Source organism: Hydrogenophaga sp. IBVHS1, assembly GCF_002127265.1.
Classification (GTDB): Bacteria; Pseudomonadota; Gammaproteobacteria; order Burkholderiales; family Burkholderiaceae_C; genus Hydrogenophaga.
The window spans coordinates 386,622-500,350 of record NZ_NFUU01000001.1 but is presented as its reverse complement, the minus strand read 5'-3'; the positions used below and the strand labels follow the sequence as shown (position 1 = coordinate 500,350).

111 protein-coding genes and 1 tRNA gene (2 of these 112 cut by a window edge) are annotated in these 113,729 nt (G+C 64.0%); 40 read left to right on the top strand and 72 right to left on the bottom strand.

The features are described 5' to 3' along the window. The 6 genes in view from pilB to CAP37_RS02475 are tightly spaced (at most 42 nt apart) and all read left to right on the top strand, a layout consistent with a single transcriptional unit that may run on beyond the window. Positions 1-242: the end of a type IV-A pilus assembly ATPase PilB gene (gene pilB / locus CAP37_RS02500; RefSeq protein ID WP_373271039.1), read on the top strand. Its footprint begins 1,450 nt before the window's first position; the window shows 242 of its 1,692 coding nt (coding positions 1,451-1,692); its start codon lies beyond the left edge, outside the window; the stop codon is at positions 240-242. Positions 243-273: 31 nt separating this feature from the next. After that, complete coding sequence (locus CAP37_RS02495) at positions 274-1,491, top strand: type II secretion system F family protein (protein ID WP_086122714.1); 1,218 nt, start codon at positions 274-276, stop codon at positions 1,489-1,491. After that, positions 1,491-2,351 carry an A24 family peptidase gene (locus CAP37_RS02490; RefSeq protein ID WP_086122713.1) on the top strand — a complete coding sequence of 287 codons (861 nt, stop codon included), beginning with the start codon at positions 1,491-1,493 and terminating at the stop codon, positions 2,349-2,351. Before CAP37_RS02495 ends, CAP37_RS02490 begins: the two co-directional genes overlap by 1 nt. Beyond that, positions 2,348-2,965, top strand: a complete 618-nt coding sequence (gene coaE / locus CAP37_RS02485) for a dephospho-CoA kinase (RefSeq protein ID WP_086122712.1) — start codon at positions 2,348-2,350, stop codon at positions 2,963-2,965. The genes CAP37_RS02490 and coaE overlap by 4 nt, the downstream gene beginning before the upstream one ends. 42 nt (positions 2,966-3,007) lie before the next feature. Further along, on the top strand, positions 3,008-3,763 hold the full coding sequence (zapD, locus tag CAP37_RS02480) for a cell division protein ZapD (protein WP_086122711.1): 756 nt from the start codon (positions 3,008-3,010) through the stop codon (positions 3,761-3,763). Positions 3,764-3,772: 9 nt separating this feature from the next. Continuing rightward, positions 3,773-3,976: a DNA gyrase inhibitor YacG gene (locus tag CAP37_RS02475; RefSeq protein WP_086122710.1), complete on the top strand. Its 204-nt coding sequence runs from the start codon at positions 3,773-3,775 to the stop codon at positions 3,974-3,976. Between the two features lie 9 nt (positions 3,977-3,985). Here the strand turns inward: CAP37_RS02475 and CAP37_RS02470 are convergent, their stop codons facing one another. From CAP37_RS02470 to petA, 11 genes are all read right to left on the bottom strand, one after another. Further along, positions 3,986-4,438, bottom strand: a complete 453-nt coding sequence (locus CAP37_RS02470; protein WP_086122709.1) for an NUDIX domain-containing protein — start codon at positions 4,436-4,438, stop codon at positions 3,986-3,988. Next, complete coding sequence (locus tag CAP37_RS02465) at positions 4,435-5,313, bottom strand: ATP-binding protein (RefSeq protein WP_086122708.1); 879 nt, start codon at positions 5,311-5,313, stop codon at positions 4,435-4,437. Before CAP37_RS02465 ends, CAP37_RS02470 begins: the two co-directional genes overlap by 4 nt. A gap of 9 nt (positions 5,314-5,322) precedes the next feature. Next, positions 5,323-6,570 (bottom strand): bifunctional glutamate N-acetyltransferase/amino-acid acetyltransferase ArgJ, encoded by a 1,248-nt coding sequence (argJ, locus tag CAP37_RS02460; protein ID WP_086122707.1) that lies wholly within the window; start codon positions 6,568-6,570, stop codon positions 5,323-5,325. Positions 6,571-6,642: 72 nt separating this feature from the next. Beyond that, on the bottom strand, positions 6,643-9,402 hold the full coding sequence (secA, locus tag CAP37_RS02455; RefSeq protein WP_086122706.1) for a preprotein translocase subunit SecA: 2,760 nt from the start codon (positions 9,400-9,402) through the stop codon (positions 6,643-6,645). A 171-nt stretch (positions 9,403-9,573) separates the two neighbouring features. Continuing rightward, complete coding sequence (locus CAP37_RS02450) at positions 9,574-10,524, bottom strand: M23 family metallopeptidase (protein ID WP_179190113.1); 951 nt, start codon at positions 10,522-10,524, stop codon at positions 9,574-9,576. A gap of 406 nt (positions 10,525-10,930) precedes the next feature. Then, a tRNA-Thr gene (locus CAP37_RS02440) sits at positions 10,931-11,006 on the bottom strand. 15 nt (positions 11,007-11,021) lie between these two features. After that, positions 11,022-11,573 (bottom strand): ClpXP protease specificity-enhancing factor, encoded by a 552-nt coding sequence (locus CAP37_RS02435; RefSeq protein WP_086122705.1) that lies wholly within the window; start codon positions 11,571-11,573, stop codon positions 11,022-11,024. A 24-nt stretch (positions 11,574-11,597) separates the two neighbouring features. Next, positions 11,598-12,209: a glutathione S-transferase N-terminal domain-containing protein gene (locus CAP37_RS02430; protein WP_086122704.1), complete on the bottom strand. Its 612-nt coding sequence runs from the start codon at positions 12,207-12,209 to the stop codon at positions 11,598-11,600. Positions 12,210-12,322: 113 nt separating this feature from the next. Further along, the gene (locus tag CAP37_RS02425) at positions 12,323-13,078 is read right to left on the bottom strand and encodes a cytochrome c1 (RefSeq protein ID WP_086122703.1); all 756 of its coding nucleotides are present in this window, start codon (positions 13,076-13,078) and stop codon (positions 12,323-12,325) included. Positions 13,079-13,110: 32 nt separating this feature from the next. Continuing rightward, complete coding sequence (locus tag CAP37_RS02420) at positions 13,111-14,511, bottom strand: cytochrome bc complex cytochrome b subunit (RefSeq protein ID WP_086122702.1); 1,401 nt, start codon at positions 14,509-14,511, stop codon at positions 13,111-13,113. A 41-nt stretch (positions 14,512-14,552) separates the two neighbouring features. Beyond that, entirely contained in the window at positions 14,553-15,161 is a 609-nt protein-coding gene (petA, locus tag CAP37_RS02415; RefSeq protein WP_086122701.1) for a ubiquinol-cytochrome c reductase iron-sulfur subunit, read from the bottom strand. Between the two features lie 208 nt (positions 15,162-15,369). On the opposite strand from petA, the gene mscL reads away from it, so the two are divergent. Continuing rightward, the gene (gene mscL, locus CAP37_RS02410; protein ID WP_086122700.1) at positions 15,370-15,798 is read left to right on the top strand and encodes a large conductance mechanosensitive channel protein MscL; all 429 of its coding nucleotides are present in this window, start codon (positions 15,370-15,372) and stop codon (positions 15,796-15,798) included. A gap of 9 nt (positions 15,799-15,807) precedes the next feature. Here mscL and pdxA read toward each other — a convergent pair whose 3' ends face one another. Together pdxA and CAP37_RS02400 are read right to left on the bottom strand one after the other, a co-directional pair. Continuing rightward, positions 15,808-16,842 (bottom strand): 4-hydroxythreonine-4-phosphate dehydrogenase PdxA, encoded by a 1,035-nt coding sequence (gene pdxA / locus CAP37_RS02405; RefSeq protein WP_086122699.1) that lies wholly within the window; start codon positions 16,840-16,842, stop codon positions 15,808-15,810. Between the two features lie 8 nt (positions 16,843-16,850). Next, positions 16,851-17,615, bottom strand: a complete 765-nt coding sequence (locus CAP37_RS02400; protein WP_086122698.1) for a Nif3-like dinuclear metal center hexameric protein — start codon at positions 17,613-17,615, stop codon at positions 16,851-16,853. A 202-nt stretch (positions 17,616-17,817) separates the two neighbouring features. Between CAP37_RS02400 and CAP37_RS02395 the strand changes: the two genes are divergently transcribed. Continuing rightward, on the top strand, positions 17,818-18,969 hold the full coding sequence (locus CAP37_RS02395) for a S1C family serine protease (RefSeq protein WP_086122697.1): 1,152 nt from the start codon (positions 17,818-17,820) through the stop codon (positions 18,967-18,969). A gap of 10 nt (positions 18,970-18,979) precedes the next feature. On the opposite strand, the gene tatC is transcribed toward CAP37_RS02395, so the two are convergent. The 7 genes from tatC to hisI all read right to left on the bottom strand — a co-directional run bounded on the left by tatC (position 18,980) and on the right by hisI (position 22,240). Then, positions 18,980-19,777, bottom strand: coding sequence for a twin-arginine translocase subunit TatC (gene tatC / locus CAP37_RS02390; protein WP_086122696.1), 798 nt, complete (start codon positions 19,775-19,777; stop codon positions 18,980-18,982). Further along, complete coding sequence (tatB, locus tag CAP37_RS02385; protein ID WP_086122695.1) at positions 19,777-20,268, bottom strand: Sec-independent protein translocase protein TatB; 492 nt, start codon at positions 20,266-20,268, stop codon at positions 19,777-19,779. Before tatB ends, tatC begins: the two co-directional genes overlap by 1 nt. Positions 20,269-20,328: 60 nt before the next feature. Continuing rightward, positions 20,329-20,571: a Sec-independent protein translocase subunit TatA gene (gene tatA / locus CAP37_RS02380; RefSeq protein ID WP_086122694.1), complete on the bottom strand. Its 243-nt coding sequence runs from the start codon at positions 20,569-20,571 to the stop codon at positions 20,329-20,331. A 115-nt stretch (positions 20,572-20,686) separates the two neighbouring features. Beyond that, complete coding sequence (locus CAP37_RS02375; RefSeq protein ID WP_086122693.1) at positions 20,687-21,049, bottom strand: histidine triad nucleotide-binding protein; 363 nt, start codon at positions 21,047-21,049, stop codon at positions 20,687-20,689. Positions 21,050-21,052: 3 nt separating this feature from the next. Next, on the bottom strand, positions 21,053-21,442 hold the full coding sequence (locus tag CAP37_RS02370) for a hypothetical protein (protein WP_086122692.1): 390 nt from the start codon (positions 21,440-21,442) through the stop codon (positions 21,053-21,055). Positions 21,443-21,453: 11 nt separating this feature from the next. After that, positions 21,454-21,834, bottom strand: coding sequence for a phosphoribosyl-ATP diphosphatase (locus tag CAP37_RS02365; RefSeq protein WP_086122691.1), 381 nt, complete (start codon positions 21,832-21,834; stop codon positions 21,454-21,456). A gap of 7 nt (positions 21,835-21,841) precedes the next feature. Further along, positions 21,842-22,240, bottom strand: a complete 399-nt coding sequence (hisI, locus tag CAP37_RS02360) for a phosphoribosyl-AMP cyclohydrolase (protein ID WP_179190218.1) — start codon at positions 22,238-22,240, stop codon at positions 21,842-21,844. A 91-nt stretch (positions 22,241-22,331) separates the two neighbouring features. On the opposite strand from hisI, the gene CAP37_RS02355 reads away from it, so the two are divergent. Next, entirely contained in the window at positions 22,332-22,826 is a 495-nt protein-coding gene (locus tag CAP37_RS02355; protein WP_086122689.1) for a hypothetical protein, read from the top strand. Positions 22,827-22,837: 11 nt separating this feature from the next. Here CAP37_RS02355 and hisF read toward each other — a convergent pair whose 3' ends face one another. The 29 genes from hisF to CAP37_RS02210 form a co-directional block, all read right to left on the bottom strand. Next, positions 22,838-23,617 carry an imidazole glycerol phosphate synthase subunit HisF gene (hisF, locus tag CAP37_RS02350; RefSeq protein WP_086122688.1) on the bottom strand — a complete coding sequence of 260 codons (780 nt, stop codon included), beginning with the start codon at positions 23,615-23,617 and terminating at the stop codon, positions 22,838-22,840. 1 nt (position 23,618) lies between these two features. After that, positions 23,619-24,359: a 1-(5-phosphoribosyl)-5-[(5-phosphoribosylamino)methylideneamino]imidazole-4-carboxamide isomerase gene (gene hisA / locus CAP37_RS02345; RefSeq protein ID WP_086122687.1), complete on the bottom strand. Its 741-nt coding sequence runs from the start codon at positions 24,357-24,359 to the stop codon at positions 23,619-23,621. Positions 24,360-24,390: 31 nt separating this feature from the next. After that, complete coding sequence (hisH, locus tag CAP37_RS02340) at positions 24,391-25,050, bottom strand: imidazole glycerol phosphate synthase subunit HisH (protein WP_086122686.1); 660 nt, start codon at positions 25,048-25,050, stop codon at positions 24,391-24,393. A gap of 13 nt (positions 25,051-25,063) precedes the next feature. Next, positions 25,064-25,684: an imidazoleglycerol-phosphate dehydratase HisB gene (gene hisB, locus CAP37_RS02335; protein WP_086122685.1), complete on the bottom strand. Its 621-nt coding sequence runs from the start codon at positions 25,682-25,684 to the stop codon at positions 25,064-25,066. Beyond that, on the bottom strand, positions 25,681-26,769 hold the full coding sequence (gene hisC, locus CAP37_RS02330; protein WP_086122684.1) for a histidinol-phosphate transaminase: 1,089 nt from the start codon (positions 26,767-26,769) through the stop codon (positions 25,681-25,683). Before hisC ends, hisB begins: the two co-directional genes overlap by 4 nt. Next, entirely contained in the window at positions 26,766-28,157 is a 1,392-nt protein-coding gene (gene hisD, locus CAP37_RS02325; RefSeq protein WP_086122683.1) for a histidinol dehydrogenase, read from the bottom strand. Before hisD ends, hisC begins: the two co-directional genes overlap by 4 nt. Further along, positions 28,154-28,804 carry an ATP phosphoribosyltransferase gene (hisG, locus tag CAP37_RS02320; RefSeq protein WP_086122682.1) on the bottom strand — a complete coding sequence of 217 codons (651 nt, stop codon included), beginning with the start codon at positions 28,802-28,804 and terminating at the stop codon, positions 28,154-28,156. Before hisG ends, hisD begins: the two co-directional genes overlap by 4 nt. Beyond that, the gene (gene murA / locus CAP37_RS02315; protein ID WP_086122681.1) at positions 28,801-30,081 is read right to left on the bottom strand and encodes a UDP-N-acetylglucosamine 1-carboxyvinyltransferase; all 1,281 of its coding nucleotides are present in this window, start codon (positions 30,079-30,081) and stop codon (positions 28,801-28,803) included. Before murA ends, hisG begins: the two co-directional genes overlap by 4 nt. 13 nt (positions 30,082-30,094) lie before the next feature. Beyond that, positions 30,095-30,334, bottom strand: a complete 240-nt coding sequence (locus CAP37_RS02310; protein ID WP_086122680.1) for a BolA family protein — start codon at positions 30,332-30,334, stop codon at positions 30,095-30,097. Positions 30,335-30,340: 6 nt separating this feature from the next. Further along, the gene (locus CAP37_RS02305) at positions 30,341-31,096 is read right to left on the bottom strand and encodes an ABC transporter permease (RefSeq protein ID WP_086122679.1); all 756 of its coding nucleotides are present in this window, start codon (positions 31,094-31,096) and stop codon (positions 30,341-30,343) included. After that, the gene (locus CAP37_RS02300) at positions 31,093-32,031 is read right to left on the bottom strand and encodes an ABC transporter ATP-binding protein (protein WP_086122678.1); all 939 of its coding nucleotides are present in this window, start codon (positions 32,029-32,031) and stop codon (positions 31,093-31,095) included. Before CAP37_RS02300 ends, CAP37_RS02305 begins: the two co-directional genes overlap by 4 nt. A gap of 114 nt (positions 32,032-32,145) precedes the next feature. Then, a complete protein-coding gene (locus CAP37_RS02295; RefSeq protein ID WP_086124780.1) occupies positions 32,146-32,412 on the bottom strand; it encodes a lipid asymmetry maintenance protein MlaB in 267 nt (88 codons plus the stop codon). Between the two features lie 21 nt (positions 32,413-32,433). After that, positions 32,434-33,054 carry a phospholipid-binding protein MlaC gene (locus CAP37_RS02290; RefSeq protein WP_086124779.1) on the bottom strand — a complete coding sequence of 207 codons (621 nt, stop codon included), beginning with the start codon at positions 33,052-33,054 and terminating at the stop codon, positions 32,434-32,436. 88 nt (positions 33,055-33,142) lie between these two features. Then, entirely contained in the window at positions 33,143-33,904 is a 762-nt protein-coding gene (locus tag CAP37_RS02285) for a VacJ family lipoprotein (RefSeq protein WP_256926857.1), read from the bottom strand. A gap of 20 nt (positions 33,905-33,924) precedes the next feature. After that, positions 33,925-34,416 carry an outer membrane lipid asymmetry maintenance protein MlaD gene (gene mlaD, locus CAP37_RS02280; RefSeq protein WP_086122676.1) on the bottom strand — a complete coding sequence of 164 codons (492 nt, stop codon included), beginning with the start codon at positions 34,414-34,416 and terminating at the stop codon, positions 33,925-33,927. Positions 34,417-34,444: 28 nt separating this feature from the next. After that, positions 34,445-35,227 (bottom strand): lipid asymmetry maintenance ABC transporter permease subunit MlaE, encoded by a 783-nt coding sequence (mlaE, locus tag CAP37_RS02275; protein ID WP_086122675.1) that lies wholly within the window; start codon positions 35,225-35,227, stop codon positions 34,445-34,447. Further along, on the bottom strand, positions 35,224-36,051 hold the full coding sequence (locus CAP37_RS02270) for an ABC transporter ATP-binding protein (protein ID WP_086122674.1): 828 nt from the start codon (positions 36,049-36,051) through the stop codon (positions 35,224-35,226). The genes mlaE and CAP37_RS02270 overlap by 4 nt, the downstream gene beginning before the upstream one ends. A 108-nt stretch (positions 36,052-36,159) precedes the next feature. Continuing rightward, positions 36,160-37,626 carry a glutamate synthase subunit beta gene (locus CAP37_RS02265; protein WP_086122673.1) on the bottom strand — a complete coding sequence of 489 codons (1,467 nt, stop codon included), beginning with the start codon at positions 37,624-37,626 and terminating at the stop codon, positions 36,160-36,162. 36 nt (positions 37,627-37,662) lie between these two features. Next, entirely contained in the window at positions 37,663-42,441 is a 4,779-nt protein-coding gene (locus CAP37_RS02260) for a glutamate synthase-related protein (protein ID WP_086122672.1), read from the bottom strand. A gap of 181 nt (positions 42,442-42,622) precedes the next feature. Further along, entirely contained in the window at positions 42,623-43,324 is a 702-nt protein-coding gene (locus tag CAP37_RS02255; protein WP_086122671.1) for a transposase, read from the bottom strand. A 32-nt stretch (positions 43,325-43,356) separates the two neighbouring features. Continuing rightward, positions 43,357-44,553 carry a CynX/NimT family MFS transporter gene (locus CAP37_RS02250; protein ID WP_306297820.1) on the bottom strand — a complete coding sequence of 399 codons (1,197 nt, stop codon included), beginning with the start codon at positions 44,551-44,553 and terminating at the stop codon, positions 43,357-43,359. Next, positions 44,550-45,743: a deoxyguanosinetriphosphate triphosphohydrolase gene (locus tag CAP37_RS02245; protein ID WP_086122670.1), complete on the bottom strand. Its 1,194-nt coding sequence runs from the start codon at positions 45,741-45,743 to the stop codon at positions 44,550-44,552. Before CAP37_RS02245 ends, CAP37_RS02250 begins: the two co-directional genes overlap by 4 nt. Next, positions 45,740-46,864, bottom strand: a complete 1,125-nt coding sequence (gene aroB, locus CAP37_RS02240) for a 3-dehydroquinate synthase (protein ID WP_086122669.1) — start codon at positions 46,862-46,864, stop codon at positions 45,740-45,742. The genes CAP37_RS02245 and aroB overlap by 4 nt, the downstream gene beginning before the upstream one ends. Positions 46,865-46,908: 44 nt before the next feature. Further along, on the bottom strand, positions 46,909-47,475 hold the full coding sequence (locus CAP37_RS02235; RefSeq protein ID WP_256926856.1) for a shikimate kinase: 567 nt from the start codon (positions 47,473-47,475) through the stop codon (positions 46,909-46,911). Beyond that, positions 47,472-49,601 carry a type IV pilus secretin PilQ gene (gene pilQ, locus CAP37_RS02230; RefSeq protein ID WP_086122667.1) on the bottom strand — a complete coding sequence of 710 codons (2,130 nt, stop codon included), beginning with the start codon at positions 49,599-49,601 and terminating at the stop codon, positions 47,472-47,474. Before pilQ ends, CAP37_RS02235 begins: the two co-directional genes overlap by 4 nt. After that, on the bottom strand, positions 49,598-50,149 hold the full coding sequence (locus CAP37_RS02225; RefSeq protein ID WP_179190217.1) for a pilus assembly protein PilP: 552 nt from the start codon (positions 50,147-50,149) through the stop codon (positions 49,598-49,600). The genes pilQ and CAP37_RS02225 overlap by 4 nt, the downstream gene beginning before the upstream one ends. Then, positions 50,149-50,823, bottom strand: a complete 675-nt coding sequence (locus CAP37_RS02220; RefSeq protein WP_086122666.1) for a type 4a pilus biogenesis protein PilO — start codon at positions 50,821-50,823, stop codon at positions 50,149-50,151. Before CAP37_RS02220 ends, CAP37_RS02225 begins: the two co-directional genes overlap by 1 nt. Positions 50,824-50,840: 17 nt before the next feature. Then, positions 50,841-51,464 (bottom strand): PilN domain-containing protein, encoded by a 624-nt coding sequence (locus CAP37_RS02215; protein WP_086122665.1) that lies wholly within the window; start codon positions 51,462-51,464, stop codon positions 50,841-50,843. Next, positions 51,461-52,540: a pilus assembly protein PilM gene (locus CAP37_RS02210; RefSeq protein WP_086124776.1), complete on the bottom strand. Its 1,080-nt coding sequence runs from the start codon at positions 52,538-52,540 to the stop codon at positions 51,461-51,463. The genes CAP37_RS02215 and CAP37_RS02210 overlap by 4 nt, the downstream gene beginning before the upstream one ends. 267 nt (positions 52,541-52,807) lie before the next feature. On the opposite strand from CAP37_RS02210, the gene CAP37_RS02205 reads away from it, so the two are divergent. After that, positions 52,808-55,231, top strand: coding sequence for a penicillin-binding protein 1A (locus tag CAP37_RS02205; protein ID WP_086122664.1), 2,424 nt, complete (start codon positions 52,808-52,810; stop codon positions 55,229-55,231). Here the strand turns inward: CAP37_RS02205 and cyaY are convergent. Then, the gene (gene cyaY / locus CAP37_RS02200) at positions 55,221-55,550 is read right to left on the bottom strand and encodes an iron donor protein CyaY (protein WP_086122663.1); all 330 of its coding nucleotides are present in this window, start codon (positions 55,548-55,550) and stop codon (positions 55,221-55,223) included. The genes CAP37_RS02205 and cyaY overlap by 11 nt on opposite strands. A gap of 12 nt (positions 55,551-55,562) precedes the next feature. Between cyaY and CAP37_RS22155 the strand changes: the two genes are divergently transcribed. Both CAP37_RS22155 and lysA read left to right on the top strand, forming a co-directional pair. Beyond that, on the top strand, positions 55,563-55,754 hold the full coding sequence (locus CAP37_RS22155; RefSeq protein WP_143435867.1) for a lipoprotein: 192 nt from the start codon (positions 55,563-55,565) through the stop codon (positions 55,752-55,754). An 18-nt stretch (positions 55,755-55,772) separates the two neighbouring features. Beyond that, the gene (gene lysA, locus CAP37_RS02195) at positions 55,773-57,071 is read left to right on the top strand and encodes a diaminopimelate decarboxylase (RefSeq protein ID WP_086122662.1); all 1,299 of its coding nucleotides are present in this window, start codon (positions 55,773-55,775) and stop codon (positions 57,069-57,071) included. A gap of 15 nt (positions 57,072-57,086) precedes the next feature. On the opposite strand, the gene CAP37_RS02190 is transcribed toward lysA, so the two are convergent. From CAP37_RS02190 to CAP37_RS02170, 5 genes are all read right to left on the bottom strand, one after another. Then, positions 57,087-57,707 (bottom strand): sulfite oxidase heme-binding subunit YedZ, encoded by a 621-nt coding sequence (locus tag CAP37_RS02190; RefSeq protein ID WP_086122661.1) that lies wholly within the window; start codon positions 57,705-57,707, stop codon positions 57,087-57,089. Positions 57,708-57,711: 4 nt separating this feature from the next. Continuing rightward, positions 57,712-58,719: a protein-methionine-sulfoxide reductase catalytic subunit MsrP gene (gene msrP, locus CAP37_RS02185; protein ID WP_086122660.1), complete on the bottom strand. Its 1,008-nt coding sequence runs from the start codon at positions 58,717-58,719 to the stop codon at positions 57,712-57,714. A 102-nt stretch (positions 58,720-58,821) separates the two neighbouring features. Continuing rightward, complete coding sequence (gene ccsB / locus CAP37_RS02180) at positions 58,822-60,189, bottom strand: c-type cytochrome biogenesis protein CcsB (RefSeq protein ID WP_086122659.1); 1,368 nt, start codon at positions 60,187-60,189, stop codon at positions 58,822-58,824. After that, positions 60,186-62,339 (bottom strand): cytochrome c biogenesis protein ResB, encoded by a 2,154-nt coding sequence (locus CAP37_RS02175; RefSeq protein ID WP_086122658.1) that lies wholly within the window; start codon positions 62,337-62,339, stop codon positions 60,186-60,188. Before CAP37_RS02175 ends, ccsB begins: the two co-directional genes overlap by 4 nt. A 173-nt stretch (positions 62,340-62,512) precedes the next feature. Further along, positions 62,513-63,127 (bottom strand): cytochrome c, encoded by a 615-nt coding sequence (locus CAP37_RS02170; RefSeq protein ID WP_086122657.1) that lies wholly within the window; start codon positions 63,125-63,127, stop codon positions 62,513-62,515. A 103-nt stretch (positions 63,128-63,230) separates the two neighbouring features. On the opposite strand from CAP37_RS02170, the gene yihA reads away from it, so the two are divergent. Then, a complete protein-coding gene (gene yihA, locus CAP37_RS02165) occupies positions 63,231-64,004 on the top strand; it encodes a ribosome biogenesis GTP-binding protein YihA/YsxC (RefSeq protein ID WP_086122656.1) in 774 nt (257 codons plus the stop codon). A gap of 27 nt (positions 64,005-64,031) precedes the next feature. Next, entirely contained in the window at positions 64,032-64,961 is a 930-nt protein-coding gene (locus CAP37_RS02160; protein ID WP_086122655.1) for an alpha/beta fold hydrolase, read from the top strand. Here CAP37_RS02160 and CAP37_RS02155 read toward each other — a convergent pair. Together CAP37_RS02155 and CAP37_RS02150 are read right to left on the bottom strand one after the other, a co-directional pair. Next, positions 64,946-65,881, bottom strand: a complete 936-nt coding sequence (locus CAP37_RS02155) for a lysophospholipid acyltransferase family protein (protein WP_086122654.1) — start codon at positions 65,879-65,881, stop codon at positions 64,946-64,948. The genes CAP37_RS02160 and CAP37_RS02155 overlap by 16 nt on opposite strands. A 25-nt stretch (positions 65,882-65,906) precedes the next feature. Beyond that, entirely contained in the window at positions 65,907-66,761 is an 855-nt protein-coding gene (locus CAP37_RS02150; RefSeq protein WP_256926854.1) for a lysophospholipid acyltransferase family protein, read from the bottom strand. 121 nt (positions 66,762-66,882) lie between these two features. Between CAP37_RS02150 and metK the strand changes: the two genes are divergently transcribed. From metK to groL, 5 genes are all read left to right on the top strand, one after another. Further along, positions 66,883-68,064: a methionine adenosyltransferase gene (gene metK, locus CAP37_RS02145; protein WP_086122653.1), complete on the top strand. Its 1,182-nt coding sequence runs from the start codon at positions 66,883-66,885 to the stop codon at positions 68,062-68,064. Between the two features lie 181 nt (positions 68,065-68,245). Continuing rightward, positions 68,246-70,318 carry a PAS domain S-box protein gene (locus tag CAP37_RS02140; protein WP_086122652.1) on the top strand — a complete coding sequence of 691 codons (2,073 nt, stop codon included), beginning with the start codon at positions 68,246-68,248 and terminating at the stop codon, positions 70,316-70,318. A 42-nt stretch (positions 70,319-70,360) separates the two neighbouring features. Then, a complete protein-coding gene (locus CAP37_RS02135) occupies positions 70,361-71,164 on the top strand; it encodes an SDR family oxidoreductase (protein WP_086122651.1) in 804 nt (267 codons plus the stop codon). 216 nt (positions 71,165-71,380) lie between these two features. Next, entirely contained in the window at positions 71,381-71,671 is a 291-nt protein-coding gene (locus CAP37_RS02130) for a co-chaperone GroES (protein WP_086122650.1), read from the top strand. 48 nt (positions 71,672-71,719) lie between these two features. Beyond that, entirely contained in the window at positions 71,720-73,369 is a 1,650-nt protein-coding gene (groL, locus tag CAP37_RS02125; protein WP_086122649.1) for a chaperonin GroEL, read from the top strand. A 72-nt stretch (positions 73,370-73,441) separates the two neighbouring features. Here the strand turns inward: groL and tal are convergent, their stop codons facing one another. After that, complete coding sequence (gene tal / locus CAP37_RS02120) at positions 73,442-74,383, bottom strand: transaldolase (RefSeq protein ID WP_086122648.1); 942 nt, start codon at positions 74,381-74,383, stop codon at positions 73,442-73,444. 62 nt (positions 74,384-74,445) lie between these two features. On the opposite strand from tal, the gene CAP37_RS02115 reads away from it, so the two are divergent. After that, positions 74,446-75,294, top strand: a complete 849-nt coding sequence (locus CAP37_RS02115; RefSeq protein ID WP_086122647.1) for a MurR/RpiR family transcriptional regulator — start codon at positions 74,446-74,448, stop codon at positions 75,292-75,294. Positions 75,295-75,300: 6 nt separating this feature from the next. On the opposite strand, the gene CAP37_RS02110 is transcribed toward CAP37_RS02115, so the two are convergent. The 8 genes from CAP37_RS02110 to CAP37_RS02075 all read right to left on the bottom strand — a co-directional run bounded on the left by CAP37_RS02110 (position 75,301) and on the right by CAP37_RS02075 (position 84,843). Then, positions 75,301-76,344 carry an ABC transporter ATP-binding protein gene (locus tag CAP37_RS02110; RefSeq protein ID WP_086124774.1) on the bottom strand — a complete coding sequence of 348 codons (1,044 nt, stop codon included), beginning with the start codon at positions 76,342-76,344 and terminating at the stop codon, positions 75,301-75,303. Positions 76,345-76,394: 50 nt separating this feature from the next. Further along, entirely contained in the window at positions 76,395-77,372 is a 978-nt protein-coding gene (locus CAP37_RS02105; RefSeq protein WP_086122646.1) for an ABC transporter ATP-binding protein, read from the bottom strand. A gap of 2 nt (positions 77,373-77,374) precedes the next feature. Then, positions 77,375-78,283, bottom strand: coding sequence for an ABC transporter permease (locus CAP37_RS02100; RefSeq protein ID WP_373271085.1), 909 nt, complete (start codon positions 78,281-78,283; stop codon positions 77,375-77,377). 84 nt (positions 78,284-78,367) lie between these two features. Next, on the bottom strand, positions 78,368-79,945 hold the full coding sequence (locus CAP37_RS02095; protein ID WP_086122644.1) for an ABC transporter substrate-binding protein: 1,578 nt from the start codon (positions 79,943-79,945) through the stop codon (positions 78,368-78,370). Beyond that, entirely contained in the window at positions 79,942-81,225 is a 1,284-nt protein-coding gene (locus CAP37_RS02090) for a M20 aminoacylase family protein (protein WP_086124773.1), read from the bottom strand. The genes CAP37_RS02095 and CAP37_RS02090 overlap by 4 nt, the downstream gene beginning before the upstream one ends. A gap of 14 nt (positions 81,226-81,239) precedes the next feature. Then, positions 81,240-82,220, bottom strand: a complete 981-nt coding sequence (locus tag CAP37_RS02085) for an ABC transporter permease (protein WP_086122643.1) — start codon at positions 82,218-82,220, stop codon at positions 81,240-81,242. A 63-nt stretch (positions 82,221-82,283) separates the two neighbouring features. After that, complete coding sequence (locus CAP37_RS02080; RefSeq protein ID WP_086122642.1) at positions 82,284-83,855, bottom strand: ABC transporter substrate-binding protein; 1,572 nt, start codon at positions 83,853-83,855, stop codon at positions 82,284-82,286. A 172-nt stretch (positions 83,856-84,027) separates the two neighbouring features. Further along, positions 84,028-84,843 carry a DUF3047 domain-containing protein gene (locus tag CAP37_RS02075; protein ID WP_143435866.1) on the bottom strand — a complete coding sequence of 272 codons (816 nt, stop codon included), beginning with the start codon at positions 84,841-84,843 and terminating at the stop codon, positions 84,028-84,030. Between the two features lie 201 nt (positions 84,844-85,044). Between CAP37_RS02075 and CAP37_RS02070 the strand changes: the two genes are divergently transcribed. After that, entirely contained in the window at positions 85,045-85,362 is a 318-nt protein-coding gene (locus CAP37_RS02070) for a helix-hairpin-helix domain-containing protein (RefSeq protein ID WP_086122640.1), read from the top strand. Positions 85,363-85,443: 81 nt separating this feature from the next. Here CAP37_RS02070 and CAP37_RS02065 read toward each other — a convergent pair whose 3' ends face one another. Further along, positions 85,444-86,403, bottom strand: coding sequence for a porin (locus CAP37_RS02065; RefSeq protein WP_086122639.1), 960 nt, complete (start codon positions 86,401-86,403; stop codon positions 85,444-85,446). 276 nt (positions 86,404-86,679) lie between these two features. Beyond that, a complete protein-coding gene (locus CAP37_RS02060; protein WP_086122638.1) occupies positions 86,680-87,687 on the bottom strand; it encodes a porin in 1,008 nt (335 codons plus the stop codon). A 325-nt stretch (positions 87,688-88,012) separates the two neighbouring features. On the opposite strand from CAP37_RS02060, the gene coq7 reads away from it, so the two are divergent. Then, complete coding sequence (gene coq7, locus CAP37_RS02055) at positions 88,013-88,660, top strand: 2-polyprenyl-3-methyl-6-methoxy-1,4-benzoquinone monooxygenase (protein WP_086124772.1); 648 nt, start codon at positions 88,013-88,015, stop codon at positions 88,658-88,660. Between the two features lie 3 nt (positions 88,661-88,663). Here coq7 and CAP37_RS02050 read toward each other — a convergent pair whose 3' ends face one another. Continuing rightward, positions 88,664-89,113, bottom strand: a complete 450-nt coding sequence (locus tag CAP37_RS02050; RefSeq protein ID WP_086122637.1) for an OsmC family protein — start codon at positions 89,111-89,113, stop codon at positions 88,664-88,666. A gap of 230 nt (positions 89,114-89,343) precedes the next feature. Here CAP37_RS02050 and ilvA point away from each other — a divergent pair, with 230 nt between their 5' ends. Together ilvA and CAP37_RS02040 are read left to right on the top strand one after the other, a co-directional pair. Then, positions 89,344-90,945: a threonine ammonia-lyase, biosynthetic gene (ilvA, locus tag CAP37_RS02045; protein ID WP_086122636.1), complete on the top strand. Its 1,602-nt coding sequence runs from the start codon at positions 89,344-89,346 to the stop codon at positions 90,943-90,945. A 20-nt stretch (positions 90,946-90,965) separates the two neighbouring features. Then, positions 90,966-92,060, top strand: a complete 1,095-nt coding sequence (locus tag CAP37_RS02040; protein ID WP_256926853.1) for a nicotinate-nucleotide--dimethylbenzimidazole phosphoribosyltransferase — start codon at positions 90,966-90,968, stop codon at positions 92,058-92,060. Between the two features lie 6 nt (positions 92,061-92,066). Here the strand turns inward: CAP37_RS02040 and CAP37_RS02035 are convergent, their stop codons facing one another. After that, positions 92,067-93,998 carry a DUF294 nucleotidyltransferase-like domain-containing protein gene (locus CAP37_RS02035; RefSeq protein ID WP_086122635.1) on the bottom strand — a complete coding sequence of 644 codons (1,932 nt, stop codon included), beginning with the start codon at positions 93,996-93,998 and terminating at the stop codon, positions 92,067-92,069. A gap of 34 nt (positions 93,999-94,032) precedes the next feature. Further along, positions 94,033-94,545, bottom strand: coding sequence for a type II secretion system protein N (locus CAP37_RS02030; RefSeq protein WP_256926852.1), 513 nt, complete (start codon positions 94,543-94,545; stop codon positions 94,033-94,035). A 99-nt stretch (positions 94,546-94,644) separates the two neighbouring features. On the opposite strand from CAP37_RS02030, the gene gspG reads away from it, so the two are divergent. From gspG to CAP37_RS01965, 13 genes are all read left to right on the top strand, one after another. Then, positions 94,645-95,115, top strand: coding sequence for a type II secretion system major pseudopilin GspG (gspG, locus tag CAP37_RS02025; RefSeq protein WP_373271033.1), 471 nt, complete (start codon positions 94,645-94,647; stop codon positions 95,113-95,115). Positions 95,116-95,402: 287 nt separating this feature from the next. Further along, the gene (locus CAP37_RS02020; protein WP_256926851.1) at positions 95,403-95,867 is read left to right on the top strand and encodes a prepilin-type N-terminal cleavage/methylation domain-containing protein; all 465 of its coding nucleotides are present in this window, start codon (positions 95,403-95,405) and stop codon (positions 95,865-95,867) included. After that, entirely contained in the window at positions 95,864-96,232 is a 369-nt protein-coding gene (gene gspI, locus CAP37_RS02015; RefSeq protein WP_086122632.1) for a type II secretion system minor pseudopilin GspI, read from the top strand. The genes CAP37_RS02020 and gspI overlap by 4 nt, the downstream gene beginning before the upstream one ends. 2 nt (positions 96,233-96,234) lie before the next feature. Next, a complete protein-coding gene (locus CAP37_RS02010) occupies positions 96,235-97,032 on the top strand; it encodes a prepilin-type N-terminal cleavage/methylation domain-containing protein (RefSeq protein ID WP_086122631.1) in 798 nt (265 codons plus the stop codon). Next, positions 97,029-98,027, top strand: a complete 999-nt coding sequence (gene gspK / locus CAP37_RS02005) for a type II secretion system minor pseudopilin GspK (protein WP_086122630.1) — start codon at positions 97,029-97,031, stop codon at positions 98,025-98,027. Before CAP37_RS02010 ends, gspK begins: the two co-directional genes overlap by 4 nt. Before the next feature lie 114 nt (positions 98,028-98,141). Beyond that, on the top strand, positions 98,142-99,455 hold the full coding sequence (gspL, locus tag CAP37_RS02000; RefSeq protein WP_086122629.1) for a type II secretion system protein GspL: 1,314 nt from the start codon (positions 98,142-98,144) through the stop codon (positions 99,453-99,455). A gap of 3 nt (positions 99,456-99,458) precedes the next feature. Then, positions 99,459-99,992: a type II secretion system protein GspM gene (gene gspM / locus CAP37_RS01995; protein WP_086122628.1), complete on the top strand. Its 534-nt coding sequence runs from the start codon at positions 99,459-99,461 to the stop codon at positions 99,990-99,992. Between the two features lie 61 nt (positions 99,993-100,053). Beyond that, positions 100,054-100,836 carry a type II secretion system protein N gene (gene gspN, locus CAP37_RS01990; RefSeq protein WP_086122627.1) on the top strand — a complete coding sequence of 261 codons (783 nt, stop codon included), beginning with the start codon at positions 100,054-100,056 and terminating at the stop codon, positions 100,834-100,836. Positions 100,837-100,895: 59 nt separating this feature from the next. Then, positions 100,896-103,100, top strand: coding sequence for a type II secretion system secretin GspD (gene gspD / locus CAP37_RS01985; protein ID WP_086122626.1), 2,205 nt, complete (start codon positions 100,896-100,898; stop codon positions 103,098-103,100). A 10-nt stretch (positions 103,101-103,110) separates the two neighbouring features. Next, on the top strand, positions 103,111-104,553 hold the full coding sequence (gene gspE, locus CAP37_RS01980; RefSeq protein WP_086122625.1) for a type II secretion system ATPase GspE: 1,443 nt from the start codon (positions 103,111-103,113) through the stop codon (positions 104,551-104,553). A gap of 4 nt (positions 104,554-104,557) precedes the next feature. Then, positions 104,558-105,787, top strand: coding sequence for a type II secretion system inner membrane protein GspF (gene gspF / locus CAP37_RS01975; protein WP_086122624.1), 1,230 nt, complete (start codon positions 104,558-104,560; stop codon positions 105,785-105,787). Positions 105,788-105,789: 2 nt separating this feature from the next. Continuing rightward, the gene (locus CAP37_RS01970) at positions 105,790-106,686 is read left to right on the top strand and encodes a 5'-nucleotidase (protein WP_086122623.1); all 897 of its coding nucleotides are present in this window, start codon (positions 105,790-105,792) and stop codon (positions 106,684-106,686) included. Positions 106,687-106,698: 12 nt separating this feature from the next. Then, the gene (locus CAP37_RS01965; RefSeq protein WP_086122622.1) at positions 106,699-108,471 is read left to right on the top strand and encodes an ABC transporter ATP-binding protein/permease; all 1,773 of its coding nucleotides are present in this window, start codon (positions 106,699-106,701) and stop codon (positions 108,469-108,471) included. Here the strand turns inward: CAP37_RS01965 and queC are convergent. Next, a complete protein-coding gene (gene queC / locus CAP37_RS01960) occupies positions 108,450-109,205 on the bottom strand; it encodes a 7-cyano-7-deazaguanine synthase QueC (protein ID WP_086122621.1) in 756 nt (251 codons plus the stop codon). The two genes, CAP37_RS01965 and queC, sit on opposite strands and share 22 nt — an antisense overlap. A 237-nt stretch (positions 109,206-109,442) precedes the next feature. Between queC and CAP37_RS01955 the strand changes: the two genes are divergently transcribed. From CAP37_RS01955 to CAP37_RS01945, 3 genes are all read left to right on the top strand, one after another. Beyond that, positions 109,443-111,212, top strand: a complete 1,770-nt coding sequence (locus tag CAP37_RS01955) for an ankyrin repeat domain-containing protein (protein WP_179190112.1) — start codon at positions 109,443-109,445, stop codon at positions 111,210-111,212. A gap of 40 nt (positions 111,213-111,252) precedes the next feature. Beyond that, complete coding sequence (locus CAP37_RS21800) at positions 111,253-112,815, top strand: ankyrin repeat domain-containing protein (protein ID WP_143435865.1); 1,563 nt, start codon at positions 111,253-111,255, stop codon at positions 112,813-112,815. A gap of 77 nt (positions 112,816-112,892) precedes the next feature. After that, positions 112,893-113,729, top strand: the 5' portion of a protein-coding gene (locus CAP37_RS01945) for an ankyrin repeat domain-containing protein (RefSeq protein WP_179190111.1). The gene runs 219 nt beyond the window's last position; only the first 837 of its 1,056 coding nucleotides appear in the window; the start codon lies at positions 112,893-112,895; its stop codon lies off the right edge, out of view.

Genomic DNA, 113,729 nt, shown 5'->3' with positions numbered 1-113,729 from the left:
CACCTTACCGACCCGTGGGCTGCTCGGCGTGCAACAACGGCTACAAAGGTCGCGTCGGCATTTACCAGGTCATGCCGATCAGCGAGGAAATCCAGCGCATCATTCTGCGTGGCGGCAGCGCGCTGGACATTGCCCAGCAAGCCAGCAAGGAAGGCGTCCGCACGCTTCGCGAATCGGGCCTTCTCAAGGTCAAGCTGGGCATGACTTCGCTGGAAGAAGTGCTTAGCGTGACCAACGAATGACGCTGGCCGGACACAAGCCTTAGAGGACCCCATGGCAACCGCAGTATCCAAAAGCATCAAGGACATTGTCTTCGAGTGGGAAGGCAAGGACCGCAATGGCAAGACGGTGAGAGGCGAAACGCGCGCTGCTGGTGAGAACCAGGTGCTGGCGGCGCTGAGGCGCCAGGGCATCGTGCCTGGCAAGGTCAAGAAGCGGCGCACGAGTTCGGGCAAACGCATCAAGCCCAAGGACATTGCCATCTTCACGCGTCAGCTCGCCACCATGATGAAGGCGGGCGTGCCGCTGCTGCAGGCCTTCGACATTGTCGGTCGCGGCAACCCCAACCCCAGCGTCACCAAGCTGCTCAACGACATCCGCTCCGACGTGGAAACCGGTACCTCGCTCAGCGCGGCGTTCCGCAAGAATCCGCTTTACTTCGACAGCCTGTATTGCAACCTGGTCGAGGCGGGCGAGGCAGCAGGTATTCTTGAAGAGTTGCTGGACCGCCTGGCAACCTACATGGAAAAGACCGAGGCGCTGAAGTCGAAGATCAAGTCCGCCTTGATGTACCCGATTGCGGTGGTCATCGTGGCGTTTGTCGTGGTCGCCGTGATCATGATCTTCGTCATCCCTTCGTTCAAGGAAGTGTTCACCTCATTCGGCGCCGACCTGCCCGGCCCGACCTTGTTCGTGATCGCCATGAGCGAGTTCTTCACTGAATACTGGTGGCTCATCTTCGGTGGTCTGGGCGGCGGCATTTACTTTTTCATGCAAGCCTGGAAGCGAAACGAGAAGGTGCAGCGTTTCATGGACCGTGTGCTGCTCAAGCTGCCCATCTTCGGCCCCTTGATCGAAAAATCTGTGGTCGCCCGCTGGACGCGCACGCTCTCGACCATGTTTGCCGCAGGTGTGCCCTTGGTGGAAGCGCTTGACTCGGTCGGTGGCGCTTCCGGCAATTCGCTGTATGCCATTGCCACGGAAAAAATCCAGCAGGAAGTCTCCACCGGCACCAGCCTTACCAACGCGATGACCAACGCCAATATCTTTCCGTCCATGGTGCTTCAGATGTGCGCCATTGGTGAGGAATCGGGCTCCATCGATCACATGCTGGGCAAGGCGGCCGACTTCTATGAGGCCGAGGTCGATGACATGGTGGCCGGCATCTCCAGCCTGATGGAGCCGATCATCATCGTGGTGCTGGGCACGATCATTGGTGGCATCGTCGTGTCGATGTACCTTCCCATCTTCAAGCTGGGTCAGGTGGTTTGATGCTCGTGGGTGGCGCGCCGGCAGCGGCGCTGCTGGGCCTGTTGGGCTTGCTCGTAGGCAGTTTCCTCAATGTGGTGATTCACCGGCTGCCCCGAATGATGGAGGCACGCTGGGCCGCCGACTGCGCAGAGCTGCTTCCCCCCGGCGAGTCTTCGTCGGCGCCGGCCGCACCGGCCGAGGCCTACAACCTCATGGTGCCGCGCTCGCGCTGCCCTCACTGCGGCCACTACATCCGTTGGTACGAGAACATCCCCGTGCTCAGCTACCTTGCGCTGGGCGCCAGATGCAGCCAGTGCAAAGCCCCGATCAGCTTTCGTTATCCGGCCATTGAGCTGGTCAGCGCTGCGTTGTTTGCCTGGTGTGGCTGGCATTGGGGACCGAGCTGGTCTGCGCTGGCCTGGTGCGGTTTTTCGGCAGCGGTGCTGGCGCTGGCGTTCATCGACTGGGACACCACATTGCTGCCCGACGACATTACCCTTCCCCTGCTTTGGGCTGGCCTGTGCGCAGCGGCCCTGGGCCTCACGGATGCACCGCTGGTTGATGCAATCTGGGGCGCGGTGGCGGGTTACCTTTCGCTGTGGCTGGTGTACTGGGCTTTCAGGCTCGCCACCGGCAAAGAAGGCATGGGCTACGGGGACTTCAAGCTCTTCGCCGCTTTCGGCGCCTGGTTTGGCTGGCAAGCACTCATCCCGGTCATCCTCATGGCCTCGGTGCTGGGGGCGGTGGTGGGCATCGGCATCAAGGTGCTGGGCCGTTTGCGCGAGGGTGGTTACGTGCCCTTCGGGCCGTTCCTCGCACTCGCTGGCCTCACGGCAATGGTGTTCGGGCCACCGGCCATGCTGACCGCCATTGGCCTGTGAAATCCGTGGCCCCTACCCGCTCCATCTGGCGGCTGGGTATCACCGGCGGCATTGGCAGCGGCAAGAGCACCCTGGCTAGGCTGCTGAAAGCTCACGGCGCCGACCTGATTGATGCCGACGCGATCTCGCGCGAAAGCACGGCCGCTGCGGGTTCGGCGATTCCCGCGATCACCCAGGCTTTCGGCCCCGACTTTGTATCTCCAGACGGGGCGCTGGACAGGCAGCGGATGCGCGAGCACGTGTTCGCTCACCCCGAGGCACGCCAGGTGCTTGAGCACATCGTCCACCCCCTGGTGAGCGCCGAGATCCGGCGTCAAGCGGCGGAATGCTCTTCATCCTGCATCGTTTTCGACGTTCCACTGCTGGTCGAGTCGCCGCACTGGCGTCCCCAGCTCGATCGGGTGCTGGTGGTCGACTGTTCGCCCGCCACGCAGATACGCCGGGTGCAACATCGCAGCGGCTGGAGCGTGGAGACGATCGAAGCTGTCATGCGGAGCCAGAGTTCACGTTTGCAGAGGTTGAAAGCCGCCGACGCAGTGGTGCACAACGACACCGACGACATGGACTCGCTGCAAGCCTCGGCGGAGGTGCTGGCCCGGCGGTTCGGGCTATGATGAAGCCTCGCCCGCCGCTCCACCCCGCGCACATTCGCCGCTGTGATCCTGTACGACTACCCTTTCAACGAACGCATCCGCACCTATCTGCGGCTTGAACAGCTCTTCAGGCGACTGGTGGAGCTCGTACCCCGTACCCACTCGCTGGATCATCACTACGCGTTGCAGACCATCTTCGAGATCATGGATGTGGCCGCTCGCGCCGACATGAAATCTGATGTGCTCAAGGACATCGACCGGCACAAGCAGCAGCTCGCCGGCTACCGCGGCAACCCGATGATCTCCGAGGAAGTGCTCGACGGCGTGATCCAGCAACTGGACGATTGCTTCACCCAGCTCAGCCAGCTCGCTGGCAAAACCGGCCAGTCCCTCACGGAAAACGACTGGCTGATGAGCATCAGAAGCCGCATCGGCATACCGGGCGGCACCTGCGAATTCGACCTGCCCGCCTATTACCACTGGCAGCACCAGAGCGTCGAGGCCCGGCAAGCCGACCTGCACCGCTGGACGGTGCCACTGTCGCCTCTGGCAGAGGCCATTGTGCTTCTGCTGAAAATGCTGCGCGATTCCGGCTCAGCGCAAAAGGTCGTGGCGCCGGGCGGCCTCTTCCAGCTGACCCTGCCGCAGGGTCGCACATTCCAGTTGCTGCGGCTGCGAATCGATCCGGCGCTGGGCCTCATTCCAGAGATCAGCGGCAACCGGCTCATGCTTTCGGTGCGCCTGATGCGCCACGGCGAAGACGACAGGCTTCACCCGGCGCAGGAAGATGCCGCGTTTGAACTGACGCTCTGCGCCTGAGGCCTGAAGATGGACTCGAGCACCTCGAGCGCTCCCATCAAGACCGTGCGGTGTCCGGGCTGCGGTGGTCCCAGCGTGTATGGCCCCCAGAACGCGTATCGGCCGTTCTGCGGCGAGCGCTGCAAGCAAATGGATCTGGGCGCCTGGGCCAGCGAGAGTTTCAAACTGCCCGAAAAAGAGGGTCAAAGCGACCCCGGATTCGAGCAGAGCTGAGGCTCTGCCTCAGGTGCGCTGCTCGGCCGCCAGCCATTCCAGCACCGGTACCGTGCCCGGCAGCACCGGGGTGCAGCGCACCGGCAGGTGCTCCCAGGCGAATTGCTGGCCTTCGCGCATCTGCAACTCACCGGTCCAATCGCGCACCTTGCAGAAATGAAGTCGCACGAGGGCATGCGGGTAATCGACCAGAGACTGCTTCCAAAGATGCGCGGCGCCGATGGTCACCCCGATCTCTTCCTGCAATTCCCGACGCAACGCCTGCTCCACGCTTTCTCCGGCTTCAAACTTGCCACCCGGGAATTCCCAGTAGCCGGCGTACACCTTGCCCGGGGGGCGGCTGGTGAGCAGGTAGGCACCCGCCTTGTCGATGAGCAAGCCAACAGCCACGTCCACCACCTGGCGATCGGCCGGCCGCGGATGATCGCGGTCGGCGTCCACCACCAGGGTCGCGGTGCTCATTCGCCCTGACCGTGCGTGCCAGCGTAGTCGCGCGCGAACTGGTGCGCCACCCGACCACTGCGCGAACCCCGTTCGAGCGCCCACACCAACGCCAGAGGCCGCGCCGATTCGATCTCTGCCGATCCCACGCCCAGCGACGAGAGCCACTGGGCCACGATGGTGAGGTACTCGTCCTGGCTGAAGGGATAGAAACTCACCCACAGCCCGAAACGTTCAGAAAGCGAAATCTTCTCTTCCACCACCTCACCCGGGTGCACTTCGCCCTCTGAGGTGTGGGTGTAAGTGAGGTTCTCCTTCATGTACTCGGGCAGCAGGTGGCGGCGGTTGCTGGTGGCGTAGATCAGCACGTTGGGGCTGGCCGCCGACACCGAGCCGTCAAGAATGGATTTCAATGCCTTGTAGCCGGGCTCGCCGTCCTCGAAGCTCAGGTCGTCGCAGAAGACGATGAAGCGCTCTGGCCGATCGGTTACCACGTCCACGATGTCAGGCAGATCCACCAGATCGGATTTGTCGACCTCGATCAGGCGCAATCCCTGAGGTGCGTACTCGTTGAGGCAAGCGCGCACCAGAGACGATTTACCGGTACCGCGAGCGCCGGTCAGCAGCACGTTGTTGGCCGGCAGGCGCCGCACGAACTGCTCGGTGTTGCGCCGGATCTTTTCCTTCTGGCCGTCCACTTCTTTCAGGTCGCTGAGTGCCATGGCACCCACATGGCGCACCGGCTCCAGCACGCCATGGCCGCTGCTGCGCCTCCGGTAGCGCCAGGCCACTGCCTGCGTCCAGTCGGGCGCGGACATGGGCTGCGGCAACACTGCCTCGATGCGGGAGATAAGCTGCTCAGCGCGTTGCAGCAGATGCTCGAATTGCTCGTTCATGGGCGCGCTTCAGGAACGGTAGTCGGCGTTGATGGTGACGTAGTCGTGGCTGAGGTCGCAGGTCCACACGGTCTCGGAGGCCGTGCCACGACCCAGGCCGATGCGGACCAGGATTTCGGCCTGCTTCATCACGCGCTGCCCGTCTTCTTCGCGGTACTCAGGATGACGCCCCCCCGCGCTGACCACATGCACATCGCCCAGGTGCAGATCGATGGTGTCGACCTCCAGATCGTCGATGCCTGCATAACCCACGGCCGCGAGAATACGGCCGAGATTGGGGTCGCTGGCAAAGAAAGCGGTCTTTACCAGCGGTGAGTGCGCCACCGCATAGGCGGCTTTGAGGCACTCGGAAGAATCGCGTCCGCCGTCGACGCGAATGGTGATGAACTTGGTGGCGCCTTCGCCATCGCGAACGATGGCGTGCGCCAGGTGGCGCGCCACCTTGGTGAGCGCTGTGAGCAACGCCTGCCCGGAGGCACTGTCGAGGTCGGTGATGGGAGGGTGTCCGGCACGCCCCGTTGCCACCACCACGAAGGAGTCGTTGGTGCTGGTGTCGCCGTCGACCGTGACGCGGTTGAAGGACGCGTCGGCCAGGCGGCGCGCCAGGCCGTCCATCAAGTCCGGGGACACGCTGGCGTCGGTGGCCAGGAAGCCCAGCATGGTGGCCATGTTGGGCCGGATCATGCCGGCACCTTTGGCGATGCCCGTGGCACTGATGGCGTGGCCATCCACCTCGAAGCGCTGGCTGAACGCTTTGGGCAGGGTATCGGTGGTCATGATGCCCTGCGCGGCAGAAAGCCAGTGTTCACCCGTCTCGTCCTGCGGCGAGGCGGCATCGGCGAGGGCCTGAGGCAGCCCGGCCAGCAGGCGGTCCAGCGGCAAGGGTTCCATGATCACGCCGGTGGAGAACGGCAGCACCTGTTCGTGGTGCAGCCCGAGGGCACGCGCCAGCGCCGTGCAGGTCTGGCGCGCGGCGTCCAGTCCCGGTTCTCCGGTGCCGGCGTTGGCGTTGCCGGTGTTGATCACCATCGCGCGGATGGCCTGCCCGGAGGCAAGGTGGTCCCGGCAGACCTGTACCGGGGCTGCCGCGTAGCGGTTGCGGGTGAACACCGCACCGACCGCACAACCCTCTTCCAGCAGGAACACCGTGAGGTCTTTGCGGCCCACTTTGCGGATGCCCGCCTGAGTGACACCAATGCGAACACCTGCGATCGGGAGCAGATCGGATGCCTTGGGCATTTCGAGAAGAACCGGCATGAAAACTCCGTCAATGAATCTGGGTATTCGCGTTCAACTACGGTCGCGCGACCAGCGCAGCCGAACCGCGCGTCAGTCCAGCTTGCCGTGGCACAGTTTGAATTTCTTGCCACTACCACATGGGCAAGGATCGTTGCGCCCGACTCGGGGTACTGCGCCTTCTGGTCGCGCGGCGCTGGCAGCGGGCGCCTGCGAAATGCTCTCCACTTCACCGGTTTCGGTGGGCGCCGTGTAGGTCACATTGCCGATCTGCTCTGCGCGCTCCTCGAGCTTCTCCGCTGCCTCCGCCATTTGCTCGGCAGATTGAACGCGCACGTTCATGAGGATGCGGGTGACGTCGTTCTTCACGCTGTCGAGCAACTGACCGAACAGCACAAAGGCTTCGCGCTTGTACTCCTGCTTGGGTTGCTTTTGCGCATAGCCCCGCAGGTGGATGCCCTGTCGCAGGTAGTCCAGCGCAGAGAGGTGTTCGCGCCACTGGCTGTCGATGTTCTGCAGCAGCACCACGCGCTCGAACTGGGTGAAGTTTTCCTCACCCACGAGCTGCACCTTCTCGTCAAACGCTGCCTTGGCCGCAGCCAGCACGCGCTCGACGATCTCTTCAGCATCGATCGCTTCCGCGTCGGACACCCACGAAGTCACGGGTGCGTCCACCGCCCATTCTTCCTTCAACACCCGCTCCAGCGCCGGCAGGTCCCATTGTTCTTCCACGCTGCCTTCGGGCACGTGTGCGTGCACCAGGTCGGTGAAGCAGCCATCGCGCAGCGAATCGATCTGGGCACGCAGCGAGCTGGCGTCCAGGATGTCGTTTCGCTGCTGGTAGATGACCTTGCGCTGGTCATTGGAAACATCGTCGTATTCCAGCAATTGCTTGCGGATGTCGAAGTTGCGTGCCTCGACCTTGCGCTGGGCGCTCTCGATGCTCCGGGTGACGATGCCGGCTTCGATGGCTTCGCCCTCGGGCATCTTCAGCCGGTCCATGATGGCGCGCACCCGATCGCCCGCGAAGATGCGCATCAGCGAATCGTCCAGGCTCAGGTAAAAGCGCGATGAACCCGGATCACCCTGGCGGCCAGAACGGCCGCGCAGCTGGTTGTCGATGCGGCGCGACTCATGCCGCTCGGTCGCGATGATGCGCAGACCGCCGAGGGCCTTGACCTTTTCATGGTCTGCTTGCCAGTGCTGGCGCAGGCCCTCGATGCGGCTCACCTTCGTAGCGTCGTCGAGCGCCGGGTCGTTCTGGACGGCATCGACCATCTTCTCCAGGTTGCCACCGAGCACGATGTCGGTGCCGCGACCTGCCATGTTGGTGGCGATGGTGATGGCGCCAGGCCGGCCGGCCTGGATGATGATGTCGGCCTCGCGGGCGTGCTGTTTGGCGTTGAGCACCTCGTGCGGGAGCTTCTCGGCCTCCAGGAGGTTGGCGATGATCTCGGAGTTCTCGATCGACGACGTGCCCACCAGCACCGGCTGGCCGCGCTCGTGGCATTCGCGAATGTCCTCGATGGCCGCGACGTATTTTTCCTTGGTCGTCTTATAGACGCGATCGAGCTGGTCGCTTCGCTTGCTCGGCCGGTTCGGTGGAATCACCACCGTCTCCAGGCCGTAAATCTCCTGGAACTCGTAGGCTTCGGTGTCGGCCGTACCGGTCATGCCAGCGAGCTTGCCGTAGAGGCGGAAATAATTCTGGAAGGTGATGGAGGCCAGTGTCTGGTTCTCGGGCTGGATGGCCACGCCTTCCTTGGCTTCCACCGCCTGATGCAGACCGTCGCTCCAGCGGCGGCCCGACATTAGACGGCCTGTGAACTCGTCGACGATGACGATTTCACCGCCCTGATTCACGTAGTGCTGATCGCGGTGGTAAAGATGGTGCGCCTTGAGCGAGGTCACCAAATGGTGCAGCAGGGCAATGTTGGCAGGGTCGTAGAGTGAAGCGCCCTCGGGCAGCAGCCCTGCCTGGCTGAGCAGGCGTTCGGCGTTCTCATGCCCCTGCTCGGTCATGTGGATCGAATGCCCCTTCTCATCGACCGTGAAGTCGCCCGGCTTGATAACGCCTTCGCCGGTGCGCGGATCGGCCTCGCCCTCCTGGCGAATCAGGTGCGGCACCAGTTGCTTGATTGCCAGGTAAACCTGCGTCTGGTCTTCGGCCTGGCCGCTGATGATGAGCGGCGTGCGTGCTTCGTCAATCAGGATCGAGTCCACCTCGTCAACGATGGCGTAGTTGAGGCCGCGCTGCACGCGATCACCCGTTTCGTACACCATGTTGTCGCGCAGGTAGTCAAACCCGTACTCGTTGTTGGTGCCATAGGTGATGTCGCACCGGTACGAGGCCTGCTTTTCCTCGCGTGGCGCCTGGGGCAGGTTGATACCCACGGTGAGGCCGAGGAAGCTGTAGAGGCGCCCCATCCATTGCGCGTCGCGGCTGGCCAGGTAGTCATTGACCGTGACGACATGGACGCCCTTGCCCGTCAGCGCATTCAGGTACACCGGCAAGGTGGCGGTCAGCGTCTTGCCTTCACCGGTGCGCATTTCGGCCACCTTGCCATGGTGCAAGGCAAGACCGCCAACGAGCTGCACATCGAAATGGCGCATCTTCATCACCCGCTTGCTCGCCTCGCGCACGACCGCAAACGCTTCCGGCAGGATCGCCTCGAGCGTCTCGCCTTGTCCCAGCCGCTGCTTGAAGGCGTCCGTCTGGGCGCGCAGTTCGTCGTCGTTCAGTTTCTCGAACTTTGGCTCCAGCCCGTTGATGCGTTCGACCGTCTTGCGGTAGGTCTTGAGCAGGCGGTCATTGCGGCTACCGAAGATCTTGGTGAGAAAGGTTGTGGCCATACGTGCGGGCCTGCGCCGGACACCCTCGTGGATTCCGGGCAGACAGATGAATTGAGGAGGGCTCTTGCGAGCCCAAGGGAACCTGAGAGGCGGGAAACTAACCGGGATATGCCGTCGAACGCGGCGCTATCAAGAGCAAAGTGCGCATTTTACCCGGCACACCCAGCCGATTCAGGGCTTGCGCGGCCCAGGCCCGGGCGACTGAGCCGCCGCCACGCTTTCACCCGCCGCGAGGAAGCGCTGGGGATCCTGGGGTACCCCGGCGACCCACACCTCGAAATGCAGGTGGGGTCCGGTGGAACGGCCTGTCGAGCCGATTTCGGCAATTTTCTGCCCTCTTTTGACGATGTCGCCCTTCTTCACGAACACCTTGGACGCATGGGCGTACCGCGTAATGAGGTCGTTGCCATGGTCAACCTCCACCATGTTCCCATAGGCGAGGTGGTATTCCTGCACCACCACCACACCACCCGCGGCGGCCAGAATGGGCGTGCCCGGGTCGGCCGGAAAATCCAGGCCCGTGTGTAAAGCGGAGCGTCCGGTGATGGGATCGATGCGGAAGCCGAATCGCGATCCCACCGACACGCCAGCCACCGGTTGCTCGGTAGGCACCATGGTGCTCTGGATCTTCTGGTCGAACAGCCGCGATTCCACCACCGTGAGCCAATCGACCCGCGAACCGCTGGTCTGGTCGATGCGGTCGAGTGCGCCCATCAGCTCGTCCATGCTCAGTTCACGGGCGCCCACCAGCGCACCACCGGCACCGGGCTTGGGCTTGAGTTCGCTCGGGCTCAGGCCTGCCAGGCCCGCAACGCGTTCTCCCAACGAGTCGATCTGAACCATGCGGGCTTGCATTTCACCCAGCTTGCGGGCCATGGCGTCAAGATTGGCGCGCATGTACGCGTCTTGAGAATTGAACTGGTCCTGATGGACGAGGCGCGCCACGGGAGCAAACCCTGGCCAGCCCTGACGCACACCTTCAAGGAAGACCCAGTGGTAGGTGGCGATGGCACCAAGCATCAGAAGCGCCGAAGCAAGCGCACCCGCCACGACGAGCTTGAAGCCACTCAGGTGCATGGCCCGGCTTTTCGCCAGCCAGGCATCCGTGATAATGATGTGCAAGTCTTCACCTTTCCTGGAACCCGAACCTCACCGGGCCTCCACCACCGAATGTCCACCGCCCCACGAAGCTCCACCATGCTCAGTCTTGAGCAGGCCGTGGGGGCGGCGCCTTCACTTGCTCTACTGCAGGAGCGCATCCGCGAATCCCGATGGTGTCTGGACCAGGTACAACACCTGATCCCCCCAAACTTGCGCCCTCATGTACTCGCCGGGCCATTGCAGGATCAAGAGTGGTGCCTGCTGGTACCCAGCGCATCCGCCTCCACCAAACTGAGGCAATTGCTGCCCGCGCTGCAACTGACTTTGACCCAGAGGGGTGCGCAGGTTAACGCAATCCGAATCAAAGTCCAAACACTGGGGCGATGAGCGTGTCACCGTGGCGCCCAGGCGGCGCAGCGCCATGTCGTGGTGCCGCTTGTCTGACTCGAACAGACGACCTATCGCTTACAAGGCGATTGCTCTACCAACTGAGCTAAAGCGGCGCAGGGTCGCAGATTTTACTTGACCCGTTTCAGCTGCGGCCTGCCGCCCGGCCGGTCAGGCCCTTTCGGGGGCGGAGGCGGCGCCTCTCCCTGCTGACCGGCAGGAGCCGTTTCACTCGGAACGGACCTCAGTGGAACGCCGCGGGACGCATCGGCGATCGGCTCCTGCGGCTTGTCCTCAGCGGGGTCAATGGCGCGCGACGGCTCGCCCGGCGAAGCAACAACCAGCTGCGTGGAAGGCGCGGGCGCTGGAAAGGCCATGCCTTGCCCGTTTTCACGTGCGTAGATCGCAATCACATGCGTGACCGGCACGATGATCTCGCGCGCCACTCCTCCAAACCTGGCTTTGAACTCGATGAATTCATTGCCCAGCTTGAGCGCACTGGTGGCGTCCATGCTCACGTTGAGCACAATTTCCCCGTTCTTGACGAATTCCATCGGCACCCGCACCGAGGCATCGACCTGCACCGCGATGTAGGGCGAGAACCCGTTGTCGGCGCACCATTCGTGCAGAGCACGAATGAGGTAAGGCCTGGTGGAAGGGACTTCCGGTTCGAAGGAGCTCATGTAGAAAACGCGGGCGGGAGCCGGTTACTTGCGCATGACCTTCTCGGACGGTGTGAGCGCTTCGATGTAGGCCGGGCGCGAGAAGATGCGCTCGGCGTACTTGAGCAGCGGCGCCGCGTTCTTGCTCAGCTCGATGCCATAGAAGTCCAGGCGCCAGAGCAAGGGAGCGATCGCCACGTCGAGCATGGAGAAGTTGTCGCCCAGCATGAACTTGTTCTTCAGGAACACCGGAGCGAGCTGGGTGAGCCGGTCGCGAATGTGCGAACGGGCCTTTTCGAGGGCTTTCTCGTTGCCTTTGCTGCTGCGCGACTCCAGCATGGAGACGTGGGTGAACAGCTCTTTCTCGAAGTTGAGCAGGAACAGACGCACGCGGGCGCGATCCACTGGGTCCCCAGGCATCAGCTGGGGGTGCGGGAAACGCTCGTCGATGTATTCGTTGATGATGTTTGACTCATACAGAATCAGGTCGCGCTCCACGAGGATGGGCACCTGGCCGTACGGGTTCATCACGCTGATGTCCTCGGGCTTGTTGTAGAGGTCCACATCCCGGATCTCGAAATCCATGCCTTTTTCGAACAGCACGAAACGGCAGCGGTGGGAATAGGGGCAGGTGGTACCCGAATACAAGACCATCATGAGGGAGTCTCCTTAAAGCAAAAACAGTGGCTTGCTTCCATGCCTTGAGGGCACTGCAAACCACTGTGGGACGGGCGACTCGGCGCGGTGGCCGAACCAGCCGGATCGGTTACTTACTTGACGTCTTTCCAGAACGAAGCGTTCAGGCGCCAGGCGATGACGGTGAAAGTGGCCAGGAACAGCAACACCCAGACACCAATGCGAACACGGTTGTTCTGATTGGGTTCGGCCATCCACTGCAGGTAGGCCACAAGATCTCCCACGTTGTTGTCGTACGCTGCCTGGCTCATCGTGCCGGGCTTCACCACATCCCAACCCTTGACCTTGTCCACCTCGTGGCCATGGCTCATCACCTTCTCGTACACCGGCCGGCGCTCGCCCTGCAGCTCCCAAAGCGGATGCGGCATGCCGATGTTGGGGAAGGCGAGATTGTTCCAACCCGTGGGCTTGGTGTCATCGCGGTAGTAGGTGCGCAGCAAGGTGTAGACGTAGTCCGCACCGGTACCAGCACCACTGGAGCGTGAGCGTGCGATGAGGGTGAGATCGGGCGGATTGACGCCGAAGAACTGCTTGGCCTGCTTCGGATCGATCGACGCTTTCATCGTGTCGCCGATCTTGTCGGTGGCGAATACCAGGTTTTCACTGATCTGCTTCTCGGTCAGGCCGATGTCGCGCAGCCGGTTGTAGCGCATGAAGGCTGCCGAATGGCAGCTCAGGCAGTAGTTGACGAACAGCTTGGCGCCATTCTGCAAGGCCGCCATGTCGTTGGTGCGCGCTGGCGCCTTGTCCAGGGGAATGCCGCCGCCGGCGGCCAGGGCTGCACCCGACATGCCCAGGGCCAGCATGAAGCCCACGAGGATTTTTTTCATTTGCTTGACTCTCCGGATTGGCTCTGTGGGGTTCAGTGAGGCTGGAAGGTGACGCGGTCCGGCACCGGCTTGAATTCGCCGATGCGGCTCCACCAGGGCATCAGGAGGAAGAAACCGAAGTAGAACAGCGTACCGACCTGGGAGACGCGCTCGCCCACCGGCGAAGGCGGCAACACCCCGAGGTAGCCCAGAATCAGGAAGTTGATCACGAACACCGTGTAGAGCCACTTGTTCCAGCTCGGGCGGTAGCGGATCGACTTGACCGGGCTGTGGTCGAGCCAGGGCAGGAAGAACAGGATGATGACGGCGCCACCCATGGCCACCACGCCCCAGAACTTGGCATCGATGGACATCATGAGTGCTACCAGAAGCACCGCACCGACCACGATACCCAGCTTGATGGCGCCTGACACCTTGGCTTTCATGGCACCCAAAGCCGCCGCCAGAACGACGATCACCACAAGGGCGAGCATCATTTCAGTGGTGATGGCACGCAGCATGGAATAGAACGGCGTGAAGTACCAGACCGGTGCGATGTGCAGCGGCGTGACCAGCGGATCGGCGGGTATGAAGTTGTTGTATTCGAGGAAGTAGCCGCCGAACTCAGGTGCGAAGAAGATGATGGCGGAGAAGGCCATCAGGAACACCGTGACGCCGAGCAGGTCGTGCACGGTGTAGTACGGATGGAAAGGAATGCCGTCCAGCGGCTTGCCGGAAGCGTCCTTCTTGGCCTTGATTTCGACGCCGTCGGGGTTGTTGGAGCCCACTTCGTGCAGCGCAATGATGTGCGCCACCACCAGGCCCAGCAGCACCAGCGGCACGGCGATGACGTGGAAGCTAAAGAAGCGGTTGAGGGTGGCGTCGCCCACCACGTAGTCGCCGCGGATCAACAGGGCGAGGTCGGGGCCGATGAATGGAATGGCAGCGAACAGGTTCACGATCACCTGGGCGCCCCAGTAGGACATCTGACCCCAGGGCAGCAGGTAACCCATGAACGCCTCGGCCATGAGGCAGAGGAAGATGGCGCAGCCAAACACCCAGACGAGCTCGCGCGGCTTGCGGTAGCTGCCGTAAATCAGGCCACGGAACATGTGCATGTAGACCACGACGAAGAACGCCGAGGCGCCGGTGGAGTGCATGTAGCGGATCAGCCAGCCCCAGGGCACATCGCGCATGATGTATTCAACCGAGGCGAAAGCCAGCGCTGCGTCTGGCTTGTAATGCATCACCAGGAAGATGCCGGTCACGATCTGGATCACCAGCACCAGCAAAGCCAGTGAGCCGAAGAAGTACCAGAAGTTGAAGTTCTTTGGCGCGTAGTACTCGGCCAGATGCTCGTTGTAGAGCTTGGAAAGCGGGAACCGGTTGTCGATCCAGTTCAGGGCTTTCTGACCGATCGGTGCGTCGGGGGATATTTCTTTGAATTCAGCCATGGGATGCCTTCTTGGTCCGTTGTCTGCCAGTGCCGAGGGGCTCAGGCCTGCTTGTCTTCACCCACCAACAGCGTGGTGTCGGACAGGTAGTAGTGCGGAGGTACTTCCAGGTTGTCCGGGGCGGGCTTGTTCTTGAAGACACGGCCAGCCACATCGAAGGTGGAACCGTGGCAAGCGCACAGGAAGCCGCCCTTCCAGTCGTCCGGCAGCGAGGGCTGCGGGCCGGCGGTGAGCCTGTCACCGGGCGAGCAACCCAGATGGGTACAGATGCCGACGGTAACCAGGTATTCAGGCTTGATCGAACGGTGACGGTTCTTGGCGTACTCGGGCGTGGGGTAGGCGGTACGGTCCGAGTTCGGATCGGCCAGTTGGCCTTCGATGGTTTCAAGAGCAGCCAGCTGCTCGGGTGTGCGACGCAGAATCCACACCGGCTTGCCGCGCCATTCCACCACAATTTTTTCGCCGGGCTGGATGCCAGCGATGTCCACTTCGACGGCGGCGCCGGCAGCCCTGGCGCGCTCGGAAGGCTGGAAGGTGCTCACAAAGGGCACGGCGACGGCGGCTGCGCCAACGCCACCCATGGCGCAGGAGGTGATCAGCCAGGTTCGGCGGCTGCGATCGACGGTCGCGCCAGCGGATGCTTCACTCATGGGGATCTTTCAATGAGGTACGGTCGGGGACACTAGGGACAACCCGGCATTGTACTGGAGCGCCAGAAGCCAATTCGGGCTTGCCGGGGTACCCGACTGGAGTATTTCGGCGAGCCGGCAGCAGTGCCTTTGCAGCCCGGCGCCTTCTGCACGGCCTGTGTGAAAATGCAGCGCGAATCGTTCAATCAACCGACGCTTGGAGGACACCATGGGCATGATGCAGGAATTCAAGGAATTTGCGGTCAAGGGCAATGTCATCGATCTGGCCGTGGGCGTCATCATCGGCGGGGCGTTTGGCAAGATCGTCACCTCGATGGTGGAAGACATCATCATGCCCGTCGTGGGAGCGATTTTCGGTAACCTCGATTTCACCAATCTCTACATCGCCTTGGGCAAAGTGCCTGAGGGCACTGCGCCGACGCTGGCTGCCCTGAAGACCGCTGGCGTGCCCACCCTGGCCTATGGCAGTTTCATCACGGTGGCGCTGAACTTCGCCATCATGGCCTTCATCATTTTCCTGATGGTCAAGCAGATCAACCGGCTCAAGCGCGAGGCCCCGGCCGCGCCACCCGCACCGGCGGCTCCTTCGGAAGACGTGCTGCTGCTGCGTGAAATCCGCGACAGCCTCAAGAGGTAAGCCCCACCTTCAGGGTGCTGTCGCATCCATCGCGGCGTCCAGCGCAGCGAGCAAGCTGGCTGCGCTGGCGCGGCCTGTGCCAGCCAGATCAAAGGCAGTGCCATGGTCCGGGCTGGTGCGCACGAACGGCAACCCCAGCGTGGTGTTTACGCCGTAGTCGAGCCCCAGCAGCTTGACCGGTATCAGGCCCTGGTCGTGGTACATGGCGACCACCACATCAAATTCGCCCTGAAGGGCACGCATGAACACCGTGTCGGGTGCGTGGGGTCCGCTGGCGCCGATGCCTGCGCTGCGAGCCATCGACACGGCGGGCGCGATGACCTCGATCTCCTCGCGACCAAACAGCCCGCCCTCCCCCGCGTGCGGGTTCAGCCCGGCCACGGCAATGCGCGCGTTTGCTGTGCCCAGGCGCTGGAAGTAGGCATGGGTGATTTCGATGGTTTGCAACACCTGCGCTGTGGTGACCGCGTCGATCGCCAGCCGCAACGAAATGTGAATGCTCACCAGCACAGTGCGCAGGTCCGTGCTGCTCAACATCATGCGAACCGGCATGGCACTGACGGGCAGGCCGGCGTGCTCAGCCGCCAGCGCCTGCAAGAGCTCAGTGTGGCCGGGGTGCAGGACGCCCGCCTGCGCCAAAGCTTCTTTGTGGATGGGGGCTGTGACCACCGCGCGGGCCTCTTGCCGCAAGGCAGAAAGTGCGGCAAATCGAATGCAGTCTGCGGCGGCTCGACCAGCCCGTGCGTCCACCTGGCCCAAACTCACCGGCCCATCCAGCGTGCAAGCCTGCACCACCGCCATACAACCCGGTGGCACGACGGGCAGGTCGGCCAGCGTCTCGATCTGCGCCAGCATCAGCCCGCCGGCGCCCGCATCGGGCGCGGTGATGCGCAAGGCGCGCTGCAATGTCGGCACGTCACCGGCCACCAGCACCTGGCGCAAAAGGTCTGGTCGCTCACGAAATGCCTTGGCCACGATCTCCGGGCCAATGCCAGCAGGGTCGCCCATGCTCAAGATCACGGGCCGGATCGCGGATGGAGACATGGTGCGCCTCAGGCCGGGTTGTCGATGTCGATGAACACGTGCGAAAGCCCCAGCTGCGCTGCCACATGAGCCCCGACGGCCGGGGCGCCATAGCGCTCGGAAGCGTGGTGACCGCACGCGATGTACGCCACGCCGCTTTCGCGCGCGTAGTGCGCCTGGGGCTCGGAAATCTCCCCGGTGATGAACACGTCTGCGCCAGCGGCAATCGCCGATTCGAAGTAGCCCTGTGCTCCACCCGTGCACAAGGCCACCCGGCGAATCGGGCGGTCGGGCTCGGCCACCAGCGTCACCGCCCTGCCCAGCTGTTTTGCAACGTGATCGGCCAGCTGCGAGGCAGAAGAAGCCTCGCGCTCGCCTAGAAAACCCAGCGACTGGTCGCCAAAGCGGCCGCGCGCATCTGGAAAAATATCTACGCCCAGACGAAGCGCCAGCTGGGCGTTGTTGCCCAGTTCCGGGTGCGCATCCAGGGGCAGGTGGTAAGCAAACAAGTTGACCTCGTGGGCCAGAAGAAGCGAGAGGCGTTGCTTCATCCACCCGGTGACCCGGCCATCCTGACCGCGCCAGAACAGCCCGTGGTGCACCAGGATGGCATCGGCACCTTGCTCGATGGCCGCTTCAATCAGCGCCCGGCTGGCCGTGACGCCGCTCACCAGCGTACCCACCGCCTCGCGCCCCTCCACCTGCAGGCCGTTCGGGCCGTAGTCCTTGAACGACGCCGGCTGAAGCAGCTGGTCCAGCGCGTGGGTCAGGTCGGTGCGAGAGACAGTTGGCATGGGCAAAGTGAAAAGTTGCAATGCGGTCAGGCGGCCCCCATTCTGACACCCGTCTCGCAGCAGGCCTGCCGGCGCAAAGTCAGCGCTTGCGCCACTTGATTGCATGGTTGGCGCACCCATTTGCGGGACAATACGATTCGCGAAACGGATCCAGGCCGGCCGGCAACCGGACCGCTTCGCGTCAACCCGCCCGCGCCCCTACATGAAACGTCTCTGGCTTCTTTTCGCCCAAACCGTCACCGTGGCCGTGGCAGCGCTGTTCGTCGTGGCCACCTTGCAACCCCAGTGGCTGGGCCGCGCGTCAAGCGTGGGATCGGTGGTGCCCGTGCTGCAGGCTCCTTCGACAACGCCCGCAGAAGGAGCGGCTTCCGGCAGTTTTCGTGCCGCGGCGAAGGCGGCATCTGCCGCCGTGGTCAGCATCAACACCAGCAAGGCGCCGCTGAACAACCCGCAGAGCGCTGATCCCTGGTTCCGCTTCTTTTTTGGCGATCAGGCACCCTCGCAGCAGCAGAGCGGTCTGGGTTCTGGTGTCATCGTGAGCCCGGCTGGCTATGTGCTGACCAACAACCATGTGATCGAGGAAGCGGACGAGATCGAGGTGATCCTGAACGACGGCCGCAAGGCGGTGGCCCAGGTGATCGGCACCGACCCTGAAACCGATCTGGCGATCCTGAAAATCAACCTGACCGACCTGCCCGTGATCACCCTTGGCAATTCAGATGCCCTGGAAATTGGCGATCAGGTGCTGGCCATCGGCAACCCCTTCGGCGTGGGGCAGACGGTGACCAGCGGCATCGTGAGCGCGCTCGGGCGCACCCAGCTGGGTATCAACACGTTTGAGAACTTCATTCAGACCGACGCCGCCATCAACCCGGGCAATTCCGGGGGTGCTCTCGTTGATGTCAACGGCCACTTGATGGGCATCAACACGGCCATTTACTCGCGCTCGGGCGGCTCCATGGGCATCGGGTTCGCCATTCCCACCTCCACCGCGCGCAGCGTGATGGAGGCGATCGTGAAAGATGGGCAGGTGACGCGTGGATGGATCGGGGTGGAACCGCAGGACTTGGGCCCTGAACTGGCCGAGAGCTTTGGTCTCGCACCAGGCAGCGGCGTCATCATCACCGGCGTGCTGCAGAACGGCCCCGCCGCTCAGGCCGGCATCAAGCCAGGTGATGTGATCACCGCAGTGGCCGGGCGCAACGTGACCAACGTGGCGCAACTGCTGTCTGCTGTGGCCAACCTGTCACCGGGCACGGCTGCCTCGCTGGATGTGGTGCGCAAGGAAGGCAAGGTGCAAGTGCAGGTCACGCCGGGCCGTCGCAATTTGCCGAGACAGGCCGCGCCGCGCTGAACCCATCTCTTCAGGACGCGGTGGTTTCCTTTTCCGCGTCTTCCTCAGGCTTGGCTGCGCTCTTGATGAACCAGTGAGCGCCCCAGATGCCGAGCTCATAGAGCAGGCACATGGGCACGGCCAGCGCCAGTTGGGATATGACGTCGGGTGGAGTCACCACCGCCGCGATGACGAACGCCACCACGATGAAGTAGCCGCGAAACTCCCTGAGCTTCTGCACGGTGACCATGTTCATCTTGACCAGCAACACGACCACGATGGGCACCTGAAAGGCCAGACCGAAAGCCAGGTACAGCGAAAGGATCGCCTCGACATAGGAGGCGATATCGGGCGTGGCGGCCACGCTGGCAGGCGTGAACTTCTGGATGAAGCCGAACATCTTGTCCAGCACGAAGAACTGCACAAACGCAATGCCGGTGTAGGCCAGCAGACTGCCCAGAACAATCAGGGGAATCGCGAAGCGCTTTTCATGGCTGTAAAGACCGGGCGCCACAAAGGCCCACACCTGGTACATCCACCAAGGCAGCGACAGCAGCAGCGCCGCCATGGCAAGGACCTTGATGGGGACGAAGAAAGGCGAAAAAACCCCCACGGCGATGAGTTTCGCGTCCGGCGGCATGTGGGCACGAATGGGCACCGCAATCAGGTCGATCAGGCCGCTGGGGCCCGGCCAGAATGCCAACAGGGCCATGCAGATCGCCAGACCCACGATGCCGTAGAGCAGTCGATCGCGCAGCTCCTTCAGGTGCTGGACAAAAGGCTGCTCGGAACCGGCGAGTTCGTCGGTGGAATCTTTGGAGTCGGACATCAACGAGGGGCGGAATTGGAGCGTGGCCGGAAGCGGGCCACACGGGCCGCACCCGACTGGGTGCGGGTGCGCACACCAGCACGGGCCTTGTACCACTGCGGCATGGCACCTTGCTTGAGGCGCCAGTTTTTCTTGGGGTGCTTGTAAACGGGGGGCTCCAGCGATCCCAGCGCGGCGCTGCTGTCGTAGGAACTGGACGCACCGTCCAACCCGGCTGTGGCATCGGACCACGATTTCTCGAAATCGCTGGCACCACTCTGCACAGAAGATTCCATATCGCGAGCGGCCTCGGTCACGGAGTCTTTCATCTTCTTGAGCTCTTCGAGCTCCATGGAACGACTGACTTCGGCCTTCACGTCGGAGACGTAGCGCTGCGCCTTGCCCAGCAAGGCCCCCACAGTGCGAGCGACGCGCGGAAGTTTCTCGGGGCCAATGACGATCAACGCCACTGCCCCGATGAGTGCAAGCTTGGAAATGCCCAGGTCAATCATGCGAACACCGTCCTGGCGGCCATGTCATCGGGTGAACGCCTTGCGCCGATCGGCGGCGCATCAGCTCTTCTGCTTGGCTTCGACGTCGATGGCGTTCTTGTCGGCGCGGGCTTCCTGGGTCACTTGCCCAGGCGGGGTGGAAGTAGTGTCGGCGGGGTTCTGGCCGCCTTCCTTGATGCCGTCCTTGAAGCCCTTGACGGCCCCACCCAGATCGGAACCGATGTTTTTGAGCTTCTTGGTGCCGAACACCATCACGACGATCAGCAGCACGATCAGCCAGTGCCAGATGGAAAACGAACCCATGGATATCTCCAGACTTGAATAAAAGTAGCGACAGGCGCTGTGGGTGGGATTCTAAGCCCGGGCAGGAGTTCAGCCCCCTTTGCGCAAGGCACTGACAGCACTGGCGGGGGGGTATTCAGCCGCGAAGCCAGGGCCGGGGGCCACCCATCACATGCCAATGGAGGTGTTGAACTTCCTGGCCGCCTTCGATGCCCGTGTTGCACACCATGCGAAATCCGCCTTCGGGGTATGGATTGCAGCCTTCCTGCAGGGCCAGACGCGGAGCAAGCACCATCATACGGCCCATCAGGCGCTCATGCTCGGGACTCACCTGGGCCATGGAAGGGAGGTGGAGCTTGGGCACCATCAGGAAGTGCACGGGCGCCCACGGATGAATGTCATGGAAGACAAAAACGTCGTCGTCTTCGTAGATCTTGCGGGATGGAATCTGGCCGGCAATGATCTTGCAAAAGATGCAGTTCGGGTCGTGGTCGCTCATGGTTCAGGATGGCATGGGGCGGTTCGCGTTCATGCGAACCATGCCTTTGACAATGCGGTAGAGAAACCAGATGGAAATGACGCACCAGGCAATCCAGCCGGGGATGAAGAACAACAGCCAAAGTGGCGCGGTGACGAGGTAAAGCACACCGGCCCAGATCACGGTACGAATCCGCCATGAGAAATGGCTGGCCTGCCAGGTGCCTTCAGCATCGCCTTTTTTCACGAGGTCGATGACCAGGGCGATGACCAGCAGCCCAGCGCTGGCCTGTGCGCCGGGCATCACCGCTGCCACAGCCACGATCAGGTGCAGGATGTAGCTGATCCAGCCCACCGTCTTGAGGGATTGGGCCATTTCGCTGTCCACAGCTTCTACGTCGATGATGTCGCTCATGCCGGCCTCCTTCAGATTGATGACGGACCCGCTGCGGCTTCGCGCTGCAGCACCTTGCGCATGGCTTTCTCCTCAAGCCCACTCAAACCCTCGCGGCGCACCAGTTCGGCCACCACATCCGCTGGCCCGAGGTTGTAGTGCGCGAGCGCAATCATGCAATGGAACCAGAGATCGGCAGTCTCGTTCACCAGCTTCTGGGGGTCGCCGCCGTGTTCGAGGTCCTTGGCGGCCATGACGACTTCCGTCGCCTCTTCGCCAATTTTCTTCAGGAACGTGTCTGGGCCTTTGTGCAGAAGGCGAGCCACGTAACTTTTTTCGGGATCGCCGCCGTTGCCGGGCTTGCGGCCTTCGATCACGGCAGCCAGTCGCGCCAAATCGTCTGTGGTGGACATGGTGGACCTATCTGTAGATGGATTCCGGATCCTTGAGCACCGGTTCGACGGGGCTCCAGCGATCGCGTTCAAGCTTCTGGAAAAAGCAACTGTGGCGGCCGGTGTGGCAGGCAATGCCGGGCTCGTGCCCGAGCTGGGTCACCTTGAGCAGCACCACGTCGTTGTCGCAATCCATGCGGATGTCGTGCACGGTCTGCACGTGCCCCGATTCTTCGCCTTTGAACCAGAGTCGATTGCGCGAGCGGCTGAAATACACCGCACGGCCCAGCTCGGCGGTCTTCTGCAGGGCTTCGCGGTTCATCCAGGCGAACATGAGCACATCGCCGGTGGCGGCTTCCTGTGCAATCACCGGCACCAGGCCTTGCGCGTCCCACTTCACTTCGTCTAGCCAGTTCATGGCGGGAATCTACCATGCGCTTGCGTCTGGACACATCTACCGAAATGAATGCCGTTAGGATGGTCCGGATCCCCCCCAACAGAACGCCCAAGGACTTCCCATGAAACTTCGCACCCTGCTCCTGGTCGTCTTCATCTTGCTCATCGCGGGCTTCGTCGCCCTGAACTTTGAACAGATCCTGCTTCCTACACCGCTCAACTTCGGCGTCACGCAGGTGCAGGCGCCTCTGGGGCTCGTGTTGCTGGGCCTGCTGGCACTGGTGCTGGTGGTGTTTCTGGCCGCGCTGGTTTATTCCCAAACCCTGCACATGATGGAAGTGCGCCGCATCACCCGCGATGCCGCCGACCAGCGAACGCTGGCCGACAAGGCCGAGGCCTCGCGTTTCACCGAGCTGCGTCAGTACCTGCAGACGGAGTTGCAAGCCACCGCAGCGCGCGAGCGGGAGCTTGCCGACAAGGCGAACCTGAAACTGGACCAGGTGCAAGCGGCACTCACGCAGGTGATCGAGCAGACCGGCAATGGTCTGGGCGCCAGCATCGGAGAGCTGGAAGACCGGCTCGAGCGCCAGAGCCTGCCGCGCAGCACACCGCTCTGAACGTCAGCGGCTCAGAGCCGCACGGGAATACCACGCTCGGCCATGCGGGCTTTGGCTTGCGCCACGGTGAATTCGCCGTAGTGGAAGATGCTGGCGGCCAGCACCGCGTCGGCGCCGCCTTGTTGCACGCCGTCCGCGAGGTGATCCAGATTGCCCACGCCGCCAGACGCAATGACCGGCACGTCCACGGCGTCGGCCACCGCACGCGTCAAAGCCAGATCGAAGCCGGCCTTGGTGCCGTCACGGTCCATGCTGGTCAGCAGAATTTCTCCGGCGCCGTGTTCGGCCATCTGCCGAGCCCAGGCCACCGCGTCCAATCCGGTGTTCTTGCGTCCGCCGTGGCTGTAAACATCCCAGCCCTCACCGCGCTCACTCAGGTCGCTGCCCTGGCGCCGCTTGGCATCAATGGCGACCACGATGCACTGCGAGCCGTACTTGGCAGAGGCGTCAATAATGACCTGCGGATTGGCAATGGCGGCGGAATTGAAGCTGGTCTTGTCGGCGCCTGCGTTGAGCAGGCGGCGCACGTCTTCCACCGTGCGAACACCGCCACCCACCGTGAGTGGAATGAAGACCTGCGAAGCCACGGCCTCGATGATGTGCAGGATCAGGTCGCGACCGTCGGAAGTGGCCGTGATGTCCAGGAAGGTCAGTTCGTCTGCGCCTTGATCGTTGTAGCGAGCGGCGATCTCGACCGGGTCGCCCGCATCGCGCAGTTCGACAAAGTTCACCCCCTTGACCACTCGGCCACCGGTAACGTCAAGGCAGGGAATGATGCGTTTGGCGAGCATTTCAACCGTTCAATTCGTCGGCCAATTGCTGGGCGGCTTCAAAGTCCAGATCACCGCTGTAAATGGACCGACCGCAGATCACGCCCTCGACACCCTCGTCCTCGACGGCACACAGCGCGCGAATGTCCTCCAGGTTGGACAGCCCCCCTGAAGCGATCACGGGAATGGACAGCGCCTGAGCCAGCTTCACGGTGGCGTCGATGTTGATGCCGGAGAGCATGCCGTCGCGGCCGATGTCGGTGTAGATGATGCCTTCGACGCCGTAGTCCTCGAACTTCTTGCCCAGGTCGACCACCTCGTGGCCGGTGAGCTTGCTCCAGCCGTCGGTGGCAACCTTGCCATCTTTTGCATCAAGCCCGACGATGATGTGCCCGCCGAATGCGGTGCACGCGTCCTGCAGGAAGCCCGGGTTCTTCACCGCAGCGGTGCCGATGATCACATAGCGCAGCCCGGCATCGAGGTAACGCTCGATGGTGTCGAGGTCGCGGATGCCGCCGCCCAGCTGCACGTCCACCTCAGCACCGACTTCCTTCAGGATGGCGCGAATCGCCTGCTCGTTCTTCGGCTTGCCGGCGAAGGCGCCGTTGAGGTCCACCAGGTGCACGCGGCGCGCACCCTTGTTGACCCAGTTGCGGGCCATCGCCGCCGGGTCTTCACCGAACACAGTGGATTGGTCCATGTCGCCCTGTTTGAGGCGAACGCACTGGCCGTCTTTCAGATCAATGGCAGGAATCAGCAGCATGATGATGTGATGTCAGTGAAGGCAGAAGGGCTCAGGGATTCCAGGACAGGAAATTGCGGTAAAGCGCCAGACCCTGATCGGCACTTTTCTCGGGGTGAAACTGGGTAGCAAAAATGTTATCGCGAGCAATCGCAGCCGCAAAGCGGTCGCCATAGTCGGCTTCGCCCACGGTATGCACGGCCTGGACTGGCCGAGCATAGAAGCTGTGCACAAAATAAAAATAGGCGCCTTCCCCTATGCCGCTCCAGAGCGGATGCACTGGGCGCCCGAGCTCGTGAAACACCGGGTTCCATCCCATTTGCGGCACCTTGAAGCGGCTGCCGTCGGGCTGCAGGCGGCCCTCCAGGCGAAAGCGAACGACCTCGCCCGGGATCAGCCCCAGGCCATCGGTAGGCCCTTCTTCGCTGCGGTCGAGCAGCATCTGCATGCCCACGCACACACCAAAAAGCGGCTTGTTTGCGGCGGCATGCAGCACGGAAGCCAGCAGGCCGGAAGCAGCGAGTTCCCGCATGCAATCGCCCATGTGGCCCTGACCCGGCAGCACCACACGATCGGCGTCGAACACCTCTTGCGCGTTCGATGTGACACGCACGTCCACATCTTCCGCACGCGCCACGTGCTGCACCGCCTGCGATACCGAGCGCAGGTTCCCGCTGCCGTAGTCCACCACGGCGACTGTCTTGCGTTTCATGGCCGGGGAGTGGTTACAGCGAGCCTTTGGTCGAGGGAATCACGTCGCCCATGCGCGGGTCACGCTCCAGGGCCATGCGCAGCGCGCGGGCGAAAGCCTTGAAAACGGTCTCGGCCTGGTGGTGGGCATTCTCGCCGTGCAGGTTGTCGATGTGGAGGGTCACGCCAGCGTGGTTGACGAAGCCCTGGAAAAACTCGAAGGCGAGCTGGGTGTCGAAGCCACCGACCATGCCGCTTTTGAACGGCACGCGCATGTGCAGCCCCGGGCGACCGGAAAAATCGATCACCACACGCGAAAGCGCCTCGTCCAGAGGCACATAGGCGTGACCATAGCGGCGAATACCCTTCTTGTCGCCCACGGCCTGGGCGAAGGCCTGGCCCAGCGTGATGCCCACGTCTTCCACCGTGTGGTGGCCGTCGATGTGCAGGTCGCCCTTGGCCTGGATGTCCAGGTCGATCAGCCCGTGACGGGCGATCTGGTCGAGCATGTGGTCAAAAAAGCCGATGCCGGTGGACAGGCTGGCGTGGCCTGTGCCGTCGAGGTTGACGCGCACGCCGATCTGCGTTTCTGTGGTGTTGCGCTGCACGTGCCCGATGCGGTCGGGCACGCTGGAGGCGAGAGGCGTCTGGGTCATAAGGAGGTCTGGAGGGCGCGGATCAGCTGGGCATTTTCGGACGGCGTACCCACCGTGAGCCGCAGGCATTGGGCCAGCAGTGGGTGCATTCTAGAAACATTCTTCACCAGAATGCCCTGGGACTTGAGGCCATCGAAGCAGCGTTGCGCATCGGGCACACGCACCAGCACCATGTTGGCCTCACTGGGGAAGGGATGGACACCCGCCATGCCGGCCAGCGCGGCGATGAGCAGCGAACGCTGCTCCCGGATTTGCGCCGCCTGCTGGGCGAACACCGCAGCGTGATCCAGCGCGAACAAGGCGCATTCGGCGTTGAGCACGCTCACGTTGTAGGGGGGGCGCAGCTTGTCGACCTCGTGCAGCAGCGCCTGCGGGCCCAGCAGGTAGCCGATGCGCACGCCCGCCAGGCCGAACTTGGAGAGCGTGCGCATGAGCAGCACGTTCGCGTTGGCGGCCGGGTTGGCGCGAATCTCGTCGAGCCAGCTCCGGCTGGAAAAGGGCTGGTAGGCCTCGTCCATCACCACGAGGCCGCCGAAGCCAGCCGCCTCGGCGATCAGGCGGCGAATGGTGTCCGCATTCCAGAGGTTGGCGGTGGGATTATTGGGGTAGGCGATGTAGGTGATGGCAGGCCGATGTTCGCGCATGGCTGCGAGCATGGCGGGTTCGTCGAGCTCGAAGTCGGGTGTCAGCGGCACGCCCACGAACTTCAGGCCCTGCAATTGCGCGCTCATGGCGTACATGACGAAGCCGGGCAGAGGCGCCAGGATGGTGGCGCCGGGCAGATCGCAACCCATGGCAAGCAACGAGATGAGTTCGTCCGATCCATTGCCCAGCATCAGGGCATGGCCCTCGGGCAAATCCACATAGCGGGCCAGGGCCTGCTTCAGTTCTTCAATGCGCGCGCCGGGGTAGCGGTGAATGGCCACGGCGCCCAGCCGCGCGCCCAGCTCGGCCTGCAGCGCGGAGGACAGCGCAAACGGGTTCTCCATCGCGTCGAGCTTGACCATGCCGGTCGAGTCCTGAATGGCATAGGCGTGCATGGACTGCACGTCCTGGCGGATCACGCCCAGGGGGTTGACGCTCATGGGCGCTCCCGCATCGGAGGCACCACGTCCAGCCGCAACTCGGCGGCGCGGGCGTGCGCCTGCAGGCCTTCGCCGTAGGCCATTTCGGCCGCTATCTTTCCGAGGCCTTGCGCGCCGGCCCGACTCACCTCGATGAGGCTGCTGCGCTTCTGAAAGTCGTACACCCCCAATGGCGACGAGAAGCGCGCGGTGCCGCTGGTGGGCAACACATGGTTGGGGCCAGCGCAGTAGTCGCCCAGGCTCTCGCTGGTGTACTCACCAAGAAAAATCGCACCCGCGTGCTTGAGCAAGGGTTCCCAGCGGTGCGGCTCGGCGCTGGAGACCTCGAGGTGCTCGGGCGCGATGCGGTTGCTGATGGCGCAAGCCTCTTCCATGCTGCGGGTGAGGATCAACGCGCCGCGGTCATTCAGACTTCTGGCGATGATGGCCGCGCGCGGCATGGTGGGCAGCAGCCGGTCGATCTCGCGCTGCACAGCCTGGATGTAGTTTGCGTCCGGGCAAAGCAGAATGCTCTGCGCGAGTTCGTCGTGTTCGGCCTGGCTGAACAGGTCCATGGCCACCCACTCGGCGGGCGTGCTGCCGTCGGCCAGCACCAGAATCTCGCTGGGGCCGGCGATCATGTCGATGCCCACGGTGCCGAACACGCGCTTCTTGGCGCTGGCCACGTAGGCATTGCCCGGGCCGGTGATCTTGTCCACCTTGGGCACGGTGGCCGTGCCATAAGCCAGGGCCGCCACCGCCTGCGCGCCGCCGATGGTGAAAGCCCGCGTCACTCCGGCCACATACGCAGCCGCGAGCACCAGTTCGTTGCGTTCGCCACGCTGGGCGGTTGCGGCTCCGCTGCCACCGGTGGCCACGCTGCCGCGCACCGGCGTGGGCACCACCATGACGATGTCCTGCACGCCGGCCACATGAGCGGGCACGGCATTCATGATGAGGCTCGACGGGTAGGCCGCCTTGCCGCCCGGCACGTAGATGCCCACGCGGTCCAGCGGGGTGACCTTCTGGCCGAGCAGCGAGCCGTCTTCGTCGCGGTAGCTCCAGCTCTCGCCAGTCGCCTTCTTCTGCGCCTCGTGGTAGCTGCGCACACGGCGCGTGGCGGCTTGCAGGGCTTCGCGCTGGGCAACAGGCAATCCGTCAAAAGCGCTTTTGAAATCCGCCTGCGTGAGTTCGAGTTCGGCCATGTCGCCAGCAACAAGTCCATCGAAACGCTCGGTGTACTCGAGCACCGCTGCATCGCCCCGGCGCTGCACATCGGCCAGGATGTCGGCCACGCGCTGCTCTATGGCGCCGTCGGTCTCGGATGACCAGTGCAGGCGGGCTTGAAATCTGGCCTCGAAATCGGTGTCGGCGGTGGACAGCCGCAGCGGCTCGGCCTTCAGCGTCATGCTTTGGCTCCCGGCACGATGGCACTGGCGAAGGCCTCGATGATGGGGCGAATGGTGGCCTGCTTGAGTTTGAGCGAAGCCTGGTTGACCACCAGGCGCGCACTGATGTCCATGATGCGTTCGACCTCCACGAGCTGGTTGGCCTTGAGTGTGTTGCCGGTGGAAACCAGATCGACGATGGCGTCGGCCAGACCGGTGAGGGGCGCGAGCTCCATGCTGCCGTAGAGCTTGATCAGGTCCACGTGCACGCCCTTGCCGGCAAAAAATTCACGCGCAATCGAGGTGTACTTGGTGGCCACTTTCAGGCGCGACCCCTGGCGCACGGCCGACGCATAGTCGAAATCGGCGCGCACCGCCACGCTGACGCGGCAGCGCGAGATGTTCAGGTCCAGCGGCTGGTAAAGGCCCTGGCCGCCGTGCTCGATCAGGGTGTCCTTGCCGGTCACGCCCAGATCGGCGCCGCCATATTCCACATAGGTGGGCACATCGCTGGCACGCACCAGCACCACACGCACGCCAGGGTGGCTGGTGCCAAGGATCAGCTTGCGCGACTTCTCGGGGTCTTCCAGCACCTCGATGCCGGCAGCCCGCAGCAGCGGCAGGGTCTCGTCGAAGATGCGGCCTTTGGAAAGGGCGAGGGTAATCATTTCACCCTTTCGATGTCGGCACCGATCTTGCGCAGTTTTTCTTCCATCTGGTCGTAGCCACGGTCCAGATGGTAGATGCGGTCAACGATGGTCTCGCCTTCGGCCACCAGGCCGGCGATCACCAGACTGGCCGAGGCGCGCAGGTCGGTGGCCATCACGGTGGCGCCTGAAAGGCGCGGGATGCCTTCGATGACGGCCACCTTGCCATCGGTCTGGATGTGCGCACCCAGTCGCACCAGTTCGTTGACGTGCATGAAACGGTTTTCAAAGATCGTTTCGGTGACTTTGCTCGCGCCCTCGGCAATGCAGTTGAGCGCCATGAACTGGGCCTGCATGTCGGTCGGGAAACCTGGGTACTCGGTGGTGCGGAAGCTTTGTGCCTTCAGGCGCCCGGACGCGCGCACGCGGATGAAGTCACCGCCAGCGTCCTTGCCAGCCTCGATATCGGCACCCGCCTCGTGCAGCTTGTCGATCACCGCGTCCAGGTGGTCGGCGCGGCCATGGCGCAGCACCACGTCGCCACCCGTGGCGGCCACGGCGCAAAGAAAGGTGCCGGTTTCGATGCGGTCGGCCACCACCTGATGGGTGCAGCCATGCAGGCGGTCCACACCCTGGACATGGATGCGGCTGGTGCCGTGGCCTTCGATCTTTGCGCCCATGGCGATCAGCATCTCGGCCAGGTCACCGATCTCGGGCTCCTGCGCGGCGTTTTCCAGCAGCGTCTCGCCCTCGGCCAATGCCGCGGCCATGAGGAAGTTCTCGGTGCCCGTAACGGTCACCATGTCGGTGGCGATGCGCGCGCCGTGCAGGCGTTCCCGGCCCGCCGGAAGCCGCGCCACCATGTAGCCGTGCTCCACAACGATCTCCGCGCCCATGGCCTGCATGCCCTTGATGTGCTGGTCCACCGGGCGCGAGCCGATGGCGCAGCCACCGGGCAACGACACGCGAGCGTGACCGAACCGCGCAAGCAGCGGCCCGAGCACCAGCACCGAAGCCCGCATGGTCTTGACCAGTTCGTAAGGCGCCTCGGCTTTGATGGGATCGGCCGCCTTCAGTGTGATGCCTCCTCGATCGCCATGGGTCTGGGTCTGCACACCCATGTTGTCGAGCAACTGGCGCATGGTGGCCACGTCGCGCAGGCGCGGTACGTTGTTCAGCGTCACCGGGTCGGCGGTGAGCAAGGCCGCACACAGTTCGGGCAGGGCCGCGTTCTTCGCGCCGGAGATGTTCACCTCGCCGGTCAGGGTCCGGCCGCCGGTGATTCGCAATTTGTCCATGTGAGACTGACGTTCAGGGTTGAGCCGCCCATTCGGCGGGCGTGTAGGTCTTCATCGAAAGGGCGTGCACTTCGTCGTTCTGGATGCGCGCGCCGAGCGTGCCGTAGACGGCCTGGTGGCGCTTGATCAGGCGCAGGCCATCGAACGCCGGCGAGACAATCACCGCCGCCCAGTGGCGACCGTCGCCGGTGACTTCGATGTGCTCACAAGGCAGTCCGGCGGCAATGAGGGATTGCAGTTCTTCAGCGGTCATTTCAGTTCAGTGTCGGATCTTGTAGCCGGTTTTCAGAAGGTGCAGCGCAACGGCGCTCACCACCGCCAGAGCGCTGCCCACCAGCGCCAGACTGATCCAGGGCGAGACGTCACTCACGCCGAAGAAGCCATAGCGAAAGCCGTCGATCATGTAGAAGAACGGGTTGAGGTGGCTCACTCGCTGCCAGAAATCGGGCAGGGAATGGATTGAGTAGAACACGCCCGAGAGGAAGGTCATGGGCACGATGATGAAGTTCTGGAATGCGGCCATCTGGTCGAACTTCTCAGCCCACAGGCCGGCGATCAAGCCCAGTGCGCCGAGCAGGGCAGCGCCCATGAAACCGAAGGCAAGTATCCACAGCGGTGCCACCAGTGTGGGCTGCGCAAACCACCAGGTGACCACCATCACCCCCAGGCCCACCGCCAGGCCACGAACGATGGACGAGCCGACATAAGCGACGAACCAGGCGCGGTGCGACAAAGGCGTGAGCAGCAGGAACACCAGGTTGCCCATGATCTTGCTCTGCACCAGCGATGACGAGCTGTTGGCAAAGGCGTTCTGCAACACGCTCATCATCACCAGGCCGGGCAGCAGGAAAGCGGTGTAGCTCACCGAGTCGTAGACCTGCACCCGGTCTTCCAGCACATGGCCAAAGATCATGAGGTAAAGAATGGCCGTGATCACCGGCGCGGCGACGGTCTGGAAACCCACCTTCCAGAATCGCAGCACTTCCTTGTAGAAGAGGGTTTGCCAGCCGTTCATGCGGGCACTTCCGAAGTCGCATTGGGACGTGGGTGGGCACCCGTCAGATCGAGGAACACGTCCTCCAGATCGGCCTTGCGGATCTCGATATCCTCCGGGGACACACCCACTTCACGCAGGCGCACAAGGATGCGCTCGACCGCCAGCGCGTCGTTGGCCGGCAGCTGCACCACGCGCCCCGTGATGCGCGCCTGCACGGCGAGATCGATCGGCAACACGGCGTCGGTCTTGAAGCGAAGCACGTTCGAGGCCGCACGCGCGAGCAGCGCGGAGGTGGACTCCAGCGCCACCACCCTGCCCTGTTTGAGCATGGCGATGCGCCCGCACAGCGCCTCGGCTTCTTCCAGATAGTGCGTGGTCAGCAGCACCGTGCTGCCCAGGCGCTTGTTAAGGTCGGAGACGAACTGCCACAGCGTCTGGCGCAGCTCCACATCCACGCCCGCAGTGGGCTCGTCCAGCACGATGACGGGCGGCTTGTGCACGAGCGCCTGCGCGATCAGCACCCGGCGCTTCATACCGCCCGAGAGCTGGCGCATGTTTGCGCCCGCCTTGTCCGCCAGGCCCAGTCCTTCGAGCAATTCGTCGATCCAGGCCTCATTGCGGCGAATACCAAAGTAGCCCGACTGGATGCGCAAAGCCTCGCGCACATTGAAGAAGGGGTCGAAAACCAGTTCCTGGGGCACCACGCCGAGCTGGCGGCGCGCGGCGGCGTAGTCGGTCTGGACGTCGCTGCCGTGCACGAGCACCCGCCCGGAAGTGGCGCGCGCCAGCCCTGCGAGCACGCTGATGAGCGTGGTTTTGCCCGCTCCATTGGGTCCGAGCAGGCCAAAGAACTCGCCGGGCTCGATGTCGAAAGACACCGATTGCAGCGCATGCAGATCGCCGCGCGAAGTCGAGTAGGTCTTGGAAACGTTCTGGAAGGAGACGGCTGGCATGCGGGGGCGGGACCCAAGGTTCACCAGCGGCGGGCAGGACATCTGGCCGCCGGAGGGGAACCGGGTATTTTATGCGTCGCCCGCCATCCCCGCTGGCGGCGGGGCGCTGCCGCTTCAGGTGCTGGCCAGCAGTTCCTGCACGCCGTAGAGTCCGGCGAGATCCTGCAGCCGGGGGGGCCAGCCCTCCACGCGCAGGCCTTTGCCTCGGGTCTGCAAGCGCCGGCGCAACTCCAGCAGCACCGCCAGAGCCGAGGAATCGAATTCACGCAGCGACGTCGCGTCGAGCACCACCGTGCCATCTGGCTGATGCGCCAGCTGACCGTCCAGGCGTTGCAGCGTCGGGACGGCCTCCTCCAGGGTGAGGCGCTCGGGCAATGCCATGGTGTGCTCGGGCATGGCCTTTCAGCTCGCCTTGGCCGTGTTGCTCTTGTTGCGCTGGACCAGCGACGCGATCAGGCCATCGATGCCTTTGGCGCCAATCTCCTGAGCGAACTGGGTGCGGTAGGTTTCGACCAGCCACACGCCCAGTACGTTCAGGTCATAGATCTTCCAGCCCGTGGGCGTCTTTTCCATCCGGTAGTCGAGCTGGATCGGGTCGCCCTTGCCACGCACCTCGGAGCGCACCACCACCTCGGTGTCCTCCGGCTTGGAGCGCATGGGACGGTAGGTCACGGTCTGGTCTTTCACCTCGCCGAGCGCGCCCGAGTAGGTGCGCACCAGAAGGGTCTTGAACTCGTCCTGCAGCTGCTTCTGCTGCTCCGGCGTGGCCTGGCGCCAATAGCGCCCCACGGCCGAAGAGGTCATGCGGGCGAAGTTCACATTGGGCATGATCTTGCTGTCGACCAGGGCCGTGATGCGGTTGACGTCACCCGCCTGAATGGCAGGGTCGGCCTTGATGGCGGCCAGCACGTCGGCGGACACGCGCTTGACCAGCGCGTCGGGCGCCTCGTCGTTGGCCAGAGCGGGCATGGAGACCGCGGCGGCGGTCATCATCACGGCGGCGAGCCAGGATCGGCGTTTCATCATCAGTTTTCCTTTCGAGGCCGGTGGCCTTGCTGCAGACAGGGCAGCGTACGTCATCAGAGCGGCTGGATTGTGAAGGGGTTCCCCCTCAATCGTTGCTTTTCGTATCTTCCTGCGAGCCTCCGTCGCCCTGACCGATGCCCTTGTCGATCATGTCGTCGATCTGGCTCTGGCGCCGGTTGAGGTAAAGGTCGCGCGTGAAACTGTATTTGTCCAGCGCAGCTTCCTCCAGCATTGAGCCCGCGCGCAGAAAGCTGGCGCGCGTGTGCACGACCCGCAGCGCATACAGCGAATTCCGGGCAGAAACAGGTGTGACGCCGGTCATCAAATCGCCCTGGCTGTCCACCAGCACGCCCACCGTATCGCGTGCCGAGGACGGCCCGAGCAAAGGCAGCACCACGTAGGGGCCCGACGGCACGCCCCACCGCCCCATGGTCTGACCGAAATCGATGCGCGTGCGCGGGATGCCCGCCTCGCTGGCGATGTCGAGCACGCCGCCGAGGCCAAAGAAGGTGTTCAGGTTGAAGCGGGCCAGGTTCTCGGTGGCTTCGCGCGGACGCAGCTGCAGCGCGGCGTTGACCGAGGACCAGAGATCGCCGAGGTTGCTGAAGAAATTCCCCACGCCGGTCTGCACCAATGCCGGCGTGACGTCCTGGTAGACGGTGGCCACGGGTTTGAGCACTGCCTTGTCCACCGCATCGTTGAATTGGGTCACGCCCCGGTTGAAGGGTTCGAGCGGGTCGCGCGGATTCGCATCGGGGCCGGTGGCGCAAGCGCCGAGCATCGAAAGCGACAACACCAGCAGGCTGGTGCGAAGGGCACGATGGCGGCCCAGATGGCGGATTGACATGTTCTTTTCCCTTGGCGGACTCATTCTTTCGCGGGCTCTTTGCCGGCATCCTTTTCGCCGTCGGCGGCGCGGCTGAACAGGAACTGGCTGATGAGGTTCTCGAGAATCACGGCCGACTGCGTCTGGGTGATCACATCGCCATCGGCGATGTTGCGTTCGTCCCCGCCCGGCTCGATCCCGATGTACTGCTCGCCCAGCAAGCCGCTGGTCAGGATCTTGAGCGAGCTGTCCTTGGGAAAAGCGTAGCGGGATTCCAGCGCCAGCGTGATGTTGGCCTGAAAGGTTTTGTCATCAAACGTAATGGATTCCACACGCCCGACCAGCACGCCCGCACTGCGGACCGCCGCCTTGGCCTTGACGCCGCCGGCATTGTCGAACCGGCCGACCACTTTGTAGGTCTTCTCGAAATTGAGGCTCAGCAGGTTGGCCGATTGCAGCGCCAGAAACAGGATGGCCGCCGCTCCAATGAGCACGAACAGGCCCACCCAGACGTCGTTTTTGGAAGTTTGCATGGTGTTTCTCCGCAGAAATGGGTGCGTCTCAGATGCTGAACATCATGGCCGTGAGCACGAAGTCCAGGGCCAGCACGCTCAACGATGCCACCACCACGGTGCGGGTGGTGGCGCGCGACACGCCCTCAGGCGTGGGGTGGGCCTCGAAGCCCTGCAGCAGCGCGACAAAGGTAACGGCAAAACCGAAGACGATGCTCTTGAGGACGCCATTGCCCACATCGGCCCAGACATCAACCCCGCCCTGCATCTGGCTCCAGAAGGCGCCGCTGTCCAGACCGATGAGCAGCACGCCAACGACCCAGCCGCCCAGGATGCCGACCGCGCTGAACACCGCCGCCAGCAGCGGCATGGTGAAAACGCCCGCCCAGAAACGCGGCGCCAGCACGCGGCGCACCGGGTCCACCGCCATCATTTCCATGGCGCTGAGCTGCTCGCCCGCCTTCATGAGACCGATCTCGGCGGTGAGCGAAGTGCCCGCGCGCCCAGCGAACAACAGCGCCGTGACCACGGGCCCCAACTCGCGCAGCAGGCTCAAGGCCACCATCATGCCCAGCGCCTCGGCCGAACCGTAGCGCTGCAGGATGTAGTAACCCTGCAGGCTGAGCACGAAGCCCACGAACAGCCCCGAGACCGCAATGATGGCCAGCGAATGGTTGCCAAGGAAATGGATCTGATCGCGCACCAGGCCAGGGCGGCGCAGTGCCGCACCCAGCAGCCAGATCAGCCGGAAGAAAAGCCGGGTGCCATGGCCGATGTCCGCCAGCTGGCGGCGCACGGCAAATCCCACGCGCGCGGGGTGCAGGGCCTTCATGAACGTGTCCCTTTGCTGGGCAGACCAAAGTCATCGGCCAGTTCAGGCCCCGGATGGTGAAAGCGCACTGGACCGTCCGGCAGGGCGTTGACGAACTGCCTGACCAGCGGATCCTCGCTGTGACGCACCTCTTCGGGTGTGCCCTGAGCGGCGATCTTTCCATTGGCGAGCACGATGACCTGGTCGGCAATGTGGAAAGTTTCGTCGAGGTCGTGCGAGACCACGATGCTGGTCAGCCCCATGGCGTCGTTGAGCTGGCGGATCAAACGGGCCGCCGTGCCCAGCGAGATCGGGTCCAGACCGGCGAAGGGCTCGTCGTACATCACCAGTTCGGGATCGAGAACGATGGCTCGGGCCAGGGCGACGCGCCGGGCCATGCCGCCCGACAACTCGCTCGGCATCAGGCCTCGGGCTCCCCGCAGACCGACGGCATTGAGCTTCATCAGCACGATGTCGCGCACAAGTGCATCGGGCAGCGCGGTGTGCTCACGCAATGGAAACGCCACGTTGTCGAACACGCTCATGTCGGTGAACAGCGCGCCGAACTGGAACAGCATGCCCATGCGGCGCCGCGCGGCGTACAGGGCCTTGGGGTTCATCACCGTGACGTCCTGGCCGTCGAACAGCGTCTGGCCCTTCTGCGCCCGGATCTGCCCACCGATGAGCTTGAGCACCGTGGTCTTGCCGCCACCGGACGCGCCCATGAGCGCCGTGACCTTGCCACGCGGCACGGTCAGCGAGATGTCGTCGAGGATGGCGCGCTCGCCGTAACCAAATGTCAGGTGGCGCAGTTCGACCAGAGGGGTGTTGGAGTCGGTGGGCATCAAACAAAAACCGGGCAGTGGGTGCCCGGGTTTTCGATGATACGGGATTCGCCGCAGCGAGGGGTCTTGGCGTCCAGAGACACCGCAGGCGCGGCGCGGGGGTGTCTCTTATCTGGGCAGGTCGGAGAACCCCATGAGGTACTCGTCGACCGAGCGCGCCGCCTGGCGGCCTTCGCGGATCGCCCACACCACCAGGCTCTGGCCACGCCGCATGTCGCCAGCGGCGAACACCTTGGGCACGTTGGTGGCGTAGCCATTGGTGAACTCGGTGGTTGCCTTGGCATTGCCGCGCGCATCCTTGTCCACACCGAAGCCATCCAGGATGCTGGCGACCGGGTTGACGAAACCCATGGCCAGCAGAACCATGTCGGCCTGGTAGGTCTTTTCGGTGCCGGCAATTTCCACCAGCTTGCCATCTCTCATTTCGACGTGCACGGTCTGCAGGCCGGTGACCTTGCCTTTTTCACCGATGAAGGCCTTGGTGGAAATGGCGAACTCGCGCACGCAACCTTCCTCGTGGCTGGAACTGGTGCGGAGTTTGAGTGGCCAGTAAGGCCACACGAGGGGTTTGTTTTCCTCTTCGGGCGGCTGGGGCATCACCTCGAACTGGGTCACGCTGGCCGCACCGTGGCGGTTGCTGGTGCCCACGCAGTCGCTGCCGGTGTCGCCACCGCCGATCACGATCACATGCTTGCCATCGGCGCGCAACTGGCCTTTGAGCTTGTCACCGGCGTTCACCTTGTTCTGCTGCGGCAGGAACTCCATGGCGAAATGAATGCCATCGAGCTCGCGGCCGGGCACCGGCAAGTCGCGGCTTTGTTCCGCGCCACCGGTCAGCAGCACGGCGTCAAAGTCCTTCTGCAACTGTTCGGGCGTGATGGTTTCCTTCGCCCAGTTGGTGACCTTGCTGTCTTTGGGCAGCGTGCCGACCATCACACCAGTGCGAAACACCACGCCTTCGGCCTCCATCTGCGCCACGCGGCGGTCGATGTGGGTCTTCTCCATCTTGAAGTCGGGGATACCGTAGCGCAACAAACCGCCCACGCGATCGTTCTTCTCGAACAGCGTCACGTCGTGGCCCACGCGCGCCAGTTGCTGGGCGGCTGCCATGCCGGCCGGGCCGGAACCCACCACGGCGATTTTTTTGCCGGTCTTGTGGCGCGGCGGCTGGGGTTGCACCCAGCCTTCGGCCCATGCACGGTCAATGATGGCGTGCTCGATCGACTTGATGCCCACGGGGTCGTCGTTCACGTTGAGCACGCAGGCGGCTTCACAAGGCGCGGGGCAGATGCGTCCGGTGAACTCCGGGAAGTTGTTGGTGCTGTGGAGCACCGTGATGGCGTTCTTCCAGTCGCCCTGGAACACCAGGTCGTTGAAGTCCGGAATGATGTTGTTGACCGGGCAGCCGCTGTTGCAGAACGGCGTGCCGCAATCCATGCAGCGGGCCGCCTGCACTTTGGACTGGGCGTCGTCCAGTCCCACCACGAATTCCCTGTAGTGCTTCAGTCGCTCCGGAACGGGCTTGTAGCCCTCTTCCAGACGTTCGAATTCCATGAATCCAGTGACTTTTCCCATGATGCGTATCCTTCAATCGTGTTCGGTGCGGCCGGCTTACTTGGCCGGAGCCAGCGACTTCTTGGCCGAGCCCTGGGCCTTGGTGGTGACCGCTGCAGCGGCCTTGCGTGCGTTGATCTCGCCCAGAGCCCGCTTGTATTCGTTGGGGAACACCTTCACGAAGCGGCCGCGCGACTGCGCCCAGGTGTCGAGCAGTTCGCGAGCTCGCTTGCTGCCCGTCCAGCGGTTGTGCTCTTCAAGCAGCTTCTTGAGCTGCGCGTCGTCGGCCTGTTCGCGGTGCCAGATCGCGCGGTCCATGGTGGCTTCCTGCTCGGCGGCGGGCAGCACTTTCTCCAGGCTGACCATGGCGGTGTTGCAGCGCTTGGCGAATTCACCATCTTCATCGAACACGTAGGCCACCCCGCCGCTCATGCCGGCAGCGAAGTTGCGCCCGGTCTTGCCCAGCACCACGACCGTGCCGCCGGTCATGTACTCGCAGCCGTGGTCGCCCGTGCCTTCCACCACGGCGGTGGCGCCGGAGAGGCGAACGGCGAAACGCTCGCCCGCCACTCCGCTGAAGAAGGCTTCGCCCGTGGTGGCACCGTACATGACCGTGTTGCCCACGATGATGTTGCGCGCCGCTTCACCACGGAAGTCGATGCTGGGGCGAACCACCACGCGCCCACCTGAGAGCCCCTTGCCGGTGTAATCGTTGGCGTCGCCAATGAGATACAGCGTGATGCCCTTGGCCAGGAAGGCGCCGAACGATTGACCGCCGGTACCTTCAAGCTGGATGCGGATGGAGTCGTCCGGCAGGCCTTCGGGGTGCAGCTTGGTCAATGCGCCCGAGAGCATGGCGCCCACCGAGCGGTTGACGTTCCGAGCCACCTCGATGAACTGCACGCGCTCGCCCTTGTCGAGCGCGGCACGCGATTTCTCGATCAGCACCACATCCAGCGCCTTGTGCAGGCCGTGCTCCTGGTTCTGCGTGTGCAGGCGTGGCACATCGGCGGGCACTTGGGGCAGGGCCAGCAGGCGGCTGAAATCCAGACCCCGGGCCTTCCAGTGCTCGATGCCCTGCTTCATGTCGAGCAGGTCGGCGCGGCCGATAAGGTCGTCGAACTTGCGGATGCCCAGCTGCGCCATGATCTGGCGCACTTCTTCAGCGACGAAGAAGAAATAGTTCACCACATGCTCGGGCTTGCCGCTGAACTTCTTGCGCAGCACCGGGTCCTGCGTGGCTACCCCCACCGGGCAAGTGTTGAGGTGGCACTTGCGCATCATGATGCAACCTTCCACCACCAGCGGTGCGGTGGCGAAGCCGAACTCGTCGGCGCCGAGCAGCGCGCCGATGGCGACATCGCGGCCGGTCTTCATCTGGCCGTCGGCCTGCACGCGGATGCGGCTGCGCAGGCGGTTGAGCACCAGCGTCTGCTGCGTCTCGGCCAGGCCGATTTCCCACGGGCTGCCTGCGTGCTTGATGGACGACCAGGGTGATGCACCGGTACCACCGTCGTGCCCTGCGATCACCACGTGGTCGGCCTTGCACTTGGCCACGCCTGCGGCGATGGTGCCCACGCCGATTTCGGACACCAGCTTGACGCTGATGCTCGAATGCGGTGCCACGTTCTTCAGGTCGTGGATGAGCTGCGCCAGGTCTTCAATGGAATAGATGTCGTGGTGGGGTGGCGGGGAAATGAGGCCCACGCCCGGCACGCTGTGGCGCAGCTTGCCGATGTAGTCGCTCACCTTGCCGCCAGGCAACTGGCCCCCCTCGCCCGGCTTGGCGCCCTGGGCCATCTTGATCTGGATCTGGTCGGCGCTGTTGAGGTACTCGGCGGTGACACCAAAGCGGCCCGAGGCCACCTGCTTGATCTTCGAGCGCATGGAGTCGCCGGCCTGCAGCTCGTAGTCGACCTCGAAGGTGTCCTTGCCGAGCAGGTCGGACATGGTCTGGCCTTGCTTGATCGGGATGCCCTTCAGCTCATTGCGGTAGCGCAGTGCGTCTTCGCCGCCCTCCCCTGTGTTGCTCTTGCCGCCGATGCGGTTCATGGCCACGGCCAGCGTGGCATGCGCCTCGGTGGAGATGGAGCCCAGCGACATGGCGCCTGAGGCGAAGCGCTTGACGATCTCGCTGGCGGGCTCCACCTCGTCGATGGAGATGGCGGTGGCAGGATCGATCTTGAATTCGAAAAGACCACGCAGCGTCATGTGACGGCGGCTCTGGTCGTTGATGAGCTGCGCGTATTCCTTGTAGGTGTTCCAGTTGTTCGCCCGCGTGCTGTGCTGCAGTTTGGCGATGGCGTCGGGCGTCCACATGTGTTCCTCGCCACGCGCACGCCAGGCGTATTCGCCGCCCGCGTCGAGCATGCTGGCCAGCACCGGGTCGTCACCGAAGGCGGCCTTGTGCATGCGGATGGCTTCTTCGGCAATCTCGAACACGCCGATGCCGCCAACGCGGCTGGCAGTGCCACTGAAATACTTATTCACCACCTCGCTGTTGAGGCCGATGGCTTCAAACAGCTGGGCGCCGCAATACGACATGTAGGTCGACACGCCCATCTTGGACATGATCTTGGACAGGCCCTTTCCGATGGCCTTGACGTACTGGTAGATCGCCTTGTCGGCGTTGAGGTCACCGGGCAGGTCCTTGTGAATCGCGGCCAGCGTTTCCATGGCGAGGTAGGGGTGCACGGCTTCGGCGCCGTAGCCGGCCAGCACGGCAAAGTGGTGCACCTCGCGCGCGGTGCCGGTTTCCACCACCAGACCCGCGGTGGTGCGCAAGCCCTCGCGCACCAGGTGCTGGTGGATGGCCGAGAGCGCCAGCAAGGCGGGGATCGCAATGTGCGTGGCACTGACATTGCGGTCGCTGATGATCAGAATGTTCTTATGGCCCTTGATCGCGTCCACGGCGGCCGCGCACAACGAAGCCAGCTTGGCCTCCACGCCCTGGCGGCCCCAGCTGGCCGGGTAGGTGATGTCCAGCGTGTGGCTGCGGAACTTGCCCTGCGTCACCGCGTCGATGTCGCGCAGCTTGGCCATGTCGGCGACATCCAGCACTGGCTGGCTCACCTCCAGCCGCATCGGCGGGTTCACCTGGTTGATGTCCAGCAGGTTGGGCTTGGGTCCGATGAACGACACCAGCGACATCACGATCGCCTCGCGGATCGGGTCGATCGGTGGGTTGGTCACCTGCGCGAACAACTGCTTGAAGTAGTTGTAGAGCGGTTTGTTCTTGTCGGACAGCACGGCCAGCGGGCTGTCGTTGCCCATGGAGCCGATGCCCTCTTCGCCGTTGGCGGCCATCGGGCTCATCAGGAACTTGATGTCTTCCTGGGTGTAGCCAAAAGCCTGCTGACGATCGAGCAAGTCGGGAGCGAAATTTTCGACGCCCGAGGTTTGTGGCTCGGTGGCACTGATCCGCTGCTCCTGCGCCGATTCACCAGCCACCGGCGTTTCCACGTCGTCCAGGCGAATGCGCAGGTTATCGATCCACTGCTTGTAGGGCTTGCCGTTGGCGAGGTTGGCCTTGAGCTCCTCGTCGTCGATCATGCGGCCCTGCTCCAGATCGATCAGGAACATCTTGCCGGGCTGCAGGCGCCATTTGCGCACGATCTTGTTTTCCGGCACGGGCAACACCCCGGACTCCGAACCCATGATCACGAAGTCGTCGTCGGTGATGCAGTAGCGCGAGGGACGAAGACCATTGCGGTCCAGCGTGGCGCCGATCTGGCGGCCGTCGGTGAACACGATGGAAGCCGGGCCGTCCCAGGGTTCCATCATGGCGGCGTGGTACTCATAGAAAGCCTTGCGGCGCTCATCCATCGTGGTGTGCTGTTCCCAAGGCTCGGGAATCATCATCATCACAGCCTGCGCCAGCGGATAGCCCGCCATCGTGAGCAGTTCCAGGCAGTTGTCGAACGTGGCGGTGTCGGACTGGCTGGCGAAGCTGATCGGGTAGAGCTTCTTCAGATCTTCGCCGAGCACGGGCGAAGTCATCACACCCTCGCGCGCCTTCATCCAGTTGTAGTTGCCCTTGACGGTGTTGATCTCGCCGTTGTGCGCCACGTAGCGGTACGGGTGCGCCAGGGGCCATTCGGGGAAGGTGTTGGTGGAGAAGCGCTGGTGCACCAGACCCAGGGCCGAGACGCAACGTTCGTCGTCGAGATCCAGGAAGTAGGTACCAACTTGATCGGCGAGCAGGAGGCCTTTGTAGACCACCGTGCGGCTGCTCATGCTGACGACGTAGTACTCCTTGCTGTGGGTCAGCTGCAGGCGCTGGATGGCCGCACTCGCGGTCTTGCGGATCACGTAAAGCTTGCGCTCCAGCGCGTCCTGAACGATCACGTCGTTGCCACGTCCGATGAAGACCTGGCGGATCACCGGCTCTTTCTCGCGCACGGTGGGTGACATCGGCATGTCCTTGTTCACCGGCACATCACGCCAGCCCAGCAGCACCTGGCCTTCGGCCGCCACCGCGCGTTCCATTTCCTGCTCGCAAGCGAGTCGGCTGGCATGTTCCTTGGGCATGAAGATCATGCCCACGCCGTACTCACCGGCCGGCGGCAGGTTCACGCCCTGCGCAGCCATCTCTTCACGGTACAGCGCGTCGGGCAACTGGATCAGCAGTCCCGCGCCATCGCCCATGAGCTTGTCTGCACCCACCGCACCCCGATGGTCAAGGTTCTCCAGAATCTTCAGGCCCTGCTTCACGATCGCGTGGCTCTTTTCGCCCTTGATGTGAGCCACAAAGCCCACGCCGCACGCGTCGTGCTCCTGGGCGGGGTCGTAAAGGCCATGTTGCTGGAGATGCTGCTGCTCGGCTGCCGTGGTCATGGCGCTTCCTTCTCGGTTCGTGGGCATGAATGCGAAAAACGGACTGAAGCATATTGCATTGCAACAACAATGCCAAGCATATTAAATGGGGTCAGAGTCTATTTTATCCGGCTGATCTGTTGCACCGAATTAAATAGGGACAGATAGAAGTCGGGTCATGCTCACCCCCTGAAGCACACGATCAAACGACCTTGTGCACTGCCGACGGAGGCCGGCCGCGTGGTGAAGGCGCAATGCGTCGATCTGTCTTTTTCTGCAACTCGGACATGAAGTCAGCGTCGCCCAAAGCCCAGCCCTGCAAGGTGGCGTCTGTGATGGCGCGCTGCGACGGCGCATCGAGGCCGACACGCACCATTTCGGTGTACGCGGCCTCGCGTGCAAACGGCGTATTGCCAAGGTTCCAGTACATCGGATGTGGCGTAACGCGCCGGTCCTGCATCTGACCTGAGAAGTGGCGGTAACTGGACCATGCGTATTCGCTCGGATCGCTCACCAGGCCTGCACGCACCGGGTTGAGATCAAGGTAGACCATGCAGGCCAGCAAATAGCGCTCGGTCTGAATCAGCGTGGACTTGTAGCGCCCTTCCCAGAGGGTGCCAGTGCGTCGATGCAAGTCGTTGTAATAGCGCACATAGCTCCGCCCCACGGCCTGCATCATCAGCGGCACGCCGTCGGCAGTTTCTGGCGTGAGCAACAGATGGAAATGGTTGTCCATCAACACGTAGGCGTTGATGGCGACTTGATGTTTGCGCGCGTTGTCGCTAAGTGCGTCCAGCAAGACCTCGCGGTCGGCATTGTTCGACACAATCGCCTGGCGGTTGTTGCCGCGCTGGATGACGTGGTGTGGATAGCCGGGTACGGTGAGTCGGGGCAAACGGGCCATAAGTCAGCGGAGAAAATGGAGTCTGACCCCAATTATGTGCGCTGATTCCACACTGCTTGTATGCGGCCGGCCAGCAGAATGCCGAGCACGGACGACGCGCCAGTGACGACCCAGGTCCATTGCCATCCCCCCACCTGCGTAGCCACCCAGGCGACCACAGGGGGACCGAGAAACTGGCCGAGGGCGGAAAACTGCTGCATCCAGCCCACGGTGGTGGAGACCGTGTCGCGGTCGGGCGCCAGGCTCACCGACAGGCCGAACAGGGTGCCGGGAATAAGCCCTCCCACACCAGAGAACACCAGCACCGCGAGGTACTGCCATACCGGATGGCCTTGGGCACCGAACGCCACCAGGGCGCCCAGACCCATGGCCAGGTAGGCCCACATGAGCACAGCACCCGGGCGAGCGCCCCGGGCCAGCCACCAGCCTGCACCGATGTTGCCCGCCATGTTGATGCCTGCGGCCAATGCCGTGAGCACACCCACCACCCCGCCGGAGTAGCCCGCCTGGTGGTAGATGGTGGGCAGGAAACCCACGACCGCAAGCCATTGGCCTGAGTACAGGAAGAAGGCCAGCGCCATGAGCCAGGGACCCGGTGCCCGCAAGGTGCTCGCAAGGCGCGGCCCCAGCGCGTTGGCGCCCGGCACCTTTACGACCGGTACGTCGCGCGGCACCCAGCGGGCCAGCGCGAAGGCGGCGAGGATCGACAACAGTGCCAGGAACCACCATGCGCCGCGCCACCCCACCGCGGCCAGCAAGGGCACGCCCAACAGAAGGGCCAGGGCCGTGCCGAGCGGCATGTAGGCTCCCCACCAACCCAGCGACCGCGCAAGCGTTGGTCCGTGTTCCACGCGCTGGCGCAGCAAGCCGGGTGCGGGCAGCACCGCAAGCAGGAAGCCCATCCCTTCCAGAACGCGCGTGGCCAACAAGGTCGGAACATCGGGCGCAAGAGCGCCGAGCGCGCTGCCCAGGGCGAGCAGTCCCAGACCACTGAGCATGACGCGCCGCGGCCCCAGTCGATCTGCCATGAGACCCACCAGCAGGCCCAGCGTCATGCCAGCCAGTTGAACCAGCGAGAGCAGAAAACCAGCCTGCACCAGGCTCATGCCCAGCGCTTCCCGAAGCACCGGAATGGCCACCGGCAGCTTGCCCACGTGCAAGGCACAGCTCACGCCCACCAGCACCACCAGCGCGGCGAGTCGCCGCGCGTCGATGGTGTGCACGATCACGGGAAGAGCACGGCGCCCAGAAGCCGCTCGTGTTCCCGGATGGCAAAACGGTCGGTCATGCCGGCGATGTAGTCGGCCACGGCTCGCGCCTGGTGCCGCCGCTGCCCGTGTGCCTCGGGCATCTCCGAAGGCGTATCCATGTAGCGCTCGAACAGATCCGCCACCACCTGGCGAGCGCGGTGGGTGGTCTCCATGACTTGTGGATGCCGATAGAGATTCCGCAGCAGGAAGGTCTTGAGCTGCTGGCTGCGCTCGCGCATGCCGTCGGAAAAGGCCACGAGCGTGGGACCCGCTCGAACGTCTTCCACATCCCCAGCACCGGATGCCTCGATGCGCTCCCGCGTGGTGTCGATGACGTCATAAACCTGGTCGCTGAGCATCAACCGGATCGCCTCAAAGAGCAGGCGGCGACCGCCCAGGCGGGGATGAGCCTCCAATGCCCGCCGCCGGTAGTGCTCGAACAGCTCGACCTCCTCCAGTTGCTCCATCGAGAGCAGGCCAGAGCGGACGCCGTCGTCGATGTCGTGCGCGTTGTAGGCGATCTCGTCGGCCAGGTTGCACAACTGAGCTTCGAGCGAAGGTGATCCACCGTGCAGAAAGCGCGAGGCGACGCCGCCAGGCTCCTGCTGCTCAAGGCGAATGGCGTTTGCGCGCGAGCAGTGCTTCAACACACCTTCACGGGTTTCAAAACACAAGTTGAGTCCATCGAAGGCGGGATAGCGCTCCTCCAGCTCATCGACCACGCGCAGGCTCTGCAGGTTGTGCTCAAAGCCCCAACCGTCGCCTGAATCGGACCCATCCTGCCCGGACAGATTCCGCAGGCACGCATTGAGTTCGTCCTGACCTGCGTGGCCAAACGGTGTGTGGCCCAGATCATGCGCCAGGGCGATGGCCTCCACCAAATCTTCGTTGAGTCGCAAAGACCGCGCAATGCTGCGCCCCAGCTGGGCCACTTCAAGCGAATGGGTGAGCCGCGTGCGGAACAGGTCGCCTTCGTGATTGAGGAACACCTGCGTTTTGTAGACCAGACGGCGAAAGGCGGTGGAATGGATCACCCGGTCGCGGTCGCGCTGGTAGGCGGTGCGCGTGGGCGCCTCGGGCTCCGCGTAACGCCTGCCGCGGCTGCGTGCCGGGTCGCTGGCACAAGGCGCCAGGCCCCACTCTGCATGGGCGCCGCCAGCTGCGGTCATGGCTGGCGAACGCTGGCGTCGATCACACGAGCCACCACATCGTCGGGAGCCGATTGCACCTTGGCGTGACCCGGCCGGTCGATCAGCACGAACTTGATCTCACCCGCCTCGGCCTTCTTGTCAACACGCATCAAGGCCAGATAACGGCTGACGTTGTTCCTGGCGTCCAGCACTGGCGCCACCGTGGGCAGGCCCGCGCGCCGAACCAGCTCGGCAAGGCGCTTCACAAACGCCTGATCCACCATGCCCAGCGCAGCGGACAGACGTGCCGCCATCACCATGCCGCAGCCCACGGCTTCGCCATGCAGCCACTGACCATAGCCCATGCCCGCCTCGATGGCATGCCCGAAGGTGTGGCCGAAGTTCAGGATGGCGCGCAACCCGCCTTCGCGTTCGTCCTGCCCCACCACCCAGGCCTTGATCTCGCAGCTGCGGCGCACCGCATGCCCGAGCGCCTCGGGATCGCGGTTCATCAGCGCATCCATGTGAGACTCGATCCAGTCGTAGAACGCCATGTCGGCGATGGGGCCGTACTTGATGACCTCGGCCAGTCCCGCACTGAGCTCGCGCGCGGGCAGTGTTTTGAGCGTGTCCAGATCGCACACCACACGCTGCGGCTGGTAGAAGGCGCCGATCATGTTCTTGCCCAGCGGGTGGTTGATCGCGGTTTTGCCACCCACCGACGAATCCACCTGAGCCAGCAAGGTGGTGGGCACCTGCACAAAGGGCACGCCCCGCATGTAGCTGGCGGCCGCGAAACCGGTCATGTCGCCCACCACCCCGCCGCCCAGGGCGAACATCACGGTCTTGCGGTCGCAGCCGTGCGACAGCAAGGCATCGAAAATCCGATTGAGCGTTTCCCAGTTTTTGTGCGACTCGCCGTCGGGCAGGCTCACGGTGTGGATTTTCGGGTAGCGGGCGCCAAGTGCGCGCACCAGGCGCTCGGCGTAGAGCGGTGCCACCGTCTGGTTGGTGACGATCAAGGCGCTGGTGGCCGTGGGCAGATGGGCGTAGGTGTCAGGTACGTCCAGCAGACCTGGGCCGATGGCAATGGCGTAGCTGCGATCACCCAGATCGATGTGAACCTGATCGAGGCTGGATTCTGGAATCTGAGGGGTCATGGCCCCGAGTTTATGCGGTGCGTCCCGCACTGCAGGGCCAGGGGTCAGTGTCCTGCGGCTCCAGGATCGCGCGCCCGGCCCACGGGCGCCATGCCGGCCAGCTCGAGCTGCATCACGATCATATTGACCAGCGTGGCCACCGAGGGGCGGCCCGTCTCGATCACGAAATGCGCCGTCTGCCGGTACAGGGGGTCACGCGCCTCGAACAGGTCACGCAGGCGTTGCAGGGGGTCTTCCACTTGCAAGAGTGGACGGTTTCGGTCGTGCCGCAAACGGCGAAACACTTCCTCGGGCACTGAGCGGAGATAGACCACGGTGCCGCGCTCATGCAAGTGATCGCGGTTGGTCTGGCGCAGCACCGAGCCGCCGCCGGTGGACACGACGGAGATGGGTCCGCGAGTCAGCTCGTCGAGCACCGATTCTTCAAGATCTCGGAAACGCTCCTCCCCCTCGCGCTCGAAGTACTCCCGGATCGAACAACCCAGGCGCTCTTCGATCACATGATCGGAGTCGAAGAAAGGGAGCGAAAGACGTCGGGCGAGTTGTCGCCCGATGGTGGACTTTCCCGAACCCGGGAGGCCCACCAGGAAACACGATGGAACGACGCTCAATTGATGGCCGAGCGCCCCAGTACGCGTGGCGTGATGAAGATCAGCAGCTCTGACTTGTTGGCGATTCGCTCGCGCGACTTGAACAGGTTGCCCAGCGCGGGGAGGTCGCCCAGCAGGGGAACCTTGTTCACCTGGTCACGTTCGGTCTGCTCAAAAATGCCGCCGATCACGACCGTTCCGCCGTTCTCCACCAGCACCTGCGTCTGCACGTGCTTGGTGTTGATGGCGATGCCATCGGGCGTCGATTCACCACGGCTGTCCTTGTTGATGTCCAGGTCCAGAATGATGTTGCCCTCGGGCGTAATTTGAGGCGTCACTTCCAGCTTCAGATTGGCCTTGCGGAATGCGATGGCCGTGGCGCCGCTGGAAGTGGCGGTCTGGTAGGGGAACTCGGTGCCCTGCTCGATCAAAGCCTTGACCTGGTCGGCCGTGACCACGCGCGGACTGGAGACGATGCGACCCTTGCCATCGGATTCCAGGGCGGAGATCTCCAGACTCAAGAAGCGTGATGCGTTCGGGCTGAACAACGACAGCGCATAAGACGCGGCCAGCGCATTGCCCGGGTTGGCTGGCAGGCTCACGAACGGCTGCGAGGTGAGCGTAGGACCGGTCGAGACTGCGCCGTAGGTGGAGCCAAAGTTGCCTTGCACCTGATTGCCGTTGACCGAACCGACGTTGAAGCCACGAACGCCGCCGCCCAGTCGCACACCGAGCGATTTGCCGAAGCTGTCGTCGGCCTCGACGATGCGTGCTTCGATCATCACCTGGCGAATCGGAATGTCGAGCTTGGCAATCAGTTCCTGCACCTGCTGCAGTCTGGAGGGAATGTCGGTGACGAAAAGCTGGTTGGTGCGCGGCTCGGAGATCACGCTGCCTCGCTCGGACAGGATGCGTGCACTGCTCGCCCCACCGCCACCACCACCGCCGCCAGCGCCGGCGGAAACCAGTTGAGTGGCAATGTCCGCGGCCTTGGCGTAGTTCATCTGGAAGCCCTGTGTGCGCAACGTCTCCAGACTCTCGATGGAGGCCTTGGACTCCAGTTCCTGCTTTTCACGCGCGGAGATCTCGTCCTTGGGTGCGATCCACAACACGTTGCCCGATTTGCGCATGCCCAAGCCCTTGGCCTGCAGAATGATGTCCAGCGCCTGGTCCCAAGGCACGTCTTTCAAGCGGAGGGTGACGGCGCCAGTGACCGAGTCGGATGTCACCACGTTGAAGTTGGTGAAGTCGGCGATCACCTGCAACAGCGTGCGAACCTCGATGTTCTGGAAATTCAGCGAGAGTTTCTCGCCGTTGTAGCCAGGCCCTTGCGTCAGCTTGGAAGAATCGATTTTCTGCTCGCGCACCTCAAGCACAAACTGGTTGTCACTTTGGTAGGCCGAGTGCTCCCAGTTGCCAGTAGGGGTGACCACCATGCGCACACGGTCGCCGGTTTGCGTCGTCGTGACGCTCTGGACAGGCGTGCCGAAGTCGCTCACGTCCAGGCGACGGCGCAGACCTTCGGGCAGCGAAGTTTTGAGAAACTCAACCACCAGGTTCTGTCCTTGCTGCCGAATGTCAACACCCACCTGGTTGTTCGCCAGATCCACCACCACCCGGCCAGCGTTGCCCACGCCACGTCGGAAATCGATGTCGCGCAGGGCAGCAACGTCCCTGTTGCGGTTCTCAGAAAAGGAGACCGGCGGCGCAGTGGCTGCCGTTACAGGTTGCGCGCGATCCAGCACCACCAGCAGCGTCTTGCCATCCACACGCGTCTGGTAGGAAGCCGATTGCTTGAGGTTGACGACCACGCGCGTCCGGTCACCCGCCTGAACCACGTTGACAGAACGGATGTTGCCTTCGTTGACCTCGATGGCATTGCGCCCGATCGAGTTGGCGACGCCCGGGAAGTCCAGTGCAATACGTGCCGGCGCCTGAATCGTGAAGCCTGTAGGAACGGCCGCCAGAGGCTCGGTGGTGGTGATGCGAATTACCTCCACGCCGCCCTGCACGCCCCCGGTGATCGACTGAATCGCATTCTGAGCATGCACCCAGAAGCTCGACAACGTCATGCACGCGAAAACCGCGCCTTTGAGCACCCCCCGCTCCACGGCTGAGAATCCGGTCGCCTTGTTTGGCTTGTTCATTTAGTGACATCCTCTTGTAGCTGCAGCGCCGCAGCGCGCTCTGTCCATTCACCTGACGAGTCCTGCACGATCTCTCTCAACACCACTTCGGTTTCGCTGATACGGGTCACGCGCCCATAGTTTTGCCCCAGGTAGTTGCCGGGCCGGACCTGGTAGAGCAAGTTGTCCACCTTCACCAGAGCGACCAGCTGGCCATCGCGGTTGAGACTGCCGACCATCTTCATGATGTCCATCGGGTAGGCCTCTAGCGGCTGTTTGCGGCGGTTGAGTTCGGGCTCGATGAGAGCCGAATTTGCCACCGGGACCGACTGACTGCCGCGCAACACGCTGGCCAGCTTTTCAGTGCTGAAAGGCGGCGTCTGACGTTCGCCTTCGTAGGCTTGCGGCACGAACTTGGTGGGCGCCGGAATCGGCTGCACAGAGGGCTTGATCGAGTTGCGCTCGGTCTGCATCCAGGACTGCAGCTCGTCCTGGCTCGACGAGGTGCACGCCGTCAGGCTCAGGGCCAGCGCCAGCAACGTGCCAGGCTTCAACCATCGGGTCTGCATCACTTCTGGGCTCCCTGGGCTGCTTTTTGCTGCAGCGCGACTTCTTCCTGATCCAGGTAACGGAACGTCTTCGCGGTGCAATCCATCGTCAGCACGCCGTCGCGATCCTTGACAGGCGTGAGCGTCAGATTGTTCAAGGTGACAATTCGCGAGAGATTGGCAATGTCGGCCGCGAACAGGCCGATGTCGTGGTAGGTGCCAGTAACGCGCACCGCAATCGGCAATTCCGCGTAGTACTCTTTCACGCTCACCTGACCCGGACGGAACAATTCAAACTGAAGACTGCGGCCCAGACCAGCCTGGTTGATGTCCGAGAGCAGCGCGTCCATCTCGGCCTTGCTGGGCAATTGTTTTTCCAGCTGGGTCACGTACTGTTGCACCTGTTCCAGCTGCTTCTTGAGCGCATCGAGGTTCACCGCCTGCACAAGCTTCTTGCGGTAGTCCTCGCGCAGTGTCACTTCACGGGATTTTTCCACAATGAGCTCTTCGTCGGACGCCTTCAACCAGGCGAACCAGAGGCCGGCGATCACAGCAGCACAGACCGCCACGAACAGCAGGTTGCGTGGCAAACCAGGCCACTGCGAAGGATCATTGGGGTCAAGGCCGCTGAACTGGGCCTTGAGCTTGTCCTGGATTCCCTTGAAATCCACGTTGATGCTGGGCGATTTGGCCATGTTGCGTGGTTCCCTGATCAGACTTTTCCAGCGGCAGCAGGTGTTGCAGGAGCAACCCCGGGAGCAGCCGGTGCGGCGGACGAGGGACGCTTGAGAGAGACCCGAATACTGAAGTTCGACACCCGCCGCTGCTCACGGCCGGAGACCGCAAAGTTGGATGCAACGATTTCGACCAGTTCAGGGCGAACCAGCCAGGTGCTGTTGTTCGACAGGTTGCGCAACAGCTCGGAGACACGCTCCTGAGATTGCGCCACGCCCACCAGCAAGACGCTCTGGCTTTCCTGGCGCATGCTGCTGAGGTAGATGCCGTCGGGCAATTGAGCCACCAGCTCGTCAAGCAAGTGCACGGGGATATTGCGATCGCCCTGAAGGTTCTCTACCGCCGTCTGACGCGCGCGAAGGGAGGCGATCTCTCGCTGCAGGCTGGCAATGTCCTTGATTTCCGCTTCGAGCTTCTTGATTTCGGCCTGAAGAAACTCGTTGCGACCTTGCTGAGAAGCAATCTGCCCTTGATACCAGGTGAAGATCGCACCGCAGATCACGCCACCAAGCAGGGCGGAAAGGCCCAGCTGGGTGTAAAACTGGTCCTTCTGGCGCTTGCGGGCTGCCTCTCGGTGGGGCAGCAGGTTGATGAGGATCATTGGTAAAACCTCCGCAGGGCCAGGCCCGTCGAGGTCAGGTAAGACGGTGCTTCCCGTGAAATCTTGCGGGCCTGCACAGACGCGGCCATTTCCATGGCATCGAACGGATTGATCACCATGCAGGCAAAGGAGGTCTGGTGCGTCACCGCCTCCGTGAGGCCCGGCAGGGCTGCACTGCCGCCGGCAAGCAGAATGTGATCCACCTTGTTGTACGGCGTGCTCGTGAAGAAGAACTGCAGCGCACGGCCGATTTCCTGCGCCATGCTCTCGATGAAGGGATCGAGCACCGCAGAGCGGTAGTCGTCGGGCAGATCGCCAGAGCGCTTCTTGGCTTCGGCTTCGTCAGACGAGAACCCGTACTGGCGCACGATGAGCTGGGTGAGCTGGGCGCCACCGAAGGCTTGGTCCCGCTCATAAAGCACGTCGTCGTTGCGCATCACCTGCATGCTCGTCGTCAACGCGCCGACTTCAAACAACGCCACCAGAGAATCCACGCCCTGATTGGGCAAGGTCTCGATCACACGCCCGGCCGCCATGCGCGAGGCATAGGACTCCACATCCATGACCACGGGCTTCAGGCCAGCCGCTTCGGCCAGGCCCTGGCGGTCTGACACTTTTTCCTTGCGCGAGGCCGCGATCAACACCTCGACATCGCCCACCGAATTGGCGCTGGGTCCGATCACGCAAAAGTCCAGACTGACTTCATCGAGCGAGAAGGGAATGTATTGATTGGCTTCCGACTCGACTTGAGCTTCGAGCTCCTTGTCGGAGAGGCCGCCCGGCAGAATGATTTTTTTGGTGATCACCGCCGACGCCGGCAATGCCAGCGCCACATTTTTGGTCTTGCTGCCGCTCTTGCGCACCACGCGACGCACGGCCTCGGCCACTTCGTCGAATTTTTCGATGTTGCCGTCGGAAATCCAGCCGCGTTCGAGCGGCTCCATGGCGCATCGCTCCAGCACGAGGTCTCCCGCCCGGTTGCGACCGAGTTCCACCAACTTCACGCTGGACGAACTGACATCGATGCCCAGCAAGGGCGCCGGTTCACGGTTGAATAACGATCCCAATGAGATCAAGGTGACCCCCATTAATGGTGACGACGGGCGGCGCCAAACTTAAGAATTCACTTGAATGCTAGCAGTAAGCCCTTTGTCCAGCAAAGATTTTTTGCTTTTGCGACAAAGTGAAACGTTGTCAAAAGCATACGCATCCGGTGCCCTTCGTGAATTGCTTCATGAGCCACTTATCCGGCCAATTCACAACAACTCACAATAAGCCGGACAGGCGCTCCATTGGAGGGCGTCCCGATTTTTATAATCGGCAATACCGCTCTGATCGACCGCATGCCCAAAAACGACACTTCTTCGCCTCGCTCTTCCGATGGGTCAGTATCGACCGGACGCACCGCACTCCTTTGGGCCGGTCGCTTGGTGGTGGGTCTGGCCGGACTGGCGGTGGCAGGTGTTGCAGGAATGCTGATGGCCGTGGGCATCGCGCTTGCTGTCGCCTACCCCAATCTTCCCGAAGTGGCCAGTTTGGCCGACTACCGCCCGAAGCTGCCGCTTCGCGTGCTCTCCGCCGATGGCGAGCTGATTGGCGAGTTCGGTGAAGAGCGGCGCAACCTGCTGACCTTCGACCAGATTCCAGCGGTGATGAAGAATGCGGTGCTGGCCATTGAGGACGCCCGCTTCTTTGAACACAACGGGGTCGACTACCGCGGCATGGTCCGTGCAGCGCTGGCCAATTTGCGTCAGGCCAAGAGCCAGGGTGCGTCCACGATCACCATGCAGGTCGCGCGTAACGTATATCTGTCGGCAGAGAAGAGCTACACGCGCAAGATCTACGAAGTGCTGTTGACCTTCAAGCTGGAGCACATGCTCACCAAGGAGCAGATCCTCGAGATCTACATGAACCAGATCTTTCTGGGTCAACGGGCCTACGGTTTTTCTTCCGCCGCACAAATCTATTTCGGCAAATCACTTCAAGACGTCACGATCGCCGAAGCCGCCATGCTCGCCGGGCTGCCGCAGGCCCCGTCCGCCTACAACCCAGTGCGCAATCCCAAGCGCGCGCGGGCGCGGCAACTGCACATCATCGACCGAATGGTCGAAAACGGCTTCATCACTGTGGCTGAGGCGGAGGCGGCGAAGGCCGAGGCGCTCAAGCTGCGTCCGTCGGTCAACCCGGATCGACCCCACACCGAATTCGTGGCCGAAATGGTGCGCCAGTCCATGGTTGCCCAGTATGGAGACGAGGCCTACACACGCGGCCTGGTGGTGTTGACCACGCTCAACACCAAGCACCAGCTGACCGCCTACCGGGCTGTGCGCCAAGGCGTGCTCGACTACGAGCGGCGCCAGTTTTACCGCGGCCCGGAGCTGTTCATTGACCTGCCCGATGAAAAATCCGCGCGCGACGACGCGATCGATGAGGCGCTGAACGACCGCCCGGACAACGACGATCTTTTGTCAGCCGTGGTGCTGGAGGCCAACCCGCGCCGGGTGCTGGCGGTGCGTCAGGACGGCGAGCCGTTCGAGATTACCGGAGAAGGCTTGAAGCCTGCCCAGTCCGGGCTCTCGGAGAAGGCGGGGCCGAACATCAAGATCCGTCCGGGCGCGGTGATCCGTGTTGTGCAGACGGGCGCCAAAGCCTGGCGCATCACGCAACTGCCCGAAGTGGAATCCGCCTTCGTGGCGCTGGATCCTCGCAGCGGCAACATCATCGCCCTGATCGGCGGATTCGACTTCCAGAAGAGCAAGTTCAACCACGTCACACAGGCCTGGCGGCAACCCGGCTCGAGCTTCAAACCGTTCATTTACTCAGCTGCGCTCGAAAAGGGTCTGACCCCCATGACCGTGGTCAACGACGCGCCCCTCTTCTATTCCGCCGGGGAAACCGGTGGCAAGCCTTGGGAGCCGAAGAATTACGACGGCCAGTTCGAAGGTCCCATGTCGGTGAGGCGAGCGCTGGCCAAATCGAAGAACATGGTTTCCATCCGCGTGCTTCAGCTGGTGGGTACCCAGAGCGCGCAGGAATGGGTGACTCGGTTCGGATTCGACGCGGACAAGCACCCGCCCTACCTCACGATGGCGCTGGGGGCCGGTTCGGTCACACCCATGCAGATGGCGCTGGGCTATTCGGTGTTTGCAAACGGTGGCTACCGCATCGCGCCCAACCTGATCACCCGGGTGAGCGACCACAAGGGTAAGGTGCTTTATGCCGCCCAACCAGCGCCGCTGGCCGACGAACAACGTGTGATCGACGCGCGCAATGCTTTTGTGATGAACAGCTTGCTGCAGGAAATAACCCGCTCTGGCACCGCCGCTCGCGCGCAGGCCACGCTCAAGCGCACCGACCTCTTCGGCAAGACCGGCACCACCAACGATGCGGTGGACGCCTGGTTCGTCGGCTACCAGCCCTCGCTGGTGGCCGCGGCCTGGGTGGGTTATGACACGCCGCGCAACCTGGGCAGCCGCGAGACCGGCGGTGGGTTGAGTCTGCCGATCTGGATCTCGTTCATGTCCGAGGCTCTCAAAGGGGTGGACATTGCGACCTACACGCCGCCGTCCGGCGTGATCAATGTCGGTGGTGAGTGGTACTACGAGGAATTTGGTCCCGGACGCGGGGTGCATGGACTGGGATTGCAAGACCCGTGGCCAGGCGCGCCAGCAGCCCCGGTGGAGTACGACCCCAACACCAATCTGCCGGTCAAGCCCCCTGCGGCGAACGAAGACCGACGCAGCATCCTGGATCTGTTCAGGAACTGAAGCGCAACGGCAACCCGGCCTGTTCCGACGCGAAGCGGCTCAGCAGCTCGAAGAACTCACCGTGCTGCTTGGTGTCCATCCAGCGCTCGCCGTTGTGCTTGAAGTGGAATCCGCCGGCACGCGCCGCCATCCACACTTCGTGCAGCGGCTTCTGAAGATTGATGATGATCTGACTGCCACTGGCGAAGGTCACGGTGATCATGCCGCCCACGCGTTGGTTGTCGAGGTCTGCGTCTGTCGCGTCGTTGATGCGGTCGCAGGCCAGTTCGATGGACCGAAGCAGCGCTTCCGCCAGGTCCTGGTACTCGGTATCGGTCATTACAATGCCTGGATGTCTGGGTTGAAAAGCATTCTAGGTCGTGGTCCGACCCCATCGCGCCGCATGGCCATCGCGGTTTTGTGTCTGGTTGGCGCCATGGGCGCATCGGCCTGTGGCCAGAAGGGTCCGTTGTACCTTCCGGCGCCCGGCACTTCAAGCAAAGACAAACCTGTCAGCGCGCCTGCGCCCAATGCACCTCGCTGACGCTACTGCCCTCACCGCATGACCACCACTTCAGGCCTGCCGGCCCCGGCATTGCCCACCTGCTTCGCTTACGTCAACCACCAGCTGATGGTGGAAGATGTTCCGCTGGAACGGCTGGCGCGCGAGCATGGCACGCCGCTGTTTGTCTACAGCGAGGCGGCCATGCTCGCCGCGCTCGCCTCCTACCAGCGCGGCCTGGCCGGGCGCAGGCATTTGATCTGCTACGCGATGAAAGCCAACTCGTCGCTCGCGATCCTCCAGACCTTGGTGCGCGCGGGTTGTGGGTTGGACATCGTGTCTGGCGGTGAACTCGAGCGTGCGATGGCCGCCGGCGTTGACCCGGCCCAGGTGATCTTCTCTGGCGTGGGCAAAACCCGCGCGGAAATGCGTCAGGCACTGCGCCTGGGTATCGGCTGCTTCAACGTGGAGAGCCGCGCCGAACTCGACGTGCTGGATGAGGTCGCTCGCGAGATGGGCCTGCGCGCACCCGTCAGCGTGCGCGTCAACCCCAACGTGGACGCCAAGACCCACCCCTACATTTCCACCGGCCTCAAGGGCAACAAGTTCGGCATTGCGCACGAAGATGTGATCGCCACCTACCGCCATGCGGCGGCGTGCGCCGGTCTGCGCGTGGTGGGCATCGACTGCCACATCGGCTCGCAGATCACCCAGTCTGGCCCCTACCTGGATGCGATGGATCGCATCCTTGACCTGGTGCAAGGTATCGAGGCTTCGGGCATTCACATCGAACACATCGATTTCGGCGGTGGCCTGGGCATCGACTACCAGGGCGATGCACCTCCCGAGGCCGATGCGCTGTGGGCTCAGCTGCTGAAAAAACTCGACGCTCGAGGGTTTGGCGACCGCGCCATCTACATTGAGCCTGGTCGCTCGCTGGTGGGCAATGCCGGGGCCTGCCTCACCGAAGTCCTCTACCTCAAGCCCGGAGAGCACAAGAACTTCCTGATCGTCGACGCCGCCATGAACGATCTGCCGCGCCCGGCCCTGTACGAAGCGTTTCACCGCATCGTGCCGCTCGCCCCGCGCGAAGGTGTTGCCAGCACCACCTGGGACGTGGTCGGCCCGGTGTGCGAAAGCGGTGACTGGATCGGCCGCGACCGCGCGCTGGCGGTGCAGGCAGGTGACTTGCTGGCGGTGCTCTCGGCGGGCGCCTACTGCATGAGCATGGCGAGCAACTACAACACGCGCGGCCGGGCGGCCGAAGTGCTCGTGAGTGGCACCAAAGCCACCCTCATCCGTTCGCGCGAGACGGCCGCCGACCAGCTGCGCCTGGAGCGTCTGCTGCCACCGGCCTGATATCCCAACCGCGGGTCAGATCCGGGTGAGCCGGCGCCACAGGCGCCACCCCAGCAAAGCCGCGAGCAGCGCGGCGTACACCGCCACCTCGGCGTAGTCGTTCTTGCCGCTGCGCATCCAGAAAAAATGCAGCACGGCAAGGCCGGCCACCGCATACACCATGCGGTGCAACCGTTGCCAGGTCTGAGCACCGAGCGTGCGAATGGCGCGATTGAACGACGTGGCCGCCAGGGCCAGCAGCAGCAGCCATCCCAGAAAGCCCACCAGGATGAAGGGCCGCTTGACGATGTCGGCCACGATGCCGGCGAGGTCGAACTCCATGTCGAACCAGGCGTAGGCCAGCAGGTGCATGCAGGCATAGAAGAACACGAACAAGCCCAGCATTCGGCGCCAGCGGGCCAGCGCCGGCCAACCGCCGATGACGCGCAAGGGCGTGACTGCCAACACCAGCACCAGAAAGCGCAGGGTCCAGTCTCCCAGTGAGCGAATCAGCGCTTCAGCCGGATTGGCTCCGAGCTGGTTGGAGAAAGCCGCCCAGAGGAGCCACATAAAGGGCAGCGCAGCGACGAGGAAGACCAAAGGCTTGGCCGCCGCGTGCCCGATCCAACGGTTGATCTTTGATCCGGCGGGACGCATCCCGTCAGTACAGCTTGCGCAGATCCATGCCGGCGTAGAGCTGGCCCACCTGGGGTTCGTAGCCGTTGAACATCAGCGTCTGACGGCGCTTGGCGAAGAGGCCGCCCTCCTCCCCAATGCGCCGCTCGGTCGCCTGGCTCCAGCGCGGGTGGTCAACCTGAGGGTTGACGTTGGAATAGAAACCATATTCCTGAGGGGCTGCCAGGTTCCAGGCGGTGCGGGGCTCTTTGTCGGTAAAGCGGATCTTCACCAGCGACTTGCCACTCTTGAAGCCGTACTTCCAAGGCACCACCAGGCGCAAAGGCGCGCCATTCTGGTTGGGCAGCACTTCGCCGTACATCCCGAATGCGAGCAGCGTCAGTGGGTGCATGGCTTCGTCCAGGCGCAAGCCTTCCACATACGGCCACTGCAGCACGCTGGAGCGCAGACCGGGCATCTGCTTGGGATCGGCGAGGGTGTGGAACTCCACGTACTTCGCGCTACCTTGGGGCTGCACTTGCTTGATCAGCTCCGAAAGCGAATAGCCCACCCACGGAATCACCATGGACCAGCCTTCAACGCAGCGCAGCCGGTAAATGCGCTCCTCCATCGGGCTGAGTTTCTGCAGCGCATCCAGATCGAAACTGCCTGGCTTGTTGACCAGGCCTTCGACCGCCACGGTCCAGGGGCGTGGCTTGAGCGTCTTGGCCGAGGCAGCAGGTTCTGCCTTGTCAGTGCCGAATTCGTAGTAGTTGTTGTAGCTGCTCGCATCCTGGTAGGAGGTGAGCTTCTCCATGGTGCGAGCGCCGCTGACACTAGAGGCGCGCCCGGGCAAGGCGGCAAGCTTTCCGGGCTTGGGCGTCTCGGTCTGAGCCCAGGCATCGCGGCCCGCCCAACCACCGGCCACGCCAAGTGCCGCAGCCGTCAGGGCGCTGCGTTCCAGCCACTGGCGTCGGTTGAGGTAGGCCGATGGCGGCGTGATCTCGCTGGGCAGCGGATGCTGAAAACCGTTGTGACCGGTGCGGATGATCATGGGACGTTCCTTGCTGGGTCAAACTGCGCGCGAAAGATGCCGCGCACTGTCTTCGTCCGTCGTGGGACAGCCGCGATTCTTACAAAGTTCCGGCCGTCGGGTTCAGAGCTCGCCGTAGCTGTGCAGGCCCGAGAGGAACATGTTCACGCCGATAAAGGCAAAGGTGGTGATGGCCAGGCCAACCAGCGCCCACCAGGCGGCTACGGTGCCGCGCAGCCCTTTCATGAGCCGCATGTGCAGCCAGGCCGCGTAGTTCAGCCACACGATCAGGGCCCAGGTTTCTTTGGGGTCCCAGCTCCAGTAGCCGCCCCAGGCCTCGGCGGCCCAGAGGGCACCGAGCACGGTGGCGATGGTGAAAAACGCGAAGCCGACGGCAATGGCCTTGTACATCACGTCGTCGAGCACTTCAAAGCTGGGCAATTTTTCCGCGATGCGGCGGCGGCCGAAGATGATGGTGCCCACGATCAGGGCGGAGATGCCGAAGTAGACAAACCAGTAGCTGCCGCCGTTCTCGGCCGCCGACTGGCGAAACACGATGGGCTCGAAACACAGCACCACGCCCAGCAGCCACAGCGGCGCGAGCTTGTACCAGCGACTCTCGCTCGCGCTCTGCTTGATCAGGTAGGCGAAGGCCAGCATCGCCGCAATGGCGAAGGTGCCATAGCCAATGAAGTTGGCCGGCACGTGCAGTTTCATCCACCAGCTCTGCAGGGCCGGCACCAAAGGCTGAATCTGATGCGCCTCGCGCACCACGGTGTACCAGAGCAGAAAACCAACCGCCGCGCTGACCACCAGCATCGCAAACGCGCCCATGCTGCGCGTCTTGTACTGGTCTTCGTAGTACAGGTAGAAGGCAGTGGTCATCCAGCAGAACAGCACAAACACTTCATACAGGTTGCTGACCGGGATGTGACCGATGTCGGGGCCGATCTGGTGGCTCTCGAACCAGCGCACCATGGTGCCCACCAGCGCGAGCGTCACCGCCACCCAGGCCAGGCGCGAGCCGAGCAGCTGGAAGGCATCGCCGCCGCGTGTGACCATGCCAACCCAGTAGAACGCCGTGCTCATGAAGAACAGCACGCTCATCCACAGAATGGCGGACTGGCTAGAAATGAAGTACTTGAGCAGGAAGACCTGATCGGCACGGGCCAGATCCGCCGTACCTGCCGGCGTCATGTAGAGCCAGATCGCCAGCAGCGACAGCGCGGCCACCACCACCGCCAGACCTCGCAGTGGCCGCCAGAACCAGCCCAGCCAGATCATGGCCGGCACCGCCCCCACCAGAATGGCTTTTTCGTAGCCATCCATCGCGGTGCTGTAGCGCACGAAGGCCCAGCTTGCGCCCAGTACCACGAGTGCGGCAAACAGCCAGTCCCAGACATTGCGTCGGGCGAAATAGCCCGGCTGCAGGCCGTCGGCACCCCGCCCCTTCTTGAGTTCGATGGTCTGTGATGCGGTGGCGGTATTCATGTGGGCACCTTGAGCAGTTGCGTCTTGAGCAGGTCGAATTCGCGGTCGGCCTCCATCGTTTTTCGGTTCAACGACAGGGCCATGGAAGCCTGGGAGCCCTGCTCACCCGCAGGCGAGAGCCACACCCACAGGCGGCGTTCGCGCACATACAGCATGGCAAAAACGCCGAGAATGAGCAACAGGCAACCCAGGTAGACGATGTTTTGCCCGGGCGCGCGCGCCACCTGGAAAACGCTGGCCTGCACGTGGGTGAAGTCCTTGAGCTGGAAAGTCATGGGCGCGGGATAGAAGAACGTGTCGCTCAGGCTGATCACCGCCTGCGCCATGAACTGTTGCGTGGCCTCGCCACGCTCCAACGGTTTCAGGCCCGCGCGTTCACGGCTCAACTGCAGCAGCTCGAACAGCGTGCCGTTCAGGATGCGCACCAGCACCTCGCTCGCGCGCTCTCGTTCGGCCGCTGGCACGTTGGCTTCGAGAAAGGCCGAAACCGCCTGCAGCCCACCCCGGACGTCCTTGGGTGCGGCACCGTTGACCACCGGCTGCGCAAGGGTCGCTTTCACCGTTTCCACACCAGCAAACAGGTCCATGGCTCGCTGTGCAGAAGCTGCCAGTGCCTCCGCGAGTTCAGGTTTGCCTTCTTCCACGGCAGACGTGGCGTAACGGCGCACCGCTTCCGCTCGCATCTGTGGATCGTCGAGCGCGGCACGCAGGCGCACAAAACCGTCGAGCGAATCGTTTTCGTCAACCGGGATGCGCAGGTAACGAAACGGCTCGGACGGCGTCTCGCGCAGACCCAGCAGGTACATGCGCGAACCGTCAATGTCCATCGGCAGCATGTAGTTGTGGTACTCCACCGCCTGGCCCGCAGCATCGCGCAGTTTGTAAGTGATGCTGGGTCCGACGTTGCGCAGTGTCTTCTCGGTCACGGTCTTGTGGCCGGAGCCAAGGCGGCTTTCGATCGAGCTGCGCAGGTCCACCTTGCGCACGTCGGTGCCCGCGCCGGCACCGGAGCCGGCGAAGTTCTCCACGTTGATCACGCGCAGCCCGGTGTACTCCAGCGTGAGCTGGTCGGCCCCGTTGCTGAGCGCCGTCGACCCGCCGATGGTGCCCTCGATCTCGAACGCCCGCGTGGGTCGGTTCAGCGGCACGGCTTGCAGCTTCACGCGCGAGCCGCCGTCGTCGAAGCTGGACTGGTAAATGTTGATGCCGCGATGGCTGGCCGGGTGGTTCACCTCGACACGCGCCTCCTTCTTCTCGCCGGTTTCGTTGTCCTGAATCACGATCTCGCTGGCAAACAGCTTGGGCATGCCGGTTTCGTAATACTCGACGATGAATTTCTTGAGTTCCACGGTGAACGGCAGGTCCTGGAGCAGAACCCCCGTGGGCTGGGCCAGGATGGCCGTGCCGGCCGTTGTGCCTTCGGTCACCAGCAGGTTGCCCCGGAAGGTGGGATTCGTGCTGGCCAGTCGGTGCTGCGCGGGCACATCGGCAATTAGGCCACCGCCAGTGAACGGCGTCTTGCCGTTGAACCACATTTGCGCGCGAACCACCAGGTCGCCATCGAGCAGCCCCCCAATGCACACCAGCACGATGGCGCTGTGCGCAGCGAGGTAACCAATCTTGTTGGCCGTGCCCGCCTTCGCGGCGACCATCCAGCCCGTGCCGTTGGCCATCGGGCGGGACTGCAGCTTGACCTTCCAGCCCGAGCCCAGCAGCGTCTGACCAATGCGGTTGGCGGCCGCCTCGGGCGTCTCCGCAAGTGCACCCTCGGCCCTATGTGGAAAAGCCTTGAGGCTCTGCTCGCGGATGTTTTCCTTGTAGGCCTTGTAGTCGGAAAAAATCTTGGGCGTGTTGCGGGCAATGCACAGGCTGGTGCTGGTCACCAGAAACGCCAGAATCAGCAGAAACCACCAGGCGCTGTAGACCGCAAACAACTGCGCGCTGGCAAACACGTCCGCCCAGAAGGGACCGAACTGGTTCACGTAGTTGATGAAGGGCTCATGTTGCTTGACCACCGTGCCGATCACCGACGCGATGCAGATCACCGAGAGCAACGAAATTGCGAACCGCATCGACGACAGCAGTTCCACCGCCTCGCTCACGAAGCGGGGACCAGATCGGATTTGCAGGCCTTCGGTGGAAACGGTCATGGGGCGGGAAAAGACAGAAAAAAGGCGGTTCCGGTGAATCCGGAGCCGCCTAGATCAGATGTTGTTTTTGGCTGGCGGTTCAACGCCGGAGGCATCGGCGGCATTGTGCCGCGAAATATCAATGTTGACTTATATCTCTTGCACCCTGGAGGGGCAAGCGGTGTCGGCGGTTTTCAGCGCAACCCGGCGATGTAGTCGGACACCGCCTGAATTTCGCGGTCGTTCATCTTGGCGGCCACGCCCGTCATCTGGGCGTTGTTCTTGCGAGTGCCGTTGCGGAAGTGCTCCAGCTGGGTCTTGGTGTACTCGGCGTGCTGGCCCGAGAGGCGCGGGTATTGCGAAGGAATGCCGGCGCCGTTGGGGCTGTGGCAACCGGCGCAGGCAGCGATCTGGCGGTCCGCGATGCCGCCACGGTAAATGCGCTCACCGAGCTTCACCAGGTCCTTGTCGGTGGCCGCACCGCCCTTGGCCTTCTGGTCGGCAAGCCAATAGGCGATGTTGCGCATGTCGGCATCGGACAACGCGGAGGCGAAGCCCTTCATGATGGCGTTGTCACGCTTGCCCGACTTGTAATCCTGGAGCTGCTTGACGAGGTACTCAGGATGCTGCTGCGCGAGCTTGGGGTTGGCCGGGGTGGTGGAGTTTCCATCCGCCGCATGGCAGGCAACGCACACCTGGCCGAACGAAGCGGCACCCTTGGCCAGGTCGGGCTTGACCGGCTGCGCCTGGGCGCTGAACGACAGGGCTGCTGCGGCAGCGGCACAAAGTAGGGAGACAGGCAATTTCATGACGGGGCGGGCGTCGGCAGCGACGGGTTCTGGTTGAGGAAATTCGCGGGTTGTCTGGTCAAAGCCAATCGATTTTACAATGTCCCACCGGGAAAACCCCCAAATGACCCAATACCCCACTCCAGCCCAACCGACCGCTCCACCCACCGAGCACGCCCAGGGCCCCAAGCCCCGCCTCCCCCAAGCTGGAACCCAGACCCCTGACCCCAAGATCGCCCATGGCTGGTTGCACACCGCCCGCTTCCTGACCACCGCCCCTCAACTCGAACACCTGCCCCCGCTCACGGTGCCCGAGGTGGCCTTTGTGGGGCGCTCCAACGCGGGCAAGTCCACCTGCATCAACACCCTGACGCAGCAGAAGCGCCTGGCTTTCGCGTCCAAAACACCCGGCCGCACTCAGAGCATCAACCTGTTTTCGCTCGGCAAGCAGGGTGTCACCGATGCGGTTCTCGCCGATCTGCCCGGCTATGGCTATGCGGCAGTGCCGCGCGAAGCCAAGCTGCGCTGGCAGCGTGTGATGGGCAACTACCTGCTCACCCGTGAAAACCTGCGCGGCGTGGTGCTGTTGATCGACCCGCGCCTGGGCCTCACCGAGCTCGACGACATCTTGCTGGAAGTCATCAGGCCCAGGGTGGAGGAAGGTCTGAAGTTTCTGGTGTTGCTCACGAAAGCCGACAAACTCAATCACGCCGAGGCGCAGAAGGCGCTGTCGATTGCGCGACTGCAATCCGGCGGCGGCGAAGCCAGACTCTTTTCGGCCCTGAAGAAGAAAGGGCTGGACGAGGTGGCCCAGATGCTCTGGCGCTGGACGCACGAAGAAGGCGCGCCGGCAGTGGCCCCACCCGTTCCCCAGGAAGAGCCCCCGGCGCTGGACTGAAAGCGCGGGGCCATCGAGAGTGCCCGCATGATCCAGACCTTCGACCTGCCCCTGCCCCATGGCATCACCCTGAGCTGTCGCGCTGCAGGGGAGGTGGGCCGCCCAGTGCTGCTCTTCCTGCACGGCTTTCCGGAAGCCGCGTTCGTGTGGGACTTTCTGCTGGCTCATTTCGCCCGCCCCGAACACGGCGGCTACCGCTGCGTGGCGCCCAACCTGCGGGGCTTCGAACGATCGAGCGCGCCCATCGAGGTGGCCGCCTACCGCGCCAAGCCGCTGGTGCAGGACCTCTGCGCCACGATCGAGGCCATCACACTGAACAGCCCCACGCCAGGCCAGCTGGCTGGCCTGGTGGCACACGACTGGGGTGGCGCGCTGGCCTGGAGCCTGGCCGCGCAGCATCCCGGTCTCACGCGCCAGCTGGTCATTCTCAACGCGCCCCATCCAGCAACGTTCGCACGCGAGCTGAGCCATTCATCGGCCCAGCAGGCCAGCAGTGCCTACATGAACTTCCTCGCCCGGCCGGACGCTGCGCAGTTGCTCGCAGAAAACGACTTCGCCCGTTTGTGGCCCTTTTTCACCGCGATGGCGGCCGACAGCGGACCCCACGCCTGGCTGGACGAAGCCACCCGCGAACGCTACCGGGCCGTCTGGCGTCAAGGTCTGCGCGGCGGTTGCGCCTACTACGCTGCCTCGCCTCTGCGTCCACCGACCCCGCAGGACCCCGGGGCCACTGCAGTGCAGATTCCGCGCGACAAGGTGCAAGTGAAAATTCCGACGCTGGTCATCTGGGGATTGGGCGACACCGCCCTGCCGGTGGCACTGCTCGATGGCCTGGACGAATTCGTGCAAGACCTTCGCATCGAACGCGTGCCCGAAGCCACTCACTGGATCGTGCACGAGCAGCCGCAGAAAGTGGCCGCCCTGCTCGGCGCCTTCCTGGCTCAGTCGCTTCCGTAGAGCGAAGGCTCTCCGGGTGGGCGGGTCTTGAACCGCTTGTGCACCCAGTAGTACTGCTCGGGCATGCGCGCGATCATCCCCTCTAGCCTGCGGTTCATCTGGGCCGTGTCTTCCACGGCGTCCGGGCCGGGGTAACCGGGCCACGCGGGCATCACCTCGACCTCGTAGCCGCGCCGCGTCAGCCGTGTGACCACCGGCACCACTTTGGCACCCCCCAGCCGGGCCAGGCGCGGCAGCGTAGGCACGGTGGCGGTGGGCACCCCGAAGAACGGCACGAACACCGACTCCTCAGGCCCGAGGTCCATGTCGGGCAGAAGATAAAGGGCTTCCCCCGAGCGCAAGGACTGCACCACCGTGCGCAGTCCCTGCTGCTTCTCGATCAGCCGGACGGTACCAAATCGCAAGCGGCCCGTGCGGATCCACTGGTCCACGTCCTCGTTGATCTGCGACAGGTAAATGCAGGCATACGGGCGCGGCTCGAGCAGGGCAAGCGCCGTTCCGCCGGCATCCATTCCCACAAAATGGGGCGCCAGCATCAGCACAGGCTTGTCGCCATGCAACTCGTGTGTGGCGCCCACCACCCGCAGGCGCGCGCGCACCGTGGCCTCGCTGCCTTCCCAAAGCCAGCTGCGATCAAGCCAGGCCTGCGCGAACGCAACGAAATGGCGCCGCACGGCGCGATGGCGCTCAAGCGTGCTGTCTTGCGGAAAGCACAGCGCCCAGTTGGTGCGGGCAATGCGCCTGCGCCGTGAAGCCACCGCGTGCAGCACCTGCCCCATTAGCCAGCCCAGACCCCGCACCCAACTTAGGGGCAAGCGGGCCAGCAAGCGCATGACGACCACCCCCAGGCGGTTGCCCCAGCGTTCGCTGAATGTCGCATCGGGCTTGTCGGGAACTTCTTTCGATTCGGGAAGTGGCATCGCGAAATGGGATGAATGAACAGATTCAACGGCTCGCCGCAACCGGTTGCTTGTAGCGGTCGTAGGACCACAGGTATTGTTCCGGGCATTCTCGCACCAGCATTTCCATGGCCTGGTTGATCTGCGTGGCGGCCACGGTGGCGTCGTCCGACAACGGACCCGCGCCCACGAACTCGAATGGACGCACGTGAATGCAATAGCCGCGCCCCCACCTCAGGCGTTCGCCCCAGACCAGCAGCAGCTGCGCACTCGCGGCGTGCACCAGCCGCGCCGGTAGCGTCATGGTGTAGGCCTCACGTCCGAAAAAAGGTGCCCATATGCCTTGCCCTGCTGGCGGCACCTGGTCGGGCAGCAAGCCCACGGCCTGACCAGCTCTGAGCGCCTTGATGAGTTGCTTGACACCTGCCACTGTGGTGGGCGCAGTGAAGAGGCCGGGTCGCTCCCGTGCTCCGGCCATGATGTCGCGCTGCCACGCCTTGCGAGCAGGACGAAACAGCACGGTGGTGGGCTGGCGTTCGCCGAACCGGTCAGCGTAGGCCTGTGCGGCAACCTCGAAGCATCCGAGGTGGGGTGTGAGAAAAAGCACGCCACTTCGCTTTTCAAGCGCCGCCTCGACGTGCTCGGCACCTTCCCAGACAACCCTCACGGAACGCCCCGACCACAAGCGCGGCAGCTCGGCCACCAGCTTGCCCGATTCGCCCACCGAGGCCAGTGCCACGCCCCTGGAAAAGCCCGCCTGGCGGGCGTGGGCAAACAGCCGGCGGCGGTAGCGGGTGGAGAGCCCGAAACTCAGCCACCCCAGCACCCAGCCGAGGGTGTGCAGCACCGGCAACGGCAGCAAGCTGGCGAATCGGAAAAGGAAGCGAATCAGCACGGCCATGATCTAGAATCCGCGCATCGCCGAGTTATTGAACTAATTGCGGGGCGATTCATAAATTCCGCTAAAGCGTTCGCCGAACTCTGAGACCGGCAACGCCGATCAACCACTCTGGAGTTTATACATGGCGAACGACTTTCTCTTCACATCCGAATCCGTCTCTGAAGGCCACCCCGACAAGGTCGCCGACCAGATTTCCGATGCCATTCTGGATGCCATCTTCACCCAGGACCCGCGCAGCCGCGTGGCGGCAGAAACGCTGTGCAACACCGGTCTGGTGGTGCTCGCCGGCGAAATCACCACCAACGCCCATGTCGATTACATCCAGGTGGCGCGCGATACGCTCAAGCGCATCGGCTACGACAACACCGAGTACGGCATCGACTACAAGGGTTGCGCGGTGCTGGTCGCCTACGACAAGCAGAGCAACGACATCGCCCAGGGCGTGGACCACGCGTCTGACGACCACCTGAACATCGGCGCCGGCGACCAGGGCCTGATGTTTGGCTACGCCTGCGACGAAACGCCTGAGCTCATGCCCGCGCCCATCTACTACGCGCACCGTCTGGTGGAGCGCCAGGCTCAGCTCCGCAAAGATGGCCGCCTGCCCTTTCTGCGGCCCGATGCCAAGAGCCAGGTGACCATGCGCTACGTGGACGGCAAGCCCCACAGCATTGACACGGTGGTGCTTTCCACCCAGCACAGCCCCGATCAGAGCGAATCCGCCACCAAGATGAAGGCATCGTTCAATGAAGCCATCATTGAAGAGCTCATCAAGCCGGTGCTGCCCAAGGAATGGCTCAAGGACACCAGGTACCTGATCAACCCGACCGGGCGCTTCGTGATCGGTGGCCCGCAAGGCGATTGCGGCCTGACCGGGCGCAAGATCATTGTGGACACCTATGGCGGCGCGTGTCCGCACGGTGGCGGCGCATTCAGTGGCAAGGACCCCAGCAAGGTGGACCGCTCCGCCGCTTACGCTGCTCGCTATGTGGCCAAGAACATTGTTTCGGCCGGGCTGGCCCGCCAGTGCCAGATTCAGGTGGCTTACGCCATCGGCGTTGCTCGCCCGATGAACGTGACGGTTTACACGGAAGGCACCGGCGTGATCCCCGACGACCAGATTGCCGCGCTCGTCAATGAGCATTTCGACCTGCGTCCCAAGGGCATCATCCAGATGCTGGATCTGCTGCGCCCGATCTACACCAAGACCGCCGCCTACGGCCATTTCGGCCGGGAAGAGCCAGAGTTCACCTGGGAGCGCACCGACCGCGCGGCCGCGCTGCGCAAGGCCGCAGGCCTGTAAATATTCACAGCAAAGCGGCGCAAAGCCCCGTGGCACAAGCCCCGGGGCTTTTTTCATCTTCGCGGGAGAGTCTGTCCCCGCCACCGTCAGTCGTAACAATTTGAATTTTTCGTCCCTGGTTCCGATATGGGAGTACAAGCCAATTTTTCGGCCTGCCTTGCAACGATCGGAGCCTTTGAACATGGACACCTCTATCTGCCCCGACGGGATGGACGCTTCTGCGACGGATTGCGCGCGGTTGTTGAGCGAGCGGACGAAAGAACTCGAAACCGCGCTGCTCTGTGCCCGTTCCCTTTGCGATCAGGCGCCCTGCGGCTTGTTGTCTTTCGATGTGGAGCAACGCTGCACCCACCTCAACCAGACGCTGCTGGGCTGGCTGGGCCACGACAGGCAGGACACCAGCGTGCCCAAGAGCCTGCGCGAGCTGGTGGCACCGCGCTGGCGCGAACAGGCCTCGGCCCATGTGGAAACCCTGCGGCTGAGCGGCCATGCCGATCCGGTTGACATCGAGCTGGTGCGCAAGGACGGCAGCCTGTTCATGGCCCGCCTGTCTTCCACACCGGTCTTCGATGCAGACGGCAATTTCCTGCTGGGCAACAGCACGGTCACGGAGACGGGTGGGCACGCGATGTCTGACAAGCCCTCTGCCAACGAGAGCCTGCTGCGCAGCATCACCGACCGCATCCCCGCCCGGCTGGCCTACTACGACAAGGACTTGATCTGCCGCTTTGCCAACCAGGCCCATGCCGAACGCTATGGCAAGAAGCCGGCCGACATGGTGGGCTCACACCTCAGCCAGGTGGTGCGCCCCGACATCCTGCCTGACATCCTGCCCCGCGTGGCTCAGGCACTGAGCGGACAGACTCAGACCTTCGAGGCCGAACGCGTCTCAGCCAATGGTTCGCGCAACTACTTTGAAGTGCACTACATCCCCGATTTCCAGAACGGCGAGGTGGAGGGCATCTTCATCGAACTGCACGACATCTCGGAGCGCCGACGCACCGAAGAATTCGTGCTGCACGCCAACCAGGACCTGGAAGAACGCGTGCGTGAGCGCTCCGCCGAACTGTTTGCCAGCGAGCAACGTTATCGCCTGATGGTTGACGCCATCCAGGACTATTGCGTTTACTTCGTCGACGAGAACGGCACCGTCACAGAATGGAGCGAAAGCGCCCAGCGCCTGCATGGTCACAGCCATTCGCAGATGGTCGGGCGTTCCTACGAAGACCTGCTCAGCGCGGACAATGCCGGCGAAGACGAAGTGGATGCCGGTCAGGTGCTGCGACTGGCCAAGGCGCACGGGCAATGGGAAACGCGGGGCTGGCGCCTGCGCGAGGACGGTTCGCGTTTCTGGGCTCACACCGTGCTGACCGCGCTCCGCAACGAAACCGGAGAACTGCAGGGCCTCTCCAGCATCACGCGGGACATGACCGCGGCCAAGAGTCTGGAGGACGTGATGAACGACCTCAACCGCGAGCTGGAAAAACGCGTTGCCGAGCGCACACAGCAGCTCGTGGCCGCCAACAAGGACCTGGACGTGTTCTCGCACATGGTCTCGCACGACCTGCGCGCGCCCTTGCGCCACATCGCCAGCTTCGTGAGCCTCCTGCAAGAGCAGATGGGCGAATCCGCCGACACACTCGCTCTGCAGTACCAGAACTCCATTGCCAAGGCCTCACGCCGCATGAGCATGATGATCGAAGGCCTGCTGGAATATGCGCGCCTGGGGCGCGTGGCCATCGAGTCGCAACCCGTGCCGCTGGCCCCGCTGCTTGAAGGTGTGATCGCGCACCTTAAACAAGAGAACCCGCAACGCCGGATCGAATGGGTGATCGACTCCGATCTTCCCGTCGTGCGCGGCGACGCCATGCTGCTGGCTCAGGCCTGGGGCAACCTGCTCGGCAACTCCGTGAAGTACACCCGCCCGCGCGATCTGGCCCGCATTGAAGTGGGCTGGAAGGTCAACCCTGTGGGAGGCCGCACTTTCTACGTGACCGACAACGGCGTGGGCTTCGACCTGGAGAAAGCACACAACCTGTTCGTGATGTTCCAGCGCCAGCACCATTCGATGGACTTTGAGGGCACGGGCACCGGCCTTGCTCTCTCGCAACGCATCATCGAACGCCACGGCGGTCGCATCTGGGCCGAGACCTCACCCGGCGAAGGTTGCACCTTCTACTTCACCCTGCCGTTCGACGGCATGGAGCCCGAGATGGCCTTTCCCGAGTCGTCGATGGCCGAACTCTCGATCTAGACCCGCGCAGGCAGGACAACGCCCCATCCGATAATTGCGCGGATGAGCCCCGCCAGTCCCAGCCCCCTTCCCACTTCGTTGTTTTCCCTTCAAGGTCGGGTTGCCCTGGTGACGGGCGCGGGGCGGGGTCTCGGTCTTTCCATGGCCAGCGCCCTCGCGGCGCACGGCGCCGTGGTCTGGCTCAATGGCCGCGATCCCCTGCAGTTGCAGGATGCGGCTGAGCAAGTCCGGGCCGCTGGAGAAGCTGCGGGCGGAACGGCCCACGTCCTTGCATTTGACGTCGGCGATGAAACCGCCGCCAGCGATGCCGTGGCGCGCGTGGTCAACGAGAGTGGCCGGATCGACATCCTCATCAACAACGTCGGCCAGCGAAGGCGCCAACCCCTTGACGATCTGCCGGCCGCGGCCCTGCGGGAGTTGCTCGAGGTCAATCTCCTTTCCGCCTGGCATCTTTGCCGGGAGGTCGCAAGGCCCATGCGTGCCCAGGGATCCGGACGGATCATCAACATCACTTCCATCGCCGGACCCATTGCCCGTGAGGGCGACGCTGCCTACACCACCGGCAAAGGCGCGCTGGAGGCGCTGACACGGGCCCTCGCGGCCGAACTTGGCCCTCACGGTATCAACGTGAACGCCATTGCTCCGGGCTATTTCGCAACCGTTACCAACGCCGGCATGGTGCAGGACGCGGCCACCTCGCAGTGGCTGCGCCAACGCAGTTCACTCGGGCGCTGGGGCCGACCCGACGAGCTGGGCGGTGCGGCGGTCTTTCTGGCGTCTGCCGCATCCAGCTACGTTACGGGGCAGGTGCTGGTGGTCGACGGTGGCTACCTTGCACATTTCTGACGCTGAACCAGCCCCCTGCCGATCGCTCTTTCGGGCATGGCCCAGAAGAAAAAAAGCATCTCGCCTTGAAAACAGGCGCTCCCACCCTTATCATTAGCACTCGCCAGGGTTGAGTGCTAACACCCAACCTCTAGTCGACCGGCGGCTCCGCCCACCCTTTTCAGGGGGCTGTGCCGTTCCGAATAAATCCTTTCCGTTTCATATCCAGGAGATGCAATGAACCTTCGTCCTCTCGCCGATCGCGTGATCGTCAAGCGCATTGACAGCGAAACCAAGACCGCCTCCGGCATCGTCATCCCCGACGCCGCCGCCGAGAAACCCGACCAGGGCGAGATCCTGGCCGTCGGTCCCGGCAAGAAAAACGACAAAGGCGAACTGTCCGCCATGAACGTCAAGGTCGGCGACCGCGTTCTGTTCGGCAAGTACAGCGGCCAGACCGTCAAGGTCGATGGCAACGAACTGCTGGTCATGAAGGAAGACGACCTGTTCGCGGTCGTCGTGAAGTAAGCCTTCGCCTTCCTCCCTTCCCCTATTTACTGAATCCGGAGAATCAACATGGCAGCAAAAGACGTCATTTTCGGCGGCGAAGCCCGCGCACGCATGGTCGAGGGTGTGAACATCCTGGCCAACGCAGTCAAGGTCACCCTGGGCCCCAAGGGTCGCAACGTGGTGCTCGAGCGCTCGTTCGGCGCCCCCACGGTCACCAAGGATGGTGTGTCCGTGGCCAAGGAAATCGAACTGAAGGACAAGCTCCAGAACATGGGCGCCCAGATGGTCAAGGAAGTCGCTTCCAAGACCTCGGACAACGCCGGTGACGGCACCACCACCGCAACCGTGCTGGCCCAGGCGATCGTGCGCGAAGGCATGAAGTACGTGGCCGCCGGCATGAACCCGATGGACCTGAAGCGCGGCATTGACAAGGCTGTCACGGCCCTGGTCGCCGAGCTGAAGAAGGCATCCAAAGCCACCACCACCTCCAAGGAAATCGCTCAGGTCGGGTCCATTTCGGCCAACAGCGACGAAACCATCGGCAAGATCATTGCTGATGCGATGGACAAGGTTGGCAAGGAAGGCGTGATCACCGTCGAAGACGGCAAATCGCTGGAATCCGAACTTGAAGTCGTCGAAGGCATGCAATTCGACCGCGGCTACCTGTCGCCCTACTTCATCAACAATCCGGAAAAGCAATCCGCGATGCTGGACAACCCCTTCGTGCTGCTGTACGACAAGAAGGTCTCCAACATCCGCGACCTGCTGCCCACGCTGGAGCAAGTGGCCAAGGCCGGCCGTCCGCTGCTGATCATTGCCGAAGACGTCGAAGGCGAAGCCCTGGCGACGCTGGTGGTCAACACCATCCGTGGCATTCTGAAGGTCGTGGCTGTCAAGGCCCCTGGCTTCGGTGATCGCCGCAAGGCCATGCTGGAAGACATCGCCATCCTGACCGGCGGCAAGGTGATTGCTGAAGAAGTCGGCATGACGCTGGAAAAAGTGACGCTGGCCGATCTGGGCCAGGCCAAGCGCATCGAAGTGAGCAAGGAAAACACCATCATCATCGACGGTGCTGGTGCCGCTGCCGACATCGAAGCCCGTGTGAAGCAAGTGCGCGTGCAGATCGAAGAAGCGACCAGCGACTACGACCGCGAGAAGCTGCAAGAGCGTGTGGCCAAGCTGGCCGGCGGCGTTGCGCTGATCAAGGTTGGCGCAGCCACCGAAGTCGAAATGAAGGAAAAGAAGGCACGCGTGGAAGACGCGCTGCACGCCACGCGCGCTGCGGTGGAAGAAGGCATCGTGGCCGGTGGTGGCGTGGCGCTGCTGCGCGCCCGTCAGGCTGCTGGCACCATCAAGGGCGACAACGCCGACCAGGAAGCTGGCATCAAACTGGTGCTGAAGGCTGTGGAAGCGCCTCTGCGCGAGATCGTGGCCAACGCCGGTGGCGAGCCTTCGGTGGTGGTCAATGCCATCCTGGCTGGCAAGGGCAACTACGGCTTCAACGCCGCCAACGACACCTACGGCGACATGATCGAAATGGGCATCCTGGACCCGACCAAGGTGACGCGCACTGCACTGCAGAACGCTGCATCCGTCGCTTCGCTGATGCTGACCACCGAGTGCATGGTGGCCGAATCGCCGAAGGACGAAGCTCCTGCTGGCGGCATGGGCGGCGGCATGGGCGGCATGGGTGATATGGGCGGCATGGGCATGTAATCGCGCCCTGCCTCCAGAAGGCAAAAAGCCCCGCAATTGCTTGCGGGGCTTTTTTTCGTCTGCGATTCCCAACTATTTCATCATGGCTTCCAGCTTGATGGTGTCGGCGACGAACGCTCGGATTCCTTCCGCCAGCTTCTCGGTCGCCATGGCGTCTTCATTGAGGGCAAAACGGAAACCGGCTTCGTCGTAGGTCACGAAGGGAATGTCCAGGTCTTTGGCCGCGCTGGCGTTGAGTGCGCGCTTCAAGGGAGCCTCGTTGCCGGCGAGCTGGGCCAGCAGATCGGGGCTGATGGTGAGCAGGTCGCAGCCAGCCAGCGCGGTGATCTGTCCGACGTTTCGAAAGCTCGCCCCCATCACTTCGGTGGCGATGCCGTGCTTCTTGTAAAACTCGTAGATGCTCCGCACGGAGCGAACGCCGGGGTCGTTGGCGCCGGCCATGGCCGCCTCATCCCACTGGGCGCCGGCGCTTTTCTTGTACCAGTCGTAGATGCGGCCCACGAAGGGCGAGATCAGCTGCACCTTTGCCTGCCCGCAGGCTACGGCCTGGGCAAACGAAAACAGCAGCGTGAGGTTGGTGTGAATGCCTTCGCGTTCCAGCCGGGCGGCGGCCTGGATGCCTTCCCAGGTGGAAGCAATCTTGATCAGCACGCGGTCCACATGCACGCCTTCGCCCTGGTAGAGGTCGATGATTCGGCGCGCTCGCGTCAAGGTCGCTTCGGTGTCAAAACTCAGGCGGGCGTCGACTTCGGTGGAGACCCGGCCGGGGATCAGGCTCAGGATTTCGCAGCCGAAGCGCACCAGCAGCCGGTTCATCACCTCATCGGGCCCTTGCCCGCCATAACGAGACACCGCGTCCTGCAACAGATGCGCGTACTCGGGCTTCTGCACCGCCTTGAGAATCAGCGACGGGTTGGTGGTGGCGTCCTGGGGCGTGTAGGCGGCAATCTGCTTGAAATCGCCGGTATCGGCCACGACGGTGGTGAATTGTTTGAGAGCTTCGAGCTGGTTCATGCGCGAATTATCGACCCATCTCCGTAATAAAATTTCACCTTCTTATGTAACCAGGGTCCATCATGCTCGACCGGATCAAAGCCTCTCTGCCCTCACTGGCACCCGCCGAGCAACGCGTGGCCAAGCTGGTGCTCCTGGACCCACGCACGTTCGCCAGCCTGCCGGTGACCGAGCTTGCAGAGCGCGCCCACGTGAGCAAGCCCACGGTGGTGCGCTTCTGCCGCAGCATGGGCTACGACGGCCTGTCGGATTTCAAGCTCAAACTGGCCGGCACCGTGAGCGAGGGCGTGCCCTTCATTCACCGCAGCGTGGACGCGGACGACAAGACCAGTGACGTCCTGGTCAAGGTGATCGACAACACGGTCGCGGCCTTCCTGAAGTACCGCAATGATGCGTCCAGCCATGCCATCGAGAAGGCGGTGGACGCGCTGGTGGCGACCTACAAGAACCGAGGCCGCATCGAGTTCTACGGCGCGGGCAACTCGGGCATCGTGGCCCAGGATGCGCAGCACAAATTCTTCCGCCTGGGGATCAATGCCATTGCCTACAGCGACGGCCACATGCAGGTGATGAGCGCCTCGCTGCTCGGCCCGGGAGACTGCGTGGTGATCATCTCCAACTCCGGCCGCACGCGCGACCTGATGGATGCGGCCGACATTGCGCGCAAGCACGGCGCCACGGTGATCGTCATCACCACCAGCGGCTCACCGCTGGCGCAGAGCGGGCATATTCATTTGTCCGCCGACCACCCCGAAGGTTACGACCGCTACAGCCCCATGACCTCGCGTCTGATGCACCTGATGGTGATCGACGTGGTCGCCACCTGCCTGGCATTGCGCATCGGTGGGGCGAAGCTTCAGCCTCTGCTGAAGGAAATGAAGAACAACCTGCGCAGCAAGCGCTACACGTGACGGCCGCTAGATCCGTCCCTCTTCCACCGCGTGGCACGCGATGCGGATGCCGCCCAAGGTCAACAGGTTGGGCCGCTCGTTGCGGCAACGGTCGTTGGCATGCGGACAGCGCGGATTGAAGGCACAGCCACTGGGGGGATTCAACGGGTTCGGCACCTCGCCAGACACCGGAGTGCGGGCCCTGCCCGTGTCGTGCATCTTCGGGATCGCGTCCAGCAGCATGCGCGTGTAGGGGTGGCGCGGGCTGTCGAACAAGGTGTGCTTGGGCGCCAGTTCCACGAGGCGGCCGAGGTACATCACGCCCACCTGGTCGCTCACGTGGCGCACCACCGCGAGGTTGTGGCTGATGAAAAGGTAAGTGAGCCCGCGCTCGCGCTGCAGGTCTTTCATGATGTTGAGCACCTGCGCCTGCACGCTCACGTCCAGCGCCGAGGTGGGCTCGTCGCACACCAGGAATTCAGGTTGCGTGGCCAGGGCGCGGGCAATCGAGATGCGCTGGCGCTGCCCGCCGGAGAACTGGTGCGGATACTTCGGACCGTCCAGCGGCGAGAGTCCGACAGACCGCAGCAGGTCCGCAACCCGTTCCTTCAGCGCAGCGGGTTCCGTCTCAATTTCGTGTTCGCGCAGTGGCTCGGCAATGATGTCTTCAACGCGCCAGCGCGGGTTCAGACTGGCGTAGGGGTCCTGGAAAATCATCTGGATTCGGCGGCGCAGCTTGCGGCCTTCGGGGGTCTTGAACGCGGCATGCGCATCCTGGCCATCGAACTCGAAGCCGCCGCGCGTGGGCTCATAGAGGCCCACCAGCAGGCGCGCCACGGTGCTCTTGCCACAGCCGGATTCGCCCACCAGCGCCAGCGTCTGGCCGCGCGGGATGTCGAATGACACGCCGTCAACTGCCCGCAGCAGCAAGCGTGGCTGGCGCTCGATGACGCGGTTGAGCCAGGGTGCAGAGACGTCGAAGGTCTTGGCCAGATCGGTTGCCCGCACCAGCGGCGCAGCAGAGGCGGCCTCGTTGGTGGCGGCGGACACGGAAGCATGCGAGGCAGCCATCGCCGATTTGCTGGTTTGCGCCTGAACGGCCTTGTCGATCATGTCGCCGCTCATGCCGCCACCGCCTTGTCATGGGCATGAAGCCAGCAGGCAGCGCGCGTGGCGCCCGCGCTCAGCAGGTCCGGGCGCTGCGTGTGGCAGCGATCGAACACCTTCTCGCAGCGGGGGTTGTAGGCACAGCCTGAGGGAATGGCGTTCAGACGCGGCATGGCACCGTCGATCTGGTGCAGACGCTCGCGGTCTTCGCTCATGTCGGGGATGCAGGCCATCAGACCCTCGGTGTAGGGGTGGGCCGGGTGGTTGATGACCTCGTGCACCGGGCCGATCTCTGCCACGCGCCCGGCATACATCACGGCCACGCGGTCGCAGGTCTCGGCGATCACCCCCATGTCGTGCGTGATCAGCATCACCGCGGCACCGCGTTGTTTGCAGATGGTCTTGAGCAACGTGATGATCTGCGCCTGAATGGACACGTCCAGCGCGGTGGTGGGCTCGTCGGCCACGATGAGTTGCGGCTCGGCAGCCAGCGCCAGCGCAATCACCACGCGCTGCCGCATGCCACCTGAAAACTGGTGCGGGAAGTGGTCGATCCGCTGTTCAGCCGCAGGAATACCGGTGTCCTTGAGCAGGTCGATGGCCCGCTTGCGTGCCTCGGCCTGGCTCACCGGCAGGTGGGTGGTGATGGTCTCGATGAGCTGACGACCCACGGAGTACAACGGGTTGAGCGAGGTCAGCGGGTCCTGGAAGATGGCGCCGATCTTTCGCCCGCGCACCTTTCGCATGGCTTCCTGCGGCAGGTTGTCGATGCGCTCGCCCTGCAGCAGGATCTGCCCCGAGGCGATCCGCCCCGGTGGCTCCAGCAGGCCGATGATGGAGGCGCCGGTCAGCGACTTTCCAGCGCCGGACTCTCCCACCACACCCAGGATCTCGCCCGGAGCGATGTCGAAGGAGATGTCGTCGAGCGCGCGCAGCGTGCCGCGCCGGTTGGGGAATTCGACAACGAGGTTCTTGACTTGTAGAAGGGACATGTTCAGCGCAGTCTTGGGTTCAATGCATCGCGAAGCCAGTCGCCGAGCAGGTTCACGCTGAGTGCGATCAGCACCAACATGGCGCCCGGGAAGATGGTGATCCACCATTCCCCGGAGAACAAATAATCGTTGCCCACGCGGATGAGCGTGCCGAGCGAAGGCGAGGTGGGTGGTGCGCCCACGCCGAGGAAAGAAAGGGTGGCTTCGGTGATGATGGCCGTGGCCACCTGAATGGTGGCCAGCACCAGCACCGGGCCCATGACGTTGGGCAATACATGGCTGCGCATGATGCGAAGCGGTGCCACGCCGGTCACCCGAGCGGCCTGCACATATTCCTTGTTGCGCTCCACCAGCGTGGAGCCCCGCACAGTGCGTGCGTACTGGACCCAGCCGGTGAGCGTGATGGAGATGATGAGCACGCCAAATGCCAGCGTCTCGTGGGCATTCGGGAACAACGCCCTGCCCACACCGGCGATCAGCAGCGCAATGAGGATGGGCGGGAACGACAGCATCACATCGCACAGGCGCATGAGCAGGCCATCGACCCAGCCGCCCAGGAATCCCGCCAGAAGGCCGAAGGACACGCCAATCAACACCGACAGCAGCACCGAGGCCAGGCCGACCGCCAGCGAGATGCGCGCGCCGTACATGAGCGCCGAAAGAATGTCGCGCCCCTGGTCGTCGGTGCCGAGCAGGAATTTGGACGAGCCATCGGGGCTCCAGGCTGGCGGAAGGCGCGCGTTGGAAAGCTCCAGCGTGGCCAGATCGAAAGGGTTGTGCGGTGCGACCCAGGGGGCGAACACCGCACAGAAGATGCAGATGAACGCAATCACCGCCGCCACGATGGCCGTCGGAGAAGTGCGAAAGCTGTGGCCGACATCGCTGTCGAGGCCTCGTTTGAGAAGACTGATCACGTGGGGAACCTGGTTGGAATCATCACCACCGACAGGACATGGAACGCCTCGCGCCCCACGTCCTGCGGCGATTGCGCCGGATTACTTCACCGACATGTAGCGAAACGGCATGAAATTGTCGGCCAGCTGGACCAGCGTCACGTTGCTGGCCACGCCCCAGGCCAGGGCCTGCTGGTGCAGCGGCAGGTGGCCGATGTCGTCCGAGTGCAGCTTGAACGCTTCCTTGATCAGCGCATCGCGCTTGGGCTTGTCGGTTTCCGACTGGATCTTCAGCGTCAGTTCGTCGACCTTGGGGTTGCAATACGAACCCAGGTTGAACTGGCCGCTGCCCTTGTCGTCCACGCAACGCATCAGGGCGTTGAGGGCGTTGTGTGAGTCGTAGGTACCGGGCGTCCAGCCCAGCATGTAGAAGCTGGTGTCGCGCCGGAGGATTTTGGGGAAATAGGTACCCTTGGTTTCGGCCTGCAGGTTGATCTTTACACCCACGCGCGCGAGGCTGGCGGCCACGGCCTGGCAGATGGCGCCGTCGTTTACGTAACGATCGTTGGGGCAATTCAGCGCCACCTCGAAGCCATTGGGATAGCCTGCGTCGGCGAGCAGCTTCTTGGCCGCTTCGGGATCAAACGGGAGGCGCGTGTTCATGGCATCGTCGAAGCCGTTGATGCCGGGGCCGACCATGAGTGCGGTGGGCTTGGAGGCGCCGCGCATCACGGTGCGCTGGATGCCAGCGATGTCGATCGCCTGGTAGAACGCCTGGCGCACCCGCTTGTCCTTGAACGGGTTCTTGCCCTTGATGTTCGAGTACTGAAGCTCATCGCGCTTCTGGTCCATGCCCAGAAAGATGGTGCGCAGCTCGGGGCCCTGCATGACCTTGGTCTTGCCGCTGGCGTTGATGCGGGCCACGTCCTGCAGCGGCACTGGCTCGATCACGTCCACCTGGCCTGAAAGCAAGGCCGCCACGCGGGTGGAGTCATTGCCGATGGGCGTGTACTCGACGTTGATGACGTTGCCTTCGATCTTGCCCCAGTAGTTGCCATTGCGAACGAAGGCGGTCTTGATGTTGGGCTGGCGCTCGCGCAGACGGTAGGGGCCTGTGCCGTTGGCTCGGAACGACGCTGCGTTCTCGATGCCCTTGCGGCGGTCCACCGGCCGCGTGGCCTGGTTGTCCTCAGCCCACTTCTTGTTCATGATGAACAGCAGCGAGATCACATCGGGCAGGATGGGGAATGGTGCCTTGGTCTCGATCTCGATGACGGAGTCTCCGACCTTGCGCACTTCCTTGATGTCGTTGACGTAGCTCTTCATGTCCGAGCCATCGGCTCCGGCACGCTCGAAGCTGAACAGCACGTCGTCCGCGATGAAGGGGGCGCCATCGTGAAACTTTACGCCCTTGCGCAGTTCGAAGCGCCAGACCGTGGGCGAGGTCTGTTTCCAGCTGGTGGCCAGCCCGGGAGCGAGCTTCAGGTTGGCGTCGCGGCCCACGAGAGGTTCGTAGATGTTGCCCGTCACGCTGAGCTGCAGCGATTCGTTGAGCGAGTGCGGGTCCATCGACAGTGCATCGCCCTGGTTGCCGATGCGGATGGTTTGCGCGGACGCTGCGCCCATGGTGATCATGGCAGCAGTCACCAGGGTGGCTGCCAGGGTTTTCTTGAGTTTCATGCGTCGCTCCTTGTTGCGGTTGGGGTTGCGGAAATCGGTGAAATGTTCTGGGCAGGTGAATCGTCCGACAGGGGCATGCCGTGCTCGACCAGGCCTGCGTGCAAAGCAGCACCGAGGGGCAGCACCTCGTCGTTGAAGTCGTAGCGGCTGTTGTGCAGGAAGCACCCGCCCATGCCGCTTTCGGTGCCCTGACCCAGTCGCAGGTAGGCGCCTGGCTTGACCTGGAGCATGAAGGAGAAATCCTCCGCGCCCATGCTCGGGTCCATGTTTCGATCCACATGGTCGTGGCCAACAAGTCGTTGTGCCACGTCGCCTGCGAATCGGGCTTCGTCGCGGCTGTTGACGGTGGCCGGGTAGATGCGCTCGTAGTTCACATGCGCTGCAGCACCCAGGCCCAGCGCCACGCCGGAGCACACCTCATGCAGGCGCTTCTCCACCAGGTTCTGCACCTCGGGGTTGAAGGTGCGCACCGTGCCCACCAGCGTGGCTTTGCCCGGCATCACGCTGAAGGCGCCCATGTCGCCAGCCTGCATCGCGCACAGGCTGATGACGGCGCTGTCGATGGCGCGCACATTGCGCGAGACAATGCTCTGCACCGCCGTGATGATGTGGGCGGCGACCAGCACCGGGTCCACCGTCTGATAGGGGTGCGCGCCATGACCGCCCTTGCCGGTGATCTCGATGGTGATGCGGTCGGCGGAAGCCATCATCGGCCCGGGATTCACACCCACCATGCCAGGCTTCATCTGCGGCCAGTTGTGCATGCCATAGACCGACTGCACCGGAAAACGATCGAACAGGCCGTCTTCGATCATGGCCTTGGCGCCGGCAAAGCCTTCTTCGCCAGGCTGGAAGATCAGCACCGCTGTGCCGTCGAAATTTCGAGTCTCGGCGAGATAGCGCGCCGCGCCCACCAGCATCGTGGTGTGGCCGTCGTGTCCGCAGCCGTGCATCATGCCGGGCCGGGTGGAGCGCCAGGCAAAGTCGTTGTGTTCGGTCATGGGCAGGGCGTCCATGTCGGCACGCAGGCCGATCATCCGGCCACTGCCGGTCTTGCGGCCACGAATCACGGCCACCACGCCCGTCTTGCCAATGCCGGTGTGGATTTCATCCACACCACAGACCTTGAGGGACTCCACCACTCGGCTGGCGGTGTAGTGCTCTTCAAAGCCGATTTCGGGATGGGCGTGCAGATCGCGGCGCAGCGCGGTGAGCTCGGGATGGAAGGCAGCAATGTGCGCGAACGCGCGCCCATGGGCCTTGATGCGAGGAGCCAGCATGTCGTTGCGCGCGTTCAATGGCCACCTGCCTTTTCCACGCGAAGTCGGGGATCCACCGCGAAGTACAGCAAGTCGACCACCAGGTTGATGACCACGAAGATCAGTGCGATCAGGCAAAGATAGGCTGCCATCACCGGAATGTCGGCGAAGGTCACGGCCTGAATGAACAGCAGACCCATCCCCGGCCACTGGAACACCGTCTCGGTGATGATGGCGAAAGCGATGAGGCCACCGAGCTGCAAGCCCGTGATGGTCATCACCGGCACCAGCGTGTTTTTCAGTGCATGGCCGAAATGCACGGCCCGGTTGGTAAGGCCCCGTGCGCGCGCGAACTTGATGTAATCGGTGCGAAGCACCTCCAGCATTTCAGCGCGCACCAGCCGCATGATGAGCGTGAGCTGGAAGATGGCCAATGTGATCGCCGGCAGGGTGATGTGATGCCATCCTTTGGCACTGAGCAGGCCGGTGGTCCACCAGCCCACCTGGGTCACTTCGCCACGGCCGAAGCTGGGAAACCAGCCCAGGTTGACCGCGAAGCCGAGGATCAGCAGGATGCCGATCAGGAAGGTGGGCAGCGACACGCCGAGCAGGGAGACGGTCATGAACACCTGGCTCATGAATGTGCCGCGCCGCAAGGCCGCATACACGCCCATCGGAATGCCCACCGCGAGCGCCAGCACTGCCGCCACCATGGAGAGTTCCAGCGTTGCTGGAAAACGCTCGGCGATCAGACGCGAGACTTTCGCGCCCTGCCGCAGCGACAGACCGAACTCGCCCTGCACGGCGTTGGCCAGGAAATGCCAGAACTGAACGAAGAAGGGTTGGTCCAGGCCGAGATCGGCGCGCAGTTCACGGATCTGATCTGCGGTGGCGTCCTGCCCCAGCAAAAAGACCACGGGATCGCCCACGTACTGGAACAACATGAACGCGATCAGCGCCACGCTGACCATGACAACGACCGCTTGCGCGAGCCGTCGGAGAATGAATGCGAACATCTTGTTGGAAATGAAGAGAGGGTCGCCCCTGTCGGTGCGCGACCCTCGTCTGACTGTCTGAAATCAGTTTACCTTGATCAAACGCCAATCCAGGCGGTTGTCAGCGCGGTGCACCACATCGATGTTCTTCTTCATCGCCCAGGGGATGATCTGGTTGTGCAGAGGAATGTGGGCCACGTCTTCGTTCTGCAACGCCAGCGCCTCGGTCAGCAGGCGCGGACGGACAAACGGATCGGTCTCGGTCTTGGCGCGGTCGATGATCGCGTCCATCTTGGGGTTGCTGTAGCGGCCCACGTTGTAGTTGCCATCACCACCCGTGCCCAGTGTGCGCACCAATGACTGCAGGCTGTAGAGGGCATCGAAGGTCGGTACGCCCCAGCCCAGCATGTAGATGCTCGCCTCGAAGCGCTGGATCATCGGGAAGTAGGTGGCCAGCGGCAGCGTGCGCAGCTTGGCCTTCACGCCAATGCGAGCCCACATGGCGGTCACGGCCTGGCAGATCTGTTCGTCGTTGATGTAGCGGTTGTTCGGGCAAGCGAAATCAATCTCGAAGCCGTCTTTGTAGCCGGCATCGGCCAGCAGCTTCTGCGCAGCGGCCACATCGAAGGGATGGCGCTGATGCACCGCTTCGGTCCAACCCGCCACCTGCGGCGCCACCAGCGCACCCGTGGCCTGACCGAGACCACGCAGGCTTACGCGGGTGATGGCATTGATATCGATGGCCTGATAAAGCGCCTTGCGCACGCGCTGATCTTTCAGCGGGTTCTTGCCCTTGACGCTGCTGCCAGGCAGCTCGTCGCGGAACTGGTCCATGCCAAAGAAAATGGTGCGGTTCTCGACCCCGTCCATCACCTTCAGATTGCCGTCCTGGCGGATGCGGGGCAGATCCTGCGGGCTGGGGTCAAGCACGAAATCCACCTCGCCCGACAGCAACGCGGCCATGCGCGTGGCCACGGCCTTCACGGGGGTGTAGACGATCTCGGTCACATTGCCTTCAGCGGTGCCCCACCAGTTGGGGTTCTTCACCAGCACGATCTTCTGGTCGGGCTGCCATTCCTTCAGCATGAAGGGTCCGGTGCCGTTCGCATTGCGGTGGGCAAAGTTCTCGTCCTGCGTCTTGATGTCTTTGGGCGCGGTCGAGTTGTTCTTCTCGGCCCAGGCCTTGCTCATCATGCGCAACTCGGTCATCTGGTTGATGAGCACCGGGTTGGGACCACCGGTGATGATGTCGATGGTGTTGTTGTTCACCTTCGTCACCTTCGTGATTCCCTGGGTGTAAACCGTGAAGTTCGAGGTCTTGGTCATGGCGCGCTCGATGGAGAACACCGCATCGTCGGCCGTGAAAGGCGACCCATCATGAAACTTCACCCCATTGCGCAGCGTGATGCGCAACTGCGTGGGAGACACCTGCGTCCAGCCGCTGGCCAGCATGGGCTCGGGCTTGAAGGTGCGGCTGTTGTAGTAAACAAGCGACTCATAAACCGATGCGTGAACGCCGTTGGCCAAGGCGTTGTTCTGCGAATGGATGTCCCAGGTGGGAATGTCGCTGGCGCTGGTCCATTTGAAGGTCTTTGCCTGGACACCACCGACGCCCATCGCCATTGCGGCGCAAAGGAGTGCAAGTCGAAATTTCATTTGTTGACACCTAAATAAAATGAACATCTCGCAACTATGCAACAAACGTTCCCGCTCATGCACGGGACTAACCCCAACCGCGTGGTCAAAACGCACTGCAATGGTCACCTGGGTGTCGGTTTTCGGCTGGGCATGCATCGCTGCGGAGCACGCCTCACTCAACGGCTGGCGCTCAGTCGGCTGCACCTTCCAGGGTCAGCGTCCCGTACCAGGCGGTGAGTCCGCTCTGGGTGTTGTCGGTGTCGGTCATGAGCGCCACCGCGCGCAGCGGCCCAGGCTCCTCTCCGAACGCCAGAAGAAAGTCAGCCCGCACGTCGCGCACATGGTCGCGCCATTGACCCAGCCGTTCGGTGCCACTGTCGAGCACCAGTTTTCGGATGCGGTCTGTGCGCGGGTTCAACACCACACTGCCCGGCGCATCCCTCACGCTCCACACGTAGACCAGCGTGGCGTAGGGCAACTCCTCACCCGTGAAGAGACGGCTCATCTCCGACAGCCGATGCGCCTTCGGCGGCCAGCGCTGGCGATCTCCCTCGAACGCCAGCACCACCCGCACCGGTGAATCGGCCAGAGCCGCCTGGGTGAGATCCGCCTTGTCTGGAAGACCATCGACGCGCCATGAAAAGCTCAAGCGGCCCACGTGGCTCAAGGTCGGCTCGAAGCGCTGCCGCAAGATGCTGACCGAGCTGCTCGCCTTCACGCGCAGCGCCTGACGCTCCAGCACCGAGACCGGTTCAAATGGCGCAAACCGCTTGCCGGGAAACACAAAGGTTTCCCAGTCCGGCACCCGCGCTGGCGTCGTCAGGAGCAGGTTCGCCGCCGCCTTCAGCTTTGGCGGCGCCTTCACACTGGCGGAGTCGACAGCCAGGGTGTCGTCGGTCCCCGGAGCATCTTCGCGGGCCAGCGGCCCGACGCACCCGGCCAGCATGGCGGCCAGCAGCACCATTCCCCAACTCAGCTTGTTCGGTCGCATAGGTCCTCGGGCCAAGACACCTCTCCTGCTCGTTGCGCGAGTCTAAGGGGGCAAGCTTTTCATCCCGGTAAACACCCGGATGACAAATGAAAACAAAAGAATTACATTTTCGGCCGGATGTCGCTTTGCGGCACCCGCCTGCACCGATTCGGGTCTGTCACAAATACCTTCGGCCTGCAGGCGATTCAAAACCTGGTTCCCTTGTGGAGGAAATGCATGATCAAAAAAACCGTGGCCGCCCTGCTGGCCGTCTTTGCCCTCAACTGCTGGGCCGCCGTGGACGTCAACACGGCCACCGCAGCCGACCTGGACAGCATCAAGGGCATCGGGCCCGGCACGTCAGGGAAGATGCTCGATGCGCGCAAGGCATCGCCGTTCAAGAACTGGTCTGATCTGGTTGAGCGGGTGCCCGGCATTGGCGACAAGCGCGCCGGCAAACTCTCTGCCGAAGGGCTGACGGTGAATGGTGAGGCCTACAAGGCAGGCAGCACGGCAAGTGCCGCAGAGAAAAAGCCGACGAAGACCACAAAATAACCCCAGCCTGCTGTCACACAAAAAAAAGCCACCCGGTAAACCGGGTGGCTTTTTGCTGGTCGGTGTTCCGGGGAACGTCGATCAGAAGGTGTGGCGGATACCCACGGCGTACTGGTCCAGCTCTTTGGTCTTCACGCCAGCGGTCTTGCCGTCGCCGGTGGTGTAGCCAGCGTAAGCGGTGGTGCGCTTGGAAAGGCTGTAGGTTGCCACGATGCCGAAGGCGTCGCGCTTCTCGTCGCCCTTGGCGGCGTTGTCCTTGCCGCGGGCATAGCCTGCGCCCAGGGTCAGTGCGCTGCCCAGGGGCACGTCCACGCCGAAAGCGTAGTCGGTGGTCTTGAGGCCACCGGTCTGCTTCAGCTGACCGAACGAGCCGAGGAGCTTGGCCACGCCCAGGTCATAGGAAGCGCCCACGCGGGTGAACTTCGACTCGGTAGCGCCAGCGGTTTCTTCCTGGTAAGCCGCGCCGACATAGATCGGGCCGCCAGCGTACTTCAGGTGGAAGGCCGTGGTGTTTTCGTCGACCGCGTTGTTCTCGTCCAGCGCGTAAGACACAGCACCGCTGATGCCACCAAAGGTGGGCGAGCTGTACTTGAAGCCGTTGTTCGGGTTGGCAGAGTAGCTGGTGCTGCCGAAGGCGAAGTATTCAGGGCTGAAAGCCGAGTCGAAGCCGCTGAAAGAAGCGGCGCTGATGTCGTCGTAAGCAGACCACACCTTACCGGCAATGATCTGACCGAAGCCACCTTCAAAGCCCACGAACGACTGGCGATCGAACTTCAGGCCGCCGGCGGTACCGGTGTCCATGGCCAGGCCAGCTTCCAGGCCGAAGATGGCGGAAAGGCCACCACCGAGATCTTCCGTGCCCTTGAAGCCCAGACGGCTGGCCTGCAGGCCACCCGAGTCCAGCTTGGAGATGGAGCCAGCGCCATTGTCCACGCTGCCGACCCAGACGTCTGCGATACCGTAGATCGAGACGGAAGACTGGGCGCTGGCAGCGCCTGCAAACGCGCCAAGAACGGCCAAAGCAACTAGCGATTTTTTCATGTGATTTCCTTGGAGGTGGTTTAACGGGTATGGGTATCTCGACACAAACTCGATCTTAGGCACTGCGCTCGTTCAATTACAGGGTTATCCCCTACAACTTGATGAAAAGCCGTCAAATCGTTGCAGCCTGACAACATGCGATTTGATGCAGTGGATCAGCAAAATCCATACCAGTTTCACACGCGCTTCCTTTAGGAACGCCCATGAAAAAAGCCCACCGCTTGCGCAGTGGGCTTTTGATTCTTTGCTCGAAGCTGGCGTGAGCCAGCGACGTGCTTAGAAAGCGTGGCGAACGCCGACTTCGAGGCCGGTGGAGTTGCCGCTAGGCGTCACAGCTGCTGCATTGGGGGCCAGGCCCTTGGTGCCGCCGTTTTTGTTGGAAATACGCGAGAACGTGCCGTACAGAGCGGTGCGCTTGGACAGGTTGTAGTCGTAACCCACGGCGATCTGGTTGGCGTCCTGGTCACCAGCTGCTGCGTTGTAGTCAGAGCGGGTGTAAGAAGCCTTCAGGTTGCCCGGGCCCACAGGAGCGGTCACGCCCAGCAGGTAGTGGTTGACCTTGGCCGCGCCAAACTTGCCCTGGGTGTACTGAGCCATCGGCTTGGCAACGCCGAAGTCGTAGGAGATACCGAAGTTGGTGCGCTTGAACGACTCGGTGGCGATGCTGGAGCCTTCGGAAGCGGTGGCCAGAGCGGCGCTCAGGGGACCCGCAGCGTAGGTCAGGCGAACACCGGCGTACTCGTTCGGGTCATTCGCAGCAGCGGTTTCCTTGAAGGAATACATCACTTGCGCACCGAAACCACCCAGGTTAGGGGTGAAGTAGCTCAGGCTGTTGTTCGCGCGAACCAGGGTGGTGGCGCCGCTGCCCAGCACGGTGAACGTGTTGACAGAGCTGCCCACGCCGTTGGTGCCGAACGGATCGTACACGGTGTGGTTCCAGAAGGTCGGGGTGTAGTCACGGCCCAGACGAACTTCACCGAAACCGCCCATCAGGCTCACGGTGCTGCGACGCTGGAACTGCACGCCGGCAGGGGTGCCGGTGTCAGGGTTCAGGCCAGCTTCCAGCCAGAAGCCAGCGCTCATGCCACCACCGAGGTCTTCCACGCCACGGAAACCGAGGCGGCTGGAAGCGATACCGTCCTGGCTCATGGAGGTCAGGTTGTCGCCACCTTGGCGGACGTTGCGGATGTTCAGGTCAACGATACCGAACAGCGTGACGGAGGACTGGGCAAAAGCGGCGCCCGTAGCGGCCACGGCTGCCAGTGCAATCAGGGTCTTTTTCATTGAGGGTTTCTCCAAGGTTGAGTAAAGAGGCCGAAGGTCTTGAGCCGTCGAGCCAACCTCCGTTGAGGAAGCTGCGGTCATTGCACCAGAAGGGCTCTGCGGTTGCAAAAGTTTTGAAGCACAAAGGAACAATTCGTCGCCAGACAACAACGGAATTCCATTTTGGTGCAGTTGAATTACAAACAAAGTACTACATGCACCGAGTTGACGCATTTCGGCCACGAATCACATCATGCGCGGGATCGTCATCACAATTTCCCAGCCCGATGAGCCCTCAAGTTCCATGCGCTACAGTGCTTTTTTCACTCTCGCCACAGGACTTCAGATGGATGCATTGCTGAACGCCGCCGACTCTGCACTGAGAACTTTGTTCGTCACACCCCGCGCCTCGCGCGAGTGCCCGACCCTGCCCGAGCAGACGCCAGCGCCCGAACTGACCGAGGAGGAACGACGACTTTCAGGCGCGCTGATGCGCGTGAACCATGTCGGTGAGGTGTGCGCGCAGGCCTTGTACTCGGCCCAAGCCCTCGCCGCTCGCTGGCCACGTGGCGGTCGTCAGCCCGACGAAGCGCTGGCTCGGCAACTGGAGGTGGCTGGTCGGGAGGAAACGGATCATCTGGCGTGGACGCAGGCTCGCATGGACGAGCTGGGCGCGAAGCCCTCCCTGCTCAATCCGTTCTGGTACGCAGGCGCTTTCGGTCTGGGGCTGCTGGCGGGCCGCATGGGCCAGGGTGTGAGCCTGGGCTTTGTGGTGGAAACCGAACGCCAGGTGGAAGCCCACCTGGCCAGCCACATGGACCGGTTGCCCGTGGGCGATCAGGCTTCAAGGGCCATCGTGGCGCAAATGAGGGACGACGAAGCACGCCACGCGCGCGATGCGCAACACGCTGGAGGCATCGAACTGCCCGCCCCGATCAGGGGCCTCATGCGCGCAGCAGCCAGGGTGATGACCACCGTGGCGCACCGCATCTGAGTCTCAGGCCTCCAGCAAGTCAAAGCTGGTCGTGATCTCTGCGGTCTTGCCCAGCATGATGCTGGCCGAGCAGTATTTTTCGTGGCTCATGGCAATGGCCCGTTCCACCGCGCTGGCCGGGATGCCCTGGCCACTGACCGTGAAATGCATGTGGATCTTGGTGAACACCTTCGGATCCACCGGCGCGCGCTCGGTCACCAGCTTCACACTGCAACCGCGCACATCGTGACGTCCGCGTTTGAGGATGAGCACCACGTCGTAGGCTGTACAGCCGCCGGTACCGGCCAGCACGGTCTCCATCGGGCGCGCCGCCAGATTGGAGCCCCCATTGGCCGGCTTGTCGGCGTCGGGCGCGCCGTCCATCGTGATCACGTGGCCGCTTCCGGTTTCAGCCACAAAGCCCATGTGGGATCGGGTGCCGGCGGCGCCGGTCCAGGTGACGGTGCATTCCATGTCGGTACAGTCGTGAAGAATTGAACGGTATTGGGCCCGGCGCTCTAAAAAAGATAGAAAAGCAACAAGGGATGTTGCATCGCAGCATGGGATCGATATACTGGCGGCATTGTATTGAAGGTTGTCTCCTCTACCCTCCACGGGTGGATTCAAGCCCGGACCGGTTCTGCCAGTCCGGGCTTTTTTTGGCCTCTCAGACCTGCTGGCTATGATCGGCCTCGAGGAACACCATGCCAGCCCGAGTCAAAAAGCCCCCCCAAACCGCCAGCCTTTCGCCGCTCACCAACATGGGGCCGGCCGACTACCTCAAGAAGATCCTGACCGCTCGCGTCTATGACGTGGCAGTGGAATCAGCGCTGGAGCCCGCCAACGACCTGAGCCGCCGGCTGCACAACAAGGTGCTGCTCAAGCGCGAGGACCAGCAGCCCGTGTTCAGCTTCAAGCTGCGCGGGGCCTACAACAAGATGGCGCACCTGAGCGCAGAGCAATTGAAGAAGGGCGTGATCTGTGCTTCGGCGGGCAACCATGCACAAGGCGTGGCGCTCGGTGCTCGCAAACTGGGCTCGCGAGCGGTGATCGTGATGCCCACCACCACGCCGCAATTGAAGGTCGATGCGGTGCGTGGCTTCGGCGGCGAAGTGGTGCTGCACGGTGACAGCTACTCCGACGCCTACACGCACGCGGTCCAATTGCAGGCCAGCCAGGGCCTGACCTTCGTGCATCCCTTCGACGACCCGGACGTGATCGCCGGCCAGGGCACGATTGCGATGGAGATCCTGCGCCAGTTGCAGAGCCTGGGCTCGGACCACCTGGATGCGGTGTTCGTGGCCATCGGTGGTGGGGGCTTGATCTCGGGCGTGGCCAACTACATCAAGGCGGTGCGGCCGGAGATCAAGGTCATCGGCGTGCAGATGAACGATTCGGACGCGATGATGCAATCGGTGCAGGGTGGCTCGCGGGTAACGCTCGCCGACGTGGGACTTTTCGCCGACGGCACGGCGGTCAAGCTGGTGGGTGAAGAAACCTTTCGCATCGCCCGCGAACTGGTCGACGAGTTCATCACCGTGGACACCGACGCGGTGTGCGCCGCCATCAAGGATGTGTTCGTGGACACGCGCAGCATCGTCGAGCCGTCTGGCGCGCTTGCGGTGGCGGCCATCAAACAGTACGTTGCCACCAACAAGACGCGCGGGGAGACCTACGCCGCGATCCTGTGCGGCGCCAACATGAACTTCGACCGCCTGCGCTTCGTGGCCGAGCGCGCCGAAGTGGGCGAAGAGCGCGAAGCACTTTTCGCGGTGACCATCCCCGAGGAGCGCGGGAGCTTCCGCCGCTTCTGCGAAACCATCGGAGAACTGCCGGGTGGAGCGCGCAACGTGACCGAATTCAACTACCGCATTCACGATGGAAGCCAGGCCCATGTGTTCGTGGGCCTGACCACGCATGGCAAGGGCGAGTCCAGCCGAATTGCCACCAACCTCATCAAGCACGGATTCGAGACGCTCGACCTGACCCACGACGAGCTGGCCAAGGAGCACATTCGTCATATGGTGGGCGGTCATTCGCCACTGGCGCAGGACGAGCGGTTGCTGCGCTTCATCTTTCCTGAGCGACCCGGCGCGCTGCTGAAATTCCTGAGCCTCATGCGCCCGGGCTGGAACATCAGCCTTTTCCACTACCGCAACCAGGGCGCCGACTACGGCCGCATCCTGGTGGGCTTGCAGGTGCCCACCAAGGATCACAAAGCCTTTGACAAATTTCTCGAGACGCTGGGTTACCCCTACGTGGAAGAAACCGCGAACCCCGTGTACCGCCTTTTCCTGAAAAGCTGAACCGACAAGCGCACATGGCCATGGATCCCGTCTTTGCCCCGATGAACAGCCGGCGCGTGCAGGAGCTGCCGGCCAACCTTCATCTGCCACACATCGCGCCGACCGCCGACACGTTGCTGGACCACTCCGTGAAGCAGCGCCTCGCGTCCGAGGGCCTTCCCGAGCACGCGCTCGGCCGCATGGAAGACCTGGTGCTGCAGCTCGCGCGAATCCAGAACGGCGGCCCGATGCCATTCGATCGGCTTGCCTTTGACTCGCCGCAACTGGTCGTGTTTGCCGGCGACCACGGCATCTCCGATGAAGGCATGTCGGCGCTGGAGCAAGGCATGACGGTCGAGCATGTGCTGCAGCTGCTGATGGGGCTGGCGCCGGTCAATGCGCTGGCCGACATGCACGGCTTCGATCTTTCGGTGGTCGATGCTGGCGTGGCCACGCACATCGATCTGCCCGAAGCGGCGCGCACCCGGGCGCCCCTGCTGGCGCGCAAGATCGGCTACGGCACGCGCAACCTGCTGCTGGGGCCGGCGATGTCGCAGGCGCAGGTGGTGTCCGCCCTGCATGCCGGCATGGACGTGGTGCGCCATCTGCCCGGCAACGTGATTGCCATCGGCGACGTGGGCGTGGCCAACATGGTAAGTGCGTCGCTGCTGCTCTCCCGTCTTTGCGGGGTGCCGCTGGCCGATGCCTGCGTGCGCGACGATTTCCAGATGCCGGGGCTGGACGACAGCGCACATCTGCAGCGCATCGAGAAGCTTTCGGCGGCCGCATCCCGCCATCGCAAGGCCCTCAGCCCGCTGGACGCGCTGGCCGCGCTGGGCGGTTTCGAGATCGCCATGATGGTCGGCGCGATGTTGCAGGCGGCAAGCGAGCGGCGCGTGGTGGTGGTCGACGGCTACGTGTCTGGCGCGGCTGCGCTGGTGGCTCGCGGGCTCTGCCCGGACGTGGCGGACTACCTGGTGTATGCCCACCGCACCGCAGAGACCGGACACCGACTCATGCTGATCCACCTGCAGGCGCAGCCCCTGCTGGACATGGGCCTGCGCGTGAGCCAGGGCACCGGCGCCATGATGGCATGGCCGCTGCTGCTGGCGGCGCAGCGCCTGCTGGAGCGCTGAAGGACCTCAGCGCTCATAGTCCATGCGCACGCGCTGCTGCAGGGTGCGCAGCACGCGCAAGGTTTCCTTCAGGATGCGCCGGTCGATGTCGTTGAGGTCGCTCACTGCGATTCGATTGGGGTTGCCTCCCACCAGGGTGCCGTCGAGCTGCGCGCGCAGGCGAAGCATCTGCAGAAACTCGAAGCCTCCCACCCACGCCTGGTGCTCGTGGTCAGGCACGCCCATCGCGGCTCCAACGGCTTCAAAGCGCTCGCGCGTACCGGGGAATGCAACGCCACGGGCCAGCGCGTAGAGGCGCGCAATATCGACAAAGATTGCCGTGCCTTGCAGCTTCAAGTCCAGCGTGTCACGGCCATCCACCGAGGTGGTATCGATCTGCCCAAGCCAGTTCAGCGGAGCACTTTGCGTCAGCCCGTTGACCGCCAGCTGGCGCAGGAAGCGCGGGTTATCCATGGCGCGGCGGGTCACCGCCTCGCGCAGGCGTTCGGTCAGCCGCGCGTTGCCGGCGAGGCTTCGGAAGTCGAAGTAAATGCTGGCGTTGAGCAGGTCCCTGGGCGAGCCCTGGTCGATCCAGTGCGCGAAGCGTTGCTGCCATTCGGTCAACGTAAGGCAGCACTCCGGGTTGCTGGCCATGATGTTGCCTTTGCACAGCGGGTAACCGCAGGCGTCCAGGCCCTCGTTGACTTCGCGCGCGAAAACCAGCAGGCGGGCCTTGTCCATCGGTGGCCCGTCGAGCGCGTCGGCCACGATCAACGCGTTGTCCTGGTCCGTGGCGATAGTCTGCTCGCCGCGCCCTTCCGACCCGAGCGCGATCCAGCAGAAGTCCCGGAGGTCCAGACCGTGCCTCGCGGCCGTGATTTCAACAAGACGCGAAGTCAGCACGTCATTGAGATGGCTGATCAGCGCCGTGAGCTGCTTGGCCTGAACGCCCTGCTCCAGCAGGCTTCGGGCGAAACGCCGGATGTCTTGCGCCACCGCCTGCAGGGTGGCGAGATCGCTCGCGTGGCGAATGCTGCCGCTGACCTGTTTGAGACTCAACCGCTGCAGCGCGAACAAGTCGCGCTCGGAAACCATGCCCACCACGCGCCCGTCGCGCGTCACCGGCACATGCCGGATGCCGTGCCGCGACATGAGCAGCGCGGCATCGTGCGCGGTGTGTTCGTGCGTGAGCGTGAGCACCGGCTGCACCATGACCTCGCGCATCGGGGTGGACAGCGGCAGTTGCGCCAGCGTCACACGCCCCAGCACGTCGTATCTCGTGAGGATTCCAAGCGGGGCCTGCGCCGCGTCCACCACGAGCATGGATCCAATGTGCAACTCATGCATGCGCATCAGTGCGTCGCGCAGCGGCGTTTCGGGCGAGCAGGTCACCGGCGCCTGGCGGCACAGACCCGCCAGAGGCGTTTCGAGCGACTGCTCGGCCAGCGCCTGCGACGAATACGCCACCTGCAGCGCCGCGCGCGAGAGGTCGAGGAACTTCAGAATGCGGCGGTTGAGGAAATCGCCGAACACCGCGCTGCGTTCGGCCAGGGCCTGCATGTCGTCTGCGCCCACGGCCAGCACGAAGGTATCTTCGGTGGCGCTGTAGAGCGTGGTCGGCGCTCGCTGCGCCAGCACGGCACTGACCGGGAACAGGTCGCCGGCTTCGTACTGAAAGGCACCGCCGGACAGATCGGAGAGCCCGCGCTTGCCGGTAACGGCGCCACGGCGAATGAAGAACAGTTCGCGCACAGGCCCGTCCTCGGGCCGCACCACGGCCTCACCGGGCTTGAAGAACGCCTGGCGCGAAGCGGCCACGAACGCCTTGACGTGCGCCTCCTCCATCTCGTTGAAAGGTGGATGGTGTCGCAGCTCACCGCTCAGGTTTTCCAGCGCCTGTCCCGAAGGCCGCAGCAAGGCCGTCGTCGCAGCACGGGTCTTGTCGGATCGGGAGGCCATGAGCTCGTTGTGGCGTTCTGGAGAACGCCGGCCCTCAGGAGGGCGCGACGGCCTTTTCGGGCAGGGACAATTCCATCGAGGACGGCGCATCGAGCGAAGGGCCCAGCCGCACAGTGCGGCGGGTAACGGCCTGCAACACCAGCCCACCATCGAGGGCAGCGCCCACCCGGTAAGGGCGTGGCGGCTGGCTGTCCACCGCGATCAGCGCGGCGCCGCCGTCGGTTCCGGTGGCTACCACGCCCAGCAACACATAGCGCGCGGGTGCCGCCGCCACCGGTGCGGCACCGGGTGCCGCCACGGGCACCGCACCGAGGGTGCGCGCCACGGCCATCGAATCGGGTGCGGGGGGGGCAGTGGCCACCGCGACCACCGGGGTTACGGCCGAACGGCCCATGAATTGCAACACCCAGTAACCGGCACTCAGGCCGGCCGCGAGCCACAAAACCCCGGCCACCAACGCCGGCCCGCGGCGCGAGGCGCTTTGCTGCAGGGCAGCGGGGCTTTCCATGAGAAAACCCGAATGGCCGAACGACGGTGCCTTGTTCATGCGCGCATTATGATCGACCGCCAGCGTTTCACGGCCCATCCGCCACCGGCGGAGCCGGCCCCCCGGCCACCTGTCGGCCCGCGTTGGCGGGAGATCACTTTGAACCACCTCACCCCTCTTCCACCGACCTGCACACCCAAGGTGGCAAGACCCTGGCGCTCGCTCCAGCGCGGCTTCACCCTGATCGAACTCATGGTGGTGCTCGTCATCATCGGCGTGCTGGCCGCACTGATCGTGCCCAACGTGCTCGATCGCGCCGACGATGCCCGCGTGACCGCCGCGAGAACCGACGTCAACAACCTCATGCAGGCGCTCAAGCTGTACCGTCTCGACAATCAGCGCTACCCCACCGGCGAGCAAGGCCTCAATGCGCTGGTGAACAAACCCACCGCTGGACCCGCCGCACCCAACTGGCGGCGTTACCTCGACAAACTCCCGGCCGATCCCTGGGGCCGGCCTTACCAGTACCTGAACCCTGGTCTGCATGGCGAAGTGGATGTGCTTTCACTGGGCGCCGATGGGCAGGCTGGAGGCGAAGCCAAGGATGCCGATGTCGGCAGCTGGCAGTGAACTGGATGCCCCCACGCTCCACCGCTGCGCGGGTCGCTGCCCCCCGCGGGGGCTGGGCCTGCCTTGGGGGCGGCCCGACGGCTGACCCGAACTGGATGCCCCCACGCTCCGCCGCTGCGCGGGTCGCTGCCCCCCGCGGGGGCTGGGCCTGCCTTGGGGGCGGCCCGGCGGCTAGCCCGAACTGGATGCCCCCACGCTCCACCGCTGCGCGGGTCGCTGCCCCCCGCGGGGGCTGGGCCTGCCTTGGGGGCGGCCCTGCGGCTGACCCGGTCATCTGAGGCTCCGCCGTGCTCCACAAGGCAAGAGGGTTCACGCTTCTGGAGCTCATGGTGGTGGTGGCATTGGTGGCCATGGCCACGGCGGCTGTGACTTTTGCTCTGCGCGACGACGGCGGCACGCGGCTGGAGCGGGAGGGCTTGCGGCTGTCGGCCATGCTGGAGTCTGCACGTGCGCAATCGCGCACCAGTGGGTTGCCTGTGGTCTGGCGCCTGCTGCCACAAGGCTTTGAATTCGTAGGCTTGCCCACGGCGCGCGACGGGCGGGCGCTGGCGGGGTCGCTGTCGGGTGGGCGAGCGTGGCTGAGTCCGGACACCAAGGCCGTCGTGCTGCAACCCCCTGGCGCTCAGGTGCTGGTGCTCGGCCCCGAGCCGCTGATCGCCGCACAACGCGTTGAACTTGTGCAGGGCGAACGCCGGCTGACCCTGTTCACCGATGGCCTGGCGCCTTTTGCGGTGCTGACCGCAGTGCCATGAAGCGCACCCTTGGTTTCACCCTCATCGAGGTGCTGGTGGCCTTGGCGGTGGTCGCCATCACGTTGACCGCCGGCCTGCAGGCCACCGGAGCACTCACGCGGGCCTCGGCGCGCCAGAGCGACCAGTGGCTGGCGCAGCTTTGCGCAGAAAACGAACTCACCCGGTTGCGGCTGCAGCGCCAGTTGCCGGGTGTGGGCGACAGCGAATACGCCTGCGTCCAGGCCGGTCGCGAGATGCGGGTGCGCATTGCGGTTGTGCCGACACCGAACCCGAATTTCCGGCGTGTGGATGCGGTGGTCGAAGCGGTCGTGGAAGCCGACACGGTCCGCCTGCTGAGCCTGTCGACCATTCTGGGCAGGTATTGAACATGAGCCCCCACGCTCCACCGCTGCGCGGGTCGCTGCCTCCCAAGGGGGCTGGCCTTGCTTGGGGCGGCCCTGCGCTGCGGCCGCACTGCACGCCTGAGAGGCGTCGGCGCCTAGGTGGCTTCACGCTCATCGAGCTACTGGTGGCGATCGTCGTCATGTCCATGCTTGCGCTGCTCAGCTGGCGTTCGCTCGACGGCATGTCTCGCACGCAGACCATCACGCAGGAGCGTGCCGATGGGCTGTTGCGCGTTCAGGCAACGCTCGGGCAGTGGGTGGCCGATCTCGATGCCGCCCTGGACACCGGCGAAGTGGCCGCCCTGGATTTCAACGGCCAGGTGCTGCGCATGACGCGCCGCGACAGCGGCGAGACCGGCCTGGACAGCCGAGGCATCCGGGTGGTGGCGTGGGCACGTCTGGGTGGCGCCAGCGGGGGGCAATGGATGCGCTGGCAATCGGGCCCGCTGCTGCGGCGCGACGAGCTCGCACGCGCCTGGCAACGTGCCGGTGAATGGGGACGGGGATCGGTGCCATCGCAGACCGGCAGTGCCGGCACCGAGAGCGCCATCGCCCTGATCGGCATCGAACAGTGGCAGATCTTCTACCACCGCGGCGAGACCTGGGGCAACCCGCTCTCTTCGGTGGGCACCGAAGGAACGAGCACCGAACTCCCGGGTATCGGCAATCTGCCCAACGGGGTGCGGCTCGAACTGGTGCTGAGCCCGGGGCAAGGTCTGTCGGGGGCATTGGTGAGAGATTGGGTCCGACCGACACTCGAAGCTGGAAGGCCGGGTGGATGACTGCTCTTCCACACTCCTCCCCCGCGCGAGCCGCTCAACGCGGCGCTGCGCTGCTGCTGGCGATGCTCACCGTTACGCTGGTGGCCACGCTGGCTTCGGCGGCTTTGTGGCAGCAGTGGCGCGCGAGCGAGGTCGAGCAGGCCGATCGGCAGCGGGTGCAGGCGGGCTGGATCCTGACCGGCGCGCTCGATTGGGCCCGCCTGATTCTTCGCGAGGACGCGCGCAGCAACCAGAGCAGCGGCAACGGCGATCACTTCGGCGAGCCCTGGGCGATGCCGCTGGAAGAAGCGCGCCTGTCCAGCTTTCTGGCCGCCGACAAGAGCAACAACGCCGAAAACAACGCGCTTCAGGCATTTTTGTCGGGGGAAGTGATCGACCTGCAGTCGCGCATGAACTTCACCAACCTGGTGCGCACCGTCGGCAGCGGGGCCACCGCCAAGACCGAGATTTCAGACGCAGACCTTAAAAGTTTCGCCAGGCTCTATCAGCAACTCGGCCTGCCCGAGGCAGAGCTCAACGCCGCCGCGCGCGAACTCCAGACCACGATGCACCTGGCCATGAACGACCCCATGCCCTCGCGCACCGCGCTGCTGCCCCGCAAGTTTGCCCAGCTGGCCTGGCTCGGTGTGGGCCGTGCCAGCCTGGCTGCTCTGGAGCCCCATGTCACCGTGCTGCCCAACCGGACATCGCTCAACCTGAACACCGCGAGCGCTCAGGCCATTTTTGCCAGCGTGCCTGGCATGGACCTGGCCCAGGCGCGCCAATTGGTGACCGCACGTGAGACCCGGCCTTTCAAGAGCCTGGCCGATGTGGGCAATGTCATGCCCTCGATGACGGGTCGACTGTCTGATCTATACCACGGTGTGCGAAGTGAGCATTTCGAGGTGCGCGGCCGCCTCCGGCTGGACAACACGATCATCGAAGAGCGCTCGCTCGTGGTGAGAAACAACCTCGACGTGCGGATCTACTGGCGCGAGCGCTTCTCGCGCCCCTAGAGCCGCGCCCTGACCGAGTTCCAGGCGCTCCCGGGCGCCATCTCCCCGTATTTGCTGCGCATTGACACCTGGCCTATCTAGAATGGCTGTCCACCCTCCCACGCCCACCCCCTCGTGCTGATCGTCACCCCATCGGATTTCTCAGCCGCCCCTCCCGCGGGGCCGGCGGCCTTGTTCGACTGGGCCACCTCGGCCAATGGCCAGCAGGTGCTCGACCACGGACAGGGCCCGGCGTCGTTGCTGCCACGCGATGACGACGTGGTGCTGGTCCTGCCGCCTCGCGCTGTGTCGTGGCACCGCGTGGCCCTGCCCAAGGTGGCCACAGCGCGCCTGCGTGCCGCGCTGGATGGCCTGCTCGAAGACCGGGTGCTGACCGACACCGCCGACCTGCACTTCGCCCTGGAGCCCGGTGGCCGCTCCGGCCAGACGGTCTGGGTGGCTGCCTGCCACCGGACCTGGCTGCGCGGCTGGTTGCAAACGCTGGAATCCGCAGGGCGGCCGGTTTCGCGCATCGTGCCGGCGCTGTGGCCGCTGGTCGAATACGAGGCGGTGGGCGCTGCGCCCGGCGCCTCACGCAGCTTCGCGCTGGAAGTGCCTTCCACCATCCACTGGGCTCACCACGAAGGTGAACAGGCCTGGCTGGGCAGCGCCAGCCTGCTGGGCGTGAGCTGCATGCCGCTGCGCGAACCCGCTTCCGGCATGGCCGGCGGGGCCACCGCCAGTGCCGTGGTCACGGCACTTATGCCGCCGGGCTCCGACCTGCCCGGCGACCCGGGAGATTTCGATGTGTGGCTGGCCGATCCCGGTGTCGCCGAGCTGGCCGAACGTGTGCTTCAGCAGCGCTTCGAGCTCGTTGCCCGCCCGGCCTGGCTGCTCCGTTGTGCCCAGTCCGACTGGAACCTCGCGCAGTTCGACCTGAGCCTGTCGGCCGGTGTGCGGCGCAGCCAGCGCCTGCGCCGCACGCTGCGGCAGTGGCGCAGCGCGCCCGCCTGGCGCCCTGCCCGCTGGGGCCTGGCAGCGCTCGTGGGTGCGCAGTTGCTCGGGCTCAACGCCGCTGCGTGGCACGAGCGCAGCCTGCTCTCGGCCAAGCAGGAAGCGGTGCAGCAGACGCTGCAGACCAGCTTTCCGCAGGTCACCCTGGTGCTGGACGCGCCGGTGCAGATGCAGCGCGAGCTGGCGCGGCTCCAGCAGGCCAGCGGTGCGCTGACGCCAGGCGATCTTGAAGCCTTGCTGACGGCGATCGACCAGGCCGCCAACGGTGAGTCGATGGTGCCGTCCAGCATCGAATACACCCAAGGCGAAGGTCGATTCAAGGGCTGGCGCGCCAGTGAAGACCAGGTGCGAGCCCTGCAACAGTCGCTTGAACGCAACGGCTGGCGGGTGCGTTTCGATGGCAGTGAAATCACCCTGCGCCCACCGGAACCCTGAGCCATGGCCCTCTCCCCGAACCCCAATCCCTTCAAACGACTGAGCGCCACCGCCTCGACCACGCTGGCGCGGCTGGCCCCGCGCGAGCGGCGCGCCGTGATCATTGCCGCCTGGGTGCTTGGCCTGGGTCTGGTCTGGTGGCTGGCCGTGGCGCCCGCGCTGGACACCTTGTTGCAGGCCAGCGCCCGCCATGCACGGCTGGACGGCCAGCTCGGCCAGATGCAGCGCATGGCCTCGGCCGCCGAGGCACTGCGTGGCCAGAACACTGCCCAACCGCCCAGCCGCGACGAGGTGCTGCGCACCCTGGAAGTGGCCACCAACGGCCTGGGTGGAACGGCCCAGCTCTCCGTGCTGGGCGACCGCGCCACCGTGACGCTGCGCAACACCCAGCCCGATGCGCTGGCGCAGTGGCTGGCGCAGGTGCGCATCAACGCCCGGCTCATCCCCCTGCAGTCGCAGCTCACCCGGGAGGCCGGCAACTCCGGCTGGAGCGGCACTGTGGTGCTCTCCGGCCCCAGCCTGGGAACGGGATCATGAGCACCCGCACGGCCGCTCCGAAGGGTGCTCGCGCCGCAGTGCGCAGCACGGAGGCTTTTCCATGACCTCGCGCCTTGCCTGGATCGGTGGCCTCGCCGGCCTGCTGGCGGCGCTGCTTTTGTTCGCGCCGGCACGCTGGCTGGCCGACCGGGTGGGCGTGGCCACCAGCGGTCAGCTGCAGCTGGTGAACGCGCGCGGCACGGTCTGGAATGGCCAGGCCGACCTGGTGTTCACCGGCGGCGAGGGCAGCCGCACCGAGACCGCCCTTCCTCAGGGCCTGCAATGGCGCCTGCGGCCGACGCTGGCATCGGGCATGCCTGCCGTGTCGCTGCGGCTCACGGCGCCCTGCTGCACCCCGGAGCCGATGGCCATGACACTGGTGCCCCGCCTGGGCGGCTCCGAATTGCGCGTTGCCAGCAACAGCAGCCGCTGGCCTGCCGAGTTGCTCACGGGCCTGGGCACGCCATGGAACACCTTGCGCATGGAAGGCCAGCTCGTCTTGCAGACACCCGGCCTCACCCTGCGTTTCGATCAGGGGCGCGCCACCTTGCAGGGCGAAGCGGCAGTCGAGGCGGTGGATCTGGTCTCGCGCCTCTCCACACTGCGCCCGCTGGGCAGCTACCGCATGAGCCTGCGCGCCGATGCCGAAGGCAACACCACCACGCTCGACCTCGCCACCCTGCGTGGCGCACTGCAATTGCAGGGCTCTGGCCAGTGGGTGGGCGGGCGCCTGCGGTTCCAGGGTGTGGCCGAAGCAGCGCCCGACAGTGAGGCCGCGCTGGCCAACCTGCTCAACATCGTGGGGCGCCGCCAAGGCACGCGCTCACTTCTCACCATCGGATGACCCACACCGGCTGACAACTGAACGCTTTGTTATTCACGAACTCAAGATACGATCGCCCCATGAACCCGAACCCCACCCGTGTCGCCCCCGCCCGGCCGAAACGGCCCGCTGCGCTGGCGCACGGCGGCCTGACTGCCATCGCGCTGGCCTTGCTGTTCGTCGCTGGCAACGGCAGCTTGCCATCGGCCCATGCCCAGACGCGTGAACCGGTGACGCTCAACTTCGTCGGCGCCGAGATCGAATCGGTGGCGCGCACGATGGCCGCCATCACCGGGCGCAACGTGGTGGTGGACCCGCGTGTGAAGGGCACCATCAACCTCGCCACCGAACGGCCCGTCACCCCCACGGCCGCACTCAACCAGTTCGCCGCTGTGCTGCGCCTGCAAGGCTTCTCTCTGGTGGACACGGGCGGGCTCTACAAGATCGTGCCCGAGGCCGACGCCAAGCTGCAGGGCAACGTGGTGAGCGCAGGCCGGGTGTCGGCACTGCCGGCTTCCAACACCGTGGTCACGCAGATCTTCCGCCTCAACCACGAGTCGGCCAACAACCTGGTGCCGGTGCTGCGCCCGCTGATCGGGCCCAACAACACGATCAACGTCAACCCGGGCAACAACTCGCTGGTGATCACCGACTACGCGGACAACCTTCAGCGCATCGGCCGCATCATTGCCGCGCTGGACGTGGCCGGCGCGACCGATGTCGAGGTGATTCCCCTGCAGCACGCGGTGGCGGTGGACATGGCCGCGCTGGTGGGCCGCCTGACCGATCCGGCCGTGACCGGCGGCGGTGCGCAAGCCGATACCTCCTACAAGACCACCATCGTGGCCGAACCGCGCAGCAACAGCCTGGTGCTGCGCGCCGCCAACCCGGCGCGTGCCGCTCTGGTGCGCGCCCTGGTGACCAAGCTGGACCAGCCCTCGTCGGAAAACGTCAGTGGCAACATCCACGTGGTGTACCTGAAGAACGCCGACGCCACGGCGCTGGCAGCCACGCTGCGGGCGGCCATGGCGGGTGAGTCGAGTGGCTCCATCGGTGGCGCGAGCCTCGGCACGGCGAGCAGCCCGATCCGCCTCACGGCCACACCGGGCGGCGCAGCCGGCGCCGCCACCTCGCCCGGCTCCTCTCCGGTTTCGGCCAGTGCGCAGCCTTCCACCGGCGGCCAGATTCAGGCCGACCCGGCCACCAACTCGCTCATCATCACCGCGCCCGAGCCGCAATACCGCCAGTTGCGCGCCGTGATCGACCAGCTCGATTCGCGCCGCGCCCAGGTGTATGTGGAAAGCCTGATCGCCGAGGTGAACGCCGACCGTGCGGCCGAGTTCGGCATCCAGTGGCAGGGCGCCATCGGCAACTCGGGCGACCGGATCATCGGCCTGCTCGGCACCAACTTCGGCAGTGGCGGCAGCAACATCCTCGAACTCGCCCAGGGCAACGCCACGCCCTCCCCTGGCCTGAATATTGGCGCAGCGCGGCGAACCAACGGTGTCTACGTGCTGGGCTTCCTGGCGCGCTTCCTGCAGCAGAACGGCGAGGGGAACATCCTCTCCACCCCCAACCTGCTCACGCTGGACAACGAAGAAGCCAAGATCGTGATTGGTCAGAACGTGCCGTTCGTTACCGGCCAGTTCACCAACACCGGTGCCAGCAACGGTTCGGTCAACCCGTTCCAGACCATCGAGCGCAAGGACGTGGGCCTGACGCTGCGGGTGAAACCGCAGATCAGCGAGAACGGCACGATCAAGATGACCATCTACCAGGAGGTCAGCAGCGTGCAGGCCTCCTCCATCAACTCGGCCACGGGTCTCATCACCAACAAGCGAACCATCGAATCGACCGTGCTGGTCGACGACGGCGCCATTGTGGTGCTGGGCGGCCTGCTGCAGGACGAATACTCTGGCAACCAGGACAAGGTGCCTGGCCTGGGCGATGTTCCGCTGGTGGGCAACCTGTTCCGAAGCGAGACACGCTCGCGCCGCAAGACCAATCTGATGGTGTTTCTGCGGCCGGTGGTGATGCGCGACGCCCGAGAGACCAGCAACCTGGCGCTTGACCGCTACGACCTCATGCGCTCGGTACAAAAAGATTCGCAGCCGGTGCGCAGCGGTGTGCTCGGCGTCAACGAAGCCCCGGTGATGCCGCCGCAGGCGCCCCCCACCACGCCCGTGCCACCGCTTGGCAGCACGCCGCCCGTGCGATCGCTCGCCGATCCGAACACCACGCCACCGGTGATTCCGCCGCCCCAGAACGGCACCACACCGAAGTGAGGCCGCGGCCGTGAAATACCCGCTGCCCTACGCTTTTGCCCGCGAGCACCACTGGCTGCTGGAAGACGACGGCGTCACCCAGACCTTGCTGGGCAGCAGCACGCCGGCCACCGACACCGGCGCGCGCACACGCCGACTCTCGGCCCTGACCGAAATTCTGCGCAGCCACGAGGTGCGTGAGATCCACTGGGAAGAAGGCGAAACGCTCAAGCAGCGCATCAGCGCCGCCTACGCGCAAGGTGAGTCGAGCGCGGCCGCCGTGGTGAGCGAGGTGCAGGGCGAGGCCGATCTCAGCCGCATGATGCAGGAGCTGCCGGCCATCGAAGATTTGCTGGAAACCGCCGACGACGCCCCCATCATCCGCATGCTTAATGCCCTGCTCACGCAGGCCGCGCGCGACGGCGCGAGTGACATCCACATCGAGCCGTATGAGCGCCATTCCAGCGTGCGCTTTCGCGTGGACGGCACCCTTCGCGAAGTCGTGCAACCCAACCGCGCGCTGCACGCCGCGCTGATCTCGCGCCTGAAGATCATGGCTGAGCTGGACATCTCTGAAAAGCGCCTGCCGCAGGACGGCCGCATTTCGCTTCGCATCGGCACACGCGCGGTCGATGTGCGTGTATCGACGCTGCCCAGCGCGCATGGCGAACGCGCCGTGCTGCGCCTGCTCGACAAGACCGAAAGCAAGCTCACCCTGGAAGCGGTGGGCATGCAGGGCGATGTGCTCGATCGCTTCCGCCAGCTCATCGGCCAGCCGCACGGCATCATTCTGGTGACCGGCCCCACGGGTTCGGGCAAGACCACCACGCTGTACGCCGCCCTGCAACGGCTGGACGCGAACACCCAGAACATCATGACGGTCGAGGACCCGATCGAGTACGAGTTGCCCGGTGTCGGCCAGACACAGGTCAATGCCAAGATTGATCTGGATTTCGCCAAGGCCCTGCGTGCCATCCTGCGGCAGGACCCGGACGTGATCATGATCGGCGAGATCCGCGATTTCGAGACGGCCCAGATCGCCATCCAGGCTTCCCTCACCGGCCACCTGGTGCTGGCCACGCTGCACACCAACGACGCACCCAGCGCCGTGACGCGCCTGACCGACATGGGCGTGGAGCCCTTCCTGCTCAGTTCCTCGCTGCTGGGCGTGCTGGCCCAGCGCCTGGTGCGCCGCCTGTGTGTGCATTGCCGCCGCCAGGACGACAAGGGCCAGTGGCACCCCGTGGGTTGCGAACACTGCAACCAGAGTGGCTACAAGGGCCGCACCGGCATCTACGAACTCATGGTGGCCGACGACAAGATCCGTTCGCTCATCCACAACCGGGCAGCCGAGAGCAAGGTGTTCGTGGCCGCCGAGGCCGCCGGATTGCGCTCCATGCGCGCGGACGGGCAGCGTTTGATCGAGGCTGGCATCACCTCCCCGGAAGAAGTCATGTCAGTCACCCGGGACTGAAGCTGTGCCCGCCTATACCTTCGAAGCCCTCGACGCACAGGGCGCCACCCAGAAAGGCCTGATCGACGCCGATACCGCTCGCGCCGCGCGCAGCATGTTGCGCGCTCGCGCGCTGGTCCCGCTGCTGGTGGAGCCGGCCAGCGGAGGCTCGAGCGGCGAGGCATCGAGCGGGCTCAATGTCACGCTCTGGGGCGGCCGGGTTTTTGGCGCCACCGCCCTGGCGGTGTGGACGCGCCAGCTCGCCGGCCTCGTGAGCGCCGGCTTGCCGCTGGAACGCGCGCTCACCGCCCTTACCGAAGAAGCGGAGGTCGACAAGCAGCGCAACCTCATGGCCTCGCTGAGGTCCGAAGTCAACAGTGGCTCGCCCTTTGCGCGTGCGCTCTCACAGCACCCACGTGAGTTCTCGCCCATCTACACCGGGGTGATCGCCGCTGGCGAACAAAGCGGCCTGCTCGGCACCGTGCTGGAGCGGCTGGCCGACGATCTGGAAGCGCGCGAGGCTTTGAAGAACAAGATTGTGGCGGCCTCGCTCTACCCGGCCATCGTCACGCTGGTGGCGGTGGTGATCGTGATTTTCCTGGTGTCTTACGTGGTGCCACAGGTGGCCAACGTGTTTGCCGGCAGCAAGCGCGCCCTGCCCTTCCTCACCGTGGTCATGCTCGACCTCAGCGCCTTTGTGCGCAGCTACGGCTGGTTCATGCTGGCGGGACTCGTGCTGGGCGGTTTCGGCATCGCGATGGCACGGCGCAACGAGGGCATGCGCCTGAGCATGGACGCGGCCTGGCTGCGCCTGCCGCTGGTGGGCCGGTTGGCGCGCGGCTACAACGCGGCGCGCTTTGCCTCCACGTTGTCCATGCTCGCAGCGGCGGGCGTGCCCATCTTGCGTGCGCTGCAAACGGCCGCAGAGACGCTGGGCAACCAGGCCATGCGCGCCGACGCACTTGACGCGCTGGTGCTGGTGCGCGAGGGCGCGCCGCTCGCGTCGGCGCTGGGCAGCAAGAAGCGCTTTCCGCCACTGGTTTCGATGTTCGCGCGCCTCGGTGAACAAACCGGTCAGTTGCCCGCCATGCTCGACCGCGCTGCCGCACAACTCGGCGCCGAAGTGCAGCGCCGCGCCATGCACATGGCCACCATCCTGGAGCCGCTGCTGATCGTGGGCATGGGCCTGGTGGTGATGCTGATCGTGCTGGCCGTGCTGATGCCGATCATCCAGCTCAACCAGCTCGTGACCTGAACATGGGCGTGACGCTCGAAGGCAAGCTCGTCGTTGCCATTTCTTCGCGTGCGCTGTTCGATTTCGAAGAAGAGAACCAGGTCTTCGAAACCGGCGACGACCGGGCCTACATGAAGCTGCAGCTGGACCGGCTGGACCAGCCCGCCCTGCCGGGTGTGGCGTTCTCGCTGGTGCACAAGCTGCTGGCTTTCAACGATGCGAATGCGCAGCGCGTGGAGGTGGTCATCCTCTCGCGCAACGACCCGGTGTCGGGCATGCGGGTGTTCCGCTCGGCGCAGCACTACGGCCTGCCCATTCAGCGCGGCAGCTTCACGCGCGGCCAGCCGCCCTGGCGCTATTTGCGCCCGTTGCGGGCCAACCTGTTTCTCTCCACCCACCTCGCCGATGTGCGCGCTGCGCTCGAAGCCGGCGTGCCCGCCGCACAGGTGTACCCGCTGTCGGTGCATGCGGGCACCGCGCACCCGCACGAGGTGCGCATCGCCTTTGACGGCGACGCCGTGCTGTTTTCCGACGAGGCCGAGCGCGTGTACCAGGCGCAGGGCCTCTCGGCCTTCCAGGCGCACGAGGCCACCAACGCCAGCCTGCCGCTGGCCGGCGGCCCGTTCAAGCCACTGCTCGAAGCCCTGCACCGCCTGCAGAGCGAGGGCACGCCGCTCATGCGCGTGCGCACCGCGCTGGTGACCGCGCGCAGCGCGCCGGCGCACGAACGCGCCATCCGCACGCTGATGAACTGGAACATCGAGGTCGACGAAGCCATGTTCCTCGGTGGCCTGCCCAAGGGTGAATTCCTGCGCGAGTTCGAGCCCGATTTTTTCTTTGACGACCAGACCGGCCACATCGAGTCGGCGTCAATGCATGTGCCCGCCGGCCATGTGGCCAGCGGCATATCGAATCCCTGAACAGGTGACCCCATGAGCTTGAGCGAGAAATTCAAAGGCTTCCGCGAATTTGCCGGCAAGGTGCACCGGCTCGCCGCGCCCTACTTCCATTCGGAAGAGAAATGGAAAGCGCGCGGCCTGCTGGCGGCCATCGTGCTGCTCAACCTGGGCGCGGTCTACATGCTGGTGCTGATCAACGAGTGGAACCGGGTGTTCTACGACGCGCTGCAGAACAAGGACGCTGCAACGTTCTGGCGCGAACTCGGCCGCTACACCTACCTCGCCTTTGGTTTCATCATCATCGCGGTCTACCGCTTCTACCTGACGCAGCTGCTGGAAATGCGCTGGCGCGCCTGGATGACCGGCCACTACCTCGACCGCTGGCTGTCGAACAAGGCCTTCTACCAGCTTGAGGTCTCGCGCTTTGCGAAGGGTGAAGACGCACCGCCCGACAACCCGGACCAGCGCATTGCCGAAGACATGAAGCTCTTCACCAGCTACTCGGTGACGCTGTCCATGGGGCTGCTCAACGCGGTGGTCACGCTGGTGAGCTTTGTCGGCATCCTCTGGACACTCTCGGGCAGTTTCGCGTTCTCGTTCAACGGCAGCGAATACACCATCCCCGGTTTCATGGTGTGGATGGCAGTGCTCTACTGCCTGCTGGGCAGCATCGCCACGCACTACATCGGCCGCCCGCAGATTGCGCTGAACTTCAAGCAGCAGCGTTTTGAAGCGGACTTTCGCCACCACCTGGTCCGCGTGCGCGAGTACAGCGAATCCATTGCGCTGGACAAGGGCGAGCCGGTGGAACGCCAACACCTTGGCGAGCGCTTCACCACCCTGCTGGCCAACTACCTGAAGCTCATCAACGCACAGAAACGCCTGATCTGGTTCACCAATGGTTTCGGCCAGGCCGCCGTGGTGTTCCCCTTCATCGTGGCCGCGCCACGGTTCTTCAGCGGCGCCATTCAGCTCGGCGAGCTGATCCAGATATCGTCGGCCTTCGGCCGTGTGCAGGACTCGCTCTCGTGGTTCGTCGACAACTACAGCAGCCTGGCCGTCTGGCGCGCCACCACCGACCGCATCACCAGCTTCGAGGAAAGCTTCCAGGCGCTGGCCGTGCCCGCCACCGACACAGCGGCCAACGCCAACACCGAAGACGCGCTGGCGCTGGACGACCTGCAACTCGCTTTGCCCGGCAACCTGCCCCTGCTGTCGGCCCACGGCCTGCGCATTGCGCCGGGCGACACCGTGTTGGTCAAAGGCCCATCGGGCAGCGGCAAATCCACCTTGTTCCGTGGCCTGGCGGGCATCTGGCCCTGGTCAGAGCGCCGCCTGCGCATGCCGGCGGACTTTTCGGAACGCGCCATGTTCCTGCCGCAGCGGCCCTACTTCCCGCACGGTTCTCTGCGCGATGCGCTGGCCTACCCTGAGCCGGCCACGAAGTACAGCGACGCCGACCTGCAGCAGGCGCTGCGCGAAGCCCTGCTGCCCGATCTGGCTGCACGCCTGGACGAACACGACACCTGGGGCCAGAAGCTCTCGGGCGGTGAGCAGCAACGCCTGGCCATTGCCCGCGCCTTGCTGAAGAAGCCGCGCTGGCTGTTCGTGGACGAAGCCACCAGCGCGCTGGACGAAGCCGCAGAGGCCACGCTCTACGCGCGTCTGCAGGCTTTGGTGGCTGAATCCAACGGCGCCCTGGTGTCGATCGCGCACCGGCCTGCGGTGGCGCAATTCCACCAGGCGCAGTGGACGCTGGAACCCGGCGGCGAAGCGGGTGCGCGCTACCGGTTGGCCGCCACGTAGCCGTGCCAGCCCCGGGCGCGCAGTTCGCAAGCCGGGCAGCTCCCACAACCGTAACCCCACACATGGCGGTGCTCACGGTCGCCCAGGTAGCAGGTGTGCGTGTGCTCCACGATCAGGTTCACCAGCGCGTTGCCTCCGCCCACCAGACTGGCCGCCTCACCCAGCTCATGCGCCAGGCGCCAGGTGGCGGCCTTGTCGATCCACATGAGCGGCGTGTCGATCAGGAAACGGTGGTCCATGCCGAGCGAAAGCGCCACCTGCAGTGCCTTCATGGTGTCGTCGCGACAGTCCGGGTAACCTGAAAAATCGGTCTCGCAAACACCGGTGACGATGACCTGGATGCCGCGCCGGTAGGCCAGTGCGGCGGCCAGCGTCATGAAGAGCAGGTTGCGCCCGGGCACAAAGGTGTTGGGCAGGCCGCTCTCTTCCATGCGAAAGGCCATGTCGCGCGTGAGCGAGGTTTCGCTCACCTTGCCCAGCACGGCGAGATCCAGCACATGGTCTTCGCCCAGCCGCTCCGACCAGGCCGGAAAGCGCTGGCGCAACTCGCGCAGCACCACGTGGCGCGCCTGCATCTCCACGTGATGGCGCTGGCCATAGTCGAAGCCAATGGTTTCAACACGCGTGAACCGCGAGAGGGCATGGGCAAGGCAGGTGGTGGAGTCCTGCCCGCCCGAGAACAGCACCAGGGCGCTGGTGTGGTGGGGCGTGGTTTGTGGCGCTGTGGCAATCATGAGCCGGATGGTAGCTCGCGGGGCACTCCGCCCGCGCTCGCCTGGCGCCATCGACGACTGGCCGCATGGCGGTCTTCAACAAATGCACACCTTTGAAGGTCAATCCGTTCGGCCGGCACGCCGCTTGGGGCATGACTGCATCGCTCGCAAGGCGGCCTCGGTAAATTCAAGGGTTCAAGGTGAATGGCTGCCCGCCCATTGATTCCCCTGCCCTCTTCGACACAAAACAGCACCGACATGATGGACGAATTGATCGAAGCCATTGCCAATGGCAGGAGTGACCAGAGCATCCAGGAAATCATCGAGCGCCTGAAGGAGGCACGCACGGATCTGGACTCAGCGGATCCCTCGGGACAGACTTCCGCCCACCTTGCGGCCGAGAAGGGTCATGCGGGAGCCATTGCTGCGTTGGGCGATGCCGGTGCGCAGTTGAGTGCGGCAGATCGCAAAGGACGTACCCCGGCCCACCAGGCCGCCCACAGAGGGCATGCGGATTCAGTTGCAGCCCTGCATGCTGCCGGCGCAAACCTGAATGCAGTGAATCGCGACGGACTGACTCCCGCCCACCTGGCAGTGCAGTACGGCCATGTGGAAGCCATCGCCGCACTGGGCGATGCCCGCGCGAACCTGAATGCAGTGAATCGCGATGGACTGACTCCCGTCCACCTGGCGGCCCCCATGGGCCATGCGACTGTCATCGCCGCGCTGCATGATGCTGGCGCGAACATGAATGCGGTGGATCGCGATGAACTGACACCCGCCCACCACGTAGCCCTCTGGGGCCATGCTGGAGCCATCGCCGCGCTGGGTGCTGCCGGCGCGAACCTGAATGCCCCGGATCGCGATGGACGGACACCCGCCCACATCGCAGTCGCACGTGGCCATGTGGCAGCCATTGCCGCCCTGGGCGAAGCCGGCGCGAACCTGAATGCCACGGGTCTCGACGGATGGACCCCCACCCACCTGGCAGTCCAGAGCGCCCAGGTGGGAGCCATCGACGCCCTGGGCCATGCCGGCGCGGACCTGAATGCCCCGGGTTTCGATGGATCGACTCCTTCCCACGTGGCAGCTTGCATGGGGCATTCGGACATCATCGCCGCCCTGCATGCTGGCCGCGCGAACCTGAATGCGATGGATCGCGATGGACTCACCCCCGCCCACCTGGCAGCTCACGAGAACCGTGCGGGCGTCATCGCCGCCTTGCATGCCGCCGGCGCGGATCTGAGCGCAGCGAAGAATGCGTTGAATCCAGAAGGATGGACACCCGCCCACATGGCAGCCCGCAGGGGCCATTCGGGAGCCCTCAACGCCCTGCATGATGCTGGCGCCAAGCTGGACGAGGCAGGGGGTTTTAGAAACGAGACCCCCGCCGATCGCGCAGCATCCCATGGCCACCACGCTGTCGCCGAAACCTTGATCTTCTACAGGGAAGGCGCGCTCATGGAAAAGGTGCACCACGCCCTCAACCAGAGCACGGATCAGGCACACAAGAACCTGGTGATCGATCTGAGGTGCCCCGTTTTGCTCGAGCCGTACACCACACGCGGAGAGACCCGGCCGGTCAAACTCCCCGATGGGGTGGATGCCCGCACAGGGCGCGTCACGACGCCAGGCAGCGTGTTGTCCGCCGCAGCAGCGTTTCGGTGCATGCAGCCAGGCGTGGCCGGTGACCATGGCCGTCCACCCCCGACCGACCCCACGACCAGGCGCGTCTTTACCGCCGAAGAAGCGCAAGCATTTCTGAACTCCCCGGGCTTTGTTCAAGGCGACCCTGCTCGCATGGCTCTGGTCGCAGCAGTGGGAGAAGCCTGTCGGCAGACCGACCGGTCAGCGCAGGCACTCGCTGCCGCTGCGGCAGAAGCTGCGCAGACGGCGGCAGCCGCAGCGGTTTCAGCCCCTCGTGATTTCCGGGCCATTCTCGCCGCCCAAGGCCCAGGCGCCGCAGCCGGAACTGGTGGGGGCGCAGCAGCGGGTCCTCGCCCTGATCGGGGCGGTCCCTCACCGTAAAGCACGGGCATCTCCCTTTGATACAAAAAAACAGCACAACATGGACGAACTGATTGAAGCCATTGCAAATGGCAGGGACGACAAAAGCATCCGGGACATCATCCAGCGCCTGAAAGAGGCAGGCACGGATCTGAATACGCCGGAGCCCTCTGGACGGACTCCCGCTCAACTTGTCGCCGAGAAGGGCCATGTTGAGGCCATCGCCGCGCTGGGCGGTGCCGGCGCGAACCTGAATGCGCCGGATCGCTCTGGATGTACCCCCGCCCACATGGCCGCCAACATGGGCCATGCGGAATCAATTGCTGCCCTGCATGCCGCCCGCGCGAACCTGGATGCGCAGGATCGCGATGGACTGACTCCCGCTCACCATGCAGCCTTCAGGGGCCATGCCGGAGCCATTACCGCCCTGCATACTGCCGGCGCGAACCTGAATGCGCCGGAACGCGATGGACTGACCCCCGCCCACCTGGCAGCCCAGCTTGGCCATCTGGAAGCCATCGCCGCCTTGGCCGCTGCCGGTGCGCAGTTGAGTGCGGCAGATCGAGATCGACGGACCCCCGCCCACATGGCCGTCGCACGTGACGGTGCGGCAGCCATTGCCGCCCTGCATGCTGCCGGCGCGAACCTGAATGCGCTGAATCGCGATGGCCTGACCCCCGCCCACGTAGCCGCTTACATGGGCCGTGCGGGAGCCATCGCCGCCCTGCATGCTGCCGGCGCGAACCTGAATGCGCTGGATCGCGATGGACTCACCCCCGCCCACCTGGCAGCTCACGAGGACCGTGCGGGCGTCATCGCCGCCTTGCATGCCGCCGGCGCGGATCTGAACGCAGCGAAGAATGGTTTGAATCGAGAAGGGTGGACACCTGCCCACATGGCGGCCCGCAGGGGCCATGCGGGAGCAATCAGTGCCCTGCATGCTGCGGGCGCAGAGCTGGACGCGGGGGGGTGTTTTCGAAACGAAACCCCCGCCGATCGCGCGGCATCCTATGGCCACCACGCTGTCGCCCAAACTTTGATTTTCTACAGGGAAGGCGCGCTCATGGGCAAGGTGCACCAGGCCCTCATTGAGAGCACCGATCAGGCGCACAACAACCTGGCGGTCGATCTGAGGTGCCCCGTTTCGCTCGAACCGTTCACCACGCGCGGAGAGACCCGGCCGATCAAACTCCCCGATGGGGTGGACGCCCGCACAGGGCGCGTCACGACGCCAGGCAGCGTGTTGTCCCTCGCAGCGGCGTCATGGTGCCTGCAGCCCGAGGTGGCCGGGGTTCTCCCGAAGGACCCCCTGACCCACCGCGTTTTCACCGCCGAAGAAGCGCATGCATTTCTGGGTTCCCCGGGCTTCGTTCAAGGCGATCCGGCTCGCATGGCACTGGTCGCAGCGGTGGCGGAGGCCTGTCGGCAGACCGACCGGTCACCGCAGGCACTCACTGCGGCTGCGGCTGAAGCTGCGCAGGCGGCGGCAGCCTCTGCGGCTGCAGTTGCCGGCCCTCGTGATTTCCGGGCCATTCTCGCCGCCCAAGGCTCAGGCGCCGCAGCCGGGGCTGGTGGCGGCGCAGCAGCAGGTCCTCGGCCTGATCGGGGCTGCATCCTCATGTAAGGGCACAAATGCAGGCCTGAAGGTGAATGGGCCGCCCATTCATCCCCCATCTCCCTTGGACACATAAGAGCACCGACATGGACGAACTGATTGAAGCCATCAAGAATGGCCGGGATGACCAGAGCATCCAGGCGATCATCCAGCGACTGAACGAGGCCGGCACGGATCTGAATGCGCCGGATGCCACCGGACGGACTCCCGCCCACTGGGCAGCTCAAATGAGCGGCATGAGAGTCTTTGCGTCCCTGTATGCGGCCGGCGTGAACCTGGACGCGAAGGACTCCTATGAACGGACCCCTGCCCACCTGGCAGCCCATATGGGCCGTGCGGAAATCGTCAACTACCTGCGCATTCTCTACGCGAACATGGATATGGCGGATCGCGATGGACGAACCCCCGCCCACGCTGCAGCCGAGGGGGGCCATTGGCAAACCATCACCGCCCTGAGTGCTGCGGGCGCGAACCTGGATGCGCAGGATATCCATCGATGCACTCCCGCCGATCTGGCCGCGTCCGGGGGGCACCAGGCTTTGGCCGAGGCCTTGATCCAGTTCGGAGAACCCACGCTCTTGGGCCAGGTGACCGATGCGCTCGATCGCAGTTCAGAGCCGTCGCATGGCGATTTGAAGGGTGATCTGACATGCCAGATCACGACCGACCCGTACACCTCGATCGGAAACACCCGGCCGGTCAAGCTGCCCGATGGGTTTGATGCCCGCACGAGTCGCACCATCCCAGGCAGCTTGTTGTCGGCCATCGCAGCGTTTCGGTGCATGCGGCCTGAGGTGCACCCCGTCCACGGCCGACCACCCCCGAGGGACCCCCTGACCAAACGCGAATTTTCAGAAGCAGAAGTGCAGGCTTTTCTGAACTCCCCGGGCTTTGTTCAAGGCGATCCCGCTCGCCTGGCTCTT

Coding starts and splice junctions, on each gene's coding strand:
- tatC (WP_086122696.1), bottom strand. CDS start 19,777: ATGTCCGACTCCAAAGATTCCACCGACGAACTCGCCGGTTCCGAGCAG.
- coq7 (WP_086124772.1), top strand. CDS start 88,013: ATGGATGCATTGCTGAACGCCGCCGACTCTGCACTGAGAACTTTGTTC.
- lysA (WP_086122662.1), top strand. CDS start 55,773: ATGACCACCACTTCAGGCCTGCCGGCCCCGGCATTGCCCACCTGCTTC.
- mscL (WP_086122700.1), top strand. CDS start 15,370: ATGGGCATGATGCAGGAATTCAAGGAATTTGCGGTCAAGGGCAATGTC.
- CAP37_RS02465 (WP_086122708.1), bottom strand. CDS start 5,313: ATGAACGAGCAATTCGAGCATCTGCTGCAACGCGCTGAGCAGCTTATC.
- CAP37_RS02110 (WP_086124774.1), bottom strand. CDS start 76,344: ATGGCTGCCTCGCATGCTTCCGTGTCCGCCGCCACCAACGAGGCCGCC.
- gspM (WP_086122628.1), top strand. CDS start 99,459: ATGGCCCTCTCCCCGAACCCCAATCCCTTCAAACGACTGAGCGCCACC.
- CAP37_RS02300 (WP_086122678.1), bottom strand. CDS start 32,031: ATGCCAGCCGTCTCCTTCCAGAACGTTTCCAAGACCTACTCGACTTCG.
- CAP37_RS02395 (WP_086122697.1), top strand. CDS start 17,818: ATGAAACGTCTCTGGCTTCTTTTCGCCCAAACCGTCACCGTGGCCGTG.
- CAP37_RS02305 (WP_086122679.1), bottom strand. CDS start 31,096: ATGAACGGCTGGCAAACCCTCTTCTACAAGGAAGTGCTGCGATTCTGG.
- CAP37_RS02090 (WP_086124773.1), bottom strand. CDS start 81,225: ATGCTGGCTCCTCGCATCAAGGCCCATGGGCGCGCGTTCGCGCACATT.
- gspI (WP_086122632.1), top strand. CDS start 95,864: ATGAAGCGCACCCTTGGTTTCACCCTCATCGAGGTGCTGGTGGCCTTG.
- CAP37_RS02030 (WP_256926852.1), bottom strand. CDS start 94,545: ATGAACAAGGCACCGTCGTTCGGCCATTCGGGTTTTCTCATGGAAAGC.
- cyaY (WP_086122663.1), bottom strand. CDS start 55,550: ATGACCGATACCGAGTACCAGGACCTGGCGGAAGCGCTGCTTCGGTCC.
- CAP37_RS02220 (WP_086122666.1), bottom strand. CDS start 50,823: ATGGCCAAATCGCCCAGCATCAACGTGGATTTCAAGGGAATCCAGGAC.
- CAP37_RS02370 (WP_086122692.1), bottom strand. CDS start 21,442: ATGAGCGACATCATCGACGTAGAAGCTGTGGACAGCGAAATGGCCCAA.
- argJ (WP_086122707.1), bottom strand. CDS start 6,570: ATGCCGGTTCTTCTCGAAATGCCCAAGGCATCCGATCTGCTCCCGATC.
- tatB (WP_086122695.1), bottom strand. CDS start 20,268: ATGATTGACCTGGGCATTTCCAAGCTTGCACTCATCGGGGCAGTGGCG.
- CAP37_RS02355 (WP_086122689.1), top strand. CDS start 22,332: ATGAAACTTCGCACCCTGCTCCTGGTCGTCTTCATCTTGCTCATCGCG.
- CAP37_RS02155 (WP_086122654.1), bottom strand. CDS start 65,881: ATGCCACTTCCCGAATCGAAAGAAGTTCCCGACAAGCCCGATGCGACA.
- CAP37_RS02310 (WP_086122680.1), bottom strand. CDS start 30,334: ATGACCGCTGAAGAACTGCAATCCCTCATTGCCGCCGGACTGCCTTGT.
- tal (WP_086122648.1), bottom strand. CDS start 74,383: ATGAACCAGCTCGAAGCTCTCAAACAATTCACCACCGTCGTGGCCGAT.
- CAP37_RS02375 (WP_086122693.1), bottom strand. CDS start 21,049: ATGAGCGACCACGACCCGAACTGCATCTTTTGCAAGATCATTGCCGGC.
- CAP37_RS02135 (WP_086122651.1), top strand. CDS start 70,361: ATGAGCCCCGCCAGTCCCAGCCCCCTTCCCACTTCGTTGTTTTCCCTT.
- CAP37_RS02080 (WP_086122642.1), bottom strand. CDS start 83,855: ATGAAATTTCGACTTGCACTCCTTTGCGCCGCAATGGCGATGGGCGTC.
- mlaD (WP_086122676.1), bottom strand. CDS start 34,416: ATGCAAACTTCCAAAAACGACGTCTGGGTGGGCCTGTTCGTGCTCATT.
- groL (WP_086122649.1), top strand. CDS start 71,720: ATGGCAGCAAAAGACGTCATTTTCGGCGGCGAAGCCCGCGCACGCATG.
- CAP37_RS02190 (WP_086122661.1), bottom strand. CDS start 57,707: ATGCGTCCCGCCGGATCAAAGATCAACCGTTGGATCGGGCACGCGGCG.
- CAP37_RS02490 (WP_086122713.1), top strand. CDS start 1,491: ATGCTCGTGGGTGGCGCGCCGGCAGCGGCGCTGCTGGGCCTGTTGGGC.
- CAP37_RS22155 (WP_143435867.1), top strand. CDS start 55,563: ATGTCTGGGTTGAAAAGCATTCTAGGTCGTGGTCCGACCCCATCGCGC.
- hisG (WP_086122682.1), bottom strand. CDS start 28,804: ATGATTACCCTCGCCCTTTCCAAAGGCCGCATCTTCGACGAGACCCTG.
- CAP37_RS02175 (WP_086122658.1), bottom strand. CDS start 62,339: ATGACCGTTTCCACCGAAGGCCTGCAAATCCGATCTGGTCCCCGCTTC.
- CAP37_RS01955 (WP_179190112.1), top strand. CDS start 109,443: ATGATGGACGAATTGATCGAAGCCATTGCCAATGGCAGGAGTGACCAG.
- CAP37_RS02420 (WP_086122702.1), bottom strand. CDS start 14,511: ATGGCTGAATTCAAAGAAATATCCCCCGACGCACCGATCGGTCAGAAA.
- msrP (WP_086122660.1), bottom strand. CDS start 58,719: ATGATCATCCGCACCGGTCACAACGGTTTTCAGCATCCGCTGCCCAGC.
- CAP37_RS02205 (WP_086122664.1), top strand. CDS start 52,808: ATGCCCAAAAACGACACTTCTTCGCCTCGCTCTTCCGATGGGTCAGTA.
- tatA (WP_086122694.1), bottom strand. CDS start 20,571: ATGGGTTCGTTTTCCATCTGGCACTGGCTGATCGTGCTGCTGATCGTC.
- CAP37_RS02035 (WP_086122635.1), bottom strand. CDS start 93,998: ATGGCCTCCCGATCCGACAAGACCCGTGCTGCGACGACGGCCTTGCTG.
- hisF (WP_086122688.1), bottom strand. CDS start 23,617: ATGCTCGCCAAACGCATCATTCCCTGCCTTGACGTTACCGGTGGCCGA.
- CAP37_RS02215 (WP_086122665.1), bottom strand. CDS start 51,464: ATGATCCTCATCAACCTGCTGCCCCACCGAGAGGCAGCCCGCAAGCGC.
- CAP37_RS02160 (WP_086122655.1), top strand. CDS start 64,032: ATGATCCAGACCTTCGACCTGCCCCTGCCCCATGGCATCACCCTGAGC.
- CAP37_RS02260 (WP_086122672.1), bottom strand. CDS start 42,441: ATGACCACGGCAGCCGAGCAGCAGCATCTCCAGCAACATGGCCTTTAC.
- CAP37_RS01965 (WP_086122622.1), top strand. CDS start 106,699: ATGAGCTTGAGCGAGAAATTCAAAGGCTTCCGCGAATTTGCCGGCAAG.
- CAP37_RS02150 (WP_256926854.1), bottom strand. CDS start 66,761: ATGGCCGTGCTGATTCGCTTCCTTTTCCGATTCGCCAGCTTGCTGCCG.
- petA (WP_086122701.1), bottom strand. CDS start 15,161: ATGAGTGAAGCATCCGCTGGCGCGACCGTCGATCGCAGCCGCCGAACC.
- CAP37_RS02040 (WP_256926853.1), top strand. CDS start 90,966: ATGGATCCCGTCTTTGCCCCGATGAACAGCCGGCGCGTGCAGGAGCTG.
- CAP37_RS02475 (WP_086122710.1), top strand. CDS start 3,773: ATGGACTCGAGCACCTCGAGCGCTCCCATCAAGACCGTGCGGTGTCCG.
- hisC (WP_086122684.1), bottom strand. CDS start 26,769: ATGAGCGTCAACCCCCTGGGCGTGATCCGCCAGGACGTGCAGTCCATG.
- CAP37_RS02130 (WP_086122650.1), top strand. CDS start 71,381: ATGAACCTTCGTCCTCTCGCCGATCGCGTGATCGTCAAGCGCATTGAC.
- CAP37_RS02105 (WP_086122646.1), bottom strand. CDS start 77,372: ATGTCCCTTCTACAAGTCAAGAACCTCGTTGTCGAATTCCCCAACCGG.
- CAP37_RS02295 (WP_086124780.1), bottom strand. CDS start 32,412: ATGGCATTGCCCGAGCGCCTCACCCTGGAGGAGGCCGTCCCGACGCTG.
- CAP37_RS02435 (WP_086122705.1), bottom strand. CDS start 11,573: ATGAGCTCCTTCGAACCGGAAGTCCCTTCCACCAGGCCTTACCTCATT.
- murA (WP_086122681.1), bottom strand. CDS start 30,081: ATGGACAAATTGCGAATCACCGGCGGCCGGACCCTGACCGGCGAGGTG.
- CAP37_RS02400 (WP_086122698.1), bottom strand. CDS start 17,615: ATGCCAACTGTCTCTCGCACCGACCTGACCCACGCGCTGGACCAGCTG.
- CAP37_RS02365 (WP_086122691.1), bottom strand. CDS start 21,834: ATGTCCACCACAGACGATTTGGCGCGACTGGCTGCCGTGATCGAAGGC.
- CAP37_RS02070 (WP_086122640.1), top strand. CDS start 85,045: ATGATCAAAAAAACCGTGGCCGCCCTGCTGGCCGTCTTTGCCCTCAAC.
- ilvA (WP_086122636.1), top strand. CDS start 89,344: ATGCCAGCCCGAGTCAAAAAGCCCCCCCAAACCGCCAGCCTTTCGCCG.
- gspD (WP_086122626.1), top strand. CDS start 100,896: ATGAACCCGAACCCCACCCGTGTCGCCCCCGCCCGGCCGAAACGGCCC.
- hisH (WP_086122686.1), bottom strand. CDS start 25,050: ATGAAACGCAAGACAGTCGCCGTGGTGGACTACGGCAGCGGGAACCTG.
- CAP37_RS02085 (WP_086122643.1), bottom strand. CDS start 82,220: ATGTTCGCATTCATTCTCCGACGGCTCGCGCAAGCGGTCGTTGTCATG.
- CAP37_RS02245 (WP_086122670.1), bottom strand. CDS start 45,743: ATGACCGCAGCTGGCGGCGCCCATGCAGAGTGGGGCCTGGCGCCTTGT.
- CAP37_RS21800 (WP_143435865.1), top strand. CDS start 111,253: ATGGACGAACTGATTGAAGCCATTGCAAATGGCAGGGACGACAAAAGC.
- CAP37_RS01970 (WP_086122623.1), top strand. CDS start 105,790: ATGGGCGTGACGCTCGAAGGCAAGCTCGTCGTTGCCATTTCTTCGCGT.
- pilQ (WP_086122667.1), bottom strand. CDS start 49,601: ATGAACAAGCCAAACAAGGCGACCGGATTCTCAGCCGTGGAGCGGGGG.
- ccsB (WP_086122659.1), bottom strand. CDS start 60,189: ATGAATACCGCCACCGCATCACAGACCATCGAACTCAAGAAGGGGCGG.
- gspK (WP_086122630.1), top strand. CDS start 97,029: ATGACTGCTCTTCCACACTCCTCCCCCGCGCGAGCCGCTCAACGCGGC.
- yihA (WP_086122656.1), top strand. CDS start 63,231: ATGACCCAATACCCCACTCCAGCCCAACCGACCGCTCCACCCACCGAG.
- CAP37_RS02425 (WP_086122703.1), bottom strand. CDS start 13,078: ATGAAAAAAATCCTCGTGGGCTTCATGCTGGCCCTGGGCATGTCGGGT.
- CAP37_RS02225 (WP_179190217.1), bottom strand. CDS start 50,149: ATGCAGACCCGATGGTTGAAGCCTGGCACGTTGCTGGCGCTGGCCCTG.
- CAP37_RS02470 (WP_086122709.1), bottom strand. CDS start 4,438: ATGAGCACCGCGACCCTGGTGGTGGACGCCGACCGCGATCATCCGCGG.
- CAP37_RS02065 (WP_086122639.1), bottom strand. CDS start 86,403: ATGAAAAAATCGCTAGTTGCTTTGGCCGTTCTTGGCGCGTTTGCAGGC.
- gspN (WP_086122627.1), top strand. CDS start 100,054: ATGACCTCGCGCCTTGCCTGGATCGGTGGCCTCGCCGGCCTGCTGGCG.
- CAP37_RS02495 (WP_086122714.1), top strand. CDS start 274: ATGGCAACCGCAGTATCCAAAAGCATCAAGGACATTGTCTTCGAGTGG.
- CAP37_RS02140 (WP_086122652.1), top strand. CDS start 68,246: ATGGACACCTCTATCTGCCCCGACGGGATGGACGCTTCTGCGACGGAT.
- queC (WP_086122621.1), bottom strand. CDS start 109,205: ATGATTGCCACAGCGCCACAAACCACGCCCCACCACACCAGCGCCCTG.
- pdxA (WP_086122699.1), bottom strand. CDS start 16,842: ATGTCTCCATCCGCGATCCGGCCCGTGATCTTGAGCATGGGCGACCCT.
- CAP37_RS02060 (WP_086122638.1), bottom strand. CDS start 87,687: ATGAAAAAGACCCTGATTGCACTGGCAGCCGTGGCCGCTACGGGCGCC.
- CAP37_RS02290 (WP_086124779.1), bottom strand. CDS start 33,054: ATGAAACGCCGATCCTGGCTCGCCGCCGTGATGATGACCGCCGCCGCG.
- hisA (WP_086122687.1), bottom strand. CDS start 24,359: ATGCTGCTGATTCCTGCCATTGATCTGAAAGACGGCCAGTGCGTTCGC.
- CAP37_RS02095 (WP_086122644.1), bottom strand. CDS start 79,945: ATGAAACTCAAGAAAACCCTGGCAGCCACCCTGGTGACTGCTGCCATG.
- CAP37_RS02430 (WP_086122704.1), bottom strand. CDS start 12,209: ATGATGGTCTTGTATTCGGGTACCACCTGCCCCTATTCCCACCGCTGC.
- CAP37_RS02255 (WP_086122671.1), bottom strand. CDS start 43,324: ATGGCCCGTTTGCCCCGACTCACCGTACCCGGCTATCCACACCACGTC.
- CAP37_RS02285 (WP_256926857.1), bottom strand. CDS start 33,904: ATGTCAATCCGCCATCTGGGCCGCCATCGTGCCCTTCGCACCAGCCTG.
- CAP37_RS02115 (WP_086122647.1), top strand. CDS start 74,446: ATGCTCGACCGGATCAAAGCCTCTCTGCCCTCACTGGCACCCGCCGAG.
- metK (WP_086122653.1), top strand. CDS start 66,883: ATGGCGAACGACTTTCTCTTCACATCCGAATCCGTCTCTGAAGGCCAC.
- mlaE (WP_086122675.1), bottom strand. CDS start 35,227: ATGAAGGCCCTGCACCCCGCGCGCGTGGGATTTGCCGTGCGCCGCCAG.
- CAP37_RS02050 (WP_086122637.1), bottom strand. CDS start 89,113: ATGGAATGCACCGTCACCTGGACCGGCGCCGCCGGCACCCGATCCCAC.
- secA (WP_086122706.1), bottom strand. CDS start 9,402: ATGGCCACAACCTTTCTCACCAAGATCTTCGGTAGCCGCAATGACCGC.
- CAP37_RS02170 (WP_086122657.1), bottom strand. CDS start 63,127: ATGAAATTGCCTGTCTCCCTACTTTGTGCCGCTGCCGCAGCAGCCCTG.
- hisB (WP_086122685.1), bottom strand. CDS start 25,684: ATGACCCAGACGCCTCTCGCCTCCAGCGTGCCCGACCGCATCGGGCAC.
- CAP37_RS02265 (WP_086122673.1), bottom strand. CDS start 37,626: ATGGGAAAAGTCACTGGATTCATGGAATTCGAACGTCTGGAAGAGGGC.
- aroB (WP_086122669.1), bottom strand. CDS start 46,864: ATGACCCCTCAGATTCCAGAATCCAGCCTCGATCAGGTTCACATCGAT.
- CAP37_RS02270 (WP_086122674.1), bottom strand. CDS start 36,051: ATGCCCACCGACTCCAACACCCCTCTGGTCGAACTGCGCCACCTGACA.
- hisD (WP_086122683.1), bottom strand. CDS start 28,157: ATGACGCTGAAGGCCGAGCCGCTGCGGCTGTCCACCGCCGACACCGAT.
- CAP37_RS02010 (WP_086122631.1), top strand. CDS start 96,235: ATGAGCCCCCACGCTCCACCGCTGCGCGGGTCGCTGCCTCCCAAGGGG.